The following is a 115,343-nucleotide window of genomic DNA, read 5'->3' as shown; positions in this document are numbered from 1 at the left end:
GTACACGCTCAACGACTACTACACCGAAGTGGCGATTCCACTATTGAAAGATATGGCCGGCGCACAATTGCTGGAGTTGAGCGCAGCGGTGCGTTACTCCGACTACAACACCTTCGGCAGCACCACCAACAGCAAGTTCGGTTTCAAGTGGAAACCTGTCGCCGACCTATTGATTCGGGGCAACTACGCCACCGGTTTCCGCGCGCCATCGATCGAAAATCTGTACCTGGGCGCGTCGGACAGCTTCGATACGTATTCGGATCCCTGCTCGACCAACAGCACGTCCTATACCAGCGCGATTGCCGCGGCATGTGCAAGCGGTGGTGTGCCGGCCAACTACGTCGCCGAATACAACAGCGCCAACGGCAACTCCGGCCAGACCATCTATCCGTTCACCTACACCAGCAACGCCAACCTGCAGCCGGAAAAATCCAAGAACACCACACTCGGTTTCGTCTACAGCCCCGCCGCGGTGCAAGGCCTGGATCTGTCGCTGGACTGGTGGAAGATCAAGATCACCGATGCCATCACCGAATTCAGCGCCAACCAGATCCTGTCGCAATGCTACGAGTTCAACGTCTCGGCCTTCTGCGATCTGGTCACACGCGATGCCACCGGCACCATCACCGGCCTGGTGATCCAGCCGGTGAACGTCGGCGAGCAGCGCATGCAAGGCTACGACTTCACCGCGCGCTACAAGTTGCCGGAAACAGCGATCGGCCAGTTCATGCTCACCCTGGATTCGACCTACGTGGCCGTCAACGAGCAGAAGCAGGACGACACCTCGGCGTGAGAAAGCTACAACGGCATCTACCACACCGACAACCCGAACTGGCGCAGGCGCGGCACGCTCACCCTGGACTGGAGCTACGGCAATCTGGCTGCCAACTGGGCGGTGCGTTACTACTCGGGCATGAGGGACGACGACTCGGAGCTGAATGACAACAGCAACTATCGCCACGTCGCGGCGACTGCCTTCAACGACATGCAGGTGTCTTATCAATTGCCGTGGAATGCCACCGTGCGTGTGGGCTTGAATAACGTCTTCGACCGCGACCCGCCGGTAGCGCTCAGCGCCTCTGCCAACTCGTTCGATTCGGCCTATGCCATTCCGGGGCGCTACAGCTACCTGCAATACACCCAGCGCTTCTGATCCGCCGTCGTTGATGCGCTGATCCGCTGTCTGGAGTCGTCACAACGGCCGCCTTCCGGCGTCGTTGTGTTTATGCCAGGGCTGACACGTAGCGGGCCGCTTGGCACGCAGCACGGCGATGGCGGCATGCGAGGGCATTTCCATGGCACATCGCACCGCTAGCCTGCAGTCACTAAAACAAGAAACCTGCTCTCTCTCCCCTGCCGCCGATCTTCGGTGGCTTTTTTTTGGGAGCGTGCATGCAGGCTATTGCGTCATTCCAGCGTGTAGCCCACCCGCAAACCGCCCCAGTGCTTGCGGCCGACGAAGATCGGTGCCGACAGGTCGAACATGATCTGGCCGGTATCGCGGCGGTAGACCTGCAGGCGATACGGGTCGGTGTGCGCGCCGACGCTGCGGCCGACGCGGTCGGTGAATTTGCGTTTGGTGCGGTTGCCGACCAGATCGCGCTTGGGATCGCCGGTCAGCGGCTGGGTGAAGCGCAGATTGTGCGTGGGCACGTAACCGTCGGGATTGGCGCAGATGGCGAACACGATCCACGGATGCGCATCCAGCAGCGGCTCCTGCAAGGCCGGCAATACCTCGTCGCACAGCGCGTCGAAATCGGTACTGAACTTGGGCGGCTCCACGCCGGCAATCGGCGTGTAGGTGCGTGCGAACAGCGACGCTTCGTCGATCTGGCCGCGTGCGATGGCCTGCGCCAATGCTGTGCCGATGCGGCCAGCCGTTGCAACGGCGAGTTCCTTGACGCGGGCGTGCCTGGGCACCTTCAGCGGGTCAGCCGGCAAGCGGAACAGGCCCACGCAATCGCGCAGGGTTTCGGTACCGCGCTCCAACGCTTCGCTGCGTTCGGCCACATGTGCGGCGTGCTGCAAGTTGCTGCGCCCCAACGCGACAACGCCATCCACGGCGCTTTCGATCCCGCGAATCTCGCTGTCCTGCGCCTGGATGCGCCCGGCCACCGTAGTCATCGCGCTGCTGGCCTGGCCGAGCACGCGGGTGATGCCATCGAGCACCGCTTCGGTGCCGCGTGCGGAGGCGGCACCCTCGCCCACTGCGGCGCTGGTTTCGGCCAGGATCGCGCGCACGTCACGTGCTGCAGCGGCGGCGCGTTCGGCCAGGCGGCGGATCTCGGTGGCGACCACCGCAAACCCGCGTCCGGCATCGCCGGCATGCGCCGCTTCGATGCTGGCGTTGATCGACAGGATATTGGTCTGGAACGCCACCGAGTCGATGACTTCGATGACCTCGCCGGCACGCGCCGCGCGGCGTTCCACTTCGTGCATGGCCTGGCCCAGCGCATGTGCGGCAGCCACGCCCTGACGTGCGCTGTCGTCGGCGCTGGCGGCCAGTGCAATGACCTGCGCCAGATCGGCGTTGACGTCCTGCAGGCTAGCCGACAGCCGTTCCACTGCGGTGCGGGCGCCGTCCAATGCTTCGGTCTGTGCCTGCGACTGGCGCACCATCTCGTCGTTCTCGGCCACCAGCGGCGGCACTTCGGCGGCGATCTGCACCGACAACGCCACTGCCTGGCGGATCGCCTCGGCCAGATTGCCGAAGCCCGCCTGCAGCCGGCGACCCATGTCGGTCTCTGCCAGACCGGGCGGCAACAACAGTTCCAGCTCGCAGCCAGCCAGCGCCTGTGCGGTGCGCTCCAGCACGGTGCGGTCTTCGTGTTCGGCCTGCAGGCGTGCCACCAACGGCTGCAGCAGTGGCGAGATCGGCACCGGCCGGCTGTCTTCGGCCAGGCGGGTGGCTTCGCGCAGCAAGATCGCGGTTTCCACATGCGGCAGCGACAGCATCCAGCCGCCATGCTCGCGGTCGCGCACATAGCGCACGCGCCGGGCCGGATCGTCCCCTGGGGCGGCCCACACGCCCTCTTCGCCGACCAGATCGGCTGCACTCAAGCCCCACAATACCGACGCCGGCACGCCTTGCAGCTCGCTGGCGGTCTTGCCCAGGACGTCCAGGCCGGCGCGGTTGCAGGCCACCACGCACGCCTCGGCCGATAGCCGCAGCAAGGCGACCGGCGCATCGGGGAGCAGCGCCGCGCGGGTTTGCGACGGCAGGTCAGGCGGTTGCATCGAGCTCATGGGAATTCCTAATCCATCACGATCATTAGCGGCCCGCTGCGGCTGGAGTTGAGCAGCGCGCTGCACCCGCAAGCGCTTGCTCAGTAACCGGCAGCCTGCCCGTCCTTGCGGCTTTCCGAGGCGCCGTAATACACCCCGTTGGCCGGGTCGCGCGCAATCGCCTGATACCCGCCGTAAGGCCCGTCGGCAAAAATCACCCGGTGGCCTTTGCGCATCAACCCGCGAATGGTGTCGTAGGAGAAGCCGGTTTCCAGATTGACCTCGCCGCCGTCGCTCATCGCAGTGGCCTGGCCGGTCGGCTCGGTGGAGCCTTCATGCTGGATGCGCGGCGCATCGCCGGCTTCCTGCAGATTCATATGGAAGTCCACCAGGTTCATCACGATCTGCACGTGCCCCTGCGGCTGCATCGCCCCACCCATCACGCCGAAGCTTAGCCATGGCTTGCCGTCCTTGGTGACGAAGGCGGGGATGATGGTCTGGAACGGCCGCTTGCCCGGCGCGTAGCCGTTCGGGTGGTCCTTCTTCAGCACGAACATCTCGCCGCGGTCCTGCAGGATGAAGCCCAGCCCCGGCGGGGCCATGCCGCTGCCCATGCCGCGGTAGTTGGACTGGATCAACGACACCATCATGCCGTCGGCATCGGCCACGGTCATGTAGATGGTGTCGCCCTCTTCCAGTTGTTTAGGCGTGCCCGGCTGCACTTCCTTGAGCGCCTTGTCCATGGAAATCAGCGCGCGGCGCTGGGCGGCGTAGTCCTTGGAGACCAGCCTGGCCAGCGGCGCCGGCTGGAAGGCCGGGTCAGCGTAAAAGCGGGCGCGATCGGCGAACGCGAGCTTCTTGGCCTCGGTGAACAGGTGCACATGCTCGGCCGAACCGAAGGGAATCTTGGAAAAATCGTAGCCTTCCAGGATGTTGAGCATCTGCAGCGCGGCGATGCCCTGGCTGTTGGGCGGTAACTCCCACACATCGTAGCCGCGATAGTTGGTGGACACCGGCTCCACCCACTCGCCCTGATGACTGGCCAGGTCTTCATAGCTCAGATAGCCGCCATTGGCCTTGAAATAGGCGCCGATGATGCGGGCGATGTCGCCCTTGTAGAAGGCATCGCGGCCGCCGTCGGCGATCTGCTGCAAGGTGTTGGCCAGGTTCGGGTTCTTCCACAGCTCGCCCTTGCGCGGGGCATGGCCGTCGATGGTGAACTGCTCCTTGAAGCCGGGGTATTGCGACAGCCGTGGCACCGAGCGGTCCCAGTAATAGGCGATGGTCTCGGCCACCGGATGGCCTTCACGGGCGTAGCGAATGGCCGGCGCCAGGTTCTGTGCCATCGGCTTGCGACCGAAGCGCTCGTGCAGCGCGAACCAGCCATCCACCGCGCCCGGTACCGACACCGGCAGCGGGCCGGTCGGCGGGATGTCCTTCAAGCCGCGGCGCTGCAACTCGGCCAGGGTCAGCGATTTGGGCGAGCGGCCCGAGCCGTTGTAGCCATAGAGCTTGTTGGTCTTGGGGTCCCAGACGATGGCGAACAGATCCCCGCCCACCCCGTTGCCGGTCGGCTCCATCAGGCCCAGCGCGGCGTTGGCGGCAATCGCCGCATCCACCGCCGAGCCGCCGTTCTTCATCACATCCAGCGCGATCTGGGTGGCCAGCGGTTGCGAGGTGGCCGCCATCGCATGCGGGGCGATCACTTCCGAACGTGTCGCAAACGGCTGCCCGGTGATGCGGTCCGCGGCGATGAGAGGCGGCGCGAGCAGCACCAGAACAGACACCAACAGAACAGGTACGCGACGCATGACAGGCGGCCTCCATGACACAGCAGAATGAGTCGCCAACCATACCAGCGGCGCATGCCGCCTCGTTCGATCACCATCGCGCGGCAGCGCGATGCCGCGCATTTAGTGACCCGCATCGTCCCTCGCCGCTCTGCATCGATCAGGTTTCAGCGGTAACCATGCTGCTGCAATGGGGTTTCCCACGGCAACTTGCACATGGACGCGGCCGTTTCACGCGCAAGGGTTGACACCCCACCGGTGGCGATGGTTATCTCAGTCCATGCCGCACCGCCACACCACCTCGAACGCACCAGTGTCCGCGCCCTCCGGCGCGTTGGCAGCGTCGCTTCTCGTGCTCGTACTTATTACCTCGCCAACCGCTGCGGGACGAGACTTCGTGTAGGCAACAGACACACAAGGCTTCGATCAGACCCCGCACCGGCAACGGCGCGGGGTTTCGCGTTTCAGGGACCACCAAAAGTTTCGAATGACATGAACGACATCACTGACATCGCCGCCATCTGCACCACCCGCGCCGGCAATTGCGCCGGTGCATGTGCCTGCATGGCCAGTGCCATCGTCCATCCCCGCTTTGTTCGGCCGGCCAGTGTCTCCACTGCCGGCTGATTCTTTTTCCACTGCCAACCCCGCAAGGACTTAACTCCATGAGCAACGACATCCAACCGAAAATCGCGATCATCGGCTACGGCAGCCAGGGCCGCGCGCATGCGCTGAACCTGCGCGATTCCGGCTTCGACGTCACTGTCGGCCTGCGTGCCGGTGGCCCGACCGAATCTAAGGCCCAGGCCGACGGCTTCACCGTCGTGGCGCCGGCCGAGGCGGTGAAAAGCGCCGATCTGGTTGCGATCCTGACCCCGGACATGGTGCAGAAGAAGCTCTACGAAGAGGTCATCGCACCGAACATGAAGCAAGGCGCCTGCCTGCTGTTCGCGCATGGACTGAACGTGCATTTCGACATGATCAAGCCGCGCGCCGATCTGGACGTGGTGCTGGTCGCACCCAAGGGCCCGGGCGCGCTGGTGCGTCGCGAATATGAAATCGGCCGCGGCGTGCCGTGCATCTATGCGGTGTATCAGGACACCAGCGGCAAGGCCGAGCAGTTCGCGCTGACCTATGCCGGCGGCCTGGGCGGCGCGCGCGCCAACATCATCAAGACCACCTTCAAGGAAGAGACCGAGACCGATCTGTTCGGCGAGCAGGCAGTGCTGTGCGGCGGCGCCTCGTCGCTGGTGCAGGCCGGTTTCGAAGTGTTGGTGGAAGCCGGCTACCAGCCGGAGATCGCGTACTACGAAGTGCTGCACGAACTGAAGTTGATCGTGGACCTATTTTACGAAGGCGGCATCACCCGCATGCTGGAATTCGTGTCCGAAACCGCGCAATACGGCGACTATGTCAGCGGCCCGCGCGTGATCGACGCCAGCACCAAGGCGCGCATGAAGGACGTGCTGACCGACATCCAGAACGGCACCTTCACCAAGAACTGGGTGGCCGAATACGAAGCCGGCCTGCCGAACTACACCAAGTTCAAGCAGGCCGATCTGGAGCATCCGATCGAGGAAGTGGGCAAGAAGCTGCGCGCCAAGATGGTGTGGCTCAACGGCGAACAACAGGCCGCTGCCGCACCTGCGAATCAACAAGCGGCGTAATGCCGCCGCACCCCCACCGCTAACACCGAAGGTCCGCAACGCATGAACACCTCCGCACACAGCACGCCCCGCAATGGCGCGCGCTGGCTGACGCAGGCCCTGGAAGCCGAGGGCGTGGAAACGCTGTTCGGTTATCCGGGCGGCACCATCATGCCGTTCTACGACGCCCTGGTGGATTCCAGGCTCAAGCACATCCTGGTCCGTCACGAACAGGGCGCCGCCCTGGCCGCCAATGGGTACGCCCGTGCCAGCGGCCGGGTCGGCGTGTGCGTGGCCACCTCCGGCCCGGGCGCCTCCAATCTGGTCACCGGCATCGCCGATGCGATGCTCGATTCGGTGCCGATGGTGTGCCTGACCGGCCAGGTCGCCACGCCTCTGCTGGGCACCGATGCATTCCAGGAACTGGACGTGTTCGGCATGACCATGCCGATCGTCAAGCACAGCTTTCTGGTGCGGCGGGTGGAGGAACTTCCGCAGATCGTGCGCGAAGCGTTTCGCATCGCGCGCGAGGGACGCCCCGGGCCGGTCCTGATCGACCTGCCCAAGGACGTGCAGATCGCCGATGCGTCGCATCTGCCCGATCACGTACCGGCAGCGGTGTTGCCGCCGCCGGCCCCGGAAGACGCGAAATTGGCCGAAGCGCTGGCCGCCATCGCCAGCGCCGAACGCCCGGTGGTGTACGGCGGTGGCGGGATTGCATTGGCAGGCGCGGTGGACGCGTTCCGGCGCTTTGTCGAAGCCACAGGCATCCCGACCGCACTGACCTTGCGCGGTCTGGGCGCGTTGCCGCATGCGCATCCGGATTATCTGGGCATGCTGGGCATGCACGGCACCCGTGCGGCCAATATGGCGATCCAGGAATGCGATCTGCTGGTCGTGGTGGGCGCGCGTTTCGACGACCGTGCCACCGGCAAGCTGAGCGAGTTCGCTCCGTTTGCGCGCGTCATCCATTTGGATGCCGACGCCTATGAAATTTCCAAGCTGCGCACTGCCGACATCGCAGTGCCCGGCGATGTGGCACTGAGTCTGAAAGCCTTGAGTGCGGCACGCGGCAACTGCCAGGCCTGGCGCACGCGCTGCTTTGCCAACCGCGAAAAATTCGGTGCGCGCTACGACGCGCCCGGCACCGACATCTACGCACCGGCGTTGCTGAAGCGTCTGAGCGAAGTGGCCCCGGCCGACACCATCATCGCCTGCGATGTGGGCCAGCATCAGATGTGGGTGGCCCAGCATTGCCGCTTCAACGACCCGCGCAATCACCTCACCAGCGGCGCGCTCGGCACGATGGGCTTCGGCCTGCCGGCGGCGATGGGCGCGCAGTTCGCCTGCCCCGACCGCACCGTGGTGCTGGTCTCCGGCGATGGCAGTTTCATGATGAACGTGCAGGAGCTGGTGACGATCGCGCGCTGCAAGCTGCCGGTGAAGATCGTGCTGCTGGACAACAGCTCGCTGGGCATGGTGCGGCAGTGGCAGGAGTTGTTCTTTGCCGAGCGTTACAGCGAAATCGACCTGTCCGACAACCCGGATTTTGCGGCGTTGGCGCAGGTGTTCGGCATCCCGGCCAAGCGCATCATCGCGCGCGGCGATGTGGATGGCGCGCTGGCCGAGCTGCTGGCACAGCCCGGCCCCGGCCTGTTGCATGTGAGCATCGATGCGCGTGCCAATGTGTGGCCGCTGGTGCCGCCCAACAATGCCAACAGCACCATGCTGGACAGCAATCCCGCACATGCGGTCAAGGAGACGCCACATGCGTTACCGGCTTGATCTGGTGCTGAAGCCGGCCGAAGGCGCGCTGGTGCGCGTGCTCGGCATGACCGAGCGACGCGGCTTCCGCCCGTGCGCCATCCAGGGCGCCGCCGCGCCCGACGATGCCGGCCGCTGGCATCTGCAACTGGACGTGGACAGCACGCGCCCACCGGAAACGCTGCGCCTGCAGTTGGAAAAGGTGTACGACTGCGAGTCGGTGGTGATCACCGCGCTGGAATCGGTCGAGGCTGCGGCATGACCATGCAGACCTCGAGCACGCAGACCTCGCGTGACCATCAGATCGCTGTCCGGAGGTGTCTTCTTCCGGATTGGCCGCGCGCGTGCCGCAATGCCTGATTCCGGCCGCCCTTCTTCGCAGGAGCCAGACGTAAGCGACGTGGCCATCAGCGTGGCCGACGTGCTGGCTGCGCAGGCGCGCCTGCGCAAATACCTGTCGCCTACGCCGCTGCATTACGCCGAGCGCTTCGGCGTGTGGTTGAAGCTGGAAAACCTGCAACGCACCGGCTCCTACAAGGTGCGCGGCGCACTGAACGCGTTGCTGGCGGGGCTGGAACGCGGCGACGAGCGTCCGGTGATCTGTGCCTCGGCCGGTAACCATGCGCAAGGGGTGGCGTGGTCGGCGTATCGGTTGGGCGTGCAGGCCATCACGGTGATGCCGTACGGCGCGCCGCAGACCAAGATTGCCGGTGTCGCGCACTGGGGCGCCACTGTGCGGCAACACGGCAATAGCTATGACGAGGCGTTTGCGTTTGCGCGCGAGCTGGCCGACCAGAACGGCTACCGCTTTCTGTCCGCCTTCGACGACCCGGACGTGATCGCCGGGCAAGGCACCGTCGGCATCGAACTGGCCGCGCATGCGCCGGATGTAGTGATCGTGCCGATCGGCGGCGGCGGGCTGGCCTCCGGGGTGGCGCTGGCACTGAAATCGCAAGGCGTGCGCATCGTCGGCGCGCAGGTGGAAGGCGTGGATTCGATGGCCCGCGCCGTACGCGGCGACTTCCGCGAAATCACCCCGGTGCCCACGCTGGCCGACGGTGTGAAGGTCAAGATTCCCGGCTTCCTGACGCGCCGTTTATGCGCGAGTCTGCTCGACGATGTGGTGATCGTGCGCGAGGCCGAATTGCGCGAAACCCTGGTGCGTCTGGCGCTGGAAGAACACGTCATCGCCGAGGGCGCCGGGGCACTCGCCTTGGCCGCCGGTCGCCGCGTTTCAGGTAAACGCAAATGTGCGGTGGTCTCTGGCGGTAATATCGACGCAACTGTGCTGGCCACCCTCTTGTCCGAGGTGCGGCCGCGTCCGCCACGCAAGCCGCGCCGTCGCAATACCGAGCGACTGCGCAACGAACGCAGCGCCAAGTCACTTCCCGAAACACCCGTTCTTTCCCGCCCATCCGCAGTCGCTCCAACGCCTGTCACCGCCATCGCCGTAGAGGAGTCTTCCTGGTGAACACGACCGTATCCAACCAGACCCCGCGTATCCGAATTTTCGACACCACCCTGCGCGACGGCGAGCAATCCCCCGGCTGCAGCATGACGCCCCAGCAAAAGCTGGTGATGGCGCGCGCGCTGGACGAGCTCGGCGTGGACATCATCGAAACCGGCTTCCCGGCCAGCTCGCATTCCGACCGCGAAGCTGTCGCGATGATCGGCCGCGAGTTGCGCCGCCCCACGCTGGCGGTGCTGTCGCGCTGCCTGCAGGCCGATATCGAAACCTCCGCCCGCGCACTGGAAGCAGCCGCCAATCCGCGCCTGCACGTATTCCTGTCCACCAGCCCATTGCACCGCGAGCACAAGCTGCGCATGAGCCGCGAACAGGTGCTGGAGTCGGTGCACAGGCATGTGACGCTGGCGCGTGGCTACATCGACGATGTCGAGTTCTCCGCCGAAGATGCCACCCGTACCGAAGAGGATTTCCTGGCGGAGGTCACCCGCGTGGCGATCGCCGCCGGTGCCACCACGATCAATCTGCCGGACACGGTGGGCTTCACCACGCCGGAAGAAATCCGCGGCATGTTCTCGCGCCTGATCGCCAGCGTGGAAGGGGCCGACACCGTCATCTTCAGCGCGCACTGCCATAACGATCTGGGTCTGGCGGTGGCCAACTCGCTGGCGGCGATCGAAGGCGGCGCGCGCCAGGTCGAATGCACCATCAACGGCATCGGCGAGCGTGCGGGCAACTGCGCGCTGGAAGAAATCACCATGGCACTGAAGGTGCGCGGTGCGTTCTACAACATCGATACCGAGATCAACACGCCGCGCATCGTGTCCACTTCGCAGTTGCTGCAGCGCCTGGTCGGCATGCCGGTGCAGCGCAACAAGGCGGTGGTCGGCGGCAATGCGTTCGCGCACGAGTCGGGCATCCACCAGCACGGCATGCTGCGCCATCGCGGCACTTACGAAATCATGCGTCCGGAAGACGTGGGCTGGGAGTCCTCGCAGATGGTGCTGGGCCGTCACAGCGGCCGTGCGGCAGTGGAGCAGCGTCTGCGCGCGTTGGGCTATTTGCTGGAAGAAGATGAGGTCAAGCTGGTCTTCGAGCAGTTCAAGGCATTGTGCGAGAAGCAGCGCGTGGTCACCGACGCCGATCTGCAAACATTGATGCAGGATGCCACCGTGCAGGAAGGCTACCGTCTGGCCTCGATGACCATCAGCGATGTCGGCAGCCGCGCGAACGCGCTGGTGGAGTTGTCCGATCCGGAAGGCAATCGTGTTGCCGAAACCGCGCAAGGCAATGGTCCGGTCGATGCGCTATTCGGTGCGCTGGCGTCGGCCACTGGTGTGAAGTTGGAACTGGACAGCTACCAGGTCCACAGCGTAGGCATCGGTGCGGACGCACGTGGCGAAGCCAGCCTGAGCGTGCGCCACGACGGCGTGGAATACGAAGGTACCGGCACCAGCAAGGACATCATCGAAGCCAGCGCGCTGGCGTGGTTGGACGTGGCCAATCGCCTGTTGCGTCAGCGCCAGCGTGGCGTGGTTGCTGGCAAGACGGCTGCGGTGGCGTAGCGCTGCAATCAACTCGACGATGTAAACCTGACGGCTAGCGGAGTGATCTGCTGGCCGTCTTGCTTTTCGGTGGTTGGTGATTTGAACGCTTTCTAAGAATGCATTGCTTGCCGATCAGCAGCCGCGAAGAGTTGGAGCGCGGTGCCGCATCGACCAATCCCACGCGCGACGTCTGCTGGCTTCGTGCAAATGCCTCGATCACTGCGGGCGCTTGCACGCGTACCGGCGTGGGACACGCCGCAAGTACGTCCGTGTAGGCTCTTACGCGGCATCCATGCCGCGTAAGGTCCCACGCCGGTACGCGCGCAAGCACCTCCGAATATTGTTGGTGGCTGAAGGAAAGCGTTACTTGATTGATTGATCATGCTTTGGAGCGCGACCTTCGCTGGCGGAATCATGGCAAAGCGATAGGCGAAAAGCTGCATCGACTATCGACTGCGGAATCCGAAAGCATTACGCCCACAAAAGGCAATGCTTGCCCATTAGCAACCGCAAAGAGTGGGAGCGCGGTGTCGCGTCCAGGGGCGGGACCATGTGGCGGCATGGATGCCGCCACTGAGCCTCCACGGACGGATTCACGGCGTGTCCTGCCACTGGATGCGGCACCGCGCCATCGATAAGCCCAAAAACGCAAGCGGCCATCGCCCAATAAAGCGATGACCGCTGTTATCTCAACAAATGACAAACCGAACGATCACGCTTACAGCGCAGCAACCACCGCATCACCCATCGCGACCGTGCCGACCTTGGTCGTGCCTTCCGACCAGATGTCGGCAGTGCGCAGGCCCTGGTCGAGCACCTCGCCGACAGCGCGCTCGATCGCATCGGCAGCGGCGGCCTGCGCGAAGGTGTAACGCAACATCATCGCCACCGACAGGATGGTCGCCAACGGATTGGCAATGCCCTGCCCTGCGATATCCGGTGCCGAGCCATGACACGGCTCGTACATGCCTTTGTTGTTGGCATCCAGCGAGGCCGAGGGCAGCATGCCGATCGAGCCGGTGAGCATGGATGCTTGATCGGACAGGATGTCGCCGAACATGTTGTCGGTCACGATCACGTCGAACTGCTTGGGTGCGCGCACCAACTGCATGGCCGCGTTGTCCACGTACATATGCGATAGCACAATGTCCGGATAATCCTTCGCGACTTCTTCCACCACCGCACGCCATAGCTGGCTCGATGCCAGCACATTGGCTTTGTCCACCGAACACAGCTTCTTGCCGCGCAAACGCGCCATCTCGAAGCCGGCCTTGGCGATGCGACGGATTTCGCTTTCGCTGTACGGCAAGGTGTCGTAAGCCTGACGCTCACCATTTTCCAGCGTGCGCGTACCACGCGGTTGACCGAAGTAAATGCCGCCGGTGAGTTCACGCAGGATAAGCAGATCCAGCCCCGCAACGACCTCCGGCTTGAGCGTGGAGGCATCGGCCAGCTGCGGATACAACAGCGCCGGACGCAAGTTGGCGAACAAACCCAGCTGCGAGCGGATCTTGAGCAACCCACGTTCCGGACGCAGCGACGGATCGATGGTGTCCCATTGCGGCCCGCCTACCGCGCCCAACAGCACCGCATCGGCAGCGCGCGCACGCTCCAGCGTTTCGTCGGCCAGCGGACTGCCGTACTTGTCGTAAGCCGCGCCACCCAGTTCGTCGTACACCAGGGTGAAACCCAGGCCATGTTGCGCATCGGTCCGCGTCAGCACCTTGACCGCTTCGGCCATGATCTCCGGGCCGATGCCGTCGCCAGGAAGAATCAAAATCTGCTTGCTCATGCAATCCTCGTGAGTTGGCGCCGTAGCGCCCTGAAAATCAACGTGCTGCCCATACCACCAGCACATCGGTGCTGAAGGAACCATCGGCGGCAATCTGAAAGTAGTCGCGCACCTCGTCCACCGCCGCGTCCTGCAATGCGCGAATGGCCGCACGTAACACCTCGGGTGTGCGCATGCGGTCTACCCAGCTCTGATAGTCCAGCTGCAGCCGTTGGCACTGATGACGCTGCACCTGCAAGCCGGCATCGCCCAGCATCTGCAACCATTGCGCCACACTGTAGTCGCGCACATGGCTGGTATCGCGCAGCAGCTCGATCGCCTGCAGGTGCGTGTCCAGCAATGGCAGCCCAGGCGCCACCACGTCGATAAAGGCAGCGATCCCGCCTGGCCGCAATACTCGCCGCACTTCGCGCAGTGCCTGTCCCAGGTCGCTCCAATGGTGCGCCGAGTAGCGGCTGACCACTGCATCCAGGCTGCCGCTCTCGAACGGCAAGCGCTCGGCGATACCTTGTATGGTGCGCACCTGCGTCAGCCCACGCTCGGCGGCGGTGGCCGCCACAACGGTGAGCATGTCGGCAGACAGATCATAGGCCACCACCTCGGCCATCAACGGCGCCAGCTGGAAACTCACATGCCCGGCACCGCAGCCCAGGTCGAGCAATCGGCCGTTGCGATGACCGGCCAGACCAGCGCGGAGTTCGGCGAACTCTGCGCCTTGCGCATGCACGTCGCTATGCAGATAGGCCTGCGCCTGCGGCCCGAACTGCGCAGCAACATGCGCACTCTGCGCTCCCGCATCGGTGGCGTTGGCAACCGAGTTCACTGCAGTGCGCCGAACAACCACGGTTGACGCGCGCGATGGCCTTGTTCGAAGCGACTAATCGCATCGGCGTCCTGCAAGGTCAGGCCGATGTCGTCCAGCCCGTTGAGCAGGCAGTGCTTGCGGAAGGCGTCGATGTCGAAGCTGTATTCCACGCCATCGGGCCGGCGCACGCGCTGCACGTCCAGATCCACGGTGAGTTGGTAGCCCTCGGTAGCCAGGCATTGTTGGAACAACGCATCCACTTCCGCTTCGGCCAGCACGATCGGCAGCAGGCCGTTCTTGAAACTGTTGTTGAAGAAGATGTCGGCAAAGCTCGGTGCAATCACTGCGCGAAAGCCGTACTCGTCCAGCGCCCACGGCGCGTGCTCGCGCGAGGAGCCGCAGCCGAAGTTTTCGCGTGCCAGCAACACACTGGCGCCTTGATAGCGGGGGAAATTGAGAACGAACTCCGGATTGATCGGGCGCTGGCTGTTGTCGCGACCGGGCTCGCCGATATCCAGATACCGCCACTCGTCGAACAGGTTCGGACCGAAGCCGGTGCGCTTGATCGACTTGAGAAATTGCTTGGGAATGATCTGGTCGGTATCGACGTTGGCGCGATCCAGCGGCGCGACCAGTCCGGTGTGTTGGGTGAAAGGGGTCATTAGGAGTGCCGGGATTAGGGAGTGGTAATTGGGGATTCGAAAAAGCTGGAATGCGCAGACCGGTCTTTACGAATCCCGAATCCCCACTCCCAAATCCCCAAGCTCACGCACATCAACGAAGTGGCCGCTGACCGCAGCAGCCGCTGCCATTGCGGGGCTGACCAGATGGGTGCGACCACCAGCGCCCTGGCGGCCTTCGAAATTGCGGTTGGAAGTGGAAGCGCAATGCTCGCCGCTGCCCAGCTTGTCCGGGTTCATTGCCAGACACATCGAACAACCCGGCTCGCGCCATTCGAAGCCGGCGTCCAGAAACACCTTGTCCAGGCCTTCGGCTTCGGCTTGCGCTTTCACCAAACCGGAGCCCGGCACCACCAATGCTTGCTTGATGGTGGAAGCGACCTTGCGGCCCTTGGCAACCGCAGCGGCGGCACGCAGATCTTCGATGCGCGAGTTGGTGCATGAGCCGATGAACACGCGATCCAGATGGATCTCGGTGATCGGCTGATTTGCCCGCAAGCCCATGTATTTCAGCGCGCGCTCGATCGAGTCGCGCTTGGTCGGATCCTGTTCGACGGCCGGATCCGGCACGTGCTGGTCTACCGCCAGAACCATCTCCGGCGAGGTACCCCAGCTGACCTGCGGCTTGATGTCTTCGGCGCGCAGTTCCACCACTGTGTCGAAGTGCGCATCGGCATCGGACACCAGCGTGCTCCACAGCGCCACCGCCGCGTCCCAGTCGGCGCCCTTGGGCGCGAACGGGCGACCCTTGACGTAGGCAATCGTCTTGTCGTCCACCGCCACCATGCCCACGCGCGCGCCGGCTTCGATCGACATGTTGCAGATGGTCATGCGGCCTTCGATCGACAAATCGCGGATCGCGCTGCCGGCAAATTCCAGCGCATGGCCGTTGCCGCCAGCGGTGCCGATCTTGCCGATCACCGCCAGCACGATGTCCTTGGCGGTCACGCCGAACGGCAGCGTGCCCTCCACCCGCACCTGCATGTTCTTCATCTTCTTGGCGATCAGGCATTGCGTGGCCAGCACATGCTCGACCTCCGAGGTGCCGATGCCATGCGCCAGCGCGCCGAACGCGCCGTGCGTGGAGGTATGCGAATCGCCGCAGACCACGGTCATGCCCGGCAAGGTGGCGCCCTGCTCCGGGCCGACCACATGCACGATGCCCTGGCGCGCGTCGTTCATCTTGAACTCGAGGATGCCGAAGTCGTCGCAGTTCTCGTCCAGGGTCTGCACCTGCAGGCGCGAGACGGCGTCGGTGATCGACTCCAGCCCGCCCTGACGCTCGGCACGCGTGGTCGGCACGTTGTGATCGGGCGTGGCGATATTGGCGTCGATGCGCCACGGCTTGCGCCCGGCCAGGCGCAGGCCTTCGAAGGCTTGCGGCGAGGTCACTTCGTGCAGGATGTGGCGGTCGATATAGATCAGCGACGAACCATCGTCACGGCGCGTGACCTCGTGCAGTTCCCACAACTTGTCGTACAGCGTCTTGGCAGTCATTGCAGCAACCCGATTGGCGGATGGTGGGTGCGCCCACCTGGCTGAGTTCGATGCTAGGAGCTTGCCTTCGATAACGCAAATTCATATTGTTTATTCAACAAATGAATTTCAGGAATAGTAATGGACCTGGGCAGCCTCAGCGCGTTCGTGGCGATTGCCGAGAGCGGTAGCTTCTCTGCCGCCGGCGAGGCGCTGCACCTCACCCAGCCGGCGGTGAGCAAGCGCATCGCCTTGCTGGAAGGCCAGTTGTCGGCGCGATTGTTCGATCGCCTCGGCCGCCAGGTGGTGCTGACCGAAGCCGGTCAGGCCCTGCTGCCACGCGCGCAACGCATCCTGGCCGAGCTGCAGGACACCCGCCGCGTGCTGGAACACCTTGGTGCGGCGGTCGGCGGGCGCCTGAGCCTTGCCACCAGCCACCACGTGGGCCTGCATCGCTTGCCCGCCCTGCTACGCCGCTTTGCTGCAGAACATCCGCAGGCGGCGCTGGACATCCAGTTTCTGGATTCGGAACTGGCCTATGCAGCTGTGCTGCGCGGCGAGGTGGAACTGGCGGTGACCACGCTGGCGCCAGACACACGTGCGCCGCTGCGCGCGCAGCCGATCTGGCACGACCGCCTGCAGTTCGTGGTGGCGCCGGATCATCCGTTGGCGGCGATGCGCGCAGTGACGCTGGAGGATGTGGTGGCGCACCCGGCGGTGCTGCCGGACCCGGGCACCTTCACCCATCGCATCGTCGCCGGCCTGTTCGCCGAGCGCGGGCTGGTGCCGAGCCTGCGCATGACCACTAATTATCTGGAGACGATCAAGATGTTGGTGTCGGTGGGCCTGGCCTGGAGCGTGTTGCCGGAGCGCATGATCGATCATCAGATCGTGGCGCTGCCGCTGGCCGATGTCGCGCTGTCGCGTGAGCTGGGTTGCGTGACGCATGGCGGGCGCACCTTGTCGCGTGCGGCGCAGGCATTTATTTCGCTGTTGCATGCGCAGGCGGATCAGGGGCAGCTATAAACATCACCGCCCCACCAAGCGATCCCGCCCCTGCCGCTTGGCCTGATACAGACGGCGATCGGCCAATGCCAGCAATTCACGCCGGCTCGGCGCTTCATCGCTCATCGCCATGCCCATGCTGGCGGTGCAACGCACGGTGGCGCCCTGCGCATCGACATCGATCGTTGCAAGCCGTTGGCGCATGCGCTCGAACAGCGCGCGCGCCTGCGCCGCGTCCAGCCCGATGGCCGCCAGCAGGAACTCTTCGCCGCCATGCCGGGCGGCAAAGCACTGCGCCTGATCGTGTTCGCTCAATGCCTCGCCAATCGCAGACAACACCGCATCGCCGACCTCATGGCCGTAGGCATCGTTGATGCGTTTGAAGTGATCGATATCCATCAGCGCCAACGCCAATGCCGCACCACCGGCGCGCGCTTCGTCGAACCATTGCTGCAGCACGCGCTCGGCCTCGCGCCGGTTGGGCAGCGCGGTGAGCACGTCGTGGCTGGCGCGATACTCCAGCTGGCGCATCAACGCTTCGCGCTCCTGGCTGGCCTGCTGCAGCGCGAGGTTCTTGTCGCTCAACTCGCGTGTGCGCCGGTCGATCACCGTGTTGAGCTGACGCTGGCGTCGGCGGTAACTGGCCGTGCGCCATAAGTAAAACATGTAGATCACACTGCCCAGGCCAAGGATGCCCAGCGCGATCACTTCGCCACGCCGCCACCATGGCGGCGCCAGTTCGATGACCAGGCTGGATTCGCCCAGCAACGCGGTCTGCCGCCAGTCCACCGGCAGCGACATCGCCTGCACACGGAAACGAAAACGGCCCGGCGGCAGATTGGTGTAGATCGCCTCGATGGCGCTGTCGGCATCCACCCACTCCGGGTCGAAGCCTTCCAGCCGGTAGCGATAACGCACCTTGTCCGGCCCACGAAAATTCAACCCGGCATAGCCAATGGCGATCCGTCGGGTATCTGCGCCGAATCGATGCGGGTCGTTCAACGGCTGCACCATGCCATCGACCAGCAAGCGCTCGAACACGATCGGCAAGCGATGGCCCTGCAAGGTGCCCACGCGCGCCGGATCGATCACCCCCAGACCGGCTGCGGTCGGAAACAACAGCTGCCCGGACTGTGTCATCCAGCCGGCCGGCGCGCTGCTGCCGTTGCCCTGATTGCCAGGCATGCCGTCGCTGCGATCCACCACTTCCACACTCAATTGGTCGCGCGTGCCCGCATCGAGCTGGTCGAAATCGCTGCGCGCGATGCGGAACACGCCATGGTTGCTCGACAACCAGAAATAGCCTCGGCCGTCGTCGATCACCCGAAACACCTTGTCGCGCGGCAGCCCGACCCGGTGGTCGTAGACGCGGAATGTCTCTCCGCGCAAGCGCAACAGGCCGCGATCGCTGGCGATCCACAGATCGCCATTGGCATCGCGCAGGAAGTCGAACGCGTTCTGCCCGGGGAAATCCTGCTCGCCCAGCCATGCGCGTGTGCTGCCGTCCGGCGACAGCGCGGTCATGCCGCGATCGGTGCCGCTCCACACAATCCCCTGCGCGTCGCGATACAGCACCTGCACCGAACCGTCCGGCACGCCGTCGGCGGCGGTGTAGTGACGCGCCTTGCCATTGCGCCAACGCACCAGCCCGGCAGTGGTACCGATCCATAGATCCTCGCCATCGGGCAGCACCGCGCGCACCGACATCGACGGCAAGCCCTCGGCTGCACCGATGCGCACCAGCACGCGGCCTTGCGCATCCAGACGCACCACGCCCTGGCTATAGGTGCCCGCCCACACACCGCCGTCGCCGGCGTCGGCCAGCGCCAGCACCGACTGTTCCAGCACGCGCCCGCCCTCGCTGGGCGACAACGACACCCGGCTGATCTGCTCGCCGCGCCAGCGGTCCAGGCCCACCGCGCTGCCCACCCACACCGTGCCATTGGGCGTCTGCAGCACGCTGCGCACGTAATCGGAGGTGAGGCCGTCCTCGTGGGTGACGCCATGCGCGGCGCCTTCGGCAACCCGGAACAAGCCGTGTGTGCTGCCGACCCAGATCAGGCCTTCGGCGTCTTCCAGCAGGGCCGGGCTGGCCACACCGGAAATGGCGATCTGCTCGTCCGGATCGTTTGCGCCGCTGTGCACCACCAGCAGCCCGGTCGACAGACTCATCCATAGATGCCCGCGTCGATCCAGCAACAACGAATCCACGCGTTGGCCCTGACGGAAGCGTTGCAGGCCACCGCCGCGGCTCCACCACCACACCCCGTCGTCGCCAGCCACCAGCAAACCGCCTTCACGGTCGCTGGCCAGCCGTCGCACCGGCGCATCGCGCATGCCATGCGCCTTGCCCCAGGCGGTTGCCGGGCTGCCATCCTGCGGCAGGCGATACAGCCCGACCTCGGTGCCGACCCACAGATCGCCGTCGTCGTCGGCCGAAAGGGCCGTGACGCGTGCACGCGGCAGCCCGGCCTGGCGGCCCACATCGACCACCCGCCCATCGGCCTCGATCCGGTACAGCGTCTGCGGGGTGCCCGCCCACAACGCGCCATCGGCACGCCGCAGCAATGCGCTGACCGCCAGATGCCGCGCGGAGGCATCGCCCAGCTGCTGCCAGTGGCCGTCCTGATAGTGGTAGACCCCATCGAACGCAGTGCCGAACAACATCCCGCCGGTGCTGTCGCGCACCACCACGAACACACCGCCCAGCTCGACGCCCGGGGTGTTCTGACGGTCGTAGACCGTGAAATCGCGGCCGTTGAAGCGCGCCACGCCTTCCCAGGTGCCGAGCCAGATCAGGCCATCTTCGCCCTGCGCCACCGCATGCACCAGGTTGTGCGGCAGGCCGTCGTCCATGCTCCAGCGGGTGACGGTGTGATACGCGGTGTGTTTGAGCGGCTGGGCGAAGGTCGGCCAGGCGCCGAGCAGCACGCAGCACAGCAACGCGCATCGCCACAGCGACGGCCACAACGGCCCGATCCGCAGCACGTACCTGCTGCGGACGCAGCCTGTACGCGTTTGCGCCCCGACCCTGTCCACGCTTTCGTCCCTCGTCTGTCCCGTCTGAAGGTCGCCGACATACGCCGACGTACCGTCAGTCAATCTATCACCGGGGTTTTTTCAGCGCCCTAGGGGTATCCCCTACAGCGGCCCGGCGAGTAATGACACCGAGAGGCATTCAGATGAAACAATTAACGGCGATAAGCAAGCTGGTGCGCGACGCTCAGCATCGGTGGCGGGGCAGACGCCACAGTTTATGAGCGCTTCAATGCATTCCATAGGCGCCGAGTATAAATATAGAACCCGATGGTCTAGTATTGGCGATATGTCCAGTTTGCCCCCCCTCAAGTCCAAGACCAAGAGCAACGGTCCTGGGCGTCCCAAGGATCTTGGGAAACGCGCCGCCATCCTGGGCGCCGCCCGTACCATGTTCATGGAGCAGGGCTTTGCAGGGGTGAGCATGGACGGCATCGCTGCAGCCGCCGGCGTCTCCAAGCTGACCGTTTACAGTCACTTTGGCGACAAAGAAAGCCTGTTTTCCGAGGCGATCCGCGCACAATGCCAACACATGATGCCGGACGATCTGTTCGACCACGCGCCCAAAGGCAACTTGCGCGACCAGCTGATCGAAATCGCCAACGCCTTTTTTACGATGGTCAGCGCCGACTCTGCAATCGCTACCCATCGCATGATGATGGCGCCCGGTACCGGCGATGTGCATGTCCGCGAGATGTTCTGGGATGCCGGTCCCAAGCGCACCCAACAGGCGCTGGCGGATTTCCTGTCGGCGCGGGTCGCCGATGGCCAATTGGAAATCCCCGAGCTGGAGCGCGCTGCTTCACAGTTTTTCTGCCTGCTCAAAGGCGAGCTGTATGCGCTGATGATGTGCGGCCTTCATGGTCAGCCCACCCGCGCGCAGGTGGATGAGCACATTCAGGCCAGTGTGGATTTCTTTTTGAGGGCGTATGCGCCGCGCTGATTGCACCGAGACGTTGGTGGCGATGACTTCCGGCACTGCGTGCTTTGGCCGCGCGCGGCGATGCTAGATGCGCCAGTTGCCTCGCGCACCGGTAAAATGCCTGCCCCACTGCGTTGGATAGCCGCACCATGACGATCGATTTCTCCCAAGCCCGCGAAAAAATGGTCGAACAGCAGATCCGGCCGTGGGATGTGCTGGATCTGCGCGTGCTCGAGGTGCTGGCGCGCCTGCCGCGCGAGGCCTTCGTGCCGGAGGCTTACAAGACCCTGGCCTACGTCGATGTGGAAATTCCGCTGTCGGCCGGCCACAAGATGATGAAGCCGGTGGTCGAAGGCCGCATGCTGCAGGCGCTGGATCTGCAGCCGGGCGAAGACGTGCTGGAAATCGGCACCGGCAGTGGATTTTCCACCGCCTGCCTGGCCGCACTGGCCCGCGAAGTGGTGAGCCTGGAGATCGATCCGGCACTGGCCACCGCCGCACGCGCCAATCTGGACAGCACCGGCCTGGGCAGCAACGTCCGCATTGAAACCGCCGACGTGTTCGGCTGGCAGAGCGAGCGTCGTTTCGATGCCATCTGCATCACCGGCGCAGTCGACACGCTACCGACCCAGTGGCTGCAGTGGTTGCGCCCGAATGGCCGGCTGTTTGTCGTGCGTGGTCACGAACCGGTGATGGAAGCAGTCCTGGTGCGTGGCGACGTCAACGCTCCGCGCATCGAATCGTTATTCGAAACCGACCTCGCCTATCTTCAGGGCGCCGCACCGACGCCCCGATTCCAATTCTGATTCCCAAGGAAGCTTCCCCGATGATCCGCCGATCCCTCGTTCTGGCCCTGGCCGCCGCCCTGTCTCCGATGGCAGCACATGCCACCGATCTGCTGCAGGTCTACGAAATGGCCCGCAACGGCGATCCGCAGCTGGCCGTGGCCGAGTCCACTCGCCTGGTCAATCGGGAGGGACAGGTACAGGCGCGTGCGGCGTTGCTGCCGCAGTTGGATGGTAGCGCTGGTTTTACCCAGTCGCATCGTGAACTGGAAGGCCTGCCGGGGCGTTCTACCACCAAACAACGCCAGTACGCGATCCAGGGTAATCAGACCATCTTCAATTGGGCGCAGTTCGCCAACTTGCGTGCGCAGCGCGAGGTTGCCAAGGCGGCAGATTTCACGCTGGCATCGGCCAATAACGATCTGATCACCCGCACCTCGGCGGCGTATTTCCAGGTCTTGGTCGGCATTGAATCGCTAGCTGCGGCAGAAACAAACGAAGCGGCTGCCAAGAAGCAGTTCGATTACGCCGACAAGCGGCTGGAAGTGGGCCTGGCCCCGATCACCGACGTGCACGAAGCCCGCGCCCAGTACGACCAGGCGCGCGCCGACACCATCAATGCCCGCAATACGCTGAAAGACTACTACCAAGCGCTGACCGAGCTCACCGGCCAGCCGGTGGTTAGTCTGCGTGCGTTGCCGGAAGAGTTCCGTCCGGAAGTGCCAGCCGCGTATGCCAATGTCGACCAGCTGGTGTCTACTGCCATTGCCGACAACCCGGCACTGAAAGCGCAACAGTTGCAGGTCAGCGCGGCCGAAGCGCAGGTCAACGCCGCGCGAGCGGGCCACTACCCAACACTCAATCTTTCCGGAAGCATCGGTCGTACTAATAGTTGGGGAGGTGGTGGTCCGGTGGATGAAACCATCGGCAACTTTACTAGCGATAGTCGCAACATCGATACCGATTCGATCGGCATCACGCTGTCGATTCCGATCTTCGCCGGTGGTGCCACGCAGTCCGCCGTGCGTCAGGCGCTGTCGCAGCGCGATATCCAGCAGGACACCTACGAGCAGCAGAAGCGCGCACTCGATCGCAACACGCGCAATGCCTATCAGACTGTGGTCGCCGGCATCAGCGAAGTGGAAGCACGTCGTCTGGCCGTGGTCTCCGCACAGGCCGCATACGACGCGTCGCAGGTGGGTCTGGAAGTCGGCACGCGCACCGTGCTGGACGTGGTTCAGAACCAGCGCACGCTGTTCCAGGCGCAGCTGAACTACGCGCAGTCGCGCTACAACTTCCTGCAGAACCGTTTGCTGCTGGGCCAGGCGATTGGCAAGCTCGACATCACCGATCTGCAGGACGTCAATCGCCTGCTGTCGCAGGATGCCGAGTCCAAGCTGCAAGGCAGTGGTTCACTGCAGTAATGCGAGCGGATAGGTAACTAAAAAAGGCGGGCGCAGGCCCGCCTTTTTTATGTCCGATGCAAGCGCATACCTGGCTGCGTGCGATACCTGCGATGACTGCCGCATCAGCGGGTGATCTGCTGCTTTGCTGCAGGGCCCCTTCCTTGCCCGCCTACCATCGCGGGATACGCTGCAAGGCAGAGCATCTGCGGCTTCGCTGCAGGGCCCTTACCCGCCCACCATCGCGGGACACGCCGCAAGTACGTCCGTGTAGGCTCTTACGCGGCATCCTTGCCGCGTAAGGTCCCGCGACGGTGGGCGGGCAAGGACCAATCAAGATGGTCGGTGTGCATGGTTTTGAACAAAGCAACCGATTAACTCTCTGGTGCGGTGTCCTTGCCGATTGCGGGACCGTGTGGCGGCATGGATGCCGCCACCGAGCCTACATGGACGTACTTGCGGCGTGTCCCGCGAGCGGTGAGGGCACCGCACGCTCGACCAATGTGGCTTGAGACTCTCCAGATGACGCCGAAAACGGCTAACAAACCGACTGTGCGATCGCCACGTCTTGTTAGCAGCTCCAAGGCGGCTTGATGATGTGACTGAGCATGACTGCCACAGTTTCACCGCAACGATGCAGAGCGAACGCAGCTACATCTTCAGGACGCCACACCCTCGCTGACCACAGGCGGCAGGTCCGGCGCGATCTGCACCAGCGTGCGTGCCACTGCGCCCTTGCCGTTGGCGACCAGCGCCAGGCCTGCGGAAGCCATCGCCTCGCGCTGGGCCGGGTCGCCGAGCAGACGCGCGAGATCGTGATACACGCTGTCGGCATCGTCGCAGATGGTCACCGCATCGGCCTCGCGCATGCGCCGCGAGATCTCCGAGAAATTATGCAGATGCGGGCCGGTGACTGCCGGCGTGCCAACCGCTGCCGGTTCGAGCAGGTTGTGTCCGCCGATCGGCTGCAAACTTCCGCCGACGAAGGCGACCTGCGCGCAGGCATAGAAACTCATTAGCTCGCCCAAGGTATCGATGACGAATACCTTGTCGCGCGCTTGCGGCCACTGCTGGATCTTGCGTGTGGACACGGACCAACCACGTTCGCGCGCCAGCGCCTCGACCTTGGGAAAGCGCTCGGGATGCCGCGGCGCCCACAACATCAATAGATCAGGAAATTGCATCAGCAGGCGCGCATGGATGTCGGCCACAGCCGCCTCCTCGCCTTCGTGCGTGCTGGCGGCAATCCACACCGGTCGCGTTGCCGGCACGTGCGTATGAAACTGCGCGACCAGGGCCTGCAACTGTGCGGGCGCGGCGATATCGAATTTGAGATTGCCCAACGCGATCACTTGATCTGAGCGCGCACCCAGCGTGAGGAAACGCTCGGCATCGTCGTGCGATTGCGCCGCCACGCAGGTGACGGTGCGCAGTGCGCGGCTGATCAATGGTGCCAGCACGCGATAGCCGCGCAGCGAACGCGCCGACAGCCGCGCGTTGAGGATGTACACCGGAATGTTGCGGTCGCGGCAACCGAACAACATGTTCGGCCACAGCTCGGTCTCCAGAATCAACGCCAGCCGCGGGCGGAAATGCTCCAGGAACCGGCCCACGCTGCCGGGCACGTCGTAGGGCAGATACACATGGTCCACCGCATCGCCCCACACCGCGCGCACGCGCTCGGAGCCGGTGGGGGTGATGGTGGTGATGACCCAACGGATATCCGGACGCTGCGCACGCAAGGCATTGACCAGCGGCGCGGCGGCATTGACCTCGCCCACCGACACCGCATGCACCCACACGCGCGGGCGACCGCAGGCATGCGTGTAGGACGCATAGCGCTCGTTCCAGCGATTGAAGTATTCGCGCACGCGAAACCCGCGCCACACCAGGTGGTACACCGTCACCGGCAGCAACAGGTACAACAGCGCCGAGTACAGCCCGCGCAACAGCCATTCGATCGGGTCTTTCCGCATGCGTGCAGGATACGGGAGCGCCCACACGTGCGCATGTGCACGCTGCCCGGCGCACGCAATCACTTAGAATTAGGCCATGTCCGAGCCCGCCAACGTCGCCGTCCGCCCTTCCCTGCGCACCCCCAAGCACTGGCCGATGTATCTGGGCCTTGCATTGATGGTACTGGCCGGGCGCCTGCCCTGGATGCTGCAACGCGCGTTGGGCCGCGGGGTCGGCTGGCTCACGCTGCGTCTGGCCGGCACGCGTCGGCGCGCTGCCGAGGTCAATCTCAAGCTGTGTTTTCCCGAGCAGGACGATGCCTGGCGAGCGCGGCTATTGCGCGATAGTTTCGATGCGCTGGGCGTGGGCCTGTTCGAATTCGCACGCGCCTGGTGGGGCAGTATCGATGCCATTCGTCCGGGCGTGCAGGTCGAAGGGCTGGAGCATCTGCAGCGTCTGCAGGAGCAGAAGCGCGGCGTGTTGCTGGTGTCCGGCCACTTCATGACGCTGGAAATGTGCGGGCGGCTGCTGTGCGATCACGTGCCGCTGGCCGGCATGTACCGCAAGCATCGCAACCCGGTGTTCGAATGGGCGGTCAAACGCGGGCGGCTACGCTATGCCACGCACATGTTCGCCAACGAGGATCTGCGCGCCACCATCAAGCATCTCAAGCGCGGTGGCTTTCTGTGGTACGCGCCCGATCAGGACATGCGCGGCAAGGACACCGTGTTCGTGCCGTTCTTCGGGCATCCGGCTTCCACCATTACCGCCACGCACCAGCTGGCGCGGTTGACCGGTTGCGCGGTGGTGCCGTATTTCCATCGGCGCGAAGGTGGCCGCTACATCCTCAAGATCGCACCGCCGCTGGCAGGCATTCCCTCCGAGGATGTGATCGCCGATACCGCGCAGGTCAATGCGGCAATCGAGGACATGGTGCGCGAGGCGCCGGATCAGTACCTGTGGATCCATCGGCGCTTCAAACGCCAGCCGGGCGGGCGCAGCGATTTCTATCGGTGATGTAGATGCGCAGCTGCGTCACGCATGCGTTCGCAGATGACTGCCTTGGTTTACAGAACCAGCCAGGAGTCCGTCGCGAGTGGGCGTTGGGATGAGTGCGCACGTCGCGCAAGCAACCGCAGTTGACGCGTGATTCCCGCCTGCCGTGCCGATCTGGCGCTGGGCGCAATCGTCTTGAACGCCACGCCTATCGCGACGGTGGCTGATCCGCGTCGTCGTTGAGCAAGGCACCGGCATACAAGCCGGCCAGCATCAGGCTCAGGCCACCCCAGAAGCTGGAATAGAACGCCAGATGCGTGTTGAGCGGAAAGACCGTTGCCACCAACGCGATCATCGCCGGACGCGCCTGCTCACGCGCCGCAACGCTGGAATAGCGCCACGCGCGCCACGCCTGCGCCGCACCGGCCAGCCATAGCAGCAAACCGATGACGCCGGTTTCGGCAAGAATTTCCAGCACGATCTGGTGTGCATGGAAGGCCGGGCCACCGCCCCATGCCGGCGCCTGTTCGGGTGCCGGATTGCAGGCCGGATATGCCTGTCGGAACCCGCGCGCGCCCACACCGTTGAGCGGATGCGCGCGGATCATGCACAGCGCCGCGCCCCAGATCTGCGCACGCCCGGACAAGGCCTGGTCGACGCCTTGTTCGCCATTGCTGAAGGCCAACGCGGTGCGCTGGATGCGCTCGCGCGCTTGCGGTGCCATCGCCACCACGCCAACGGCCAACAGCGCGCCGACCACCGCCACCGCGAGCAGCCGACGGCCGCCCAGCAACTGCCAGCCGGACAGCAGCACGATCACGCCGTAGGTGATCCACGAGGCGCGCGAACCGGCCAATACCAGCACTACGCCAACAGCTGCCGCAGCGCCCGCCCATGCCCAGGCAGTGCGCCGCCCGAGCGCAAGCAGCAGGAACGGCGACAGACTGGCCAGGGTCTGCCCGAACTTGAGATTGCACGGGCCCAGCACGCCGCTGAGGCGGTCGACCAGTGCCAATTCTTCCGCCGTGCACAGGCCATGCCCGCTGATCAATTGCTTGATCTGATCCAGGCCGAAGAACAACGGGCTGCTGCCGAATGCGGCCTGCAGCAGTGCGTCCAGCGTCCACACCCCGCCGATCACCGCCAGGCCGATGAAGGTGCGCCGGCGGCGCTGCGCATTGGCCACCGCAATCGCGCACAACCACATGAAAGGCAGATAGCGCAGATCGGTGGCCGATTTACGCAACGCGCGCCCTACGTCCACCGCATCGAATGCCGACAACATCTGCGGCAACCAGTACGCGAAGAACAACACACTGGTCAGCGCCCACGCCGCGCCGCTGAGCAACCGCGTGCCACCACGGAAACGCGCATGCAACAGGCGATAAGCGGCGAACACTGCGCCCAGCGACAACACCGTTTCGGCCAGCCCGGGCGTGGGCCATAGCGCCACGAACAGGATCACCCACAGCGGTGCCCAGCGACCGGCATCGGGCGTCAACGTGGGCGCGGGTGGGATGGCCTCAGCGGCGGAGTTCGTCATAGACCTTCAAGGTGGCCGATTGCATGGCATGCAACGTATAGGGGAGCGCAGCTGGCGGTGTCGGCGCTTGCTGCAGCATGCCGAGCGCCTGGGCGCTTAGCGCCTGGGCATCGAACGCCGGCACTGCGCCGGCAGGCTGCAGTTCGGCCAGCAACTCACCGACACCACCGTGTGCCCAGCCCAACACCGGCCGGCCCACCGACAAGGCCTCCACCACGGTGCGGCCGAACGCTTCGGGCTTGCGCGAGAGCTGCAGCACCAGATCGCTGGCCGCATAGGCCTCGGCGATGCGTGCGGTGGGCTCGGTGAAGGCGACCGCCTCTGCCACGCCCAGTCTGCCAGCCTCGGCTTCCAGCTCGCGCACATAAGCTTCGCGGCCCGGCTCACGCGCGCCGGGCAGCCACAACCAGGCCGGCAGGCCGGCAGCGCGCACGTCGGCGAGCAATTGCAGGCCGTCGGCATGGCCTTTCAGGCGCGTGCCGCGGCCGGGCAGCAACAGCAATGGGGCGTCGGCCGGCCAACCGGGCAACAGGGTCTGCACCCATTTGCGTGCGCGGTGATCGGGGTGCGGGCGACGCGGGAACTGCGCAATATCGACACCGCGCGGGATGGTGCGCAAGCGGGTGGTGTCGGTCTGCGGATAGTGGGTGCACACGTACTCGCGCACCGTCTGCGAGACGCAGATCACCCGTTCGCCGTATGTCATCACCGCGCTATAGCGGCTGGGCGAATTGAGCCCGTGCACGGTGGTGACAAAGCGCGGCCGCGTGGCCTGCGGCATGCCGCGCAGCGCGTACCAGCCCAGCCAGGCCGGCAGGCGCGAGCGCGCGTGCACGATGTCGGCACCGAGTTCGGCAAATAGCCGGCGCAGGCCGACCACGTGGCGCAAGGTCAGCAGCGACTTGCGCCCGATCTCCAGGGTGAGATGTTCACCGCCCGCCTCCAGCAACGGCTGGACCAGGCGACCGCCGGCCGAGACCACCACGGCGCGGTGGCCGGCGCGCACCAGCGCAGCGGCGATTTCCAGGGTGGAGCGCTCGACGCCGCCGGACTGCAGCGCCGGCAGCAGTTGCACCACGGTCAGGCGGTGCATCCGGCCAGGATCAGTCGGCGAGCACGAACAACGCGCCGCAATACGGGCACTTGGCTTCGCAGTTGGGCTCGTCTTCGATCGGCAGGTACACGCGCGGATGCGAGTTCCACAGCGCCATCTGCGGCGTCGGGCAGCTCAGCGGCAGATCGCCGCGGTGCACGGTGTAACGCGATTCGGCATTGGCGGGCGCGGTGGCGGTCTGGCTCATGGCGGCACGATCGTAAAGGCAAGGCAGAGCGCGGATTCTAGCAGCCTGCGTGGTGATCGGCCCATTGACCGGGCGGCGTGGGTTGGGTTGCGCTGGTCTCGGCGGGAGGCCGGGCGGCAGAAGCGCGGATTGCGCTGTGGCTGGTCCGGCAATGACCTGCCCCGCCGCCGGCACGGCAGCGCCACGCCACGCCACCACGCCGGAACATCGCGCTTATCATCGCTGGGCAATTGCGCATCGGGATCAGATTGGGTGATCTGCAAAGACCGCGCACATCCGTCAACCGTACATGCCCTGCTACGTCGCTAGCCAAGGAGACATCACCACGTGACCTCGCCTGTCGTTCTGCTGCGTCCGCGTGGCTCGTTGTTCTCGATTGCCGTTGTCCTGGCTTGCGTCGCGCCACTGCCGGTTGGGGCGGCGACCGGCTTTTCGAGTTCGTTCGAAGAGGGGCAGCCCTTGCCGGTCAGCGCTGCGGCAGGCGATGTGCAGACGGCAATCGGCACGGGTCCGGCTGCGCCGTATGCAGCCAGGCCGAACGCCGGTTACAGCGGTGCGCATGCGTTGCGGTATGACGGCCGTGGTGCGGGCGGGCGACGCACCTTGTTTAGTAGCGATAGTTTGATCGGCCCCGATACGACGCTGTCGTGGCTGGTATTGCCGGAAAGTGTGGGCAGCGATCACGTGGCCTCGACCTATGTGTCGTTGGATCTGTTGCTGGACGACGGCACGCGTATGTCTGCCAGCGCCGCGCAGGATCAACATGGCGTCGCACTTGGTGCGCATGCGCAAGGCGATTCGAAGACGCTGTATCCGCAGCAATGGGCGCGCAAGGCGGTACGGCTGGGGGACGTGGCCGCTTTACGTGGGCGCCGCGTGGTGGCGATCGAATTGGAGGTTGCGCCGCCTGCAGGTGCGACCAGTGCCGGTTGGATCGACGATATCGCCATTGCCGATGTGCCGCTCACTCCTGCAACGCGTCCTTCGGACTGGGTGCTGACCACGCGCGGCACCCAGTCCAATGGCACGTTCTCGCGCGGCAATAATTTCCCTGCAACTGTAGTGCCGCATGGCTTCAACTTCTGGACGCCGGTGACCGATGCGGGAACGCTGACCTGGCTATATCGCTGGAACGAACACAACGCGGCGGGCAACCGCCCGCGCTTGCAGGCGCTGTCGCTCAGCCATCAGCCAAGTCCGTGGATGGGCGACCGCCAGACCTTTCAGGTGATGCCGTCGCTGAGTACGGGTACACCGGAGGCAGATCGCAGCAAGCGCGCCCTGGCCTTCTCGCATGACACTGAAATCGCGCGACCGTATCGCTACGCAGTGCAGTTGGACAACGGGATCCAGGCCGAGATCGCACCGACCGATCATGCAGCGCTGTTCCGCTTTCGCTTCCCGGCGCAGGGCGATGCCAATCTGCTGTTCGACAATGTGGACGCGCGCGGTGGATTGCACCTGGATGCTGCAACACAGACGCTCTCCGGCTACACCGATGTGCGTAGCGGCCTGTCGACCGGCGCGACGCGCATGTATGTCTATGCCAGCTTCGATACACCATGGAAAACCAGCGGACTGAGCGACACCGGCCGGCCCACCGGCTGGATCAAGTTCGATGCGGGCAGCACGCGGCAGGTGCAGATGCGCATCGCCACCTCGCTGATCTCGCTCGACCAGGCCAAGCACAACCTTGCGCTGGAGATCGCGCCGCAGGCGACCTTCGAGCAGATCGCCGCGCATGCGCAGGATGCATGGGATGGATTGCTGGGACGCTTCGAGGTGCCCGACGCCACGACCGACCAGAAGACCACGCTGTATTCCAATCTGTACCGGCTGCATCTGTATCCCAATTCCGGCCATGAAAACGTCGGCAGCGCGACGGCGCCGGACTGGCGTTACGCCAGCCAGAGCAGCTGGTCGGACGACAACATCGATGGCAGCGCGGTGCGCAGTTTCGCGCCGATCCGCGATGGCCGGGTCTACGTCAACAACGGCTTGTGGGACACCTTTCGCACCGCGTGGCCGGCGTATGCGTTGTTCGCATCCGACGATGCCGGCGCATTCGTGCAGGGCTTTCTGGAGCAATCGCGTGCAGGTGGCTGGGTGGCGCGCTGGTCCTCGCCCGGTTACGCCGATCTGATGGTGGGCACCAGTTCCGATGTGGCGTTTGCCGATGCGTGGCTAAAGGGCGTGCAGGGTTTCGACCCGGCCGAGGCGTACGTTGCTGCGCTGAAGAATGCGACCGTGGTGGCGCCGGATCGCCACGTCGGCCGCAAAGGCATGGCGCGTTCCACCTTTCGCGGTTACGCCGATACCGACACGCACGAAGGCATGTCGTGGTCGATGGAAGGCGCGCTTAACGACTTCGGCATCGCCAACATGGCCGATGCGTTGTCCAAGGAGGCGACGACGGCAACAGCGCGCGAGCGTTATGCCACCGAAGCGCTGTATTTTCGCCATCGTGCGGCCGGGTATTCGGCACTGTTCGATCCAGCGATCGGCTTTTTTCAGGGCCGCAAGGCGAATGGCGATTGGCGTGTGGACGCTGCACACTACGACGCGCGCGTGTGGGGCAACGATTACACCGAATCCAGCGGCTGGACGTTTGCATTCACCGCACCGCACGATGGCGAAGGCCTGGCCACGCTGTATGGCGGGCGCGCGGGACTGGCCGCGAAACTGGATACATTGTTTGCCACCCCCGAAACCGCCGAAGCCAAGTTTGCCGGCTCGTATGGCGACACCATCCACGAGATGACCGAGGCGCGCGACGTGCGCATGGGCATGTATGCGCATAGCAATCAGACCGCGCACCATCTTCCGTGGATGTATCTGTACGCCGGGCAGCCGTGGAAGACGCAACGCATCACCCGCGAGATCCTTGCGCGCTTGTATCTGGGCAGCGAGATCGGCCAGGGCTATCCCGGCGATGAGGACAACGGCGAAATGTCGGCGTGGTATCTGTTCGCGGCGCTGGGGCTGTATCCGCTGCGCATGGGTGTGCCGGAGTATGTGATCGGCTCGCCGCTGTTCAAGCATGCCAGCGTGCGCCTGCCCAATGGCGGCATGCTGGTGGTCAATGCGCCGCAGAATTCGGCGAAAAACGTGTATGTGCAATCGCTCAGGGTCAATGGAAAACCCTGGCGCAAGACCTGGTTGCCGCATGCGGACATTGCCAAGGGCGCGACGCTGGATTTCGTGATGGGGCCGACGCCTTCGCGCTGGGGCACCGGGCCTGACGATGTGCCGCCGTCATTGACTGCGCCTGGGGAGCGCCCTGCCCCGCTGCAGGATCTGCTCGGAGATACTGCGCGCATCACGCTGGACAATGGTGGCGATGTCGCTGCGTTGCATGACGACGATGCGGGAACGGTCGCTGCAATTGCATCGAAATCGACGCTGACGCTGACGCTCAGCGGCATTGCGCGCGGTACGCCGACGCTCTACACACTGACCAGCGGCAATGCAGCGATTTCTGCAGGTGGGTGGACGTTGGAAGCCCGTGCGCCTGGCGCTGCCTGGACGATGATTGATCAGCGTCGTGATGAAGCGTTCGATTGGCCGTTGCAGACGCGGCCGTTTCGGATTACCAAGCCTGGTGCGTATTCGGAGTATCGACTGCGCTTCAGCGCGCCTGCGAAAGTGCAGCTGGCGGAGCTTGAGTTGTTGGGTGTGGAGCCTGCGGTGCGTTGAGGCTAGCGCTGCCCGCTATCCATCGTCGCGTTGGTATGGCATTACCATTTGCCGCACTCAGACAGGCGCAAGTTGCTCTCGCACAGTTATGGAGCACAAGCTCTGCTGCTGTCATCGAGAATCGCGCAGGCCACGGAAACCACGACGGAGAACTCGCTTGTCTTGACTAAGTCATGTCAACGACGCGCCAAAGCGGCAGCGTGGCCGGGGATTGGCGGAGAGCGGCACACGGATGTGCCGCGGCGGCGAGTCAGACAGGATGTCTGACCGAGCCGAAGAGCCGATTCCCGGACGCGCTGTCGCCTCTCACCGAAGCCAGCGACTGACAGCCGCGTGCTTGGCACTAACCGGAGAAACCGTACCCTCACCCCAACCCCTCTCCCGGGGGGAGAGGGGCTTTCGAGCATTGCTTGCTCAGCCGTCGCTTTTCATGGCCTCAGCCGCTGCCTTTCCTATCGTTGCTTTATCAGCAACCGATCTCTCAACCATTCCCCTTATCGGCTACCGCCTTTTCCGCATCGCGCTGCTTGCGGATCTGCGCATCCACCGCCGCAATCGCCGTCATGTTCATCACCCGGCGCGAGGTGGCGCTGGTGGTGAGGATGTGCACCGGCTTGGAGATGCCCATCAGGATCGGCCCGATCGCCACGCCGTCGGTGAATACGCGCACCAGGTTGTAGGCGATGTTGGCCGCTTCCAGGTTCGGCAGCACGAACAGGTTGGCGCGGCCCTTCAGCGTGCTGTTGGGCATGATCTGCTTGCGCAGCGCTTCGTCCCAGGCGGTGTCGCCCTGCATTTCGCCGTCTATGTTGAGCTCGGGCTTGCGCTTGAGCAGGGCTTCGCGCACCGCACGCATCTTCAAGGCATCGCGCGAATCGTGGCTGCCGAAGTTGGAGTGCGACAGCAGCGCGATGTTGGGCTCGATGCCGAACAGCTTGAGGCGATACGCGGCCTGCAACGTGGCTTCCACCACTTGTTCGACCGTCGGGTCTTCCTGCACATGCGTATCCAGGAAGAAGAACACACCCAGCTGGTTGATCACCCCGGTCATCGCCGAAGTGGAGCTCACGCGCGGTTCCAGCGGAATCACGCTGCGGGCGTAACCCAGCTTCTTGTGGAAGCGACCGACCACGCCGGACAGCATCGCATCGGCCTCGCCACGCGCCACCATCACTGCGGCAATCAAGGTCGGACGCGAGCGCATCAACTCCTTGGCGGCAGTGACGGTTACGCCGCGGCGTTCGGTCAGTGCGTGGTAATACTGCCAATACTCGTTGAAGCGCGGGTCGTCGTAGATGTTGGTGATTTCAAAGTCCACCCCGGCGGTCAGGCGCAGACCCATGCGTTCGATACGCGCCTCGATGACGTCCGGGCGGCCGATCAGGATCGGGAAGGCCAGGCCTTCGTCGACCACGTTCTGTACCGCGCGCAGCACCACTTCTTCTTCGCCTTCGGCATACACCACGCGCTGCTTGTCGGCGCGTGCGCGGTCGTAGACCGGCTTCATCATCAGGCTGGTGCGGTAGACGAACTGGCCGAGCTTGTCGCGGTAGGCCTCCATGTCGTCGATCGGCCGCGTGGCCACGCCCGAATCCATCGCCGCCTGCGCAACCGCCGAGGACAGCTCCACCAGCAGACGCGGGTCCAGCGGACGCGGAATCAGGTATTCCGGGCCGAAACTCGGGGTCTCGCCGCCGTAGGCCGCGCCCAGGTCGGAGGCCTCGCGCCGTGCCATCGCCGCAATCGCCTTGACGCAGGCGATCTTCATCTCTTCGTTGATGCCGGTGGCGCCCACGTCCAGCGCGCCGCGGAACAGGTACGGGAAGCACAGCACGTTGTTGATCTGGTTCGGGTAGTCCGAACGGCCGGTGCCGATGATGCAATCCGGACGCACCGCCTTGGCCGTTTCCGGGGTGATCTCCGGATTGGGATTGGCCAGCGCGAAGATCACTGGCTGGCGCGCCATCGTGGCGACCATTTCCGGCTTGAGGATGCCGGCCGCCGACAGGCCCAGGAAGATGTCGGCGCCCTCGACGATTTCGGCCAGGGTGCGCTTGTCGGTGTCGCGTGCGTAACGCTGCTTGTCCGGGTCCAGATCGGTGCGGCCGGTGTGGATCACGCCGTCGCGGTCCAGCGCCAGGATGTTCTCCGGCTTCAGGCCCAGCGAGACCAGCATGTTGACGCAGGAAATGCCGGCCGCGCCCATGCCGGTGGTGGCCAGCTTGACCTCTTCGATCTTCTTGCCGGTGACCACCAGCGCGTTGAGCACGGCGGCGCCGACGATGATCGCGGTGCCGTGCTGGTCGTCATGGAACACCGGGATATTCATGCGCTCGCGCAGCTTGCGCTCGACGATGAAGCACTCCGGCGCCTTGATGTCTTCCAGATTGATGCCGCCGAAGGTCGGCTCCAGGCTGGCGATGATGTCCACCAGCTTGTCCGGGTCGTTTTCGTTGATCTCGATGTCGAACACATCGATGCCGGCGAACTTCTGGAACAGCACGCCCTTGCCTTCCATCACCGGCTTGGATGCCAGCGGGCCGATGTTGCCCAGGCCCAGCACGGCGGTGCCGTTGGTGATGACCGCCACCAGATTGCCGCGCGCGGTGAGCTCGCTGGCCTGGGTGGGTTCTTCGACGATCGCCTCGCAGGCGAAGGCCACGCCCGGCGAATACGCCAGCGACAGATCGCGCTGGGTCAGCATCGGCTTGGTCGCGGTGACCTTGATCTTGCCGGCCGGCTGCTGGCGGTGGTAGTCGAGGGCGGCCTGTTTGAAGTCGTCGTTGGACATCGGCTGTGTGGGTCTCGAAGGCGCAGGAGGGCTGAATTCTACCCTCCTGCCTGAACAAGGGCCTGTCGCGCAGCTGTCAGCGCGGCAGGGAGATTGCATGCTGCAGCGCGTCGTGCACTGCGGCCGGGGTCTGGCTCAAAGCGAAAACGGCCCTGTATCCCGCCGGCATCACCGGCGGAATACAGGGCCGCAGGAAGCATCAGCGCGCGCTGATCGGGGCGACGACGTCGGTCGAGGCCACCGGCGCCTGCAGCGGCGGCGAACCGCCATCCAGCACCAGCTTCAACTGGTCGCGGTCCAGCGCATTTTCCCAGCGCGACACCACCACCGTTGCCACGGCATTGCCGATGAAGTTGGTCAGCGAGCGGCACTCGCTCATGAAACGGTCCACGCCCAGGATCAGCGCCATGCCGGCCACCGGCACGTCCGGCACCACCGACAGCGTGGCCGCCAGGGTGATGAAGCCGGCACCGGTCACGCCGGCCGCGCCCTTGGAGCTGAGCATCGCCACCGCCAGCAAGGTGATCTGCTGGCCCAGGGTCAGGTCCACATTGGTGGCCTGGGCGATGAACAATGCGGCCAGGGTCATGTAGATGTTGGTGCCGTCCAGATTGAACGAATAGCCGGTCGGCACCACCAGGCCCACCACCGACTTCTCGCAGCCGGCCTTTTCCATCTTTTCCATCAGCGACGGCAGCGCCGACTCCGACGAGGAGGTGCCCAGCACCAGCAGCAGCTCGGCCTTGAGATAGCGGATCAGCTTGAGCACCGAAAAGCCGCACAGGCGACAAACAATGCCCAGGATCACCAGCACGAAGAACAGCGAGGTCACATAGAACGAACCCACCAGCCAGGCCAGATTGACCAGCGATTCCAGCCCGTACTTGCCGATGGTGAAGGCGATCGCACCGAACGCACCGATCGGCGCGGCCCTCATCAGCATGTGCACCAGGCGGAATACCGGTGCGGTCAACGCTTCCAGAAAGCTCAGCACCGGGCGGCCGCGCTCGCCGACCAGGGCCAGCGCGATACCGAACAGCACCGCCACGAACAGCACCTGCAGGATGTTGCCATCGACGAACGCGCTGATCAGCGTGGCCGGGATGATGTCCATCAAAAAGCCGACCAGGCTCAGCTCGTGCGATTTCTGCACGTAGGTGTTGACCGCGCTCTGATCCAGCTCGGCCGGGTTGATGTTCATGCCGGCGCCTGGCTGCACCACGTGCGCCACGATCATGCCCACGATCAACGCCAGCGTGGAGAAGAACAGGAAGTAGGCCATCGACTTGGCGAACACCCGGCCCACCGTCTTGAGGTGGGTCATGCCGGCGATGCCGGTGACGATGGTCAGGAAGATCACCGGGGCGATGATCATCTTCACCAGCTTGATGAAGGCGTCGCCCAGCGGCTTGAGGCTTTCGGCGAAGGCCGGCTCGAAATGGCCGAGCAAGGCGCCCAGGACGATCGCCACCACCACCTGGAAGTACAACTGGCGGTAGAAGGGGACGGACGCCGGCAACGGGCCGGCAGGCTTGCTGATGTGCATGACACCACTCCGAGGGAACATAGAGGGCGCCTGAGCAGGCACCCGGTGCACGCATTCTGGCCGCACGTCACAGCCAGGGCCGATAGCCCATTGGTACTACGCACTGTCCGCGGGCTGAACGCCGTCTTACACTTCAGCGGCGCCACCGCCGGCCGTTAATTTCGTTTAACACAGACAACGATTCCCTGTGCGTTCGATGCCCGGAACCTGCGCGCTTGCTGAAGCTGTTCATTGCGACCGCCATGGCAGGACGCCCGGCCCCTTCTCATTGCCGAAGATCATTCCTATGCGCCTCAATCCGCTCGTTCTTGCGTTGGCCATCGCCGCCGCGCCCGCTGCCGCCAATGCGGCCACCTCGATCGAAAACTGGCCGACCAAGTACACCTTCGGTGATGGCACCGAGCTGGGTCTGACCGGCAACTACGCCTACGACGACAACAACTTCTCCGGCGACGACCGCCTGGAAGACCGCACCGACTTCCGCCGCAAGGAATTCGGCGCCACCCTCAAGAAGAAGGGCGCCTACGACGCCATGGTGTATTTCGACTTCGAAGCCAAGCTGTGGCTGGACGTGTTCTTCCGCTTCGAGACCAAGGCGCTGCTGGGCCAGGATTACGGTCGCGTGCGGCTGGGCTACATGAAGGTGCCGGTGGGTCTGGAAGCGGTGCAGAGCTCGCGCGCGGGCAGCTTCATGGAACTGGGCCTGCCGGTGCAGGCGGTGTTCCAGGGCCGCCGCACCGGTGTGGAGTGGACGCTGGAGCGTCAGCAGTACCTGCTGCAGGCCGGCGCGTACGGCGGCCAGGATCTGCAGGGCGACAACCCGGGCACCACCCAGGCCGTGCATGCGGCATGGACCCCGTTCAAGGCCGAAGGCGACGTGCTGCATCTGGGCATCGCCGGCTCGGTCGAAAACCCGCGCGGTTTCAGCGACGGCCGCGGCGTGTCCTTCAGCCCGCGCGTGCGCCTGCGTGCCCGCCCGGAAGCCGGCCTGACCGACGTGCGTCTGATCGACACCGGCACCATCCTCGATGTGGACCACGTGATCCGCACCGGCGTGGAAGCGGTGTGGATCCACGGCCCGTTCTCGCTGCAGAGCGAAGCGCTGCGTGCCGAAGTGGCGCGTAATGCCGGCCAGCCGCACTTCATCGCGCAGGGCCAGTACCTCTACGGCACCTGGTCGCTGACCGGCGAGTCGCGCACCTATGCCGGCGGCGTCCCGGGCAATATCAAGCCGGCGCACGACTACGGCGCGGTCGAGCTGACCGCCCGTTACAGCCGTCTGAATCTGGAAGACAACAACGTCCACGGCGGCCGCCAGCACGACACCACCATCGGTGCCAACTGGTACCTCACCAGCCACTTCAAGATGCAGGCCAACTACAGCTGGGTGGATTCCTCGCGCAATGGCGTGCATGAGACCCCGCACGTGATGGAACTGCGTGCGCAGGTGCAGTTTTAAGCGCCGTTGAGCAGAGGCAACGCGGGCCTGGTTAGGGCCGCGCGTTGCCTTGGTTGGCCGCTTCAACGCAGTGATGCTGTAACGCACACCAGCGTGTGTGCCTATGCGGCCGCATCCTTCCCAGGCTGCGGCCGTAGTCGTTTGTCGGGGGCTTGTTTGGTGATCATGCGCGGCGGTCGTGGGTGCGGATATCCGCGGCGATAGCTGCACGATGTACCAGCGCACCGCCATACTTGCCGCATGTACGCCTCGCAACGCCGCCGCCTGCTCTTCACGCTGTCCATCGTATTGGGCGGCATGTTGGTGGCCATGTTCGCGGCCGGGCATTTTGTCGAGCAGAACGCCTTGCGCGACGAAAGCGCCACCGTGCGGCGTCAGCTGCGGCTGTATGCCCAGGCCTTGCAGCAGCGTATCGATCGTTATCGCACCTTGCCGCAGATTCTGGCGCTGGACCCGGAGCTGCGCGCTGCGGTGTCCGGGCCGTTGTCGGCCGCGCAGGTGGAACAGCTCAACGACAAACTCGAACGCGCCAACAACGTCACCCAATCGTCCACGCTGACGGTGATCGACCGCAGTGGTATCGCGTTGGCGGCCAGCAACTGGCGCGCGCCGCGCAGCAATGTGGGCGTGGACTACGCGTTCCGCCCTTATTACCAGCAGGCACTGGCCACCGGCAGCGGCAGCTTCTACGGCATCGGCATGACCACCAGCGAGCCAGGGTATTTCCTCTCGCAGGCCATCGTCGACTCTGCCGGCCAGGTGCAGGGCGTGGTGGTGATCAAGATCGCGCTGGCCGCACTGGAACGCGAATGGCTGCAGACCCCGGACATCGTGCTGGCCTCCGATGCGCACGACGTGGTGTTTCTGGCCAGCCGCCCCGAGTGGCGCTATCGCATGCTGGCACCGTTGAGCCTGCGCGATCGCAGCGAATTGCAGAGCACCCGCCAGTACGCCGACCAGGGATTGCTGCCGTTGCAGCGCCGGCTGATCGAGCAGACCGGCAACGGTGGCGTATTGGCCGAGGTGCGCGAGCCAGTGCTCGCCGGCCCGGTGCTGTGGCAGACCCTGGAAGTGCCCGAAAGCGGCTGGCGCCTGCATCTGCTGCACGACACCCGCGCCAGCGCGGCGGCCGGCCGCGCCGCTGCGATTGCCGCCGCCGGTGCATGGCTGGCACTGGCCTTGCTGTGGTTGTTCGTGCAGCAACGGCGGCGGCTGGCGGCTTTGCGTCAGCGCAGCAGGGACGAACTGGAAACACTGCTGCAACAACACGCCGAAGAACTGCGCACCGCCCAGGATGGCGTGGTCACCGCCGCGCAGCAGGCCAATGCCGGCTTGAGCCGCAGCCTGGAACACCTGCCGCAAGGCGTGGTGGTGATCGACGATGCGCTCAATCTGGTGGCGTGGAATTCGCGCTATGTCGAGCTGTTCCGCTTCCCGCCCGAGTTGCTCAAGATCGGCCGCCCGATCGAAGACCTGTTCCGCTTCAACGCACGCCGCGGCCTGCTCGGTCCCGGACCGATCGAAGCGGCGATCGAGCGTCGCTTGAACCACTTGCGCAGCGGCAAACCGCATATGCGCGAGAGCGAGAAGGAAGACGGCACGGTGCTGGAAATCCGCGGCAATCCGCTGCCCGATGGCGGCTTCGTCACCAGTTACGCCGACATCACCAGCTACAAGAACGCCGCGCGCGAACTGCGCTCGTTGGCCGACGCGCTGGAACACCGCGTGGCCGAACGCACCCGCGATCTGGCCGCCGCCAAGCGCGAGGCCGAGAGCGCCAATCGCTACAAGACCCGCTTCGTCGCCTCGGCCGTGCACGACCTGCTGCAGCCGCTCAACGCCGCGCGCATGTTCGTCTCGGTGTTGCGCGGGCAAGTGCGCGAGACCGGCAGCGCGCGCGTGGTCGACAACATCGAAGGCGCGCTGGCCGCGCAGGACGCCATCCTCAACAGCCTGCTGGACATCTCGCGCCTGGAAGCGGGCAGCCTGAAAACCCAGGTGCGCGATTTCGCCATTGCCCCGCTGCTGGAAACGCTGGCACGCGAGTTCGGGATCCTGGCCGAAGACCGCGGCCTGGTGCTGGATTGGGTGCCCACCTCGGCGGTGGTGTTGAGCGATGAAAACCTGCTGCGGCGCATCCTGCAGAACTTTCTCTCCAATGCCATCCGCTACACCCCGCGTGGGCGGGTGCTGATCGGCTGTCGTCGCCGTGGCGGCTGGCTGCGCATCGAAGTGCACGATCAAGGACCCGGCATTCCCGAAACACTGCAGCATGAAATCTTCGAAGAATTCCGCCGCCTGGACGACGGCGTCGCCAACGATCGCGGCGCCGGTCTGGGGCTTGCCATCGTCGAGCGCATCGGCCGCCTGCTCGGTCACCGCATCGGCCTGCATTCCACGCTGGGGAGCGGCAGCGTATTTTCGGTAACGCTGCCGCTGGGCGAGCGTGCCGCCATCGCCAAGCAATTGCCGCCGCCCACCACCACTGCAGAAAACGCCAACGACCCGATTCTGCACGGCTGCCGCGTCTGGTGCGTGGACGACGAGCCACGCGTGTGCGAAGCCACGCGCGTCCTGCTCGAACGCTGGGAATGCCGGGTGGATTTTGCCGGTGGCCCCGACGATGCATTGGCCGCCGCCAACGCCGACGAGGTGCCGGAACTGCTGTTGCTGGACGTGCGCATGGGCGAGCACTACGGCCCCATCTTGCTGCCACAGTTGGTGCAACGCTGGCAACGCGAACCGCGCGTAATTTTAGTCACCGCAGAACCCGATCCCGCGCTGCGCGAGCATGCGCTGGACCTGGGCTGGGGATTGTTGTCCAAGCCAGTGCGCCCGCCGGCACTGCGTGCGCTGGTGACACAGATGTTACTGCGGCGTGGGTGATGCTGCACGTGGCCACACATGCCACGTTCGGATCGTGCAGCACGGCTTCGTGATCGCTGGTGCAGCGACTCATAATCTGCTCGACCATTGCAGCCTGCCCCCGAAAGCTGGAAATGCGATGTTCAAGACAACGCTACCGCTGCTGATGTCACTGCTCTTTGCGAGCTGCGCAGGGGGATTTCCAGCGCAGGCGGAAACGTCCTCCGGCGTCACGCAGCCAGCGTCGCCATCGCGCGCGACCATGGATCCCTACACGGTCAATAAATTGAATGCCGTGCTGGATCAGGCCTCAAACCATAGGGGATTAAGCCCGGGCCACCTGATCGACGCGATCTCGGCAGAATTTCTAGGCACGCCCTACCGCGACCATGTCTTGCAGGGCTCGGCCACCACGCCAGAGAAACTGATCATCGACTTCACCGGATTGGACTGCTTCACTTATCTGGATTACGTCGAGGCGGCGCGAAAGTCCTACTCACAGCAGGATTTCGTCAATCACCTGGTACTTACCCGCTACGTCGAGGGCATTGTCAGCTTTACCCATCGCAAGCATTTCTTCACCGATTGGGCCAACAGACCGTACGAGCTCGCCACCGATATCACCGCAGTGGTCAGCCCCAATACTGTCAGCGTCACCAAAGCGCTCAACCGAAAAGCCGACGGCAGCAATTATCTTCCAGGACTGCCGGTAGTTGACCGGACCATCACTTACATTCCCACCGAACGCGTCGACAGCACGGTTGTCAGCCGGTTGCGTACCGGTGACTACATCGGCATCTACACGCCCCTGGCCGGGCTGGACGTCACCCACGTCGGGTTTTTCATCATGACCGACAAGGGTCCGATGCTACGCAACGCCTCGTCCCGCAAGGAAAACATGAAAGTCGTGGACTCTCCGTTCATGGAGTATGTCGCGAGAACACCGGGCATCATTGTCTATCGGGCCAAGAAGTAACCACGCACCACTGCCAGGCTCGATAAGCGCCAGCGCCCGGCGGCATCTCTGGCCGCAGCTGGCGCACGCGCCGCGCCTGCCGCATCGACGCGCGTGGGAGCCGAGCACCGCTGCAGTGCGTGCTGATGTTCAACCTGCATCAGTCGATGAGAAAGCAGCAATTATCAACATCGGCCATCTCCACCAGAATCGATCGCCTCAGATGTTCCGCACATGCATACCTGTCGTGGAGGGCGATTTATGCAGACTTCCAGCCTTGAGGCAAAGGGGCAGTCGAAACTGGGAATGGTGCTGAGGGTGACCTCGGGCAACTTTCTTGAGCAGTTCGACTTTTTCCTGTTCGGTTTCTACGCAACGCAGATCGCCGCGGTGTTCTTCCCGGCAAACAACGAATTCGCTTCGTTGATGATGACTTTCGCGGTGTTTGGCGCAGGCTTTCTGATGCGTCCACTGGGTGCAGTGATCCTGGGCGCGTATATCGATGATGTGGGCCGCCGCAAGGGCCTGATCGTCACCCTGGCAATCATGGCCAGCGGCACCGTCCTGATCGTGCTGGTGCCCGGCTATGCCAGCATCGGTTTGTGGGCGCCGGCCTTGGTATTGCTCGGGCGGTTGCTGCAAGGCTTTTCGGCGGGTGCCGAAATGGGCGGCGTGTCGGTGTATCTGGCCGAGATGGCGACGCCGGGGCGGCGCGGCTTCTATGCGAGTTGGCAATCGGCCAGCCAGCAGGTGGCCATCGTCGCTGCGGCAGCCATCGGGTATGCGCTCAACCAGCTCATGGCGCCGCAGGATCTGGCGCAATGGGGCTGGCGGATTCCCTTTGCCATCGGTTGCGTCATCATCCCCTTCATCTTCTTGCTGCGACGCAGCCTGGAAGAGACTGCGGCGTTCGCGCAGCGCACGCAGCGCGTCACGATGCAGCAGGTGATGCGCGGGCTGGCCAACAATGCCGGCACCGTGATCGCCGGCGGGTTGATGGTGGCGCTGACCACGACCGCGTTTTATCTGATCACCGTCTACGCACCGACCTTCGGCAAGAGCGTGCTCAAACTCAGCACCGGCGACGCATTGATCGTGACGCTGCTGGTCGGCATCTCCAACTTCATCTGGCTGCCGATCGGCGGTGCGCTCAGCGACCGGTTCGGCCGCAAACCGCTGCTGGTGACCATGGCGGTGGTGTGCTTACTGAGCGCGTATCCGGTACTCGCGTTCCTGGCCGCCGCACCGAGTTTTGCGCACATGTTGCAGGCGCTGCTGTGGCTGTCCTTCATCTACGGCATCTACAACGGCGCCATGATTCCTGCGCTCACCGAGCTCATGCCGGCGCATGTACGGGTGGCGGGATTTTCGCTCGCCTACAGCCTGGCCACGGCGGTCTTTGGCGGCTTTACGCCGGTGATGTCCACCTGGTTGATCCATGTCACCGGCGACAAGGCCGCCCCTGGCTACTGGCTGGTGTTTGCGTCCGTGTGCGCGCTGTTGGCAACGCTGTTTCTCTACCGACGCCATGGCAACGCAGCGACAGCGACCGGCCTCGATGCTGCTGCGGGAGCGGCGAAATGATACGGGCCGTGTGGAAAAAATGGCTGGGTGCAGTTGTCGCCATTGCCCTGCTGCCGCCTACCGCAGGCGCGCAGGATCTGACCGTGATGACCTCGGGCGGCTTCACTGCCGCCTTCGAATGCCTGGCGCCGCAGTACAGCACGCAGACCGGCACGACGCTCGAGACGCTGCACGGCCCTTCGATGGGCCAGACGCCGCAATCCATTCCCAGCCGGCTCGCCCGCGGCGAGCATGCCGATGTGGTGATCATGGTGGGCAGTGCGCTGCAGAAGCTGATCGATGCAGGAGTGGTGGACCCCGCATCGCGGGTGGAGCTGGCCGATTCCAGGATCGGCATGGTGGTGCGCAGCGGCGCACGCAAGCCGAAGATCGGCAACGTCGCACAGTTCAAGAAGGCGTTGCTGCAGGCCGATTCCGTCGCCTACTCCGACAGCGCCAGTGGCGTCTACATCGAGACCACGCTGTTCAAGCGGCTGCAGATCGAAGGCCCGATGATGGCCAAGAGCCGCAAGATCGAGCGCATCCCGGTGGGCGCGGTGGTGGCCAACAACAGCTACCAGCTCGGCTTTCAGCAAGTGGCCGAACTGCTTCCGGTGGCAGGCGTGGATTTTGTCGGCAAGATCCCCGAGCCGCTGCAGTCGGTCACGCGCTATGCGGCGGGTGTGCCGGTCACTGCGGCGCATCCGCAAGCGGCCAAGCGCCTGCTTGCCTACCTGCAGTCGCGTGAGGCGCAAGCGGTCGCGCGTGCGACCGGGCTGGATCCGGTCTCACCGTGAGCGCGCGGGCATCCGTCGCACCAGTGCAGCCAGTTCTAGCGCGGCAGGTGTCAGCGTGCGTCCACGGCGTTTGAGCATCCCGACATTACGCACCACCTCCGGTTCGACCAGCGGCACCGCCGCCAGCAACGGATGCGGGCTGGACGGCATTGCGATCGAAGGAACCGCGGCAATGCCGACGCCTGCTTCCACCAGCCCCAGCAAGGTGGTGACATGGCGGGTTTCGCAGATGCTCGGCTGCTCAGGCGTAAAGGCAGACAGCGCCCGATCGAGCACCAGCCGATTGCCCGAAGTCTTGTCCAGCGTGATGTAGTCGTGGCCATAAGCCTCCTGCCAGCTGACCTGTTCGCGCCGGGACAAGGGATGGTCGTGGCGGCATGCGATTACATAGCGCTCCTGCAGCAACGGCTCGAACTCGACTTCCGGTGCTAGGTTGCCGCTGAAGCTGACGCCGAAATCCGCTTCGCCGGAGGCCACTGCCGCACTGACATGACTGGCGCTGCCGTCGAACAGTCGGATGCGGATTTTCGGAAACAGCTGATGCAGCCCGTGAATCGCCTGCGGCATGAAGTAGTACGCCGCAGACGGCACGCACGCCACGGTCACCGTGCCCATCCTGCTCGATCCGGCATCGCCGATGCTCATCAACGCCAGATCCAGATCGTCGAGCATGCGCTCGACCTGCGGCATGAAAGCCTGGCCGACCGTGGTGAGCGCCACCTTGCGCGTCGTACGCTCGAACAACTTGACGTTCAACGCCGACTCGAGTTTGTCGATCCTGCGGCTGAGCGCCGGCTGCGTGATCCGTATCTGTTCGGCGGCGCGGCGAAAGCTGCCGTTTTCGGCAACCGCGCGGAATGCCTGTAGATCGTTGAGGTCGAATTTGATGGTCACGGGGCCGCAGCTGCGATGTTCGATGGCGGTCGGCATAGCATAGACAGTTGCCTGCTTTGCTGCGCGAGCATGACCGGGCAGACGCATCGCGCACGGCTTGCAGCGTGCGTGCAGAACGTCGTCGAGCTAGGCGTCCACACGCTGCTGAGCACAGCGACCGCCTGCACTCGCATCGCAGTGCTCCGGCAGCGTAACGATGCTGCCAGGGCGTGCAGTCGCATGCTCGCAGCAGAGCGGTATGCCGGACGCCGTGGCGCCCGCGCCTGCTAGAATATCGATAATGATTCCCATTTGATCGTCACTTTCGCCCCGGCTTGCGTGTCTTGCACGCGTGCCGCCGCGTTTTGGAGTTCCTTGCCTGATGAAATCTCCCGTCTCCGCATCGGCCGGTATGCCGCTGCTTGCCTCGCTCTGCCTGCTCGCCTCTGCCACCGCGTCCGCACAATCGGATGTCACCGATACGCTGGATACGGTGGTGGTTGCCGCCTCGCGCTCCAACATGACCGTGGCCGAGTCGCCGCAGACGGTGCTGATCATCGACAAGGCGCAGATCCAGCAACAGCTGACGATCTCCAGCAACTCTTCCGACGTGCTCGCCAACCTGATTCCCTCGTACACGCCCAGCCGCGGCAAGATGAATGGCAGCGGCGAAACGCTGCGCGGGCGCACGCCGTTGATCCTGATCGACGGCGTGCCGCAGTCCAATCCGATCCGCCCCACCGGGCGCGAAGCGCACACCATCGACTATGCGATGGTCGAGCGGATCGAAGTGATCCAGGGCGCCAACGCGATCAACGGCCTGGGCGCCACCGGCGGCACCATCAACATCATCACCCGGCGTCCGCAGGACGGTGAGCTCAACCAGCACGTCGATGTGCAGGCCACCGCGCCCACCTCGGAAACGCGTGCAGAAACCGCAAGCGTTGAGACCCGCTACCGCGTGGACGGCCGCACGGACAAGCTCGATTACCTGTTCTCGGCCAGCTACAGCGATCAAGGACTGTATGTGGACGGACAAGGCCGGCCGATCGGTGCCGACAACACCCAGGGCGACCTGATGACCTCCAAGAGCTACGACGTACTGGCCAAGCTCGGCTACGCGCTCACCGATGCGCAGCGCCTGAGCGTGAGCGTCAACCGCTACCGCATCAAGAATGACAACGACTACATCGGTATCGCCGGCAACCGTGCGCAAGGCCTGCCCACCACCTCGGTGCGCGGCACCCCGCAAGGCACCGCGCCGTGGAACGACGTGCTGACCTCCAGCCTGTCGTACACCCATGACGATCTGGCCGGCATGCAGCTGAGCGCGATGGTGTTCAACCAGGAATTCGAAGGGTTGTTCGGTGCCGACAACTCGTCCACGTTTCAGGACCCGCGTATCGCACCGGTTGGCACGCTGTACGACCAATCGCGTTCGGTCGCCTCCAAGTGGGGCAGCAAGATCAGCCTGACCAAGGACGATCTGCTCGACGGCCGGCTCAAGCTCACCGGCGGCGTCGACCTGCTGGCAGATACCGGCAAGCAGGATCTCTACGGCACCGGGCGCACCTACGTGCCCGAGTCGGACTATCGCAATCTGTCGCTGTTCGTGCAGGGCGAATACAAGCTGCTGCCCACGCTCACCTTGCACGCCGGCGTGCGCCGCGAAGAAGCCGAGTTGAAGATCGACAGCTATCAGACGCTGTGGCGCTACAACCGGGTCGATGTCGAAGGCGGCACGCTCGACTTCAACCAGACCCTCTACAACGCTGGCCTGGTCTACACGCCGATCGAAGGCGTGAGCTTTTTCACCAGCTATTCCGAAGGCTTCGGCATGCCGGACGTGGGCCGCGTGCTGCGCGCGATCAATACGCCGGGCACGCGCGTGGCCAACCTGAGCACGCTGGAACCGATCCTGACCAAGAGCGTGGAAGCCGGCACCCGCCTAACGCGCGGCGCCTTCGATGCGGACCTGAGCTACTTCCAGTCCAACTCGGATCTGGGCACGCGCGTGGTTCCGATCAATGGCGCCTTCATGATGAGCCGCGAGAAAACCCGCGTGCAGGGTGTGGACGCCAGCCTGGGGTATCGCCTGGATGCGGCGCATCGCCTGCGCCTGTCGTACGCGTACACGCGTGGCCGCTACGACAGCGACAACGATGGGCAGCTGGATGCACGCCTGGATGGCCTCAACGTGGCGCCCAATCGCGTGATCGCCTCGTGGTCGGCGCAATGGACGCTGAAGTTCTCCTCGTTCGTGCAGGCCCAGCATGCCTTCAGCCAATCCTTCGACGAGGCCGACAAGCGCTTCAGCGGCTACACGCTGGTGGATGCGACCTTCAACTACGCGTTGCCGCGCGGTGCGGTGCGCATGGGTGTGTCCAATCTGTTCGACAAGCAGTACATCACCTACTACTCGCAATCGGCCCTGGTCGAACCGCTGCGCTACTTCGCCGGCCGTGGCCGTACGTTTACGCTGGGGTATTCGCTGAATTTTTAATCGCGCAGGTCGATCATCTGGGTGCACGCTTGCGCGCGGTAGGTCTGCGCAAGCGTGCTGCCGCGAACGCGGTGAATGCGTGGCCGCTCCAGAGGCGCGACTGAAGCGATCCGCTCAGCCCTCGCCTTCCGGCTCCAATGCCTTGACCAGTACCGCCGCCTGCGTGCGGCTGTAGCAATCCAGCTTTTTCAGGATCGCGGTGACGTGCACCTTGACGGTGTTTTCCGCCAGTCCAAGTTCGTGTGCGATCTGCTTGTTGAGCAGGCCGTCGGCCAGGCTCAGCAAGACGCGGAACTGTTGCGGGGTGAGCTGGGCGAGTTTGGAGGCCAGTTGCGCGTCGGCCTCCGAGCGCTCGGCGGTCATCGGCGGGAACCAGGTGCCGCCCTCCAGCACGCTGGCCACCGCGGTGCCGATCGATTCGGCCGGGGTGGATTTGGGAATGAAACCGGCCGCGCCGAATTGCTGCGCGCGCCGGATCACGCGCGGGTGATCGTTGGAGGAGATCACCACCACCGGGATGTCCGGGTGCTCGCCACGCACGTGCAACAGCGCCGAGAAGCCGCGTGCGCCCGGCATAGCCAGGTCCAGTAGCACCAGCTCGGCTTGCGGGTGCGAGCGCAGCATCGCGCTCAGCGTGGCGGCGCTGGAGGCTTCCACCACATCGGCCTGCGGCAAGGTCTGCTGCAGCACGTGGATCACGGCGGCACGGAACAGCGGGTGGTCGTCGGCGACGAGGATGGTGAGATCGGCCATGCGCCAAGTCTGGCACATGGACGTGTCTGTTTCCGTCCCCGAGCGTCCACCACCCCGGCGGCGCGCGTGTCAGGGCGGCGCGCCGCCGGGGGCGCATGCGTGGCGACCGCCGATTCCAGCTCCCGCACATGCACCCCTGGCGGTCACGCAGCGCGTATCGCCGCTCGTTATTGCTCGCGCTAGCGCGGCGGCTGCGTGCTGGCGCGCCAGGCGTCCAGAAACTGCCGGCGCTTGAGTTTGTCCAGATACACCAGCAGGCCGGGCCCCAGCGGGATCGGGCGGAACGGCGGTTGCGCCGAGCCGCCACGGCCACCGGCGGCCGGCAGGATCGGCATCAATCGCGCCTCGCGCGAGAGCACCTGCTGGCCGCGTGGCGAGAGCAGATAGTCGAGGAATCTGCGTGCCTCGGGCGCATGCGGCGCGGTCTTGGGGATCACTGCGGTGCGCAGCGCCACCAGCGTGTAGTCCTGCGGCTGCACGATGCCCAGCGGCGCGCCGGCATCGATGCGCGTCTGCGCGTACGAGCCCAGTACGTTGTAGGCCAGCAGGAGCTCGCCGCGGCTGACGCGGTCGAGCAAGGTGCCGGTGCGTTCTTCCAGCCTGACCTGGTTCGCGCCCAACGCGGCCAGCAGCGCGCCGGCGATACTGCCGACCTGCCCGTCCTGGGTGGCGAACAGATAGCCCACGCCGCTGCGCTCGACATCGTAGGTACCCACCCGGCCGCGCAGCGGCGCATCGGGCGCGCGCAACAGGGCCAGCAGCTGTCTGCGCGTGCGCGGTACGCGTGCGGCGGCCAGTTTGCGCGTGTTGTAGACGATGGCCACCGGCTCGTAGCTGATGCCGAACACCTCGTGCCGCCACTGCGCCCACGCCGGCAGCGCTTCGGTCTGTGCGGAGCGGTGCGCGAGCGCGTGACCATCGTTCACCAGCTTGGTCTGCAGATCCATGCTGGCGCTGATCAGCATGTCGGCGGCGGGTGTGGCCTTGCCCGGATGCAGATAGCGCGCATAGATGTCCCAGGCGATCACGTCTTCGTAGATCACCTCGGTGCCCGGATGCAGGCGCTGGTAGTCCTGGATGACCGCGCCGAACACTTCCAGATCGGTGGAGCCCTGCACGCGCAATTGCGCCTGCATCGGCCCCTGCGCGGGAAACCGCCGTACATCGCCGGGCGCGGCGCAGGCGATGCCATGTGCCAGCAACACCACCATCAGCAACAGCACGCGCATCAGCGTGTCCCTCCAGGAAAATGCAACGAGGCGATCAGCCCGCCGCCGACGCGGTTGGCCAGATCGATGCGCCCGCCATGCGCCTCGACCACGCGTTTGACGATCGCCAGCCCCAGCCCCGCACCGCCGGCCGGCGCATCCGGCCCGCGCGCGAAACGCTCGAACACGCGCTCGGCTTCGGCTGCTGGAATGCCGGGGCCGTGATCGGCGATGGTGATGACGTGGTGGCTGCCATCGCTGGTAAGCGCCACCTGCAATGGCGCGCCGCCACCGTACTTGCAGGCGTTGTCGATCAGGTTCTTGAGCGCCTCGCGCAACAGCAAGGCATCGCCATGCAACAGCGCCGGTTGCGGGTCGATCGCCAGGTGCACGCGCGGCGCACTGTCGCTACGCGGTAGCGCTTCGTGCAAGGCCTGGTGCAAGACCTCGGCCAGATCCACGGTGGCAAAGCGCTGCAGATTGGCGCGATGGATCACGCTGGCATCGCTGAGCAATTGATTGAGCAGCCGGCTCATATGGCTGGCATTGCGCTCGATCGCCACCAGGCTGCGCTGCATCTCGCGCGGGTCGTCGTCGTCCATCGCCAGCTGCGCCTGCGCGCGTAATGCAGCCAGGGGCGTGCGCATCTGGTGCGCGGCTTCGGCCATGAACGCGCGCAAGGTTTCGTTGCTGGACGACAGCCGCGCCATGAAGCGATTGAGTGCTGTCACCATCAACTGCATTTCCTGCGGTGCCGGCACGCTCAGCGGTTTCAGATCGGAGGGCTCGCGCCGCGACAGATCGCGCTCGATGCGCTGCAGCGGGCGCAACGCGCGATACACGCCCAGCCACACCAGGCCCAACGCTAGCAGCGACAGCACGCCGATCGCCACCAAGGCATTGAGCACCACATCGCGCGCCAGCGCATCGCGCGCGCGCCGGGTCTGGCCCACTTGCACGCGCACTTCGCCCTGCCCGGACGCCGATGCCACCCGATGCATCACCACCGCAAAGCGCACCGGCTCGCCGCTGTAGTCGGCGTCGAACAACAGCGGGCGCTCGTCGCTGGGCGGGCGTGGCGGCAGCGGCAAATTCTCTTCGCCGGTGATGGTGCGACCTTGCGCATCGAACACGCGATAGAACACGCGGTCTTCCGGCGCCATGCCGAGCAGATCCAGCGAGGCATATGGCAGATCCACCTGCCAGTCGCCGCCGACCAAGGCCACGCTGTCGATGATCGACAGTGCCGAGGACACCAGCAGATGGTCGTAGGAGCGATTGGCCGCACGCTCGCCGTAATCGCGTGCGGCAAAAAACAGCACCACCGCGCCGAGCAGCGACAGGCTGCCCAGATACAGCAGCAAGGTGCGCCGGATCGACGGCGCCACCGTCAGCGGCTCAGCCATCGACACCCGGCTCCACCGGCGCGTGCGGGTCGGCTTCTTCGAGTTTGTAGCCGGCACCGCGTACGGTGACGATGCGCAACGGCGCCCCCGCCAGCTTGCGCCGCAGGCGGCCGACATACAGCTCGATCGCATTGGGCCCGGCATCGTCGTCGAAACCGAACAAACCGTTGCCGATCTCGTCCTTGCCCACCACCTGCCCCAGCCGCCCGATCAGGATTTCGAACAAGCGGTATTCGCGATTCGGTAACTCGATCGGCACCCCGTCCAGCAGTAGCGTGTGCGCGGCGTTGTCGAACACGAAACCGCCGATCTGCACCACTTCGCTGGCCTGACCGCGATTACGCCGCAGCAGCACGCGACAGCGCGCTTCGAACTCGCGGAAGTCGAACGGCTTGCCCAGGTAATCGTCCGCGCCGACATCCAGTGCCTGCACGCGGTCTTCGATGCCATCGCGCGCGGTGAGCATCAGCACCGGTGTGGTATCGCCGCGCTCGCGCATGCCGGCCAGCACCCGCAATCCATCCAGCTTGGGCAAGCCGATATCCAGCACCACCAGATCGAAGCTCTGATAGCGCAACACACTCGCCGCCGCCAGGCCATCGGCCTGCCAATCCACCGCATGCCCGCTACGGCGCATGCGCCGCACGATGGCATCGGCGAGGTCGGCGTTGTCTTCGACTAGCAGCAGGCGCATGGGCGGGGATTGGGGAGGCGGGATTGGGGATTCGCAACGGCGGTTGGCCGCGGCCGGAAGGTAACAGGCCGCGCAAACAAAAGCTTGCCGCTGTTGCGATTCAGGTTTTGCCAATCCCCAATCCCGACTCCCCAATCCCCTCCCCAACGACAGGTCCATGACAGCTTCGCCGGACTAGGCTGCTGCCAACGCGCCGCAGAGTGGTTGTGCGGTGCATCGCTGAACATGATTCACACATGTACCTGGGAGGGTCTGTGAGCAACGACACCTTGCGTCTGCGCGTCTTTACCGCCTGCGCCGCGATCTGCCTGGCACCGGCTGCCCGCGCGGCCGATGGCGACGGCCCGGTCACCGCCGAGGTGGGTGGGCGCGTGCACTGGGACTTCACCATGTTCGACAATGACGAACGCGGCACGCCCGAGCGCAACGACACCCAGTTCCGCCGCGTGTGGCTGGATGTGGCGGGCAAGTTCTACGGTTTCAATTACAAGGCCGAAGCGGAATTTGCCGGCCTGCAATACGAATCCGGCAGCCGCGGCATCCTGGCGCGCGATGTGTATATCGCCAAGAAGTTTTCCGCCGGTACGCTGACCGTGGGTCAGTTCAAACAGTACTTCTCGCTGGACGATCGCACCGGTTCCAACTACGGCCCGTTTCTGGAACGCGGCTATGCCTCCACCACGCTGGCGCCGATCTATCGCAAGGCGATTTCGTGGCAGGCCAATCGCCCCGATGCGACCTGGTCAACGGCGGCCTACAGCCTGGAAAGCATCGACAATTCGTCCACCAAGGGCGGTGCGCTCGGCACGCGCCTGACCTTCGCACCGGAGATGGGCGAGGCGCGGCTGCGCCACCTGGGTGTGTCGCTGGCGCACGAGCGCTATTCGCATCCGGGCAGCGGCGGTGCGGCGCCGTTGCTGATCCGTCCACGTCCGGAGAACGATCTGGCCAACAACAGCCGCATTACGCTGGCGCGCTTTGCCGATGGCCGCGACACCGATTTCGACAAATGGTCGCTGGAATACGCCGAAGTGCTGGGCCCGTGGTCGTGGCAGAGCGAATTCAGCGGCGGCCTGCTCGACGATGGCGGACAACATGCCAAGGTGTTGGCCAGCTACGGCCTGGTCAGCTGGTTCGTCACCGGCGAGTCGCGCGGCTACGACCGCAAGACCGGGCGTTTCAGCCGCATCAAGACGCCCAATCGCCCGTCCGGCGCATTCGAGCTGGCCTTGCGCTACGACTACATGCGCGGCGACCAGCACATGGATGGCCAACCCAATTTCATCGATGCCAGCACGCAGTCGTGGACGCTGGGCGGCAACTGGTATTTCAAGCCGAACCTGCGCGTGATGCTCAACGTGATCGACAGCCGCAACCGCGACCGCATGGTCGATGCGGTGGTCGATCACACGCTGGCAGTGACCGGCCGTTTTCAATACGACTTCTGATGTGTCGTTCGTGACCGCGCCAGATTTCAGGCAACTGCAAACGCGTCATCGCTTCCGCGCTGCATGCGCACGCTCCACCCTCTCCCTGTTGCACGTCTCAAAGGATTTTCCCGCATGCTGACCGCGCTCGGTTTCGGAATGGTGATCACCTTCATGTACCTGATCATGAGCAAGCGGTTGTCGCCGCTGGTGGCTCTGATCACGGTGCCGATCGTGTTCGCGTTGCTGGGCGGCTTCGGCACCGGCATCAACGAGATGATGCTCGACGGCATCAAGAAGATCGCGCCCACCGGCGTGATGCTGATGTTCGCCATCCTCTACTTCGGGGTGATGATCGATGCCGGGCTATTCGATCCGCTGGTCGGGCGCATCCTGCGCCTGGTCAAGGGCGACCCGCTGAAGATCGTGATGGGCACGGCGATCCTGGCGATGCTGATCTCGCTCGATGGCGATGGCTCCACCACCTACATGATCACCGTGTCGGCGATGCTGCCGCTGTATCAGCGCCTGGGCATGAACGCGCTCAACCTCACCTGCGTGACTATCCTGGCCAGCGGTGTGATGAATCTGACCCCGTGGGGCGGCCCCACTGCACGCGCCGCTACCGCCTTGCATGTGGATCCGGCCGATGTGTTCGTGCCGCTGGTCCCGGCGATGGCGATGGCAATCGCCGGCATCATCGCGCTGGCCTGGCTGTTGGGCATGCGCGAACGTCGCCGCCTGGGCGTGGTGCGTTTGCCGGCCGACGGCAACTGGCTGGACACCAGCCTGCCCGAGGAAAACGACGCGTTGCCGCGCGTGGAAGACACCGAGGACATGAAGCGGCCCAAGCTGCTGTGGGTGAACCTGATCCTGACCCTGGCGCTGATGGCAGCACTGGTGGTCGGCGTGCTGCCGATGCCGGTGCTGTTCATGATCGGCTTTGCGCTGGCGCTGATGATCAACTACCCCAACCTGGCCGAGCAGCGCCGCCGGCTGGTCAATCACGCCGGCAATGTGCTGTCGGTGGTGTCGCTGATTTTTGCCGCCGGCATCTTCACCGGCATCCTGTCCAACACCGGCATGGTCGAAGCGATGTCGCGCAGCTTCCTGGCGGTGATCCCGGATAGCTGGGGCCCGTATCTAGCGGTGATCACCGCAATCGTCAGCATGCCGTTTACGTTCTTCATGTCCAACGACGCGTTCTACTTCGGCGTGCTGCCGATCCTGTCCGAAGCGGCCGGCCACTACGGCATCACCCCGGTGGAAATGGCCCGCGCCTCGCTCGCCGGTCAACCGGTGCATCTGCTCAGCCCGTTGGTGCCTTCGACCTATCTGCTGGTCGGCCTGGCCAAGGTGGATTTTGCCGACCATCAACGCTTCACGCTGAAGTGGGCGGTGTTGATTTCGATGCTGATGTTGGCGGGCGGCTTGTTGTTTGGCTTGTTTCCGTTGGCGCGCTGATCAGCGCAGGGATTCGGCATTCGGGATTGGGGATTCGCTAAAGCCAGAGCGAACCAATGCCCGCTGTTGCGAATCCCATCATCCCCAATCCCGAATCCCAACTCCGAAGGAGTTACACCAATGACACTTCGCATCGCATACGTCACCAGCGGCATGGGCAGTGTGGGCACCGCGATCTGCCAGAAGCTGGCGCGCAGCGGGCATACCGTGGTCGCCGGTTGCGGACCCAATTCACCGCGCAAGACCTCGTGGTTGCGTGAGCAGCGCGAACAAGGCTTCGAGTTCGTTGCCTCCGAGGGCAATGCCGCCGATTGGGATTCCACCGTGGCCGCGTTCGCCAAGGTCAAGGCCGAGGTCGGCGAGATCGATGTGCTGGTCAACAACGCCGGCGGTAGCCGCGACACCTTGTTCCGGCAAATGACGCGCGACGACTGGAACGCGGTGATCGCCAGCAACCTGCACTCGTTGTTCAACATCACCAAGCAGGTGGTCGATGGCATGACGTCGCGCGGCTGGGGACGCATCGTCAATATCGGCTCGGTCAGCGCGCACAAGGGCCAGATCGGGCAGATCAATTTCGCCACAGCCAAAGCGGCAATGCATGGCTTCAGTCGCGCGTTGGCGCAAGAGGTTGCCTCGCGCGGCGTCACCGTCAACACCATTTCACCGGGCTATATCGCCAGTGCCTCGATCAGCAGCTTTCCGCCCGACGTGCTCGACCGCCTGGCCACCTCGGTGCCGGTGCGCAGGCTCGGCAAACCTGCAGAGGTCGCAGGTTTGTGCGCATGGCTGGCTTCCGATGAGGCCGCCTACGTGACCGGTGCGGACTATGCCGTCAACGGCGGCCTCTACATGGGCTAAGCGAGGTCATCAAAACTACTGCGCTCACCGCCAGGTGGGCGCGGCCGGCGCACGCTACGTTTTGTCGGCCACTGTGAAGCGTCATGCCTGGCGAGTGGCAAGCACACGCTGCAGGGTGTGCGCTTGCACCGATGTGCGTGCTTGCAGTGGGTCATCACCCGCAAGCAACCGCCACTGCGATGAGTAACCCGCCTGCTGCGCGAACTGATTACACTCTGGTTTTCCGCAGCACGTTGTCATGGTCAAACCTTCAGAACGCGCAACGCCGGGCGCCCGCCCGCAGATGGCCGATATCGCCCGCATGGCGGGCGTGTCCGAATCCACCGTGTCGCGCGCACTCGCCGGCAGCCCGGTGGTGGCCGAGCGCACACGCGCCTACATCAAACAGATTGCCGCCGATGCCGGCTATCAGGTCGATCCGATCGCACGCAGCCTGCGCGCCAAACGCTCAAACACCGTGAGCGTGGCAGTGCCGATGATGCATGCACTCGATCAGCCGTTATCCGATCCCTTCATGATGACCATGCTGGCGTTGCTGGCCGAAGAACTCACCGGACGCGGCTACAGCATGCTGCTGTCCAAGCTGGATCGGCATCAGGATGGATGGGTGGAACAACTCGCCCGCGGCAGCCGCTCCGATGGCGTGATCGTGCTCGGACAAAGCTCCGAACACGATGCGCTCGATGCCGCCGCGCGCGACGGTCTGCCGATGGCGGTGTGGGGCAGCAAGATCGAAGGGCAGTCGTACATCAGCGTGGGCAGCGACAACTTTCAGGGCGGCGCGCTTGCCACCGAACATCTGATCGCCAGCGGCCGGCGCCGCATCGCCTTTCTGGGCGACGACAAACTGCCCGAGGTCGCACCGCGCTTTGCCGGGTATCGGCATGCACTTGAGCAGCACGGGCTGGAATTCGACACGCGCCTGCATGCGCGCAGCCACTTCCTCAGCGAAGACGCCTACCGCCTCACCCGCGCGATGCTCAAGAAGACCGACCCACCGGACGGGCTGTTCGCGGCCTCCGATGTGATCGCAGTCGGTGCGATTCGCGCCCTGGTCGAAGCCGGCCATCGTGTGCCGCAGGATATTTCGCTGGTGGGCTTCGACGACATCCCGCTGGCCGCCTACAGCCAGCCGCCACTGACCACGGTGCGGCAGGACTTGGGGCTTGCGGCACGCCTGCTGGTGGATCGGCTGTTGGCGCTGATCGCCGGCGAATCAGTGGAGTCGGTGGAAATGGCGGTGAAGCTGGTGGTGCGCGAGTCGGCTTGAAGCGGGGATTGGGGATTGGGGATTCGCAGATCGTCAGCTATCCCGACGTGTTAGCTGACGACTGCAACAACCGCTACTCCACTGCGGCACGCGGCTTGCGCAGACGCACGCACAACATCGCCACCGCTGCAGCCAACATCAGCGCGCCGGCAAGACGGATCACGTTGCGCGGGTCACCGTGCAACAGCCGCTCGTAATACAGCGGCAAGGTGACGATCTGGATCAGCATCGGCAGCACGATGAACAGATTGAACAGGCCCATGTACACACCGGTGCGCTCGGGCGGAATGCTGTCGGCCAGCATCAGATACGGGTTGCCCATCATGCTGGCCCAGGCCAGGCCAATGCCGATCATCGGCAGCAGCATCAGCCAACGGTCCTGGATGCCCGGCAACACCCACATGCCGATCCCGGCCGCGACCAGGCAGGCCGCATGCGTGTATTTCGGGCCGAAGCGGCGCACCACCGGCACCATCGCAAACGCCGCCAGAAACGCGATGAAATTGTAGAAGCCACCGATCTGCCCGTTGACCAGCCCCGCCTCACGGAAGCCGTGCGAGTTGGCTTCGGTGGTGCCGAACAACGTGGTCGACAACGACAGCACGATGTATTGCCAGTAGCAAAAAATCCCGTACCACTGGAACAGCATCACCGGTGCGAGCTGGCGCATGGTGGGCGGCATCGCACGCAAGGCACCGTAGATTTCGCGCACCGTCGCGCCCAACCCTGCACCGCTCTGGCGCATGCGGGCAATCTCGGCCGGCGCGATCGCCGGCTCGCGCACGCTGCGCGCGGTGAGCAGGATCGAGGCGGCAGAAAATCCCGCGCCAATCACGAACGCAGCGATGGTGACGTAGGGAATATGGTGCGCATTGGCGGCGTCCTGATTCATGCCCAGCCACACCAGTAACGGTGGGGTGAGATAGGCCAGCGTCTGCGCAAGACCGGTGAATGCGCTTTGCGTGAGATAGCCAAGCGGCCGCTGCGGCGGAGCCAGCACATCGCTGACCAGGGCACGGTACGGCTCCATCGCCACGTTGTTGGCCGCATCCAGGATCCACAGCAGGCACACCGCCATCCACAACGCGGTACTGAACGGCATCGCCAGCAGGCAGAGGCTGCACACCAGCGCCCCCAGCACCATGTACGGCATGCGCCGGCCCCAGCGGGTCACCGAGCGGTCGCTCCACGCGCCCACGAACGGCTGCAGCACCAGCCCGGTGATCGGCCCGGCCAGCCACAGGTACGGCAGGCTGGCGTGGTCGGCACCCAGATAGTTGTAGATCGGGCTCATATTGCTCTGCTGCAACCCGAAGCTGTATTGCACGCCAAAAAAGCCGGCGTTGAGCGCCAGGATGCGCAGGAAGGAAAGCGGTGGAGCATTCGACGACATACAAGATCCTGAGCTTGGGTGCGGCGATCGGTGGCCGCAGCGCACTGTACGCTGACGCTTATGCAATCGATTGTAACGCTGCGATGCAACACGCTTCCGCTTTGAAGATTGTGTCTTTCCAGCATGCATTGGATTGCTGCAATGCAGGATTGCAATCGATTGTATTACAGCGTATTACTGCGCTCGCACTGCAGGCCACACGGCCACTCCCTGGGAGGGGACGATGCAGATATCGGCACACCACCATCCGTGAGAGAGAGAACCGCGATGTCCACTTTGCACACCCTTCGCCTGCATGCCCTGGCCTGCGCGGTCGCCTCCTGCCTGTGCGTGCCTGCCGCGCTGGCGCAGGACGCCACCAGCGCACCCACCACCCCGCCGGCTGCCGACAGCGCCGCGGTCAATCTGGATTCGGTGTTCGTCACCGGCACCTCCACTGCCACCACCAAGTTGAAATCGAGCGTGTCGGTCAGCACCGTGGGGGCCGAGGCGATCGAGCAATCGGCGCCGCGCAGCACTGCTGAAATTTTCCGCAACATTCCAGGTATACGCTCCGAATCCAGCGGTGGCGAAGGCAACGCCAATATCGCCGTGCGCGGCCTCCCCGTCGCTTCGGGCGGCGCCAAGTTCCTGCAATTGCAGGAAGACGGTTTGCCGGTGATGGAGTTCGGCGATATCGCCTTCGGCAACTCGGATATCTTCCTGCGTTCGGATTTCACGATGGACCGCATCGAAGCGATCCGCGGCGGTTCGGCCTCGACGTTCACCAGTAACGCGCCCGGCGGCATCATCAACTTCATCAGCAAGACCGGCGACACCGAAGGCGGCAGCGTAGGCGTGAGCCGCGGCGTGGATTACGACAGCACGCGCGTGGACTTCAACTACGGCGCACCGTTTGCCGAGCATTGGCAGTTCAATATCGGCGGCTTCTTCCGCCAGGGCGATGGCGTGCGCGACGCCGGTTACACCACCGAAAAGGGCGGCCAGCTCAAGGCCAACCTCACCCGCCTGTTCGAGAACGGCTACGTGCGCGTGTACGGCAAATACCTCAACGACCGCGCCGCCGGCTATCTGCCGGTGCCCACCTCCGTGCGCGGCCGCGATGGCTCGCCGGACCTGGGCGGCTTCGCCGGCTTCGACCCCGGCAATGACACCTTGTACAGCCGCAATTTCCGCAGCGATGTGGGCCTGGACGGCAACAACCAGCCGCGCCGCACCGACCTGGGCGACGGCATGCACCCGATCTCGCGCACCATCGGCGCTGAAGCCTGGTTCGACCTGGGCAACGGCTGGAACCTGAGCGAGAAATTCCGCATCGCCGACAACAGCGGCCGCTTCGTCAGCCCGTTCCCGGCCGAAGTCGCCGATGCCGCCTCGCTCGCCTCTTCCATCGGCGGCGCTGGCGCGCAACTGGTGCAGGCCAGCGGCCCCGACGCCGGCCAGGCCTACACCGGCAACGCAATCCGCACGCATCTATTCAACGTAGCAATCAACGACCTGGGCAACGTCACCAACGACCTCAGCGTTTCGCGCGCGTTCGACGGCGATGACCGCACGCTCACCCTGCGCATGGGCTATTACAGTTCGCGCCAGACCATCGACATGGACTGGACCTGGAACTCCTACGTGCAGGCCCTGGGCCGCGACTCGCGCCTGCTCAACGTGGTCGATGCCGGCGGCGTGTCGCGCTCGCAAAACGGTTTGTACGCCTACGGCGTGCCGTTCTGGGGCGATTGCTGCAATACCCGCAGCTATGACGTGCGCTACGACGTCAACGCACCTTACGTGGCGCTCACCTTCGACAGCGGCAAGCTCAGCATCGACGGCAGCCTGCGTTACGACATGGGCGATGCACGCGGCAACTATTCCGGTACCGCGATCGCACAGAACCTGGACGTCAACGGCGATGGCGTGATCCAGCCGGTGGAACAACGCGTGGCCACGGTCGATACCGCCAACGCGCGGCCGGTGGATTACGACTGGAATTACCTGTCGTATTCGTTGGGCAGCAATTATCTGATCAACGACGACCTGGGCGCGTTCGCGCGCATCAGCCGCGGTGCACGCGCCAATGCCGACCGCCTGTTGTTCGGCGTGATCCGCGATGACGGCTCGGTGTCTTCCGACGAAGGCGTCAACGTGGTTCGCCAGACCGAAGCCGGTTTGAAGTGGCGCCGCGACGGGCTGAGCCTGTTTGCGACCGCGTTCTCCGCACGCACCCAGGAACAGAACTTCGAAGTGACCAGCCAGCGCTTCTTCAACCGCAGCTACAAGGCGCACGGCGTAGAGCTGGAAGCCAGCTACCGTTACGAAGGATTCACCGTCAACGGCGGCCTGACCTGGACCGATGCGGAAATCTCCAGGGACCAGATCACCCCGGAAAACACCGGCAATGTGCCGCGCCGCCAGGCCGATGTCGTGTGGCAGCTGACACCCAGCTATCGCGGCGACGGCTATCAGTTCGGCGTGAACCTGATCGGCACCACCGATGCCTACACCCAGGATTCCAACCAGCTGAAGATGCCCGGCTATACGCAGGTGAACCTGTTCGGCGATTACCGCGTGACCGATGCGCTCACCGTCGCGCTCAACGTCAACAACCTGTTCAACACGTTTGGCCTGACCGAAGCCGAGGAAGCCACGATTCCCGCCAACGGCATCATCCGCGCGCGTTCGATCGCCGGCCGGACCACCAGCATCAGCTTGCGCTACGACTTCTAAGGACCCCTCGCCGGATTCTTCCCGGCGCTTGCCAATGAGCACCTCCCCCATCGATTTCACTGTAGTGCGCGCAGCCTTTGCTGCGCCGTTGGATGCGCAGCGTGCCAGCGCGCTGTTGCCGCGCTTCGAGCAGCATGCGCCGCGTCTGCTCGACGCGCTGCAAGCGCTGTATGGGCAGCGCCCGGACTATGCGTCGTGGTTGACGCAGTGGTTGGGCGCGCTCGGCAACACTGCGCAACAGCGCCCGCAGCCACTGCAACAACTGGACACAACGCGTCAGCCCGGCTGGTTTGGCGAACAACACATGCTGGGCTACAGCGCCTACGTGGACCGCTTCGCCGGCACCTTGCAAGGCGTGGCCGAGCGTGTGCCGTATCTGCAGGAACTGGGCGTGCGCTATCTGCACTTGCTGCCGTTCCTGCGTGCGCGCGCCGGCGACAACGATGGCGGCTTTGCGGTCAGCGATTACGGCCAGGTGGAACCGAGCCTGGGCAACAACGACGACCTCATCGCACTCACCACACGCCTGCGTGAGGCCGGCATCAGCCTGTGCGCGGATTTCGTACTCAACCATACCGCCGACGATCACGCCTGGGCACAGGCCGCGCGTGCGGGCGACGCACGCTATCTCGATTACTACCATCACTTTGCCGATCGGGCCCTGCCCGATCAGTACGAAGCCACGCTGGGGCAGGTCTTCCCGCATACCGCACCCGGCAACTTCACTTGGGTGGATGACACTGCGCAGTGGATGTGGACCACCTTCTATCCCTATCAATGGGATTTGAACTGGAGCAACCCGGCGGTGTTCGGCGAGATGGCGCTGGCGATGCTGCAGCTGGCCAATCTGGGCGTGGAAGCATTTCGGCTGGATTCCACGGCGTATTTGTGGAAGCGCACCGGCACCGATTGCATGAATCAACCCGAGGCGCACACCTTGCTGGTGGCGCTGCGCGCGGTCACCGATATCGTGGCGCCCTCGGTGGTGATGAAGGCCGAAGCCATCGTGCCGATGACGCAGCTACCGCCGTATTTCGGCACAGGTGCGGATCAGGGACATGAGTGCCATCTCGCGTATCACAGCACGCTGATGGCAGCCGGCTGGTCGGCCTTGGCGCTGCAACGCGGCGACATTCTGCATACCGTCATCGCGCATAGCCCGCCGTTGCCGCACAACTGCGCGTGGCTGAGCTATGTGCGCTGCCACGACGATATCGGCTGGAACGTGCTGCAGCATGAAGCGGCCGGCAATGCCGCGCAGCCGCCGTTTGCGTTACGCGATGTCGCGCGCTTCTATGCCAATGATGTGCCGGGCAGTTACGCACGCGGCGAGAGCTTCCAGAGCAGTGGCGACGGTGTGCATGGCACCAATGGCATGGCCGCTGCGCTTGCAGGCATTCAGGCGGCGCAGGAGGCAGGTGATGCGGTGGCGTTGGACACTGCGGTGGATCGGTTGGTACTGCTTTACGCGATCGCGCTGGCGATGCCGGGCGTACCGTTGATCTATATGGGCGATGAACTCGCCTTGCCTAACGACATCAGTTATCGAGGCGACCCGCTCCGTCAGCACGAAGGCCGCTGGTTGCATCGTCCGGCGATGAATTGGCAGCTTGCAGCACACCGCGAGGATGCAGAAAGCTTGAGCGGCAAGGTGTATCGCCGGTTGCGTGCATTGATCCGGCAACGTGCTGCGCTTTCTGCTTTGGCAGCCGATCAGGCGTTGGGCAGCGTGGCGCTGGGCGATCCGCGACTGTTTGCGTTGACGCGTGGCGATGGTTTCTTGGCCGTCCACAACTTCGGCGATCAGCCGCTGACGGTGGAGCTTGCCGCGATCGGGGATGGCCGATGGACGTTGCTGGCTGATGACAGCGACGCAGCGGTCGAATCGCTGAGCGATGACATGCGGCTGGTGCTGCCGGCTTATGCGGTGCGCTGTTTGGAGCGTAGTGCCTGAAACGACATGGGGCAGTTCTGAAGCGCACTTCAGAGCGGATGATCTGCCCGAGCGGACGATCTGTGACCTGGCTGCGGGGCCCTTGCCCGCCCACCGTCGCAGGACACGCCGCAAGTACGTCCGTGTAGGCTCTTACGCGGCATCCATGCCGCGTAAGGTCCTGCGACGGTGGGCGGGCAAGGGCCAGTCGAGATGGTCGGTGCGCTTGGTTGCGAGTACTGGATTGCGTCGAGCTGTCGGATGCTGCGGCATTCTGAAAACGCACGACCAAGAGCAGCCGCAAAACTACTGCTCTAACCGTCAGTCGGGCGCGGCTGGTGCTCGGCGTCGGCATGTACAACTCGTACATGCCCGCTCCTTCGCCCCGTCCGCACCCACCTGACGACTAATCGCTACGTTTTGTGAGCTGCTCCAACTCAAAAGGCGCGGCTTTCTCCGGCGGTCAATGCACGACCACACGACATCCGTAAAATCAGCGCTTCAACAACTCGAGCAACGTCTCGGCGGCCTTTTCGGACGAGGCCGGATTCTGCCCGGTCACCAGCTTGCCATCGGTCACCACATGCACGCCCCAGTCGGCGCCCTTCTCGTAACGGCCACCGAGTTCGGTCAGCACGTCTTCGACCAGGAACGGCACGATCTTGGTCAGGCCAACGCCCTCTTCCTCACCATTGGTAAAGCCGGTGACGCGGCGGCCATTGACCAGCGGTTTGCCATCGCTGCCCTTGACCCGACGTAGTACGCCCGGCGCGTGGCAGACCAGGGCATGCGGTTTGTCGGCAGCGGCGAAGGCTTCGATCAAGGCGATGGACTGCGCGTCTTCGGCCAGATCCCACAACGGTCCGTGGCCACCCGGATAGAACACGGCATCGAAGTCCTCGGCCTTGACGTCCGCCAGACGATGCGTGCTGGCCAATGCCTGCTGCGCGTCGGCGTCCTGCTTGAAGCGCTTGGTGGCATCGGTCTGTGCGTCGGGCTCGTCGCTCTTGGGATCCAGCGGCGGCTGGCCGCCCTTTGGCGAGACCAGGGTGATGTCGGCGCCGGCATCCTTGAACACGTAGTACGGCGCGGCGAATTCTTCCAGCCAGAAGCCGGTTTTCTTGCCGGTATCGCCGAGTTGGTCGTGGGAGGTGAGCACCATCAGGAGTTTCATCGCATTGCCTCGTGTCGTTGCCCATCTCGGGCGAGGCGACCAGTGTGTGGATCAGCCCGTTGCAACATCGTGTAGAACGCGTCGGCACGATGCATACGGTTCAGCGCCACTTGCAGCGGGCCACACAATCGCGCGTCCCGCTGCATCCGCACGGGACGCGCGACTACCAAGAACGGCTAACAACACGTAGCGAGCAGTCCACAGGTGGTGCGGACGGCCGGAGGAACCGGGGTGTACGAGTGGCTATGCCGATTCCGAGCATTGGCCGCGACCGCCTGACGGTGAACACAGTGGTTGTTTCAGCTGCTCTAAAATCGCGGTGCGTGTTCGCACCTAACCGGCAAGTGTTCGCACCCTGTCGTAACGGCGCTCAGACATTCATCGCTGGCGGCTGCAGCTGATCCATGCGGATGCGATTGGCGAATAACGAGAACGCCAGCATGCCGGCCAGCCCGCTGACCCGGCTCACCCACGGCGGCAGCCAGCGCGGTGCAACCAGCACGCCGCTGTCGAACAAGGGCGCAAAGCGCGCCACATCGCCCAGCGCCATCTTGCCGGCAAACAGGTACCGGCACAGCTGCAGCTGGTCGCGCTGCAGGGAATGCCGGAAGAACGTGTGCACCGCGACCAAACCACGCAGATATACCGTGTCCTTGGTGAAGGCGCCGCCGCCTGCGGTGGGCACCCCGCGGAACACGCGTTGCGCCGAGGAAAAACTTTCGGTTGCGCCCTGCCCGCTGCTGGTGAAATAGCGGAACACCTCGATGAAGTCCGCACCCGAGCGCGCCATCGCAATCGCCTCGATGCGCAGGCTGATGCGCTTCATGCGTTCGATATCGATGCTACCGGTGATCTGCTCGGCGAACGTGGCCAGCCCTTCCTGGGTGGCCGTGGTGCGCGGCGAAGAGATGCCAAGGCTGGGCAGATGCACCTGCGCGCGGCCATTGAGTGCGGTCAGCGAATGCACCAGCGCTTCGTGATGGAACAACTGCGCGCGGTCGTAATCGCTGAAGGTCGCACCGCTGCGCAAGCGGATGCGATGCGCACCAGCTGCCGCTTTGGCCAGCAGATCCGGGTCCAGCGTAACGGTGATGACGCGGCCTTCGAAGAACGCATCCAGATCGTTCTGCAACTGCATGCGCAAGGCCGTCGCCGACACCGGCACCTGTTCTTCGGGCGCCAGCAATTCGCGATCCAGTTCCTGCGCAATCTGGATGAAGTGGCGTGCGGCCTCGCGCGTGGTCGGGCCGTTGCCCGGCATCGGGTCGTCGGGCACACCGAACAGTTGCGCCGAGTAATCGCTGACCGCGGTGGTGCCCAGCGATTCCAGCAGGCCGGCCGCCAGGCCCCAGCTATGCGCCGAGTCGATCAGATACGCGCCCAGCGGATGATGCGGATCGGCGGCCTTGGCAATCGCCGCCAGTTCGCGACGGGTATCGCCGAAATCCAGCGCCGGATACTCCACCTGCGGCAGCTCCGGATGGCCACGCGCCACGCTCTGCAAAAACGGCTCCTGCAGCGAGCGCGGCCAGCTGGCCAGAGCCAACAGACGCACGCCGCGCACCGCCTTGACCAGGCGCACATCCAGCGCCGCGTGATGGACGATGTCCGGCGGCGCCTTGCGCAGCGGCATTTCAGCGGCGCCCGGTGCGATCGACGCTGGCAGGCCGCCGGCCCGATCCCTTGCCCCGGTTGTTCTGCGCCAGGCGCGTGGCGAGCTTTTCGGCAGCAGCGGCCACTTCCACACGCAGCTTCATGTAGTTGGCAACGCGCTCCGGATCCAGCGTATCGGCCTCGATCGCCGCACGGACCGCGCAGCCGGGCTCGGCGATATGCGCGCAATCGTTGAAGCGGCATTGCGCTGCCAAGGCCTCCACATCCGAGAAACCGCCCTCGGCCAGGTCCTCTTCGCCAGTGGGCTTGAGCTCGCGCATACCGGGCGTATCGATCAGGCAGGCACCGGACGGCAACGGAATCAACGCGCGATGCGTGGTGGTGTGCCGGCCGCGCGAATCGTTCTCGCGCACCGCATTGGTCTTCATCTTCTGCGAGCCGAGCAAGGTATTGGTCAGCGTCGACTTGCCGGCCCCCGACGAGCCCACCAGCACTGCGGTGCGGCCATCGCCCAGCCACGGCTGAAGCGCAGCCACGCTCTCGGGATCCTTGGCATTGACCGCGCGCAACGCGATGTTCTGCGCTTCCAGTTCCTCCAGCACCGCCAACGCATCCTCAGCGTATTCGGTCTGATCGGCCTTGGTCAGCACCACCACCGGCTCGGCACCGCCGCCGCCGACCAGCAGCAGATAGCGCTCGATGCGGCGCGGATTGAAGTCCGCATCCAGCCCGCACACGATGAACACCGTATCGATGTTGGCCGCGATCACCTGCTGGTGGTAATGCTCGCCGGCCGCGCCGCGCTTGATCGAGGTGCGCCGCGGCAGCAAGGCCACGATGCGCTTGCCCTCCATCAGCACCCAATCGCCCACCGCCGCCCGCTCATGGCTGGGAAACCGCGGCCGCTGCCACTCTGGCAACGACTCCGCCTTGAGACTGGCCTCCGGCGTATCGGCCACCACATAGCCGGTGCGGTGCTGCTCCACCACCCGCGCCGGCATCGCCTGCGGATGCGCGGCAAAGACCGCCTGCCAGGCCGGGTCCTCGGCAGGGCCAGGCCAGGGCCAGCCGATGGATTGGAGGGTGTGGAAATCGGGGAGTGCGTTGCTCATGGGGCGATTCTAGCTGGCTGGCCGCAGTGGCTTGTGCAATCGGGCCCTGCGCCTGGACTGAAGCGCCCCTTGACATCGTTGCCGATGCAAGCATGCCCGCCTGTCATATTTCCGCTACCATGCCAAGCCTCACGCCTACAACCGGCCTGCCGTATGTCCACAGCCCAGCAAAAGCCGCTCGTCATTCGCGAGCGTCTGTCCGAAGTCCGCTACGAGATCCGGGGCGAGCTGGCGCGGCGAGCGCGGGAATTGGAGGCGCAGGGCCGCAAGCTGATCAAGCTCAATATCGGTAACCCGGGGGCTTTCGGGTTCCGTGCGCCAGAGCATCTGCAGCGCGCCATCGCCGACGACATGGGCCGCACCGATCCGTACACCCATCAGCAAGGCCTGCCGGAAGCGCGCGAGGCGATCGCCACTGCGTATGCGCGGCGCCAGCACCCGGACGCGCATCCGGATCGCATTTTTATCGGTAACGGCGTCAGCGAGCTGATCGACCTGTCGCTGCGTGCACTGCTCAATCCAGGCGACGAAGTGCTGGTGCCCTCGCCCGACTACCCGCTGTGGTCGGCGGCGACCATCCTCAACGACGGCCGCCCGGTGTATTACCGCTGCGCGCCAGAAAACGGCTTCCAGCCGGACCCGGTGGAGATCGAGACGCTGGTGTCTTCGCGCACCCGCGCCATCGTGCTGATCAATCCGAACAACCCCAGCGGCGCCAGTTATTCGCGCGAGTTGCTGGAGCGCATCGTGGCCATCGCCACCAAGCACAACCTGTTGCTGATGGTCGATGAGATTTACGATCAGGTGCTGTACGACGATGCCGCCTTCGTGCCGGTCGCGCCGCTGGCCGGCGCGCATCCGTGCATCACTTTCGGCGGGCTAAGCAAGGTGCACCGTGCGTGTGGCTGGCGCGTGGGCTGGGGGCTGCTGTCGGGCGAGCAATCGCGCATCAACGATCTGCGCAACGCGATGGACCTGCTTGGCGCCTTGCGCCTGTGCGCCAACGTGCCGGGCCAGTACGCCATCGATGCGGCGGTCAATGGGCCGGACACCATCTCGGCGCTGTGCGCGCCGGGTGGGCGTTTGTACGAAACCCGCCGTGCGGTGATCGAAGCCTGTGCGGCAAGTGAGCATCTGTCGCTGGTGGCACCGGCCGGCGCGCTGTACGCGTTTCCGGCGGTGGTAGGTCCCGCCGCGCGTAATTTCGATGACCACGAATTCGCGCTCGAGCTAATGAACGAGGAAGGCGTGTTGGTGGTGCCGGGCTCCAGCTTCAACGTGCCCTATCGCCATCACTTCCGCGTGACCCTGATGCCGGAGGCGACGGTGATGCGCGATGTGTTCGCGCGTATCGACCGCGCACTGGCTCGGCGCGCCGAAGCGGTCACCAAGGTCGTGCCGCTCAAGTCGCGCAGCGTGGCCTGATGGCGGCGCCTGGTACGCCGTTGCGCTATCTGGCGCTCGGCGATTCCTACACCATCGGCGAAGGCGTTGCGGCTGCGCAGCGCTGGCCGGTGCAATTGGTCGACGGTTTGCGTGCCTACGGCTGGAACGTGACGCCGCCGCAGATCATCGCCACCACCGGCTGGACCACCGACGAGCTGCAGGCTGGCATCGATACGGCCGCACCGCAGGGCCCGTTCGACCTGGTGAGTTTGCTGATCGGCGTCAACAACCAATACCGCGGGCGCTCGCTGGACGAGTACCGCAGCCAGTTCGATGCGTTGTTGCAGCGTGCGATCGGGTTCGCGGGCGGTCGTGCAGCGCACGTGTTCGTGCTGTCGATTCCCGATTGGGGGCTGACGCCGTTTGCGCATGCGCAGGGCGCCGATGCGGCGCTGATTGCCGCGCAGATCGATGCCTTCAACAGCGTCGCCTCCGATCTCTGCGCCAAACGTGCCGTACGCTTTGTCGACATCACCGCCACCAGCCGCGATGGCGGTGACGCGGCGGAGATGCTGGTCGACGATGGCCTGCATCCCTCTGGCGCGATGTATGCGCGCTGGACCGCATTGGCACTGCCTGCGGCGCGCGATGCCCTAAGCTAGCCGCGCAACACGCTCACTGCCAAGGAACGACATTGCAAACCACCGCCACCCAACCCATGAGCCGCGCGCAGGCGCTGGCGATCGCGCGCGCGTTTCTGCCGCCGCATCCGCTGGGCAATCGCTACGACTACTACTACACGCAGGCCAAACTGCGCACCGATCCGCTGTATCCGGGCGTGCTGGCCGAACTGCGCAGCACCAACGCGCCGGTACTGGATCTGGGCTGCGGGCTGGGTCTGCTCGCGCATGCATTGCGTGCCGATGGCCAGGCACTGGCGTATCACGGGGTGGATGTGGATGCGTCCAAGATCCGCCGCGCGCAACACATCGCGCAGCGCTCGGCACTGGGCAACACGCAGTTCGCCGTGGTCGATCTGAGCGTGGCATGGCCGCAACACCGCGGCAGCGTGACCATCCTGGATGTGCTGCAGTATCTGCAGGACGACATGCAGGCCAACCTGCTGCGCAGCGTGGCGCAGATGCTGACGCCGGGCGCGAAGCTGGTGATCCGCAGTGCCTTGGGCGATGCCAGCAGCCGTGGCCGCACCAGCCGCGTCACCGACGTGCTGGCGCATCTGAGCGGCTGGATGCAGCGCATGCCGCGCAGCTACCCCACCCGCGACAGCCTGCAGGCGCAGTTGGATGCCGCAGGTCTGCGCGCGACGTTTGCGCCGTTGTATGGCAATACGCCGTTCAACAACTGGTTGATCGTGGCCGAACCTCGCTGAGGCGGTGCACGAAGTGCTCGGCTCGCTTTAGAACGGCTGACAAAACGTAGCGAGCGGTCGTCCGGTGGGTGCGGACGGCGCGGGGGAACCGGGGGTGTAACGTGGTGTATGCCGCACCGAGCACGGCCGCGCAGTCGTTTTAACAGGCACTCTTGACGCTATGTGGATGATCCCAAGCTGCGTTGGTCGAGTGCGCGGTGCCCTCGCCGCTCGCGGGACACGCCGCAAGTACGTCCATGTAGGCTCGGTGGCGGCATCCATGCCGCCACACGGTCCCGCAATCGGCGAGGACACCGCACCAGAAAGTTGGTCGGTCGTTTGATGAAAGCCTGCCGTTGATCGCGTTGCGTTTTGCGTTGTGAAGCTGATCGGCCGCAGCGTTATCCGAACAACGCACCTGATGCATTGCTTGCACCATGCACACCGACCATCTCGACTGGTCCTTGCCCGCCCACCGTCGCGGGACCTTATGCGGCATGGATGCCGCATAAGAGCCTACACGGACGTACTTGCGGCGTGTCCTGCGATGGTGGGCGGGCAAGGGCCCTGCAGCCAAGCCGCAGATCAACCGCTCTACAACTGATCTATCCGCACTCTCCATGCGTTTACAAGACACCCGAAATTTCGAGTCGTAGCGTTATGAGATGCAGTCACAAGCTAGTTAGTCGAGCGCGCGGTGCCCTCACCGCTCGCGGGACACGCCGCAAGTACGTCCATGTAGGCTCGGTGGCGGCATCCATGCCGCCACACGGTCCCGCAAGCGGCGGGGACACCGCACCAGAAAGTTGGTCGGTCGTTTGATGAAAGCCTGCCTGTTGATCGCGTTGCGTTTTGCGTTGCGAAGCTGATCGGCCGCAGCGTTATCCGAACAACGCACCTGATTCATTGCTTGCAACATGCACACCGACCATCTCCACTGGTCATTGCCCGCCCACCGTCGCGGGACCTTACGCGGCATGGATGCCGCGTAAGAGCCTACACGGACGTACTTGCGGCGTGTCCCGCGATGGTGGGCGGGCAAGGGCCCTGCAGCAAACCCTCAGATCAACCGCTCTGTAACTGATCTATCCGCACTCTCCATGCGTTCAAGACAACCGAGATTTCGAGTCGTAGCGTCATGAGATGCAGTCACAAGCTAGTTAGTCGAGCGCGCGGTGCCCTCACCGCGCCAGAGAGTTCGCTGATTGCTTTGTTGAAAGCCATGCACACCGACACTCTCGACCGGTCCTTGCCCGCCCACCGTCGCGGGACCTTTGGCGGCATGGATGCCGCCAGCGGCTGGCGCCTTGAGCGAGATCAGAACTTCCAGGAAACGGTCAGCTCCACATCGCGTGGGTCGCCGTAGATCAGCTGGCTCTGATAGACGATGTTGGCGTAGTACTTGCGGTCGAACAGATTGCGCAAGTTGAGCTGCGCCGACCATGCCTGATTGATGTCGTAGCGCGCCATCGCGTTGGCCAGCAGCACGCTGCCCTGGGTCAACCGCTGCGTGGCGCCCTGTGGCCCGGACATCAATTCGTGAATGGCCGACTGCCAACTTAGACCACCACCAACGCGCCATGGGCCGGTTTGCCAACTGGTGAACAGCGTCGCTTCGCGACGCGGACTGGTTGGATTCACGTCGACGCCGCTGGCGTCGTTGGCATCGAACTGGGCAAAGCCGAACGCGATGCGCCATTGCTCCGAAAGCTGGCCATCGAGCTGGAATTCCACGCCCTGGCTGACTGTGCCTTTGGCAGCGAGATAAGCCTGATCGGTGGTGCCGGGCACCAACTGGCCGGGGTCGTTGACGGCGAGGTTGTCCTGCTCAATGCGGAACAGCGCCAACGCCGCATTGAGTTGGCCGCCGAGGTATTCGCCCTTCGCGCCGATCTCGTAGCTGTTGCCTTCCAGCGGTTCGATATACCGCCCGCTACGGTCGCGATTGCTCTGCGGTTTGAAGATGCCGGTGTAGCTGGCGTAGAGCGAATGGTGATCATCCACATCGAAGATCAGGCCGGCGTACGGCGCGGTGCGGCCGCGGCGTTCGTACGAGTTGGCCGGTACCAGTTGGTCGGTGTTCTTCCAGTCGGTGATGCGTGCGCCGACGATGGCCTTGAGCGCATCGGTCAGGCTGAAACGGCCGGCAGCGTAGGCGGCAACCTGGCGCACATCGCGCTCTTCGCCTTTGGTCAGCGGCGTCCACTCCGGCTGCGCCATGCGGCCGGTCCAGGCGTACACGCTTTCGGCGCTCAGCGGTTGCAGTGGTGCGTTGGACCAGCTGCGCAGGTTGCGATTCATCCAGGTGGCGCCGGCCACCAGTTCGTGCTCGCGGCCCCACAGCATAAGCGGCACCGTGGCGTAGGCATCCAGACTGTTCTGCGCGCTCAAGGTGGGATAGCGGCCACCAAAGTTGCTGGCAAGGCCCAGGCCGGTGTCGCGGTCCGGATAATCGAGATAGCCGAACAGCACCGATTTCCAATCGGCCTCGAAACGCTGATGCGAATACTCCACATGCAGCTGCGCACCGTTGTCGAAGCGATGGGTCAGGCCGGCGAAGGCATTGGTGGTGTCGGCCACGCCACGCGCCCAGCGCGGAGTGAACGAATCCGAGCGCGCAAAATCCGTGCGGCTGCCATCGCTGAAGTACGCCGGCACGCCGCCCCAGGTGGTGCCGCGACCGTCGTTGCGCTGCTTGTTGACGCCGATATAGCCACTGGTGGCATCGCTGAAATCGGCATCGACAATGCCGTAGAACAGCGACGATTGCTTGCTGTAGTAATCGCGGAACGACTGCTTGTCTTCGTAACTGGTCACCACCCGTCCGCGCACGTTGCCTGCCGTGTTCAATGGCGATTGCAGGTCCACGGTGCCGCGATAGCGGTCCCAGCGCCCCGCAGACAGATCCACGCGGCCGGTGAACACGTCGCTGTCGGCATGCTTGCGCACCAGATCAATCGACGCGGCCGGGCTGCCCGCACCGGAGGTCAGCCCGTTGGCACCGCGGATGATTTCCACACGGTCGTAAATCGCCATGTTCTGCTGCACATCGCCGCTGTAATCGGTGGGGATGCCGTCGATGCGGTAGTAGTCCACTTCGAAGCCGCGCGCGTTGATATAGGTACGCTCGGTATCCCAGGTCGGTGAGTTGAAACCGGCCACGGTGTCGGTGACGTCCTGCAGCGATTGCAGATTGCGGTCGACGATCTGCTGGCGCGTCACCACCACCACCGATTGCGGCGTTTCGCGCAGCGAGAGTTGCAGCTTGGTCGAACTGCGCGCGACATCGGCGGTGTAGGAGTCAGTGCCCTCGGTGGCAGCGCCGCGATGCGCGTGGATCTGCATGCGGTCCAGGTCGACCGGATCGCGCGTGCTCGACTGCGCCAGCGCAGACAACGGCCATGCGCAGGCCAGCGCCAGCAATGAATGCGACAGGCGAGCGTTCAACAAACAGATATCCGCACGCACAACAGCGCGCGCAGGAGCAATGCGGTAAGACATGGTGTCAGCCTCATGAGCGAAACATTGCCGTCCGGGACGGCCGCTGAGGCTGGCGTCATGCATGCCATCGAAAGGCACGCACCATTTGCTGGCTGGGCGCGCATGTTCGATCCAGGTGAAAGGGCTGTCAATAGATCAGGGCACAAGGTCTGCCGCTGACGGCTGCGATTGACGTCTGTTTGTCGCAGCGGGTGATCGCAAGCCGACAGACCGGCGGCGACGCCGCGACCGGCACATGGGCCTGCGCACGCGTCACATCCGGCGCTGTGCCAGCTGCATCCTGACGCAGCTGACAGAGCGCAGCGAGCGGCCTCAGGCGGGCATGCACGGCACAATCAGCACGACGTGCCGGCATCGAAGGACTAAGCACCGGGCGCGCCTCGCGGTGAACGCAGCCACTTTGCCGGGAACCTTCAGTCCGGACGCCGCCCAACTAACCCACGCTCCCGCATCGCCTCCAGCACGCCACGCAGGATGGTCAGGTTGTGGCCGTGCGCGGCACCTTCGTGCAGCAGCACGATCGCGCCGGGGCGCAGGTCGCGCACGATGCGGGCGATGGTGGCGTCCGGCTCGCAATGCACGCCGTCGAAGCCGCGCGCGCTCCAGGCCACACGGGTCAGGCCGTGCGCACGTAGCGGCGAGGCGACGAAGGGGTTGGTCATGCCCACCACCGAGCGGTACAGCCGTGGCGCCTGCCCGGTGATGGTGGCCAGCACGCGCTGCGCCTGGCCGATTTCCTGCGCCATGCGGCGTGGCCCCAGCGCCCAGAACCAGGCCTGCGGATGGGTGTGGCTGTGGTTGCCGATACCATGCCCGCGACGCACGATCTCGCGCACCAGCTCAGGTCGCTGCTCGGCGCGTGCGCCGACCACGAAGAAGGTGGCCTTGGCATCGTAGGCGTCCAGCAATTCCAGCATCGCCGGGGTGTCGTCGGAGGGGCCATCGTCGATGGTCAGCCACACCTGCGGCGCGTGTCCGGGCAGGCGTGCCAGTACCGGCGCATACAGGCGCGCGCGCGGCAGGAATACCGGCACCACGAACAGCGCGTGCGACAGCAACAGCGCCGGCACGCCCCAGATCCAGCCCAGGTGCCACCACAACAGCGCCACTGCGGCCTGCGAGAGCGCCAGCAGGCCAAGCCAGCGGTAAGGATGTGAGGGAATGCGATACAGCGTTTGCAGCGTGGTCATACCGCATGATGCCACGCGGCGTAGAATGGTCCGCCTCCACGATCTGACCGAAGTGCTGCCATGTCCCTCGATCCCGCCCTGCGTTCCCGTATCGATACGCTGCTGCAATCCAGCCGCGTGGTGCTCTTCATGAAAGGCCAGCCCAGCATGCCGCAGTGCGGTTTCTCGGCCAAGGCGGTCGGCGTGCTGGACGGCCTGGGCATCGACTATGCCCACGTCAACGTGCTGGCCGACCAGGACATCCGCGAAGGCATCAAGGCCTATGGCGACTGGCCGACCATTCCGCAGTTGTACGTGGATGGCGAGTTGGTCGGCGGCAGCGACATCATCCTGCAGATGGCCGACAGCGGCGAGTTGAGCAGCATGCTCGGCCTGCAGGCGCCAGACCGGACTCCGCCCAAGATCACCGTCACCCCGGCGGCGGTCGAGATGCTCAAGGGCGCGCTGGCCGATGCGCCGGACGCCTCGCTGACGCTGTCCATCGACGCCGACTTCCAGCCGAACTTCCAGCTGGCGCCGACCAACCCGAATGCGATCGCGGCCGAATCCAACGGCCTGCGCGTGCAGTTCGATCTGGCCAGCGCGCGGCGCGCCGACGGCATCACCATCGACTGGGTGGACGATATCCGCGGCCGCGGCCTGGCCATCGACAACCCCAACGCGCCCAAGCCGGTGCAGGAGTTGTCGGTGCGCGATGCCGACGACCGTCTCAAAGCCGGCACGCTGACCCTGGTGGACGTGCGCCCGGCCGACGAGCGTGCGCTGGCTTCGGTTGCCGCCCCGTTCCGCACGCTGGACGCGCACGAGCGTGCCGCCATCGAGCAGTTGCCCCAGGACACCCCGCTGGCGTTCCTGTGCCACCGCGGCGACCGCAGCCTGCAGGCCGCCGAGCACTTCCGCAGCCTGGGCTTCAGCAACGTCTACAACGTCACCGGCGGCATCGATGCGTGGTCGGACCAGGTGGACAACGGCGTGGCGAAGTACTGAGCACCACGACCGATCGCGCAGCAGTGGTGACGTAGCTGTTGATTCACCTGTGCGTGCTGTTGCTGTCTCGGTTTAGAGCTGTGGTGTTCCATCGAGGGGAGAGGGCGCGGTGCCCTCGCCGCTCACGGGACACGCCGTGAATCCGTCCGTGGAGGCTCGGTGGCGGCATCCATGCCTCCACACGGTCCCGCAATCAGCGAGGACACCGCACCAGACAGTTTGCCGGTTGTTTTATTGAAAACCCTGCACACCGACCATCTCGACTGGTCCTTGCCCGCCCACCGTCGCGGGACCTTACGCGGCATGGATGCCGCGTAAGAGCCTACATGGACGTACTTGCGGCGTGTCCCGCGAGGGTGAGCGGGCAAGGGCCCTGCAGTGAAATAACAGCCCTAGGGACGCTGTAACTTAAACAGCGCCGAGAAACCCGCCGCCGCGCCTCAACCGGAAAATCCACCGTCATCGAGAAACTGCCGTTCTTCCGCAGTGCTCTCACGTCCCAGCACCGCATTGCGATGCGGAAACCGCCCGAAGCGCTGGATGATCTGCTGGTGATGCACCGCCCAGTGCGTGGTTTCGGCATCGTCCAACGCAGTGATCAGCTGCACCGCGCGCACCTGCTCCTGCAGATCTTCCGCATGCCCGAACGGCAAGTAGAAGAACAGCCGCAATTGCGCGGAGACCTGTCGATCGAAACCGCTGGCGAGCGCCTGCTTGGCATGCTGCAGCGCCAGGCCGTCGGTGGCATAGGAATGCGCGCTGCCGCGGAAGGCGTTACGCGGGAACTGATCGAGCAGGATCAGCAAGGCCAATGCATCTTCGGCACCTTCCATCCAGTGCGCATACTCGCCGCGAGCGGCCGCAAAGTGCTGCTCGCTGAAATGCTGGCGGAAGTTGGCATCGAAGGCATCGTTGTGGGTGAACCAGCGGGCCGGGCCGGCCAGTTCCCAGAAAGCCAACACCACATCGGCCTGTTTGTTGCGCTCTGATTTGGCAATCATCGACGTTTCCCCTGACGAATACGGCACAGCATGCACGCGCGCATGTGATGAGCCCGCCGCCACCGAGAGCGCAGCACTTGGCAAGCACGCCGCCGGCCGCTAGGTTTGCTGCTGACGTTTTCGTTGCACCGGGGAAATCCATGCGTTCCATCCTGTTCGCCGCGCTGGGCGCGGCTGTGCTGTGCGGGCCTGCGTCTGCGGCATCGCGGTTCGTGCAAGACCCATATCCCAGCACCTATCACGCGCTCGCCTCCGGGCCGGTGCTGATCCAGCACGCCACGGTCCTCACCGGCACCGGGCAGCGCCTGGACGATGCCGACGTGCTGCTGCGCGACGGCAAGGTGTCTGCGGTCGGGCGCGGGCTGGAGGCGCCGGCCGATGCACGTCGCATCGACGGCACCGGCAAGTGGGTCACGCCCGGCATCATCGACGTGCACTCGCATCTGGGCGTGTATCCCAGCCCCGGCGTCAGCGCGCACAGCGATGGCAACGAGATGACCGCACCGGTGACGCCCAATGTCTGGGCCGAGCATTCGATCTGGCCGCAGGACCCGGGCTTCGGCACCGCGCTGGCCGGTGGCATCACCTCGCTGCAGATTCTGCCGGGCTCGGCCAATCTGATCGGCGGGCGCGGCGTCACGCTCAAGAACGTGGCGTCCACCACCTACCAGGGCATGAAATTCCCCGGCGCGCCCTGGGGCCTGAAGATGGCCTGTGGCGAGAACCCCAAGCGTGTGTATGGCGAAAAAGGCGGCCCGGCGACCCGCATGGGCAACGTGGCCGGTTATCGCGCCGCGTTCATCGATGCGGCCGAGTACCTGCGCAAGAACGCGCCGAAAAAGAACAGTGAGAAAAAACGCCACTGGTGGAGCCGCGGCGGCGACAACGACAGCAGCGGCGATGCCGGCGGCAAGCGCGATCTCAAGCTCGACACGCTGGCCGGCGCCATCAACGGCGACATCCGCGTGCATATCCACTGCTACCGCGCCGATGAGATGGCGACCATGCTCGATCTATCCAAGGAATTCGGCTTCCACATCGCCGCCTTCCACCACGGCGTGGAGGCCTACAAACTGGCCGACCGCCTGGCGCAGGAAAACGTCTGCGGCGCGCTGTGGGCCGATTGGTGGGGCTTCAAGATGGAAGCCTTCGACGGCATCCAGGAAAACATCGCGATGGTCGACCGCCCGGCCAACAGCTGCGCCATCGTGCATTCGGATTCGGAAGAAGGCATCCAGCGCTTGAATCAGGAAGCGGCCAAGGTGATCGCCAATGCGCGCCGCAGTGGCACGGAGATTGCGCCCGAGCGCGCGATCCGCTGGCTCACCAGCAACGCCGCCAAGGCGCTCGGCATTGAGAAGCAGACCGGCGCATTGGAGCCGGGCAAGATGGGCGATGTGGTGGTGTGGAACGGCAATCCTTTCAGTTCCTACGCGCTGGCCGAACAGGTCTACATCGACGGCGCGCAGGTCTACGACCGGCATAACCGCGCACTGCAGCCGGTGTCGGACTTCATGCTCGGCCAGGAGGTGGCACGATGAGCCGCGCGACCTTCGTTCGCCCGCGTCTGCGCGCGATCTCGGCAGTGGTCATCGCAGTGCTTGCACTGCCCGCATTCGGCCAGCAGGTGCTGATCCGTGGCGCGACCGTACATACCGCCACCACCCAAGGCACGCTGCGCAACACCGATGTGTTGGTAGAGGGCGGGGTGATCCGCGCCATCGGCAATCACCTGGCCGTACCCACCGATGGACGCGTGGTCGAGGCCAAGGGCCGTCCGCTGACCCCGGCGCTGTTCGGCGGCATCACCGAGATCGGCATCGAAGAAGTGTCCGGCGAAGACAGCACCGTGGACAGCGGCGTCAAGCTGAGCGATCAGCCGATGCGCCCGGAATTCGACGTCACTCTGCCCTACAACCCCGACTCGGTGCTGGTGCCGGTGGCGCGCGTGGAAGGCATCGGTTTCACTGCGTTGGGCGCAACCACCAGTGGTGCTTTCATCGCCGGACAAGGCGGCATCGTGCGGCTGGATGGCAGCCCCGACCCGATCGGCCCGCATGCCCTGTTTATCCGCATCGGTGCAGCCGCATCCGATCTCACCGGCAGCTCGCGTGCGGCGCAGTGGATGCTGCTCGACCAGTTGGTTGCCGAAGCGCGTGGACGCGTGCCCGCCGATTCGCCGCACGCGCTGCTGACCCCGGTCGGCCGCAACGTGCTGGCCAAGTATCTGGGCGGGCAAGGTCGCATCGTGGTGCAGGTGGAACGTGCCGCCGATATCCGCCAGTTGCTACGCTGGGCGCAGCGCGAAAAGGTCCGCATCGCCATTGCCGGCGGCACCGAAGCCTGGAAGCTCGCACCGCAGCTGGCGCAGGCCAAGGTACCGGTGCTGGTAGATGCGCTGGCAGATCTGCCATCCACCTTCGACCAGATCGGCGCAACGCTGGAAAACGCCGCACGTCTGCGCGCCGCCGGCGTGGAGGTCAGCTTCACCCAGAGCGGCGATGCCTCGCACAACGCGCGCAAGCTGCGCCAGTTGGCCGGCAATGCGGTGGCCAATGGATTACCGTGGGAATCCGGCCTGGCCGGGCTGACCCGCGTGCCGGCGGAGATCTTCGGCGTGGCCGATCGCATCGGCAGCATCGCAGTCGGCAAGCAGGCCGATCTGGTGCTGTGGGACGGCGATCCGCTGGATGTCGCCCACTATGCCGAGCAGGTATGGCTGGGTGGCCGCGACATGCCGATGCGCTCGCGCCAGACCGACCTGCGCGACCGTTACATGCAACCGGCCGGCCCGTTGCCGCGTGCGTATCTGAAGTGAGCGTGCTTGTAACGGGCGTGCTTGTCACGCGCATGTTCGTAGTGAGCATGTGTGTGATGTGCCGCACCGCTGCCCACACAGGAAGGGGGATTGCGCCGCGCGGCGCGCCTCTTGCCCAGAGCACACACGGCTGTCATCTGGCAGGCACACCCTGATGCCGATGTCTCCACGCGCACGCGTGCTGTACCTGCTGCTTGCACTCGCCGTGCTGCTGATCGAAGTGGCAATCGGCGCCGGTCGGCTCGGTGGGCCGTGGGTGCGCGGCAGCCTGGGCGATATGTTGGCAGTGATCCTGGTCTACTGCGGATTGCGCGGTGTGCTTGCGCTCTCACCGCGTTGGGCGGCGCTGCTGGCGGTGGCGACCGGGTGCGTGATCGAAGGCTTGCAGGCGATCCATCTGGCCGACCGGCTCGGCCTGCGTCCCGGCAGCGCCGCAGCTATCGCGCTCGGCAACACCGCCACCTTGCACGATCTGGCGATGTATCTGGTTGGCGGTGGCGTGGCGTACATTGGCGATGTGCTGTCATGCCGTGTCGCTGCGTCTTACGGGCGACATCCGCAGCAGTGATGCACTCCCCCGGGTCTACCGTATGTCTCGCGTTTCACCATCGGCACTGATCGAAACAGTCGCGGCCTTGCACCGGCAGACGCGGCCGATCTGCATGGCAGGGGTACCGCGGTGACCTCGCTGTTCCAGGGCAGCGGATTGCGCTCGATCGATCGCGTCGTGTTGCGCCAGGCACCCGCCAATCTGCAACGTGGCTTGGAAGCGGTGGGCGGGCGCTTGATCCTCACTGCCGATGCGCTGCACTTTCAGCCGCATGCCCTCAATATCCAGACCCAATCGTTGACCGTGCATCTGGCGCAGATCGAGGCGATGCAACTGCGCTGGACACGGTTGTTCGGCTTGCTGCCGGTTGCGCCGACCTCGCTGGTGGTTCAACTGGACGACGGTGGCGAGCATCGCTTCGTGATCGGCAAACGCGAACAGTGGGTGCTGGCGATCCAGTCGGCGCGCGACGCGCTGCACTGATGCGTGTCACCGCAGTGAAATGCAGGCAGCACCGTCCATCGGTCGCTTCGTGCCTCCAGGTTGCAGACAGAGAGCGTGACCTCCACTGCGTTTCGGCACGCCACTTCGAACAGGGCGCACGCTCTGCACGCGTGGTCATCGTGGTCGCTGTCCAGCTCGCCTAGCATCGCGCGTCGGCATCACAGCGACACCCCCACTCGGAGATCGATATGCCCCGCCCTACCCTGCGCATCCTGGCATGCGCACTGTTGTTCTACGGCAGCGTCAGCGCACCTGCCATGGCTGCCTTCGGCGTCACCCGCAGCGGTGATCGCTTCATCGTGGACACCGGCGCCCAACTGGTGTTTTCGGTAAACGCCGGCAATGGCGACATCGTGTCGATGCGTTATCGCGACAACGAGTTGCAGACCACCGAGTCCAAGGGCACGCAGCTGGCCTCGGGGTTGGGTAGCGCCAGCGTGGAGGCGCGCACGGTAGGTGGGGCGATCGTGGTCTCGGCCAAGGCCGGCGACCTGACCCAGTACTACATTGCACGCACAGGCCGCAACGCGATCTACATGGCAACGTATGCACCGACACTGTCGAAGGTCGGCGGCGAAGAGCTGCGCTTCGTCACCCGCTTGAATGTCGCCAAGCTGCCGAATGCACAGCAGGAACCCGATTCCAACGTGGGTACGCCGGTCGAGAGCGAGGATGTGTTCTTGCTGCCGGATGGACGCACCAGTTCCAAGTTCTACTCGGCACGCCGCATGATCGACGACAAGGTGCATGGGGTCAGCGGTTCGGGGGTTGCGGCGTTCATGCTGATGGGCAATCGCGAGCGCAGTTCCGGCGGGCCGTTTTTCAAGGACATCGCCACGCAAAAGACCCGCGTGACGCATGAGCTCTACAACTACATGTATTCCGACCACACCCAGACCGAGGCGTTTCGCGGCGGTTTCCACGGCGTGTACGGGCTGCTGTTCACCGATGGCGGTGCGCCCTCCAGCGCGCAACTGGATACCAGCTTTGTCGACGCCAGCCTGGGCCTGAGCGGTTATCTCGCCGATGCCGGGCGCGGTGCGGTGAGCGGCCGCGTCAGCGGCGTGTTGTCCGGCCAGCCCGCCGTGGTCGGCCTGCGCAGCGACCAGGCGCAGTACTGGGCCACGGCCAATGGCAGCGGTGACTACCAGCTTGCTGGCGTGCGCCCGGGACGCTATCGCATGACGCTCTACCAGAACGAACTGGAAGTGGCCCAACGCGATGTCGAAGTGTTTGCCAATGCGACAGCGCAAGCCGCGCTGCAGGCAGTGGCATTGGCGGGCACGCCGAAGTGGCAGATCGGCGTTGCCGATGGCACGCCCGCCGGTTTCCGGTATGCAGACCTGTTGCCGCGCGCGCATCCCTCAGACAAACGCATGAGCTGGGCACCGGTCACCTACACCGTTGGCTCCAGCAGTGTGAGCAGCTTTCCGGCGGTGCAGTGGCGCAGCATCAACACGCCGAACCGCATCGACTTCACCCTGGCGGCCAATGAAGTGCGTGGCTATCGCCTGCGTATCTTCGTGCCACTGAGCCAGGTCAGCGCGCGTCCGCAGATCAGCGTCAATGCGCGCTGGAATGGACCGCTACCGGCCACACCCAACCAACCCAAGACGCGCGGCATCACCCGTGGCACCACGCGCGGCAACAACACGCTGTACGAGGTGGATATTCCTGCCTCGGCGCTGCAGGCCGGCAGCAACCGCATCGAGATCGGTGTTGCCTCCGGATCGCCGGACGATGGCTTCCTCAGCCCGGCGTTCGTGTTCGACAGCATCCAGCTGGTGGCGATGTAAGGCACCTGCCTGCCACCCACCGCGCACAGACACGTGCGGTGGGTGGCACAGCTCAAGAACGATGACACCAACCACTGACCAGCGCGTCGAATGCACCTGACCGCTGGTTGCAATCGGCCCATACCATCCACGCGCTAGAGTCCGCGGGAGCATGCCGTTTCCAGGTGCTGGCTACGCGTAGGGCTGTTGATCGCCGCGCTTATTTGGCGGTGATCGCACCACTCAGCGACACCGAACCCATCCCGCCGGTGACTTCGAAGCCGCCCTCCACCACCTGCAGATACAACGCGTTGCTGTAACGGCCATCGCCGCCACGCAACTCCTGCAGCTTGGTCAAGAACGCCTTGACGTCCGCAGTGAGATTGCCCTTTGCCGGCAACGCATTGCTGTTGCCCGCGGTGCCATGCGGAATGAAGGTGTACACGTAATAGCCTGCAGCGGAGTTATTGCCTTCCCACAGGTCATAGGTGACGCCGCCGGAGGTGATGGCATTGGCGGTAGTCAGCGTGCCCAGCGGATAGGAATTGTTGGCGCCCCAGATCATCACTTCCAGCTGCGGATCGCCCTTGCTGGCGTCCTTGCGGAAGAACAGATCGTAGGCAAAGTCACCGGTCTGCCCGCTACCGCTGGTAGTGAACGCCACTGCGCCGCTCAGGCTGCCGATCTTGGACACCTGATGCGGAAAGTAGCTGTCGGTGGCCGGGTTCATCGTGTAGTGCCAACCGCGGCAAATGGCCGGATACCCATACAACGTTCCGCTGGGCAGGTTATAGGTCACGGTCATGCTCGGCGTACTGCCCGAGCCGAAGGTCGCCTTGATGTTGTTGTTCTTGTCGTTGAAATTATTGTTGTAGGCGTATTGCGTGCCGTAAACCTTGGTCTCGCCGGTAGCGGCGCTGGCGCTGGATGCGACCAGCACCAAGGCCAACGCCACAGCGCGCGGCAACCGGTTGGAACCAGCAGACGTCAGCGAACGGAAGCTGTTGTGCAACTGCATGGGGTGGACTCCGATGATGGATGGATAAACGTTCGTCCACCGGCGTGCAGCGCAACGCGCCGAGCGGTGAACGAACGACCATTACGCATCCGGCGCCATCGACACAGTTGCGCGACTGGCAACGGATACCCTCGCGCTGACGGGGCGAGGACGTGGCCATCCCTGCAGACCGATCACCGTGGCCCCATCCGATGCGCGACGCATGCATGCGTCGCGCACAAGACCACGTTATTGCAGATTACTGTGCGTCGAGCGTGGCGCTGACCTTGGCCCAGCCATTGCCGCGCACCACTTCAAAACCCGCTTCAACAGCATGCAGATACATGCTGTTGTTGTAGCGCCCATCCTTGGACCGGTTGGTCTGCAGCCAGGTGAGGAAGGGCTTGGCATCCACGTTGAGGCTGCCGCTGGTCTTGAGCGTGGGCTGGCCGGCCGTGCCGGTCGGGATGAAGGTGTAGACGTAGTAGCCGGCACCGGAGTTGAAGCCTTCCCACAGGTCGAAGGTGCGTCCACCGGCAGTGATCACCTTGCTCGCGGTCAGCGTGCCGATCGGCCAGGAGTTATGGTCGCCCCAGATCATCACTTCCAGCTGCGGATTGCCCTTGGCGGTATCCCAACGGAAGAAGATGTCGTAGGCAAAATCGCCAGCCAGATTGGTGCCGCCCGCGCTATAGGTGAACTTGAGCGGGATCTTGCTCAGCGAGGAAATCTGCTTCGGGAACAAGGTGTCGCTGGTCGGATTCCAGTCGTAATGCCAGCCGCGCACGATCGCCGGGTAGCCATAGAGGTTGTAGTCGGCGAAGTTAAAGGTCACGGTCAACTCCGGCGTGCTGCCGGTGCCGAAGGTGCCCTGGATGATGTTGTTGGGATCGTTGAAATTGTTCACCCACGCATAGTGGTTGCCGAAGATCTTGTAGGGCCCGGCCAGTGCCACCGGCGCGAGCGCCACCAGACCGATTGCCAATGCTGCTTTCCACCAGCGCGATGCGCGCCGCCGCGTGGTCGGCGCCTGCGCACCGGTGTGAGTGAGGGTGCTGGATTGGCTGTTGTGCATGTTGACTCTCCGTGTGGGTTCCGCGCGGCAACGCCAGTACGGCGTTGTCGAAAGCCGCCTTGCAGCGGTGGCGTCGGACCCTAGCAGTGCCGTTGTGAGCGGAGCTATAGCAATTCCGGCAGCCCTCGCTCGCCATGCACCATAACGGGTGCTATCTGGCACGCGAAGCGTGCGCGGGTCCTCAGTTTGTGTTCGTTATCGGCTGCCAGCAGGATGTATCAGTCAGAGGGCACGCAACGCCGCGATCAGGAATGGTGCAGAGCCGCATCACGCGTAGGTAGCGATTGCGCCACGCAAGCGATCGCTTGTGCATGCCTTGCGCGATGCATCTGTGGCTGCTGCCTGTCGTCACTGGCCGACGCTGCATCACGCCGATGAACGCGTCACCTTGCACCAGGACAGCGACGCGCCAGGCGATAGCCCTACGCGCCACGGCCGTTTTGCGATAGCGTTCGCACTACAGACGACGCAACAGCCGAAGGGGGCGACGATGCGCATCGGAATCGTGGTGGACAGTGCCTGCGATCTGCCGCAGGACTTCATCCAACGCAACAACGTCATCGTGCTGCCGATCAGCGTACGCATCGGCGAAGCAGTGCTGGCCGATCACCGCGATGAAGAGGCCACGCTGAGCTTCCTGCACGCGCATGTGGCCGAGCGCGGTCACGAGGCGGAGACCACACCGTTCTCGGTCAACCAGATCCGCGATCTGTTCCTGCAGCGGCTGGTCATCGACTACGACCACGTGTTCTGCCTGACCATCTCCAAGCTGCGCAGCCAGATCTTCGATAACGCCATGCAGGCCAGCTTCGCGATCCTCAACGACTACAAGCCGATCCGCCAGGCGGCCGGCCATACCTCGCCGTTCGCACTGCGCGTGATCGATACGCTCAACCTGTTCGCCGGCCAAGGCATCACCGCGGTGGAGGCGGTGCGTCTGCGCGAGCAGGGCCAGGGCGTGGCAGCGATTCGCGCCCGGCTCGAGCAGCTGGCCGAACACACTTACGGCTACATGATTCCGCGCGATCTCTATTACCTGCGTGCGCGTGCCCGCACCAAGGGCGACCGCAGTGTGGGCTTGATCAGCGCCGCGCTGGGCAGTGCGCTGGATATCAAGCCGGTGCTGCGCGCGTATCGCGGCGTCACCGAACCGGTGGCCAAGTTGAAGGGCTTCGAGCCATCCGCAGAGAAGCTGTTCGGCTTCACCGTGCGCAAGCTCCGCGAGGGCTTGATGACGCCCACCGTATGCGTAGGCTACGGCGGCGAGCTGAACGAGTTGCACGCCCTGCCCGGCTACGCCGCCTTGCAGGCCGCCTGCCAGACCCACGGTGTGGAATTGTTCGAAAGCGTGATGAGCCTGACCGGCATGGTCAACGTGGGCAAGGGCGCACTGGCAGTTGCATTTGCGGCCGAGCCGCATACGTTTTCTGCCTGAAGCAGGCTCGGTCGATGGCTTTGCAGCCAAGCGGCAGCGCTATCGCTCTGCAACTGATTCGTCTACATCGTGCAATCAGCTTACGGCTACAGAGATGATGTCGAATCGTTTAGATGTATTCAAAAGCTGAGTCATTCGAGGGCGCGGTGCCCTCACCGCTCGCGGGACACGCCGCAAGTACGTCCATGTAGGCTCGGTGGCGGCATCCATGCCGCCACACGGTCCCGCAATCGGCGAGGACACCGCACCGGGGAATTTACAGGTTGCTTTGCTGAAAACCCTGCACACCGACCATCTCGACTGGTCCTTGTCCGCCCACCGTCGCGGGACCTTACGCGGCATGGATGCCGCGTAAGAGCCTACACGGACGTACTTGCGGCGTGTCCCGCGATGGTGGGCGGGCAAAGACCCTGCGACCAAGCCGCAGATCAGTCGCTTTACACCTGACCTATCCGCACCATCCAACCACTCCAACGCAAACAGTATTTCGAGTTGTAGCGTCTTTCAGATACAGGTCAAAAGCTTGGTTCCAAGTAGAAGTGGATCGCAGAGAGCTACATGCCTGCACACCCGTCGACGGAATACTCACCGCCGCTGCACTAACGTGCGAACGTCATCCACCAGAGTCTTCGCACATGCCCGTCAGCTATTCGATCAGCCTGCCCGACCCCAAGCTCGCCCGCGGCGGCGATGCGAGCGTGAGCTTCAGCGCCCATGGTGCCGAGGCTTTTGCCGAACAGCTGCAGGCCGCCCTGCGCGACCCGGCCTGGTTCGATCGCTGGCGCCAGCTGCAGGCCGACCCGGACGCGGTGGATCCCAGCCTCGGCGTAACCGATCCCTCGGCCACGGTCATCGGCAAGCAGGGCGACCTGCGGATCGATCTGGTCGCCACCACCAGCATCCCCGGCGACCTGCTCAAACAGCGCATGCAGGCGCTGGCCGGACATCACTGGGAACTGCGCGACGTGCGTTGAAGCCCGCTGCCGCCGCGCGTAAGGCGCGGCGGCAGCTTCACTCAGGTCAGCACGTTGTCTGGCACCCGCCGAGGCCACCGCCACTTCAGATTTACCGCCAGCGTCCCGATCACGATCAATGCCAGGCCCAGCCATTGCACCGGCACCAGCGCGTGGCCGTAGAGCAGATAGTCCAGCAACAGCGTGACCAGCGGATAGACGAACGCCAGTACCGCAATCGTGGCCACATGCAGGTGACGATAGGACGAATAGAACAGCACATACACGATGCCGCTGTGGATTACGCCCAAGCCCACCAGCCACAGCCAGTGCAGGCCCGGATGCAGCGCGGCGCCACTGGAAAACCCTGCCAGCAATAAGGTGCCGACCCAGCACTGCACGGTCACCACCGCCAGCGGCCGCTCGCGGCTGATGCGGCGCGACATCAGCAACGAGGCCCCGCACAGCAATGCCGCCAGCAAGGTGAGCGCGATCCCGATCAGATAACCGCGATCGGCCGCCTGCCACAGCCGCGCCGGATCGGCCGAACAGGCCACACCGACGAATGCCAGCAACGTCCAGCCAAGATCGACACGCCGCGTGCGCTCGCCCTGCAGCAATGCGGCAAGGATCAACATCACGAACGGAAACACGTGGTAGACCATCGTCGCCACACCGATCGACGAGCGCGCCATGCCGGCGAACAACGCCACCCAGTTCAGCACCAGCAACACACCGCTGATGACCGCATCGCGCAACAGCGTACGCTCGCGCCACAGGCCGCGCAGCTGCCCACCGATCAAACCGCATACCGTCAGAAACAGCGCACCGAACAGGCAGCGGTAGAACACCGCAGTCACCGGATCCTGCCCGCTTTCGTGCACGAATACGCCCACCGACCCGATCAACACTTCGGCCACCAGCAATTGCCAGATTGCACGTCGCGCAGCGCCCGCCGAGGTCGCTTGAGCAGACAAGGACACGCTCATAGCGCAATCACTCCCTGCAGATACTGCACAGCACTGCCGCGCACGTACACATGCTGCGGCTCGACCCGGCAATCGAGTTCACCGCCGCGTACCGATGCCTGCAGCGCACGCAGCTGCGTCTTGCCAAGCGTTTGTGCCCACAGCGGCGCCAACGCGGCATGGATCGACCCGGTGACCGGATCCTCGCTACCGCCATTGGCCGGCCAGAAATAGCGCGAGACGAAGTCATGCCCGACGCCCGGCGCGGTGACCGCTACATCGCGCGGCGCCAGCGCCAACATCCGGCTCAGATCGGGCGTCACCTCACGCACCTGTCCTTCATCGGCATAGATGGCGATATACGCCTGCGCGTTTGCATAGACAGCCTGTGGCGCGATCGACAACGCCTCCGACAAGGCTTGCGGCACTACCCGCACCAGCGACGGCATCTGATTGGGGAAGCGCAGCTCGAAGGTACTCTCGGCCACCCTGGCGACCTCGATCTCACCGACGGCAGGCGCGCGCAATCGCAACGGGAATGCAGCGCCTTGATGCGTGGCAATCACCAACGCGCTGGCCAAGGTCGCATGCCCGCAGAAGCCGACTTCCTTGATCGGAGAAAACCAGCGGATGTCGAATACCCCGCTCTCGTCGCGTACGAAAAATGCGGTCTCAGACAAATTGTGTTCGCCGGCAATCGCCTGCATCAGCGACTCCGGCAGCCATTCCTGCAACGGCACGACAGCTGCAGGATTGCCCTTGAAACGCACCGTGGTAAACGCATCGACGATAAACACAGGAAGCAGCACGGCCCAACCTCACAGAAGAGAAGACACACCTGGCGCACTCACCGGGCACAGCCAGTCTGCAGCGCAGCACACGACCATGACAGATTCAGATACGCTGCAAATTGACCAATACAGATAAAGGGCGCCCGTACATGCTCCTGTACGAATCGCTGGCCACCCAGCTGCGGCAGCAGATCGAAGGCGGCACCCTGCGTGCCGGCGAGCGCCTGCCCTCGATTCGGCAACTAGCTGCCAATCACGGCATCAGCACGGCAACGGCAGTGCAGGCCTGCCTGCAACTGGAACGCGAAGGACGCGTGCAGGCGCGGCCGCGCTCCGGCTACTTCGTGCGCACCACCGCCTCTGCATTGCCTGTCGCAGCACCGGCAACGCGGCGGCGCAAACCCGGCATGGTCGACAACCCGGCCTTGCAGCGCGTGCTCGATACCCTGGCGCGTACCGACCTGCTGCCGTTGCACACCGCCACTCCCGCACCGGCGTTGTTGCCGGCTGCGCACTTGGCCGCCGCCCTGTCGCGTCAGTTGCGGCGCCAACGCACAACCGCACTGGACTACGCACCGCCACAAGGCCACGCCGTACTACGCAGGCAAATCGCACAGCGTTACGCACACTGCGCAACCACCGTAGCCGCGGAAGAAGTGGTGATCACCGCCGGCGCGATGGAAGCGATCAGCCTGGCACTGCGCACACTCACCGCACCGGGCGATGTGGTGCTGGTGGAAACACCCACCTACCACGGCATCCTGCAGGCGGTGGCCGCGTTACGACTCAAGGTGCTGGAAGTCCCCAACCGCGCCGGCCATGGTATCGATGTGGCACGCCTGGACGCGCTGCTGCAACGCACGCCGGTACGCGCGGCGGTGCTGGTGCCCAACTTCAACAATCCCAACGGCAGCCTCACCCCCGACAGTGCCAAGCGCGCACTGCTCGACAGCTGCGCGCACCACGGCACCGTGGTGATCGAAGACGATATCTACGGCGAACTGGATTGGTCGGGCCAGCGCCCTCGCCCGCTACGCCACTTCGACACGCATGCCAACGTGATCACCTGCGGCTCGTTTTCCAAGGTGCTGTCGCCGGGACTGCGCGTGGGGTGGTTGCTGGGCGGCGACTGGACCGACGCATTGGTGCGCGCCAAATACTTTTCCACCGTCGGCAGCGCCAGCCTGCCGCAACTGGCGCTGGCCGATTATCTGGCGCAACACGATCTGGAACGGCATCTGCGCAAACTACGCCGCACCCTGGCCGACAACGGCCAACGCTTGCGCGATGCGATCGTGCGGCATTGGCCTGAGAGCACGCGGGTGGGCGACCCGGCCGGCGGACTCTCGCTGTGGCTGCAATTGCCCGATGGCGGCAGCGGCCAAGCATTGTTCGAAGCCGCATTGGCCGAAGGTATCGGCACCTCGCCGGGCCATCTGTACTCCAGCCGCGGCGACTACGCCGATCACCTGCGGCTGACCTGCGGCCAGCCGTGGAGCGACATGCTGGAACGCGCGATGCGGCGATTGGGCAGGCTTGCGACGCAGGTGGCGCGGTAGCTTCGTCGTGGGCATCAACTTTTGAATTGGCGTTGGCGTCAGCTGTTGCTGTTGCTGTTGCTGTTGAACAACAACAACGATGTCGCCAGCATCTACTCGACGCGAACTTTCAGATGCGCAATGACGAGCCCCTCTCCCCACGGGAGAGGGGTTGGGGTGAGGGTACTGGGCGAAGCCAACCTGCACCCAAACTTCACCAGGCTTCGCCCGTACCCTCATCCGCCCCGCGGGGTACCTTCTCCCGAGGGGAGAAGGGAAATCAGCTCGGCGCTTTATTCATGCCACCGGTCCAGGCAACACGGCAACGCAAGCAATGCAACGCACGCAACTGCGCGAGGTCTACTGCCACGCACACGCCACAAACTTAACAAACGCAACAAACGATTGGCTATTTCCACAATCGAGCAATCAAGCAATCACGAACGCAACGCCGCAGCATGATGCGCAATATGCTCGCCGATAAAACTCGAGATGAAGTAATAGCTATGGTCGTAACCAGGCTGCAGCCGCACCGTGACCGGATAATCAGCGGTCTTTGCAGCTTCCTCGAATAACGCAGTTTTCAACTGGTTTTCGAGAAATTCATCCGCGTCGCCCTGATCGATCAATAGCGGCAAACGCTCCTGCGTTTGTGCGATCAACGCAGTGGCGTCATACGCTTTCCACGCATCACGGTCCGGCCCCAGATACTGGCCAAACGCCTTCTCGCCCCACGGCACCTGGCTCGGCGCGACGATCGGTGAAAATGCAGACACGCTGCGATAGCGGCCCGGATTCTTCAATGCGATGGTCAAGGCGCCGTGCCCGCCCATCGAGTGGCCGCTGATCGCGCGCGCGGCGGTAGTGGCGAAGGTCGCTTCGATCAACGCCGGCAATTCGTTCACCACATAGTCGTACATGCGGTAATGCGCGGCCCATGGCTGCTCGGTGGCGTCGACATAGAAACCAGCGCCCTTGCCGATGTCGTAGCCGTCCGCGTCGGCCACCTCGTCGCCGCGCGGGCTGGTGTCGGGCGCAACCAGGATGACGCCATGCTCGGCCGCGTAACGTTGCGCGCCGGCCTTGCTGATGAAATTCTGTTCGGTGCAGGTCAGGCCGCTGAGCCAGTACAGCACCGGCAGCGGGCCATCGGCGGCCTGCGGTGGCAGATACACGCCCACCTGCATGCTGCAGTTCAAGCTCTGCGACTGGTGCCGGTAGACATCTTGCCAACCGCCGAAGCAGGCACGGTGTTCGATACGTTCCATAAGATTCCTTCGATAAAAACCTGCGGCCGACATGGATGCCGGCCGCGAGGTTGGGCGATCAGTGCAGCAGGCCCTTATGGCGTGCCACATTGGCCGCCAATGCATCCATCAATCCCGGCGACAGGCAGTCGTACGGGGTCAAGCCGAGCTCGTTGAGGCGCGCGCGTACGCCGTCCATGTCATCCGGCGGCGTGCCGGTTTCGATGATGGAGGACACGAACGCCGCAAAGCCCGGCGGCGACCAGCCCGACTGCTGCGACAACTCGGTATGGATAAAGTCCAGACCATAAAACGCATGGTCCTTGTTCTCGATGCGGCCAATCATATGCACGCCGCAAGCGGTACAGGCGTGGCGCTGGATCGCCGCGCTTTCGTCGACGATCTTGAGCTTCTCCGCATGCGCGGTGACCGTGACCTTGTCGCGCGGCACCACTGCAATCACCGAAAAGGTCGCGCCTTCCGGCTTCCAGCATTTACTGCAACCGCAGGCGTGGTTATGCGCGGTCTGCGCACCCACTTCCACGGTCACCTTGTCGCTGGCGCAATGACATTCAAGGGTTCCCCCCTGAAAGCTTTCTGCACCTCCACGCGCAACACCACTGTCTACCGAAGGATGAATCGAGACGCTGGTCATCATGCCCCTCCCGGAGTATCGGGTACCACGTGCGCGGAAGCGGCCGCGCGCCGATCCTGGCCGTACGGTCAGAAGTGAATCACGGTGCGGATCGACTTGCCTTCGTGCATCAGGTGGAAGGCCTCGTTGATCTCTTCCAGCGGCATGGTGTGGGTGATGAACGGGTCCAGATCGATCTCGCCCTTCATCGATTGCTCCACCATGCCCGGCAATTGGGTACGTCCCTTGACGCCGCCGAAGGCCGAGCCGCGCCACACGCGCCCTGTCACCAGCTGGAACGGACGGGTGCTGATTTCCTGGCCTGCGCCAGCCACACCAATGATGACGCTCTCGCCCCAGCCCTTGTGGCAACACTCCAGCGCCGACCGCATCACGTTGACGTTGCCGATGCACTCGAAACTGAAGTCCACGCCGCCATCGGTCAACTCGACGATGACCTCCTGGATCGGCTTGTCGTAGTCCTTGGGGTTGATGCAATCGGTGGCGCCCATGCTGCGTGCCAGATCGAACTTGCCCGGGTTGGTGTCGATGGCCAGGATGCGCCCGGCCTTGGCCTGCACCGCGCCCTGGATCACCGCCAGACCAATGCCGCCCAGGCCGAACACTGCCACGCTCTCACCCGGCTTGACCTTGGCAGTGTTGTGCACGGCACCAATACCGGTGGTGACGCCGCAACCGAGCAGGCAGACCTTTTCCAGCGGCGCTTCCGGGTTGACCACGGCCAGCGAAATCTCCGGCACCACGGTGTACTCGCTGAAGGTGCTGCAGCCCATGTAGTGATAGATCGGCTCACCGTTGTAGGAGAAGCGCGTGGTGCCGTCGGGCATCAGGCCCTTGCCCTGTGTGGCACGCACTGCCTGGCACAGATTGGTCTTGCCGGACAGGCAGAATTTGCACTTGCGGCATTCGGCGGTGTACAGCGGGATCACGTGATCGCCGACCTTGACGCTGGTGACGCCCTCGCCGATCTCTTCAACGATGCCGCCGCCTTCGTGGCCCAGCACGGACGGGAAGATGCCTTCCGGGTCGTCGCCGGACAGCGTGAACGCATCGGTGTGGCAGACGCCGGTATGGGTGATGCGGACCAGCACTTCGCCGGCCTTCGGCGGTGCGACGTCGATTTCGACGATTTCCAGCGGCTTGCCGGGTCCGAATGCAACTGCTGCACGGGATTTCATTGGATGACGCTCCTGACGATGAGATTCAAGGACGGGTGCGGCATGCGCCGACCCGGTGGGAGTTCATTTGAGGTAGGACCGGACCAGGCCGAGCAATTCCTGCACCCGCTCGGCGCGTTGCGCATCGGACGTTGCGGCATGCCCGAAATCTTCCCGGATATGCGCTTCAAGCACCTGCGACATCAGCCCATTCACGGCCCCCCGGATCGCGGCGATCTGCTGCAAGACAGGCGCGCAGTCTGCGCCTGCCTGCAGCGCCCGCTCAAGTGCATCGCACTGCCCGCGCAAGCGACGCACGCGTGCTAGCGCCCGCTTTTTCTCTTGCGGCGAATGCGGCATGACAGCTCCGATCCAAAATACTGGGGGGCAGTATATGGATTCGGACGAAAAAAGCCATGGGCGCCGGGGCGTTCTGTCGAAGATGCCGGCTGGCAACATGATGTTCGATCAACGCAGATGCGCGCGAGAATGCCGCCAACAGAGACTGTGGCGCGGCCTGTGCACACGCACGCACAGATCAAAAATTTGTGCCCTGCGCAGGAAATCCGCGACCGCAATCAGCAAAGTGGCCGCAGTGCAGCATGACGGTGGCTGATGTGCACGTGCAGCATCCAGCGTCATCCCTCATCTCCCTCCAGACGCATGCTTTCCGACACCGGCAGCTCGATGGTGCAGCGCACCCCATCCGGGCCCAGCTCATAGGTGGTTTCGGCCTGCAGTTGATACGGCAGCGCGCGCTCGATCAGCTCGCGGCCGTACCCGGAACCTTGTGGCGCTTCGCCGGGTGTTGGCATGGTCACGCCGGTTTCGCTCCATTCGATCCGCAGCCACGTGCCGTTACCGGTGCGCAGCAGCCGCCAACGCACCTGCAGCTGGCCGCCAGGTTGGGCGAGCGCGCCGTACTTGTTGGCATTGGTCGCCAGCTCATGCAGCGCCAGCGCAAACGTCTGCACGGTGCTGGAGCGCAGACGCACGCCGCTGGGGCCATCCAGCACCACCTGCTCACCCTGGCCTTGCGCGTCGATCGCGCCCATCGCCGAGAGTTCGACATGGATCAACTCATCGAACAGGATGCGATCGCCGTCGTTCAAGCGCGAGAGCAATCCCTGCACGCGCGCCAGCGCGTCCAGGCGGTCGTTGTAGATCAGCGCCAGCTCGGCGATGGTCTTGCTGCTGCGCTGGGTGCGATTGAAGACCACACGCACCACGCCCATCAGGTTGCGCGTGCGGTGCTGCAGTTCGGCCAGCAACACCTGCTGGCGATCTTCCCACTCCCGGCGCCGGGTGACGTCCTGGCCGATCTTGAGATACCCCAGCGGCTCGACACCGGCGTCGCGCAGCGGCCGGGTCGCCCCTTCGATGAAGACGCGGCGACCGTCCTTGCATTGATGCCAGCGGACATTGGGGGCAAAGCCGGTGTGGTGCGCCTGTTCGATCTCGCGCTGCGGCACCCCGGCAAGGCGATCTTCTGCAACGAAGGTCATGGCGATGTGTTGCCCCACCGCTTCTTCGGCGGTCCAGCCGAACACCGCTTCGGCACCAGGGGGCCAGGTCTGGATGTAGCCGCTGGTGTCGGTGGTAAAGATCGCGTAATCCAGCGCGTTTTCAAGAATCACGCGGTAACGCTCTTCGCTTTCGATCAGCGCGCCCTGTGCGCGTGCGCGCTCCAATGCCGCCCAGGTGCGCTCTGCGGTTTCTTCGGCCAGCCGGATCTCGGCGGCCGTCCAATCGCGCGCAGTGCGCTGACTGACCACGAAGCTGGCAACCAGTTGGCCGCTCTTGATCAGCGGCACCACGATCAGCGCACCGATGGCATTGCCCAGATAGGCCGCGCGCTGATCGTCGGGCAATGCCGCATCGATGGCAGTGTCGCGCACCACCCATGTCTGCGCGTCGGTCAGCCAGGGCATCGGCCAATCGCTCAGCGCGAAGCGCCGCGCGTGACTGGTTTCGCCGGGTTGATGCCAATCGCGTTCGACAACGTACTGCTGCGTTTTGCGATCCACTTCAACGTAGTACGCGCGGCCGGCATGCAAATGCTCGCCCAGCACGCACGCGGCGTTGCCCTGGATCGCGGCCGGGTCGCTCAGCGGCCGCAGCGCATCGGACAGCTTCAACAAGAAGGCATTGCGATCCTGCACCTCACGCAACGCCGCTTCGGCCAGCTTGCGGTCGGTGATGTCGAGCACGAATTCGAAACCGGTTCCATCCGGCAGCCGCTTGGCGGCGAACAACGCCCAGCGATGCGAGCCGTCCTTGCGCAGATATTCGCGCTCATAGGGCGTGGTGCTGCCCTTGGCCTTCAACTCTTGAAAGGCCTGCGCGGTCAACTCACGCGCGGTCGCCGGGGTCAGGTTCTGCCAGTTGAGCGTACCGGCTTCAACATCTGCACGGCTGTAGCCGCTCATCTTCAAGAACGCATCGTTGGCATCGGTCAGGCGGCCATCCATATCGAAATATGTCGCGCCCACGGTTTCGATCGTCAGTGCGGTGCGGAAGCGCTCTTCACTGGCACGCAGCAGCTCCTGCGCACGTTTCTGGTCGGAGATATCGCGAAAATACACCGACATACCGCCATCGCTGGTGGGATACAGACTGATGTCGACCCAATGCCCCAGCACCGGCGAGGCGACATCCAGGCGGACCATCTGCCGCGTTTGTGCGGCCTGCAAATGCGCGGTGTGCGTTGCAGAGCCGATCAACGCGGCGAACTCGTCCCAGATCACCTTGCCCAGCAATTGCGCACGCGAGCGCGCCCACAGCGCCTCGGCCTTGCGATTGATATAGGTAAAGCGCCACTGCGCATCGACGCCATAGAACGCATCGGAAATGCTTTCCAGAATGTCGCGGTTACGCTCGGCTAGCATGCCCAGTTCCGCCTGCACCCGGCGTTGTCCGGTCACGTCCTGCACCACGGTCAACCCACCGGTCACCCTGCTGCCATCGCGCAATGCGACCGCAGTGACACGCAACCAACATTCGGCGGTTCCATCGAGGTGGCGGAAATCGATCGGCGCTGTGGTGTCTTGGCCGCGCAACGCGCGCGCACCGGGAAACTGCTGCGGTGGCACCGGGTTGCCCTGCTGGTCGATACCCTGCCACTCGGCTGCGCGCACGCTATCGCGCGAGGGAATGCGATCGGTCAACTGATCGCTCAGCTGCGGGTTCTTGTAGGTGAAACGGCCTTGCGTATCGAACAGACCGACGCCGATCGGAATCTGATCGAGCACCAGCGCCAGCCGCGCCTCGCTATCGCGCAGGCGTTGTTCGGCCTGCTTGCGCGCGGTGATGTCGGCGGCGGTGCCGAACCATTCGGTGATATTCCCCTCCGCATCCAGTGCCGGCACGCCCTTGGTGGCGATCCAGGCCAGGCTGCCGTCCGCACGTCGCACCCGATGCTCGAAAATGATGGGTGTCTTTGCATGGATGCCGGCATCGATCTTTCGCCGCACCATTGCCCGATCGTCATCGGGAATGTAATCCATCAGCCAGGCGCGATTGGGATTGACCGCATCGGCCAGAAAGCCTTTACCGGTCAATGCGCGCATCTCGCCCCAATTCGGGCTCATCCGGTAATGCACTTCGGAACTTACCAGCGACAACGCGGCCAGCCGCGACTCGCTGGTCCGCAACGCCGCCTGAGCACGATTGCGTTCGACATAGTCGGCGGCGGTCCATGCAAGCAGTTCGAGCAACCTGAGTTCGTGCTCTGCCGGCCGATACGGCAGGGTGAATTGCGTACTGAGCAAACCGAGCAACACGCCGGCACGATTGAACAGGGGCGTGAACTGCGCAGCACGGATCCCACTGCACAGCGCGGCCTCGTAATCCGGCGTGCCCTTGAGTGGGGTGAACGTTTCGATGTCTTCGATCACCAGCTGCCGGCGCTCGCGGCGCATGGCATCGCAGGTCGCCTGAAAACCGTCCTTCAAGAACTGCTGCACGAACGGGCTGCGCTCGTCGTGCCCGCGATAGACACGCAGCTCCATGTCGTTGCTGTGCTCGTCGACCAGTTGCACGCAACCGCACTCGGTGCGCGCGAACGTGCAGGCAAGCGCGGTGATGTCCTGCAGCGCTACACGCATCTCGCTCTGCGCTGCAAGGCTGACCTGTAGCGCGTGCAACTTGCGCATGCCGGCCAGCTCTTCCAGCATGCTTGCAGCGCTTTCGACACGTTCCACGTTGTCGATCTGTTCGCCAGGCGCACGTTTCATCGTGACTGGTTTCTCCCTGCGCGCATTATCCGATCTCTCGCCAAGGGTGAAGCGACACAATGCGTAATCGCGAGCGAAGAGGCTGTAGTAGCGTGCTCGACATCTGCCGTGCTGGTGCACGCGCAAGCCTGCGTCTTTGGATGCGCAGCCGACGCGACCGCAAGGTGGTGGTCACTGGCTGGCAGCGTTATCTGGCGAAACACCCAGTCTGCTCTACGGCAACGTCCGCTAGCGGCAAGGCACCTGCGCGCATCGATCTCAGCCGTGACGCGGTGGCGGCTCGAATCCCTCCTCCTCCAGGCATTGCAGCAACGATGACGGTGGCGGCCCAGGCGGTGGCGCATCCGGCACCGGCAACGCGATGTCTTGCGCCGTAGCGCAGGCCTGCAGCGCTGCATCGAATTCGGGATCGTGCGGCGGCGGTGGGCCATGATGGCCGTGCGCAGATGGCGGTGGCGGTGGCGGTGGCAGTGGCAGCGGCGGCGCGCCACCTGGAACGCCGCAGAGGCTGGCGCAGCCGCTCATGCTCAGTGCGGCAAGCAGCGCAGCGGTGACGGCAAAGCTGGGGCGTGTTTGGACCATCGTCGATCTCCCTGGATGGATGCACACGTGTGCGTCGTGCATGCACGTGGCAGAGCGGGCGACGCCCGCGCTTTCGTCCAGCAAAGCCTTGCATGTGCGTGTGCCGCGCATGTGTCGCGCGCGTGTCGCCATCCGCCAAGCGCAGGCGTGCGGCGGCATGCGCTGATCGTGCCGCTATCCCTGTTGCACAAACGCGCAAGCGCTAACGCGTCAGTTCTCGACGACGGCCGGTGCCACGCTGACGGCGGCGTCAGCGGCATTTTCAGGCAGCGATGCCATCACCGCAGCGCGAAAGCGCGCAGCGAATGCGGCATCGTTGGCCTGATAGAAGGCACGCGCGTTGGCCGATAACTGATCCAGCTGCGCCTGTGGCAACGCCAATGCAGTTTCCACCGCGTGCGCGATTCCCGCCTCATCGACGTAGTAATACGAGGCCAGACGCCGCTGGCGCACGTCGGCCACCGGAATCAGCACGCCGTGCTCGGGCCTGACCAATTCGTTCATCGGCTCACCGTCGGTCGCCAATGTCACCGCGCCCACGCTCAACGCTTCCATCAGGTAATGCCCGAAACCTTCGGCTTCTGACGGGCAGATATGGAACAGATGCGCGTTCTGCAGCCGGCGCAGTTCGGCATCGTCGAGATAGCGGACCCGGTGATCGATGTTGGCAGCAACCACCGGCTTGCCGGCGGTGCGCGGGCTCTGCACCACGGTCAGCAGCGGCCACTCCGGATGCTGCTTCCAGGCCTCCAGCAGCACGCGGGTGCCCTTGGCGGTGCTGCGCCCGGCCAGATGGAAGAATGCACGTTGACGCAGCACCCGTGGGTCGTAGCGATCCGGGCTGGTGAATCCGATGAACCGCGTGGTGCAGCCCAGATTGCGAAAGATCCGCTCGGCGTGATGGGTCTTGCACAGCACCGCGTCGAAGCGCGGCAACCGCGGCAGCCACTTGGGCAGCATCCACTCCGGATTGGGCACCAGCAGGTTGGCCTGGCCCAGCGGCAGGCAGCGCGCATACACACGTTCGGAAAAGATCTGCACCGGCACCCGCCCGAACAGCGCGCGGCTGGCCCACAGACGGGTTTCGCGCAGGGTGTCGTGCACCCGCTGGCTGGTGAATCCCACTTCCTGTACCGGCACACCGCCAGCACGCAGGGTCTGCGCCATCAGCACCATGTCGCGGGTCAGGCCCACGCCGTTGTCGCGGCTGATCACCCGCATCATCGGAAACGCCTTGTCATGCGCGCACTCGCCGTTGCAGCGGCACAGTGTCGATGTGATGGCTTCCTTGGCGATGTCCGGTTCTGTCATGTCGCGTCACACGTATGCCAATGGATGACAAATTCAATCATTATGATGCGTGCTCCAGCCTTGCAACTGCGAGCACCATGTATCCGGTAGCCACTACCCTGCGCGGCCAAACCTCCGCGCCACCGACGATGACCTCCATGGACCTGCAACAACCCTGCGTTCTTGTGGTTGACGACGACCCGGACCTGCGCAAGCTGATCGGCGAGTTCCTGAGCGCCCACGGCTACCAGGTGGACGTTGCCGAAAACGTGGCGGAGATGCGCAAGAGCATCGCGCAGCGCCGCCCGGACCTCATCGTACTCGACGTGATGATGCCCGGAGAAGACGGGCTGAGCGCGGCCCGGGCCCTGGCCAGCGAGCGCGGTTCACCCGCGGTCATCATGCTCAGCGCGTTGGGCAACGACACCGACCGCATCATCGGCCTGGAAGTGGGCGCCGACGATTACCTGGCCAAACCCTGCAATCCACGCGAATTGCTGGCGCGGGTGCGCGCCCTGCTGCGCCGCAGCCAGGCCAGCAACGAGCAGGCCGACCACCGCGGCAACGTCTACGAATTCGCCGGCTGGCGGCTGGATGTGGTACGCCGCGACCTGCGCGACCCCACCGGCATCTTCATCAACCTCTCCGATGGCGAGTTCGCGCTGCTGCGCACCTTCGTCGAGCATCCGCAGCGGGTGCTGAGCCGCGACCAACTGCTGGACTATGCGCGCGGCCGCGATACCGATGTCTACGACCGCGCCATCGACAGCCAGATCAGCCGGCTGCGCCGCAAGATCAACGAGCGCGTGCATACCGAGTTGATTCGCACCGTGCGTAACGAAGGCTACATGCTGCTGCCGGGCGTCTCGCGTCTGTGAGCAACCCGGCACGTCGCGGGCTGTCGATCTTTGCGCGTACCTTCGTATTGCTGGCGGTGGCCCTGCTCACCGCCCAGGCGGTCGGCATCGCGCTGCTGGTGATGCGCACCCCGGTCTACGAGCCGCCGGTGCATCCACCGGAGGTGGTGGCGCTGCTGTCCACGCGCATGCCGGCCGGCACCCAGACCTTGACGGTGCGCGAGTCCGCGCAGTCCCCGCTGCCGCCAGCAGGCCAGGTGCGCGATGCGTTTGCCGAAATGCTGCTTGCCCATTGGCTGGATGTGCCCGAGCAGCGCGTGCGCTTCTACCGCAGCGCCGACGATCGCCCGGGCCCGCGCATCGGCATGTCGCTGCCGGGCCAACCGCAGGCGTCCGCGGCCAATGACGGCGATGGCAGCCCTGCCGGCAATCGCCGCGCTACCTCGCAGAGATCGCCGCCAGAGCCGGGGGATTGGCACCGCGATCGCCATCCCGGCGCCTCGCCGTTCGGCAACGGACTGCGCCCGGACGACGCCCCCGGCGCCTGGGAAAGCGAGCGGCTGACCCCGGGCGTGCCACTGCTGGACGGCTTCACCGCCGCGCTGCAGCAGCCCGATGGCCGCTGGCGCACGGTGGAATCGCCGCCACGGCGGTTGTCGGCCGAGTTCAAGACCCACGTGGTGCTGCTGTTCCTGGCAGGCCTGCTAGCCAACGTGCCGCTGGCGTGGTGGTTCTCGCGTGCGCTGTCGGCGCCGATCAAGCGCTTTGCCGAAGCCGCCGACCGGCTGGGCCGCAACCCGGATGCCGCTGCACTGCAACGCAGCGGCCCGCCGGAGATCGTGCGCGCGGCCGACTCGTTCAATGCGATGCAGGCACGCCTGAACCGCCTGATCAACGAGCGCACCCACATGGTGGCAGCGATCGCGCACGACCTGCGCACGCCGCTGGCGCGCCTGTCGTTCCGCCTGGACGGCCTGCAGCCTCCGCTACGCGACAAGGCACTGGCCGACATCGACGAGATGAAGGCGATGATTTCCGCCGCGCTGGATTTCATCCAGAACGATCGCCACCGCGGCGAACGCGCGCCGCTGGATCTGCGCCTGCTGGTGGAAAGCGTGGTCGACAACGCCACCGACATCGGCGCCGAGGCCGAACTGCTGCCCGGCCCGGAGATCACCCTGGACGGCGACCCGCTCGCCTTGCGGCGCGCAGTGATGAACCTGCTGGAAAACGCACTGAAGTACGGCAAACGCGCGCGCCTGCAGTTGCAGCGTGACGGCGAAGACGGCGTGCTGTGGATCGACGACGACGGCCCCGGCATCGACCCGACCCAGCGCGAACAGTTGCTGCTGCCGTTCGTACGTGGCGAGTCCTCGCGCAACCGCGACACCGGCGGCATCGGGCTAGGCCTGTCGGTGGCGCACAGCATCGTGCTGGCGCATGGCGGCGATCTGCGCCTGGACAATCGTGCCGGCGGCGGGCTGCGGGTGACGGTGCGCCTGCCGTGCATGCCGGAGCGGCGCTAAGCCTGGATCGGATCGAGGGTCTTTACCGGACCCGGACGCGCTGATTGCGAGTGCGGCAGCGCGCGCGTGATGCCATCGCCTGCGTGTCACGCTACCGAGATCGCCGCGACGGGAGGTCGCCGGAGCACCGCGTGCGCGATGAGGCGGCAGCTAATGGCGCCTCATCGCACTCAGGTCAAGTCGGGCAGAACTGCAGCGGCGCGCCACATCGGCAACCCACCGCAGCCCTTCAACCCACGCTTACTCACTCAGTACGCAAACTCGCGGAACACCCGATCGATATCGCCGTTCCATGCACCGTGATACAGCGCCAGCTTGCGCTCGGCGGCGGTGACACCGCTCTCGGCGATCTCGGCGATCACATCCACAAAGCCGGTTTCGTCCTGACCGTCGGCATTCAAACGCGCCCGCCGACGCAGGCCTTCGCGCGCGATCTTGACCGCTTCCACGGCCAAATCGCGCACTTTGCCGTTACGGAACGGCAGCCCGAGCGCATGCTTGGGCACGCCATCGCGCAGCGCGTGACGCTCGGTAGGGCTGAAGTCCTTGACCAGATCCCAGGCCGCATCCAGCGCGGTGTCGTCGTATAGCAGCCCCACCCAGAACGCCGACAGCGCGCACAGCCGATCCCACGGGCCAGCATCTGCGCCGCGCATTTCCAGATACTTCTTCAAACGCACTTCCGGGAACGCGGTGGTCATGTGGTCCGACCAGTCGCGCAGCGTCGGCAATGCACCCGGCAATGCCGGCAGCTTGCCTTGCATGAAATCGCGAAAGCTCTGCCCGCTGGCATCGACATACACACCGTCGCGGTAGGAGAAATACATCGGCACATCGAGCAGGTAATCGACGTAGCGCTCGTAGCTGAAGCCGTCTTCGAACACGAAGTCCAGCATGCCGGTGCGATCGGCGTCGGTGTCGGTCCAGATGTGCGAGCGGTAGCTGAGGTAACCGTTGGGCTTGCCTTCGGTGAACGGCGAATCGGCGAACAACGCGGTGGCGACCGGCTGCAGCGCCAGCGACACGCGGAACTTCTTTACCATGTCCGCTTCGGTGGCGTAATCCAGATTGACCTGCACGGTGCAGGTGCGCGTCATCATGTCCAGGCCGAGCGAGCCGACCTTGGGCATGTAGTTCTTCATGATCTGATAGCGGCCCTTGGGCATCCACGGCATTTCATCGCGGCGCCACTTCGGCTGGAAACCCATGCCGAGAAAGCCGAGCTGCAACTCGCCGGCCACCTGCGCCACTTCGTCCAGATGGGTGCCGGTTTCCACGCAGGTGTGATGCAGGGTTTCCACTGCTGCGCCGGAGAGTTCCAGCTGCCCGGCCGGCTCCAGCGTCACCGAGGCGCCGTCGCGCAGCAGCGCGATGGTGTGGCCGTTTTCCTGCACCGGCTCCCAGCCGAAGCGGGTCAAGCCGGTCAGCAGCGCCTGGATGCCGCGCGCACCTTCGAAGGTGGGCGCGCGCAGGTCGTCGAGCTGGAAGCCGAACTTTTCGTGCTCGGTGCCGATCCGCCAGTCCGCGCTGGGCTTTTCGCCGGAGGCAAGTACCTGGACCAGCTCCGCGCGTTCGGTGATCGGCGTTTCGGCAACGTGGCTGGGACTCGACAAGGGCAGGCTCGCAGAAAAATTGAGGGGAACGATGTGGGGATCCTCCCCAGCCACCGCAAGGCCCGCACTATAACCGCCCAACATGGAAGAATTGCCGCCATCGGCCGGGTCTTAGATTTCCATCCATGCTTACTGCATGCAGATGCAGGCGAACACCCACCGTCGCGCTGGCATCACCTGCCGGGACTTCACGCTCACAGCGACAAGCGCAGGCATGGCCGGGGCTGGTCAAGGTCGGGCAGCACCGCAGTCCTCAAGATGCCAGATGGCCATGCGAGGCCAGCATCCATGCGTGCAATAGCGCGGCAACCGCGGCGCTGTTCCAGCCAAAGACATGCGTACACGATCCTGTAGCATCGCCCGGCCATGACTGTTGCGCCCACACCCACCGACGCCCTGCTTGCGCAGATGGCCAGCCTGATGCACTGCGAGCGCGCCGAAGGCTTTGCCTGCGTGAGCGCGCGGCGCGCACACGGCGCGCGCTCGGTGGACCTGACCCAGGCGCAATTTGCGATTCTGCTGCAGGGCCGCAAACACGTGCGGACCGCGACCCAATCGCTGGAGTTCGTGCCGGGCGACCTGTTCCTGGTGACGCGCCGTTGCCGGATCGATGTGATCAACACGCCCGACCCATCAACCGGGCTCTACCTGAGCGCGGTGGTGCCCCTCTGCGAAGAGGCGCTTGCTGCTGCGCGCGCATTGTGGAATGAGCAGCTGCCCGAGGCCGGCGACGCCATCGCGCGGCTGCCGGCGATCGATTTCGACCAGACGCTGCGGCAATGGCGCGATGCGCTGCAACACGGCCTGTATACCGAAGCCCGCCTGGCGCTGACCTCGCTGGTCATCAGTTTGTGCCGCCGTGGTCACGGCGGCCTGCTGTTGCCGCCCGCACCAAGTCTTGCCTCGCAGGTGCGTACGTTGATCACCGCGCAGCCACAGCGAGCTTGGCGCTCACGCGATGTCGAAGACAGCCTGGGCATCAGTGGCGCCACCTTGCGCCGGCATCTGGCCGCAGAACACTGCTCGCTGCGCGAGCTGATCACCGACGCGCGGCTCGCGCATGCGATGGCCCTGCTCTACACCACACGCTGGCCGCTCAAGACCGTGGCCGCGCGTGCAGGCTATCGCTCCACCCGCAGCTTCAGTCAGCGCTTCCAGCAGCGTTACGGGCTGGATCCGGCCAGCATCGGCAACAGCCGCTAGATCGCTGCAGCGAGCGCTTCGCGCAGCGCAATGAGCGAATCGCGCAAGTCGCTGCCGCCAGCATGGCGACATCGCGGCGGTTGCCGCCTTCCCTGGAGTTGCTCATGTCTGTTTCCGTACTGCGTTCGCTGGCGCCGCTATTGCTCGCCGCAAGCGCCACGCTGGCGCACGCCGCTGCGCCCGCGTCCACCCATCCACAGGTTCCCGGCTTTTACCTGCAGCGCATCGGCACGCTGCGCGTCACTGCGTTGTTCGACGGCAGCGTCGCGTTGACGCGTCAACAGCTGTCCAATGTGGACCCGGCAGAGCGCGACCGCCTGCTCGCGCAGGGCTACGTGCCCGAAGACGACAAGGGCCTGCAGACGGCAGTCAACGCCTATCTGATCCAGGACGGCAGCCACCTCAGCCTGGTCGATACCGGCACTGCCCGGTGCCTTGGTCCCGGCCTGGGCCAAGTGCTGACCAACCTGCGCGCCGCCGGCTACGACCCGGCCCAGGTCGACGATGTGCTGCTCACCCACGCGCATCCGGACCACCTGTGCGGTCTGCTCGATGCGCAGGGCACCCCGGCATTTCCCAACGCCACGGTGTGGCTATCCGACGCCGATGCCGCGTACTGGCTGGATCCCGCTTCGGAGGCAGGTGCCGCGCCGATGCTGCAGTTCGCCTTTCCGCTGGCGCGCGCGGCGGCAGCGCCCTATCAGGCCCAGGGTCGGCTGCGCCGTTTCCAGCCGGGCAAGACCGCATTGCCGGCCGGCATCACTGCCCTGGACAGCCAGGGCCACACCCCAGGCCACGTGTCGTATCGCTTTGACGGCGGCGCCGGCGACACGCTGCTGGTGTGGGGCGATGTGTTGCACTACCACGCCGTGCAGTTTGCCCAGCCAGACGCATCGTTCGAGGCCGACAGCAACCGTAGCAAGGCCATTGCCTCACGCCGCAGCATGCTGGCGCAGGCCGCCGACGGCCGCTGGTGGGTGGCCGGCGCGCATCTGCCGTTCCCGGGCCTGGGTCATGTGCGCCGCGAGGGCAACGCGTTCGCCTGGGTGCCGACCGAATTCGGCCCCGTGCCGGCGACGCCTTGAGCGATGGGGCACCCAGGCAAGGTCCCTGTCCCGCAGCGCAGCCCGGCGTCGCCCGGCCCCGATACCGATGCCGCAAATAAAAACGGCGAGCTCTGGCTCGCCATTCTGGACTGCCCGCCGGGCCAGGCGTCATGGCGCCCGGCCCGGCCCGGCTCACGGCTCACGGCTCACTCCGCCGCAGGCGGCGCGCCATCCAGACCCAGCCAGCCGCCGACGATGCCGCGCAGTTCGTCCACGCCCTGGCGCGATTCGCCGGAGTAGGTCTGCACGGTCACGCTGTCGCCAAAGCGCGAGGTCACTTCTTTCTTGACCTTCTGCAGGGTCTGCATCTGCTGGCCACGGCCGAGCTTGTCGGCCTTGGTCAGCAACCCGTGCGCGGGCAGGCCGCGTTCGGCCGCATAGCCGAGCATCTGCAGGTCGTAATCCTTGAGCGGGTGGCGGATATCCATCACCACCACCAGCCCGCGCAAGGCCTCGCGGGTGCGGAAATAGCGGTCGATGAAGGCCTGCCAGTGCGCCTGCAGATCCTGCGGCACCTTGGCGTAGCCGTAACCGGGCAGATCCACCAGGCAGCGCTCGGGCTGGATCTGGAAGAACACCAGCTGCTGGGTACGACCAGGCGTCTTGGACACACGGGCGAGCGCGTTCTGGCGGGTCAGCGCATTGAGCGCGCTGGATTTTCCGGCGTTGGAGCGGCCGGCGAAGGCGACCTCGTAGCCGCCATCGTCCGGCAATTGCCGGGCGTTATGGGCGGACAGGTGGTAGCGGGCTTGTTCGATAAGGAGCGACATCCCCCTAGGATCGCACGTTCGGCGCCTGGCGGTTTTGCTGCACTGTTCGTTGACCCTGGCGCAAAGGCGTGTCGATAATCGAAGCACGCCTGCCACAGCCAGCCTCAAACGCGCGCAGGTCGGGTCCATACGGAGCTTTAGCTGATGCGCCATGCTCGTGTGCTTGTCCTCGCCGCCCTCGCCGTGCCGGTTATTGCCGCCGTGGCGTTTGCGCAATCGGCGGTGACGCCGATCCCCGATCCGCCACCTGTGCGCGTTGCGCCGTTGGAGGTGGACCTGTCCAAGACCACCTGGGGCGATGCCAAGGCGGGCCAGACCAAGGCCGCTGCCTGCGCGGCCTGCCATGGCCCGGACGGCAACCCGGCCGTCGCCATGTACCCGCGCATCGCCGGCCAGACCGAGCGCTACGTGGCGCATCAAGTGGCCTTGATCGCCAGCGGCGAGCGCAATAGCGGCATGGCGGCGGTGATGGTGCCGTTCGTCAAGGACCTCTCTGCGCAGGACATGCGCGACCTGGGCGCCTACTTCGCCACCCAGAAGTCTGCCGCCGGCGTGGCCGACGATGCGGTGGTCAACGAGGGGCCGTACCAGGGCCTGAAGTTTTACGAGGTCGGCGAGAAGCTTTACCACGGTGGCGACATCGCACGCGGCGTGCCGGCCTGCATGGCCTGCCACGGGCCGTCCGGCAGCGGCAATCCGGGACCGGCGTATCCGCGCCTGGGCGGCCAGCATGCCGAGTACGTGGCACGGCGCCTGAAGGAATACCAGGCCGGCACCACCCAGGAGCGCAACCCGGCGCTGTTCAATATCATGGCGCAGGTGGCGCACCCGCTGACCGAGCAGGAGATCCAGGCGCTGGCCAGCTATCTGCAAGGCCTGCACGACCGCGCCGACGATGCGGCCTCCGCGCAAGCACCCGCTGCCGGGACGCCCGCACGCTCATGAGTTGAACGCCACGGCTGCCACACCGCTTCACGACGCCGGTCCCGCGACCGGCGTCGTCGTTTCCCGTCCTCCCCCTATCCCCACGGAGCCTGCATGAAGCTGTTTTCCCGTCTGTCCCTGCTGTTGTTGATCCTGCTGCCGCTGGTGGCCTGCGCTGCCGACAAGAACACCCCGCCGGTCGAGGGCGACGACTACATCGTGATCGACGGCGGCCAGCCGTACGCGCCGCTAGCCGGCAAGGTCGAAGTGACCGAGGTGTTCGGCTACACCTGCCCGCACTGCGCGCACTTCGAGCCAACCCTGGAGGCCTGGGTGGCCAAGCAGCCGTCCTATGTGCGCTTCACCCCGGTGCCGGCGGCATTCGGCGGGTTCTGGGACGCATTCGCGCGTGCCTACTTTGCCGCCGACATCCTGGGCGTGGCCAAGCGCAGCCATCGCGCCATGTTCGAGGCGATCCACGAAAAGCAGAGCGTGCCCTCGCAGAACGTGGCACCGGAAGAACTGGCGGCGTTCTACGCCGACTACGGCGTGCCGCAGCAGCGCTTCGTCGAGACCTACAAGAGCGCGGCGGTAGACGCCAAGCTCGATGCCGCGCGCGACTTCGCCAAGCGCAGCAAGCTCCCCGGCACCCCGGCCATCATCATCAACGGGCGCTATCTGATCGGCGCGCGCAATTACCCGGACATGCTGCGCGTGGCCGACTATCTGATCGCCCGCGAGCACGCTGCGCCTGCCAAGCGCTGAACCGCGTAACCGCCACCGACGGCCGCCCGTGGCATCATGCGCCCCGCGGCCGTCCGGCCCTTTTCTCGCCCCACGCTGGAGATCCAATCCGATGAAGACCCGCTTCGCCCTGACGCTGATGGCGCTGCTGCCGATCCTGGTCGCCTGCAAGGCCCAGGACGGTTCGTCCGACACCGCACCTGCCGCTGCCACGCCGGCTGCTGACACCGCGCCTGCGCCGGCCGCTGCCGCTCCGGCCACAGACCCCGCCGCACCGCCGGCCGTTGGCGAGAGCGCCAGCACGGCCCCCGCCGTCGCACCCAGCGCCGCCCCACGTGCACCGAACGGCCCCGAGCCGGTCGCCGGCACCGACTATCTGGATATCGAAGGTGGCCAGCCGTACCAGCAGGCCGCCGGCAAGATCGAAGTGGCCGAGGTGTTCGGCTATGTCTGCCCTGCCTGCAATGCGTTCCAGCCGCTGATCGGGCCGTGGAAGGCCGGGCTGCCCTCCGACGTGCATTTCGTCTACGTGCCGGCGATGTTCGGTGGCCCGTGGGACGACTACGGCCGTGCCTTCTACGCCGCCGAAACGCTGGGCGTGCAGGAGAAGACCCACGAAGCGCTGTACAAGGCCATCCACGTCGACCAGACCCTGAAGGGCGAGCGCGGCAAGGATTCGGTGCAGGACATCGCCGCGTTCTACGCCAAGTACGGCGTGGACCAGAAGACCTTCATCGACACCATGAGCAGCTTCGGCGTGTCGGCCAAGACCAACCGCGCCAAGCAGTTCGCAACCCGCAGCAAGCTCACCGGCACCCCGTCGCTGATCGTCAACGGCAAGTACCTGGTCAAGGGCCAGAGCTTCCCGGACATGCTGCGTATCGCCGATCACCTGATCGCGCGCGAACGCGCCACGCTGGCCAAGTGACCCGAGCGATCGCCCTCCAGTGAACGCTTCGGATTCGCGCACCCTGCGGGTGCTGACCGCCAATATCCAGGCCGGCTCCAGCACCCGTCGCTACAGCGATTACGTCACCCGCAGCTGGTCGCACGCGCTGCCGTTGGGCAGCAAGCGTACCAGCCTGGACAGCATCGCCAAGCTGGCCGGCGAACGCGACATCGTGGGTTTGCAGGAGGCCGACCCCGGCAGCCTGCGCTCGGGCTTCACCAATCAGACCCACTACCTGGCCGAGCGCGCCGGCTTCGATTACTGGAGCCATCAGCCCAACCGCCGCATGGGCGGGGTGGCCTCCAGCGCGAATGGCTTGCTCAGCAAGCTGCAACCGCTGGAAGTGCAGGACCATGCCCTGCCCGGCCGGATCGGCGGGCGCGGCATCCTGCTGGCCAAATTCGGCGAAGGCCGCGACGGCTTGGCGGTGGCAGTGGCGCATCTGTCGCTGGGCGCCAATTCGCGCATGGCGCAACTGGCCTTCATCGCCGAGTTGTTGTCCGAGCATCCAAACGCAATGTTGATGGGCGATTTCAACTGCATGGCCGACCGGCCGGAGATGCAGGCCCTGTATCGGCATACGCGCCTGCAACCGCCAAGCTGCGAAGTGCACACCTTTCCGAGCTGGCGCCCGGATCGGGCGATCGACCATATTCTGGTCAGCGACAGTCTGACGATCGAACGCATCGAAGCGATTCCCGCCGCGTTTTCAGATCATCTGGCGGTTGGCATGGATATCCGCGTGCCGACGCAGTTGCTGCGTTAAATACCGCGAAAAGTGGCTACGGGTTCGCATAGGCGAACTCGACCGATGACACCCCCTCGACACCGCCTGTGCGATAACGCAGGCGGTTTTTCGTTGGGAGCACAGTCCGTGACACGCCTCTTATGAGTGCGCTGGTATGAGTGCGGTAGAGCCGCAACTGGCACCGGTGCGCACCTTGCGTCCGGTGTTCGTGTTGGCGGCAACGGTGGTGTGTACGTTTGCGTTGCTGGTGTCGTTGTTTCCGTTGGATGCAGGCCGCGTGCTGCTGGATGCGCAGACCTGGGCCTCGCGCAATGTCGGCTGGTACTACCTGCTGGCGATGACGGTGTACCTGGTGTTCGTGCTCGGCGTGGCCTTGTCCAGCTACGGCAACATCAAGCTCGGCGCCGACCACGACGAACCGGAATTCAGCTATCTGTCCTGGGCCGGCATGCTGTTCGCCGCCGGCATCAGCATCACGCTGTTTTTCTTCTGCGTCTCCGAACCGCTCACCCATTATCTGCAACCGCCACAAGGCGGCACCGGCAGCGGCGAAGCCTCCGCACGTCAGGCGATGCAGTTGCTGTTCCTGCACTGGGGCCTGCATGGCTGGGGCGTGTTCGCGCTGGCGGCGATGGCACTGGCTTACTTCGCGTTCCGGCACAACTTGCCGTTGGCCTTGCGCTCGGCGCTGTATCCGCTGATCGGCAAGCGCATCAACGGGCCGATCGGTTACACCGTGGATGCGCTGGGCATCGTGGCCACCGTGTTCGGTATCGGTGCGGACATGGGCTTTGGCGTGCTGCATCTCAATGCCGGGCTGAGCACCTTGTTCGATGTGCCGCATACGCACTGGGTGCAGGTGGCGTTGATCGTGGCAATGATGGGCGCGGCGATTCTGGTGGCGGTGTCCGGCGTGGAAAAAGGCGTGCGCTGGATGTCGGACATCAACATGCTGCTGGCGATCGCGCTGCTGCTGTTCATGCTGTTCGCCGGCCCTACGCAATATCTGCTCAACGCGCTGATACAGAACCTGGGCGACTACCTGGGCAGTGTGGTCAACAAGAGTTTCGACGTGTATGCCTACGGCGGGCGCAGCGATTGGCTGGGCAACTGGACGGTGTTCTATTGGGCCTGGTGGATCGGCTGGGCGCCGTTCGTGGGCCTGTTCATCGCGCGCATTTCGCGCGGCCGCACCATTCGCGAGTTCGTGCTCGGGGTGCTGCTGATCCCGCTCGGCTTCACTCTGGCGTGGCTGTCGATCTTCGGCAATAGCGCGCTGGATCAGTTGCTGCATCACGGCCAGGGTGCGCTGGCGCAACAGGCCATCGATGCGCCGCAGACGGTGCTGTATTCGCTGCTGCAGGGCTATCCGTGGAGCCGCACGGTGATCACGGTGACGGTGGCGGTCAGCTTTGTCTTCTTCGTCACCTCCGCCGATTCCGGCACGGTGGTGTTGTCCACGCTGTCCTCGCATGGAGGCGAGCCGCACGACGATGGCCCGCGCTGGCTGCGCGTGTTCTGGGGCGTGCTCACCGCCGTGGTCACCGCCGGTCTCTTGCTTGCCGGCAGCATGGACGCATTGAAATCGGCGGTGGTGCTGGCATCGCTGCCGTTCTCTGCGGTGTTGCTGCTGATGGCATGGGGCTTGTCGCGCGCGCTCAGCGAAGAATCGCAGCGCAAACGCGCGCAGCTCTACAGCCCCAGCCCGCTGATCGGGCAATCGCGGCATCACCGCGGCTGGCGTCAGCGGCTGGGCCAGGCGATGCATTTCCCGGCGCGTGATGAGGTGTATCGCTTCATGCACGACCAGGTGCGCCCGGCGATCGAAGCGGTCACCACACAATTGCAGGAAGAAGGCTGGCAGGTCAGCAGCCGGCTCGACGACGACGATATGGAGATCAGCGTCGATCACGGCGAGCAGCAAGGTTTTCGCTACCAGGTGGTGATGCGCGGCTACCTGACGCCGTCTTTCGCCGCGCAACGCCTACGCAACCAACGCTATTACCGCGCCGAGGTGTATCTGTACGAAGGCAGCCAGGATTACGACCTGGTCGGTTACAGCCGCGAGCAGATCATCAACGACATCATCGATCAATACGAGCGTCACCTGCAGTTCCTGCATCTCACGCGCTGAGGTGCCGCCGCTGCCGCGTGCGCCCCACAGGAGGTTTGTCATGCCACGTTTTCCCGACCAGTTGCTGTATATCGGCGGCCGCTATGTTCCCGCCCGCGGCGGCCACACCTTCGAGGTGGTCAACCCCGCCACCGGCGAGGTACTGGCCAATGTGCACAACGCCGGTGCCGACGATCTGGACGCGGCGGTAGATAGCGCCAAGGCCGGCCAACAGCAATGGGCGGCACTGACCACGGTGGAACGCTCGCGCATCCTGCTGCGCGCGGTGGCGTTGCTGCGCGAGCGCAACGACGCACTGGCCGAACTGGAAACCCTCAACACCGGCAAGCCGCTGAGCGAAACCCGCAGCGTGGACATCGTCACCGGTGCGGATGTACTGGAGTACTACGCAGGCGTGGCGCACGCGCTGCAGGGCGTGCAGGTGCCATTGCGCGAAGGCAGCTTCTTCTACACGCGCCACGAGCCACTTGGCGTGGTGGGCGCGATCGGCGCGTGGAATTACCCGATCCAGATTGCGCTGTGGAAGGCCGCACCTGCACTGGCGGCCGGCAACGCAATGATCTTCAAACCCAGCGAAGTGACGCCACTGACCGCACTCAAGCTGGCCGAAATTTTCACCGAAGCCGGCCTGCCCGATGGCGTGTTCAACGTGCTGCCCGGCGACGGGGCCAGTGTGGGCACTGCGCTCACCGAACATCCGCAGATCGAAAAGATCAGCTTCACCGGCGGCACCGCGACCGGGCGCAAGGTGATGGCCAGTGCATCGAGTTCGTCGTTGAAAGACGTGACCATGGAACTGGGCGGCAAGTCGCCGCTGATCGTTTGCGCCGATGCCGATCTGGACCTGGCTGCCGACATCGCCATGATGGCCAACTTCTACAGTTCCGGGCAGGTGTGCACCAATGGCACGCGCGTGTTCGTGCCGCGCGCCCTGCGCAACGCCTTCGAAGCGCGACTGCTGGCACGTGTGCAACGCATCCAGATCGGCGACCCGCTGGATGCGCGCACCACCTTCGGCCCGATGGTCAGCGCCGCGCACATGCAGCGCGTGCTCGACTACATCGAACAGGGCAAGGCCGAAGGCGCGCGCCTGCTGTGCGGTGGGCAGCGTCTGCGCGATGGTGCGCTGGCACAAGGCTGCTACGTGGCACCGACCATCTTCAGCGATTGCACCGACGTGATGACCATCGTGCGCGAAGAAATCTTCGGGCCGGTCTTGAGCCTGCTCACCTACGACGACGAGGACGAAGCGATCGCACGCGCCAATGCCACCACGTACGGCCTGGCCGCAGGCGTGGTGACGCCGGATCTTGCACGCGCGCATCGTCTGATTCATCGCCTGGAAGCGGGCATCTGCTGGATCAACACCTGGGGCGAATCGCCGGCACCGATGCCGGTAGGTGGCTACAAGCAATCCGGCGTGGGTCGCGAAAACGGGCTGGCCACCTTGCAGGCCTACACGCGTACCAAGTCTGTCCAGGTCGAACTGGAACGCTACGCGTCGGTGTTTTGAGCGGCTGACACCACCTGGCAGGCAGTCGCCAACGCCATCGGCGACATGCACAAGCCGCAGTGCGCGGCCAGTGCTGCCGTTTCGGGCACAGGCATCGATGCCCCACTGCGCAATCGTTTTGAAAGCCGCTTCAAGCCGGCGCCGCAACAGGAGAACCCCATGCAACGCGAATACGACTACATCATCATCGGCGCCGGCTCGGCAGGCAACGTGCTGGCCGCGCGCCTGACCGAAGACCCGGGCGTCAGCGTGTTGCTGCTGGAGGCCGGCGGGCCCGATTATCGGCTAGATTTCCGCACCCAGATGCCGGCCGCACTCGCCTTCCCGCTGCAGGGACGCCGCTATAACTGGACCTATGAAACCGAGCCGGAGCCGCATATGGACAACCGGCGCATGGAGTGCGGGCGCGGCAAAGGGCTGGGCGGTTCATCGTTGATCAACGGCATGTGCTACATCCGCGGCAACGCCCTGGATTTCGACCACTGGGCCAAGCGTCCGGGCCTGGAAGACTGGAGTTACCGCGATGTGTTGCCGTACTTCCGCAAGGCCGAGACCCGCGACATCGGCGCAAACGATTATCACGGCGGCGAAGGCCCGGTGAGCGTGGCCACGCCGAAGAACGACAACAACGTGCTGTTCCAGGCCATGGTCGATGCCGGTGTGCAGGCCGGGTACCCGCGCACCGACGATCTCAACGGCTATCAGCAGGAAGGCTTCGGGCCGATGGACCGCACGGTGACGCCGCAGGGGCGTCGCGCAAGTACGGCGCGCGGCTATCTGGACATGGCACGTCCGCGCGATGGCTTGCACATCGTCACCCATGCCACCACCGATCGCATCCTGTTTGCCGGCAAGCGCGCGATTGGCGTGCACTACTTGGTCGGCAACAGCAGCGAAGGCATCGACGCGCGTGCACGCCGCGAAGTGCTGGTGTGCGCAGGCGCAATCGCCTCGCCGCAGCTGCTGCAACGCTCCGGCGTCGGCGCACCTGATCTGCTGCGTGCGCTCGACGTGCAACTGGTGCACGACCTGCCCGGCGTTGGCCAAAACCTGCAGGATCACCTCGAGGTTTACATCCAGTACGCCTGCACCAAGCCGGTGTCGTTGTATCCGGCATTGCAGTGGTGGAACCAACCGGCGATCGGAGCGGAGTGGTTGTTCGCCGGCACCGGCACCGGCGCCAGCAATCAGTTCGAAGCCGGCGGTTTCATTCGCACGCGCGAGGAATTCGACTGGCCCAACATCCAGTACCACTTCCTCCCCGTCGCGATCAATTACAACGGCAGCAATGCGGTGAAGGAACACGGTTTCCAGGCGCATGTGGGCTCGATGCGTACACCTAGCCGTGGACGCGTGCATGCCAAGTCGCGCGACCCGCGCCAGCATCCGTCGATCCTGTTCAACTACCAATCCACCGATCAGGATTGGCAGGAATTTCGCGATGCGATCCGCATCACCCGCGAGATCATCGCCCAACCCGCACTGGACGCTTACCGCGGCCGCGAGATCAGCCCGAGTGCGGACTGCAAGACCGATGCCGAACTCGACGCCTTCGTGCGTGCGCGCGCAGAAACCGCCTATCACCCCTCCTGCTCCTGCGCGATGGGTACCGACGATATGGCGGTGGTCGATGGACAAGGCCGTGTGCACGGCATGGAAGGCCTGCGCGTGATCGATGCCTCGATCATGCCGCGCATCATCACCGGCAACCTCAACGCCACCACGATCATGATCGCCGAGAAGATCGCCGACCGCATGCGTGGCCGCACGCCATTGCCACGCAGTACGGCGGACTACTACGTGGCGGGCGATGCGCCTGTGCGTGGGTGATCTGTATTTAGTCCGCGATTTAACCTGCTCGCAAGGTGAACTGGTAAGTGCTGCGGCCGTAAACCTGGGTAGTCGAGGGCGCGGTGCCCTCACCGCACCAGGAGTTTGCTGGCTGCTTTGTTAAAAACCATGCGCACCGAGCATCTCGACTGGTCCTTGCCCGCCCACCGTCGCGGGACCTTACGCGGCATGGATGCCGCGTAAGAG

83 protein-coding genes, 3 other RNA genes and 3 pseudogenes (1 of these 89 running past the window's edge) are annotated in these 115,343 nt (G+C 64.7%); 49 read left to right on the top strand and 40 right to left on the bottom strand.

Features of this window, described 5'->3' with window-relative positions; genetic code table 11:
• Positions 1-1,153: pseudogene (locus AC1KVG_RS15145) on the top strand (TonB-dependent receptor); it begins 1,619 nt to the left of the window's first position.
• A 254-nt stretch (positions 1,154-1,407) separates the two neighbouring features.
• On the opposite strand, the gene AC1KVG_RS15140 reads toward AC1KVG_RS15145, so the two are convergent.
• A complete protein-coding gene (locus tag AC1KVG_RS15140) occupies positions 1,408-3,246 on the bottom strand; it encodes a methyl-accepting chemotaxis protein (RefSeq protein ID WP_481094927.1) in 1,839 nt (612 codons plus the stop codon).
• 80 nt (positions 3,247-3,326) lie between these two features.
• Entirely contained in the window at positions 3,327-5,036 is a 1,710-nt protein-coding gene (ggt, locus tag AC1KVG_RS15135; RefSeq protein WP_481094926.1) for a gamma-glutamyltransferase, read from the bottom strand.
• Positions 5,037-5,680: 644 nt separating this feature from the next.
• On the opposite strand from ggt, the gene ilvC reads away from it, so the two are divergent.
• From ilvC to AC1KVG_RS15110, 5 genes are all read left to right on the top strand, one after another.
• A complete protein-coding gene (gene ilvC, locus AC1KVG_RS15130) occupies positions 5,681-6,682 on the top strand; it encodes a ketol-acid reductoisomerase (protein WP_115040918.1) in 1,002 nt (333 codons plus the stop codon).
• A gap of 42 nt (positions 6,683-6,724) precedes the next feature.
• The gene (gene ilvG, locus AC1KVG_RS15125; protein WP_023905031.1) at positions 6,725-8,446 is read left to right on the top strand and encodes an acetolactate synthase 2 catalytic subunit; all 1,722 of its coding nucleotides are present in this window, start codon (positions 6,725-6,727) and stop codon (positions 8,444-8,446) included.
• Positions 8,430-8,687 (top strand): ACT domain-containing protein, encoded by a 258-nt coding sequence (locus AC1KVG_RS15120; protein WP_006451059.1) that lies wholly within the window; start codon positions 8,430-8,432, stop codon positions 8,685-8,687. The genes ilvG and AC1KVG_RS15120 overlap by 17 nt, the downstream gene beginning before the upstream one ends.
• 138 nt (positions 8,688-8,825) lie before the next feature.
• Positions 8,826-9,896 (top strand): threonine dehydratase, encoded by a 1,071-nt coding sequence (locus AC1KVG_RS15115; RefSeq protein ID WP_228996136.1) that lies wholly within the window; start codon positions 8,826-8,828, stop codon positions 9,894-9,896.
• Entirely contained in the window at positions 9,893-11,455 is a 1,563-nt protein-coding gene (locus AC1KVG_RS15110) for a 2-isopropylmalate synthase (RefSeq protein WP_023905033.1), read from the top strand. Before AC1KVG_RS15115 ends, AC1KVG_RS15110 begins: the two co-directional genes overlap by 4 nt.
• 700 nt (positions 11,456-12,155) lie before the next feature.
• Here AC1KVG_RS15110 and leuB read toward each other — a convergent pair.
• The 4 genes from leuB to leuC form a co-directional block, all read right to left on the bottom strand.
• On the bottom strand, positions 12,156-13,229 hold the full coding sequence (gene leuB, locus AC1KVG_RS15105; protein ID WP_481094925.1) for a 3-isopropylmalate dehydrogenase: 1,074 nt from the start codon (positions 13,227-13,229) through the stop codon (positions 12,156-12,158).
• Positions 13,230-13,266: 37 nt separating this feature from the next.
• Positions 13,267-14,052 carry a class I SAM-dependent methyltransferase gene (locus AC1KVG_RS15100; protein WP_481094924.1) on the bottom strand — a complete coding sequence of 262 codons (786 nt, stop codon included), beginning with the start codon at positions 14,050-14,052 and terminating at the stop codon, positions 13,267-13,269.
• Positions 14,049-14,696 (bottom strand): 3-isopropylmalate dehydratase small subunit, encoded by a 648-nt coding sequence (gene leuD, locus AC1KVG_RS15095; RefSeq protein WP_481094923.1) that lies wholly within the window; start codon positions 14,694-14,696, stop codon positions 14,049-14,051. Before leuD ends, AC1KVG_RS15100 begins: the two co-directional genes overlap by 4 nt.
• A gap of 66 nt (positions 14,697-14,762) precedes the next feature.
• Positions 14,763-16,211, bottom strand: coding sequence for a 3-isopropylmalate dehydratase large subunit (leuC, locus tag AC1KVG_RS15090; protein ID WP_481094922.1), 1,449 nt, complete (start codon positions 16,209-16,211; stop codon positions 14,763-14,765).
• 120 nt (positions 16,212-16,331) lie between these two features.
• On the opposite strand from leuC, the gene AC1KVG_RS15085 reads away from it, so the two are divergent.
• Positions 16,332-17,216 carry a LysR family transcriptional regulator gene (locus AC1KVG_RS15085; RefSeq protein WP_481094921.1) on the top strand — a complete coding sequence of 295 codons (885 nt, stop codon included), beginning with the start codon at positions 16,332-16,334 and terminating at the stop codon, positions 17,214-17,216.
• Between the two features lie 3 nt (positions 17,217-17,219).
• Here the strand turns inward: AC1KVG_RS15085 and AC1KVG_RS15080 are convergent, their stop codons facing one another.
• A complete protein-coding gene (locus AC1KVG_RS15080) occupies positions 17,220-20,234 on the bottom strand; it encodes a two-component regulator propeller domain-containing protein (RefSeq protein WP_481094920.1) in 3,015 nt (1,004 codons plus the stop codon).
• A 286-nt stretch (positions 20,235-20,520) separates the two neighbouring features.
• Here AC1KVG_RS15080 and AC1KVG_RS15075 point away from each other — a divergent pair, with 286 nt between their 5' ends.
• The 3 genes from AC1KVG_RS15075 to AC1KVG_RS15065 all read left to right on the top strand — a co-directional run bounded on the left by AC1KVG_RS15075 (position 20,521) and on the right by AC1KVG_RS15065 (position 23,362).
• Entirely contained in the window at positions 20,521-21,174 is a 654-nt protein-coding gene (locus tag AC1KVG_RS15075; protein WP_481094971.1) for a TetR/AcrR family transcriptional regulator, read from the top strand.
• Between the two features lie 128 nt (positions 21,175-21,302).
• Entirely contained in the window at positions 21,303-21,959 is a 657-nt protein-coding gene (locus AC1KVG_RS15070; protein WP_481094919.1) for a protein-L-isoaspartate O-methyltransferase family protein, read from the top strand.
• A 20-nt stretch (positions 21,960-21,979) separates the two neighbouring features.
• Positions 21,980-23,362, top strand: coding sequence for a TolC family outer membrane protein (locus AC1KVG_RS15065; protein ID WP_481094918.1), 1,383 nt, complete (start codon positions 21,980-21,982; stop codon positions 23,360-23,362).
• A gap of 638 nt (positions 23,363-24,000) precedes the next feature.
• Here AC1KVG_RS15065 and waaA read toward each other — a convergent pair.
• Positions 24,001-25,317, bottom strand: a complete 1,317-nt coding sequence (gene waaA, locus AC1KVG_RS15060) for a lipid IV(A) 3-deoxy-D-manno-octulosonic acid transferase (RefSeq protein WP_481094917.1) — start codon at positions 25,315-25,317, stop codon at positions 24,001-24,003.
• Positions 25,318-25,393: 76 nt separating this feature from the next.
• Here waaA and AC1KVG_RS15055 point away from each other — a divergent pair, with 76 nt between their 5' ends.
• Positions 25,394-26,314, top strand: coding sequence for an LpxL/LpxP family Kdo(2)-lipid IV(A) lauroyl/palmitoleoyl acyltransferase (locus AC1KVG_RS15055; protein ID WP_268214232.1), 921 nt, complete (start codon positions 25,394-25,396; stop codon positions 26,312-26,314).
• 187 nt (positions 26,315-26,501) lie between these two features.
• Here the strand turns inward: AC1KVG_RS15055 and AC1KVG_RS15050 are convergent, their stop codons facing one another.
• From AC1KVG_RS15050 to AC1KVG_RS15040, 3 genes are read right to left on the bottom strand one after another with little or no spacing between them, the layout of a single operon-like run.
• Entirely contained in the window at positions 26,502-27,836 is a 1,335-nt protein-coding gene (locus tag AC1KVG_RS15050; protein ID WP_006451052.1) for an O-antigen ligase family protein, read from the bottom strand.
• Positions 27,817-28,929 (bottom strand): glycosyltransferase, encoded by a 1,113-nt coding sequence (locus tag AC1KVG_RS15045; protein WP_481094916.1) that lies wholly within the window; start codon positions 28,927-28,929, stop codon positions 27,817-27,819. Before AC1KVG_RS15045 ends, AC1KVG_RS15050 begins: the two co-directional genes overlap by 20 nt.
• 10 nt (positions 28,930-28,939) lie before the next feature.
• Positions 28,940-29,137, bottom strand: a complete 198-nt coding sequence (locus AC1KVG_RS15040) for a zinc-finger domain-containing protein (RefSeq protein WP_006451050.1) — start codon at positions 29,135-29,137, stop codon at positions 28,940-28,942.
• A 327-nt stretch (positions 29,138-29,464) separates the two neighbouring features.
• On the opposite strand from AC1KVG_RS15040, the gene AC1KVG_RS15035 reads away from it, so the two are divergent.
• On the top strand, positions 29,465-32,833 hold the full coding sequence (locus AC1KVG_RS15035) for a GH92 family glycosyl hydrolase (protein WP_481094915.1): 3,369 nt from the start codon (positions 29,465-29,467) through the stop codon (positions 32,831-32,833).
• Between the two features lie 481 nt (positions 32,834-33,314).
• Here AC1KVG_RS15035 and AC1KVG_RS15030 read toward each other — a convergent pair whose 3' ends face one another.
• Together AC1KVG_RS15030 and AC1KVG_RS15025 are read right to left on the bottom strand one after the other, a co-directional pair.
• On the bottom strand, positions 33,315-35,624 hold the full coding sequence (locus AC1KVG_RS15030; RefSeq protein WP_104549774.1) for an NADP-dependent malic enzyme: 2,310 nt from the start codon (positions 35,622-35,624) through the stop codon (positions 33,315-33,317).
• A gap of 199 nt (positions 35,625-35,823) precedes the next feature.
• Entirely contained in the window at positions 35,824-37,170 is a 1,347-nt protein-coding gene (locus AC1KVG_RS15025; protein WP_023905049.1) for a dicarboxylate/amino acid:cation symporter, read from the bottom strand.
• 286 nt (positions 37,171-37,456) lie between these two features.
• Here AC1KVG_RS15025 and AC1KVG_RS15020 point away from each other — a divergent pair, with 286 nt between their 5' ends.
• The 5 genes from AC1KVG_RS15020 (at position 37,457) to AC1KVG_RS15000 (ending at position 44,809) form a co-directional block, all read left to right on the top strand.
• Positions 37,457-38,629 carry an OprO/OprP family phosphate-selective porin gene (locus AC1KVG_RS15020; protein ID WP_043889421.1) on the top strand — a complete coding sequence of 391 codons (1,173 nt, stop codon included), beginning with the start codon at positions 37,457-37,459 and terminating at the stop codon, positions 38,627-38,629.
• A gap of 240 nt (positions 38,630-38,869) precedes the next feature.
• On the top strand, positions 38,870-41,515 hold the full coding sequence (locus AC1KVG_RS15015; protein ID WP_481094914.1) for a hybrid sensor histidine kinase/response regulator: 2,646 nt from the start codon (positions 38,870-38,872) through the stop codon (positions 41,513-41,515).
• 34 nt (positions 41,516-41,549) lie between these two features.
• A complete protein-coding gene (locus tag AC1KVG_RS15010; RefSeq protein WP_481094913.1) occupies positions 41,550-42,470 on the top strand; it encodes a DUF1460 domain-containing protein in 921 nt (306 codons plus the stop codon).
• Between the two features lie 213 nt (positions 42,471-42,683).
• Positions 42,684-44,033 carry a tricarballylate/proton symporter TcuC gene (tcuC, locus tag AC1KVG_RS15005; protein WP_481094912.1) on the top strand — a complete coding sequence of 450 codons (1,350 nt, stop codon included), beginning with the start codon at positions 42,684-42,686 and terminating at the stop codon, positions 44,031-44,033.
• A gap of 8 nt (positions 44,034-44,041) precedes the next feature.
• Positions 44,042-44,809, top strand: a complete 768-nt coding sequence (locus AC1KVG_RS15000; protein WP_481094911.1) for a substrate-binding domain-containing protein — start codon at positions 44,042-44,044, stop codon at positions 44,807-44,809.
• On the opposite strand, the gene AC1KVG_RS14995 is transcribed toward AC1KVG_RS15000, so the two are convergent.
• Entirely contained in the window at positions 44,801-45,703 is a 903-nt protein-coding gene (locus AC1KVG_RS14995) for a LysR family transcriptional regulator (RefSeq protein WP_481094910.1), read from the bottom strand. The genes AC1KVG_RS15000 and AC1KVG_RS14995 overlap by 9 nt on opposite strands.
• 361 nt (positions 45,704-46,064) lie before the next feature.
• On the opposite strand from AC1KVG_RS14995, the gene AC1KVG_RS14990 reads away from it, so the two are divergent.
• Positions 46,065-48,185: a TonB-dependent receptor gene (locus AC1KVG_RS14990; protein ID WP_481094909.1), complete on the top strand. Its 2,121-nt coding sequence runs from the start codon at positions 46,065-46,067 to the stop codon at positions 48,183-48,185.
• A 114-nt stretch (positions 48,186-48,299) separates the two neighbouring features.
• Here AC1KVG_RS14990 and AC1KVG_RS14985 read toward each other — a convergent pair whose 3' ends face one another.
• From AC1KVG_RS14985 to AC1KVG_RS14970, 4 genes are all read right to left on the bottom strand, one after another.
• Entirely contained in the window at positions 48,300-48,938 is a 639-nt protein-coding gene (locus tag AC1KVG_RS14985) for a response regulator (RefSeq protein ID WP_024938967.1), read from the bottom strand.
• 179 nt (positions 48,939-49,117) lie between these two features.
• Positions 49,118-50,167: an ABC transporter substrate-binding protein gene (locus AC1KVG_RS14980; RefSeq protein ID WP_046932869.1), complete on the bottom strand. Its 1,050-nt coding sequence runs from the start codon at positions 50,165-50,167 to the stop codon at positions 49,118-49,120.
• The gene (locus tag AC1KVG_RS14975) at positions 50,167-51,552 is read right to left on the bottom strand and encodes a sensor histidine kinase N-terminal domain-containing protein (RefSeq protein WP_481094908.1); all 1,386 of its coding nucleotides are present in this window, start codon (positions 51,550-51,552) and stop codon (positions 50,167-50,169) included. The genes AC1KVG_RS14980 and AC1KVG_RS14975 overlap by 1 nt, the downstream gene beginning before the upstream one ends.
• A complete protein-coding gene (locus tag AC1KVG_RS14970) occupies positions 51,545-52,246 on the bottom strand; it encodes a response regulator (RefSeq protein WP_104549768.1) in 702 nt (233 codons plus the stop codon). The genes AC1KVG_RS14975 and AC1KVG_RS14970 overlap by 8 nt, the downstream gene beginning before the upstream one ends.
• A gap of 254 nt (positions 52,247-52,500) precedes the next feature.
• Here AC1KVG_RS14970 and AC1KVG_RS14965 point away from each other — a divergent pair, with 254 nt between their 5' ends.
• The 4 genes from AC1KVG_RS14965 (at position 52,501) to AC1KVG_RS14950 (ending at position 57,268) form a co-directional block, all read left to right on the top strand.
• Positions 52,501-53,694, top strand: a complete 1,194-nt coding sequence (locus tag AC1KVG_RS14965; protein WP_043889429.1) for an OprO/OprP family phosphate-selective porin — start codon at positions 52,501-52,503, stop codon at positions 53,692-53,694.
• A gap of 114 nt (positions 53,695-53,808) precedes the next feature.
• The gene (locus AC1KVG_RS14960) at positions 53,809-55,137 is read left to right on the top strand and encodes a CitMHS family transporter (RefSeq protein WP_115040946.1); all 1,329 of its coding nucleotides are present in this window, start codon (positions 53,809-53,811) and stop codon (positions 55,135-55,137) included.
• Between the two features lie 120 nt (positions 55,138-55,257).
• On the top strand, positions 55,258-55,998 hold the full coding sequence (phbB, locus tag AC1KVG_RS14955) for an acetoacetyl-CoA reductase (RefSeq protein ID WP_023905067.1): 741 nt from the start codon (positions 55,258-55,260) through the stop codon (positions 55,996-55,998).
• A 238-nt stretch (positions 55,999-56,236) separates the two neighbouring features.
• Positions 56,237-57,268 (top strand): LacI family DNA-binding transcriptional regulator, encoded by a 1,032-nt coding sequence (locus tag AC1KVG_RS14950; protein WP_481094907.1) that lies wholly within the window; start codon positions 56,237-56,239, stop codon positions 57,266-57,268.
• A 73-nt stretch (positions 57,269-57,341) separates the two neighbouring features.
• On the opposite strand, the gene AC1KVG_RS14945 is transcribed toward AC1KVG_RS14950, so the two are convergent.
• A complete protein-coding gene (locus tag AC1KVG_RS14945) occupies positions 57,342-58,661 on the bottom strand; it encodes an MFS transporter (protein WP_481094906.1) in 1,320 nt (439 codons plus the stop codon).
• A 267-nt stretch (positions 58,662-58,928) separates the two neighbouring features.
• On the opposite strand from AC1KVG_RS14945, the gene AC1KVG_RS14940 reads away from it, so the two are divergent.
• The 3 genes from AC1KVG_RS14940 to AC1KVG_RS14930 all read left to right on the top strand — a co-directional run bounded on the left by AC1KVG_RS14940 (position 58,929) and on the right by AC1KVG_RS14930 (position 63,744).
• The gene (locus AC1KVG_RS14940; RefSeq protein ID WP_481094905.1) at positions 58,929-61,382 is read left to right on the top strand and encodes a TonB-dependent receptor; all 2,454 of its coding nucleotides are present in this window, start codon (positions 58,929-58,931) and stop codon (positions 61,380-61,382) included.
• A gap of 34 nt (positions 61,383-61,416) precedes the next feature.
• Complete coding sequence (locus AC1KVG_RS14935; RefSeq protein ID WP_481094904.1) at positions 61,417-63,336, top strand: alpha-amylase family protein; 1,920 nt, start codon at positions 61,417-61,419, stop codon at positions 63,334-63,336.
• Positions 63,337-63,668: 332 nt separating this feature from the next.
• A non-coding RNA gene (locus tag AC1KVG_RS14930) (sX9 sRNA) lies at positions 63,669-63,744 on the top strand.
• Positions 63,745-63,808: 64 nt separating this feature from the next.
• On the opposite strand, the gene AC1KVG_RS14925 is transcribed toward AC1KVG_RS14930, so the two are convergent.
• The 4 genes from AC1KVG_RS14925 to rsgA form a co-directional block, all read right to left on the bottom strand.
• Entirely contained in the window at positions 63,809-64,489 is a 681-nt protein-coding gene (locus AC1KVG_RS14925; protein ID WP_481094903.1) for a type 1 glutamine amidotransferase domain-containing protein, read from the bottom strand.
• 174 nt (positions 64,490-64,663) lie between these two features.
• Positions 64,664-64,736, bottom strand: a non-coding RNA gene (locus AC1KVG_RS14920) — sX9 sRNA.
• Positions 64,737-64,859: 123 nt separating this feature from the next.
• Positions 64,860-66,122, bottom strand: coding sequence for a flavohemoglobin expression-modulating QEGLA motif protein (locus tag AC1KVG_RS14915; RefSeq protein WP_481094902.1), 1,263 nt, complete (start codon positions 66,120-66,122; stop codon positions 64,860-64,862).
• A 1-nt stretch (position 66,123) separates the two neighbouring features.
• Entirely contained in the window at positions 66,124-67,215 is a 1,092-nt protein-coding gene (gene rsgA / locus AC1KVG_RS14910) for a ribosome small subunit-dependent GTPase A (RefSeq protein ID WP_481094901.1), read from the bottom strand.
• A gap of 153 nt (positions 67,216-67,368) precedes the next feature.
• Here rsgA and AC1KVG_RS14905 point away from each other — a divergent pair, with 153 nt between their 5' ends.
• Genes AC1KVG_RS14905 through AC1KVG_RS14895 form a run of 3 tightly spaced genes read left to right on the top strand, consistent with a single transcriptional unit; the run spans position 67,369 to position 69,991 of the window.
• Positions 67,369-68,640 (top strand): pyridoxal phosphate-dependent aminotransferase, encoded by a 1,272-nt coding sequence (locus tag AC1KVG_RS14905; RefSeq protein WP_268214216.1) that lies wholly within the window; start codon positions 67,369-67,371, stop codon positions 68,638-68,640.
• On the top strand, positions 68,640-69,263 hold the full coding sequence (locus AC1KVG_RS14900) for an SGNH/GDSL hydrolase family protein (protein ID WP_481094900.1): 624 nt from the start codon (positions 68,640-68,642) through the stop codon (positions 69,261-69,263). The genes AC1KVG_RS14905 and AC1KVG_RS14900 overlap by 1 nt, the downstream gene beginning before the upstream one ends.
• 56 nt (positions 69,264-69,319) lie before the next feature.
• Complete coding sequence (locus tag AC1KVG_RS14895; RefSeq protein ID WP_176341988.1) at positions 69,320-69,991, top strand: methyltransferase domain-containing protein; 672 nt, start codon at positions 69,320-69,322, stop codon at positions 69,989-69,991.
• Positions 69,992-70,025: 34 nt separating this feature from the next.
• Here the strand turns inward: AC1KVG_RS14895 and AC1KVG_RS14890 are convergent.
• The 3 genes from AC1KVG_RS14890 to AC1KVG_RS14880 all read right to left on the bottom strand — a co-directional run bounded on the left by AC1KVG_RS14890 (position 70,026) and on the right by AC1KVG_RS14880 (position 74,661).
• A non-coding RNA gene (locus AC1KVG_RS14890) (sX9 sRNA) lies at positions 70,026-70,089 on the bottom strand.
• A gap of 1,198 nt (positions 70,090-71,287) precedes the next feature.
• Entirely contained in the window at positions 71,288-73,471 is a 2,184-nt protein-coding gene (locus tag AC1KVG_RS14885) for a TonB-dependent siderophore receptor (RefSeq protein WP_481094899.1), read from the bottom strand.
• Positions 73,472-73,884: 413 nt separating this feature from the next.
• Positions 73,885-74,661, bottom strand: coding sequence for a polysaccharide deacetylase family protein (locus AC1KVG_RS14880; protein WP_481094898.1), 777 nt, complete (start codon positions 74,659-74,661; stop codon positions 73,885-73,887).
• Between the two features lie 60 nt (positions 74,662-74,721).
• Between AC1KVG_RS14880 and grxD the strand changes: the two genes are divergently transcribed.
• Positions 74,722-75,648 carry a Grx4 family monothiol glutaredoxin gene (gene grxD, locus AC1KVG_RS14875; protein WP_481094897.1) on the top strand — a complete coding sequence of 309 codons (927 nt, stop codon included), beginning with the start codon at positions 74,722-74,724 and terminating at the stop codon, positions 75,646-75,648.
• Positions 75,649-76,088: 440 nt separating this feature from the next.
• On the opposite strand, the gene AC1KVG_RS14870 is transcribed toward grxD, so the two are convergent.
• Positions 76,089-76,649, bottom strand: coding sequence for a DUF924 family protein (locus AC1KVG_RS14870; protein ID WP_481094896.1), 561 nt, complete (start codon positions 76,647-76,649; stop codon positions 76,089-76,091).
• 140 nt (positions 76,650-76,789) lie between these two features.
• Between AC1KVG_RS14870 and AC1KVG_RS14865 the strand changes: the two genes are divergently transcribed.
• From AC1KVG_RS14865 to AC1KVG_RS14845, 5 genes are all read left to right on the top strand, one after another.
• Positions 76,790-78,190, top strand: a complete 1,401-nt coding sequence (locus tag AC1KVG_RS14865; RefSeq protein WP_176340430.1) for an amidohydrolase — start codon at positions 76,790-76,792, stop codon at positions 78,188-78,190.
• Positions 78,187-79,467, top strand: a complete 1,281-nt coding sequence (locus AC1KVG_RS14860) for an amidohydrolase family protein (protein WP_481094895.1) — start codon at positions 78,187-78,189, stop codon at positions 79,465-79,467. The genes AC1KVG_RS14865 and AC1KVG_RS14860 overlap by 4 nt, the downstream gene beginning before the upstream one ends.
• A gap of 160 nt (positions 79,468-79,627) precedes the next feature.
• Positions 79,628-80,035, top strand: coding sequence for a ribosomal maturation YjgA family protein (locus tag AC1KVG_RS14855; protein WP_481094970.1), 408 nt, complete (start codon positions 79,628-79,630; stop codon positions 80,033-80,035).
• Positions 80,036-80,173: 138 nt separating this feature from the next.
• A complete protein-coding gene (locus AC1KVG_RS14850; RefSeq protein WP_043889875.1) occupies positions 80,174-80,500 on the top strand; it encodes a hypothetical protein in 327 nt (108 codons plus the stop codon).
• Between the two features lie 209 nt (positions 80,501-80,709).
• Complete coding sequence (locus AC1KVG_RS14845) at positions 80,710-82,317, top strand: rhamnogalacturonan lyase B N-terminal domain-containing protein (RefSeq protein WP_481094894.1); 1,608 nt, start codon at positions 80,710-80,712, stop codon at positions 82,315-82,317.
• Between the two features lie 199 nt (positions 82,318-82,516).
• On the opposite strand, the gene AC1KVG_RS14840 is transcribed toward AC1KVG_RS14845, so the two are convergent.
• Together AC1KVG_RS14840 and AC1KVG_RS14835 are read right to left on the bottom strand one after the other, a co-directional pair.
• The gene (locus AC1KVG_RS14840; protein WP_481094893.1) at positions 82,517-83,314 is read right to left on the bottom strand and encodes a GH12 family glycosyl hydrolase domain-containing protein; all 798 of its coding nucleotides are present in this window, start codon (positions 83,312-83,314) and stop codon (positions 82,517-82,519) included.
• A gap of 238 nt (positions 83,315-83,552) precedes the next feature.
• Positions 83,553-84,368, bottom strand: a complete 816-nt coding sequence (locus AC1KVG_RS14835) for a GH12 family glycosyl hydrolase domain-containing protein (RefSeq protein WP_255086013.1) — start codon at positions 84,366-84,368, stop codon at positions 83,553-83,555.
• A 490-nt stretch (positions 84,369-84,858) separates the two neighbouring features.
• On the opposite strand from AC1KVG_RS14835, the gene AC1KVG_RS14830 reads away from it, so the two are divergent.
• Both AC1KVG_RS14830 and AC1KVG_RS14825 read left to right on the top strand, forming a co-directional pair.
• On the top strand, positions 84,859-85,803 hold the full coding sequence (locus tag AC1KVG_RS14830; protein ID WP_481094892.1) for a DegV family protein: 945 nt from the start codon (positions 84,859-84,861) through the stop codon (positions 85,801-85,803).
• 635 nt (positions 85,804-86,438) lie between these two features.
• On the top strand, positions 86,439-86,777 hold the full coding sequence (locus AC1KVG_RS14825) for a hypothetical protein (RefSeq protein WP_481094891.1): 339 nt from the start codon (positions 86,439-86,441) through the stop codon (positions 86,775-86,777).
• A gap of 41 nt (positions 86,778-86,818) precedes the next feature.
• On the opposite strand, the gene AC1KVG_RS14820 is transcribed toward AC1KVG_RS14825, so the two are convergent.
• Positions 86,819-87,745 (bottom strand): DMT family transporter, encoded by a 927-nt coding sequence (locus AC1KVG_RS14820; RefSeq protein ID WP_481094890.1) that lies wholly within the window; start codon positions 87,743-87,745, stop codon positions 86,819-86,821.
• Positions 87,742-88,533: a PhzF family phenazine biosynthesis protein gene (locus AC1KVG_RS14815; RefSeq protein WP_481094889.1), complete on the bottom strand. Its 792-nt coding sequence runs from the start codon at positions 88,531-88,533 to the stop codon at positions 87,742-87,744. The genes AC1KVG_RS14820 and AC1KVG_RS14815 overlap by 4 nt, the downstream gene beginning before the upstream one ends.
• A gap of 131 nt (positions 88,534-88,664) precedes the next feature.
• On the opposite strand from AC1KVG_RS14815, the gene AC1KVG_RS14810 reads away from it, so the two are divergent.
• On the top strand, positions 88,665-90,074 hold the full coding sequence (locus AC1KVG_RS14810; RefSeq protein ID WP_481094888.1) for an aminotransferase-like domain-containing protein: 1,410 nt from the start codon (positions 88,665-88,667) through the stop codon (positions 90,072-90,074).
• Positions 90,075-90,490: 416 nt separating this feature from the next.
• Here AC1KVG_RS14810 and fghA read toward each other — a convergent pair whose 3' ends face one another.
• From fghA to AC1KVG_RS14775, 7 genes are all read right to left on the bottom strand, one after another.
• The gene (fghA, locus tag AC1KVG_RS14805) at positions 90,491-91,321 is read right to left on the bottom strand and encodes an S-formylglutathione hydrolase (protein WP_481094887.1); all 831 of its coding nucleotides are present in this window, start codon (positions 91,319-91,321) and stop codon (positions 90,491-90,493) included.
• 58 nt (positions 91,322-91,379) lie between these two features.
• Positions 91,380-91,955, bottom strand: coding sequence for an S-(hydroxymethyl)glutathione synthase (gfa, locus tag AC1KVG_RS14800; RefSeq protein WP_481094886.1), 576 nt, complete (start codon positions 91,953-91,955; stop codon positions 91,380-91,382).
• 68 nt (positions 91,956-92,023) lie between these two features.
• Positions 92,024-93,133, bottom strand: coding sequence for an S-(hydroxymethyl)glutathione dehydrogenase/class III alcohol dehydrogenase (locus AC1KVG_RS14795; RefSeq protein WP_006451640.1), 1,110 nt, complete (start codon positions 93,131-93,133; stop codon positions 92,024-92,026).
• Between the two features lie 63 nt (positions 93,134-93,196).
• A complete protein-coding gene (locus AC1KVG_RS14790; RefSeq protein ID WP_023905100.1) occupies positions 93,197-93,472 on the bottom strand; it encodes a metal/formaldehyde-sensitive transcriptional repressor in 276 nt (91 codons plus the stop codon).
• Between the two features lie 278 nt (positions 93,473-93,750).
• Positions 93,751-97,347, bottom strand: coding sequence for a PAS domain-containing sensor histidine kinase (locus tag AC1KVG_RS14785; protein ID WP_481094885.1), 3,597 nt, complete (start codon positions 97,345-97,347; stop codon positions 93,751-93,753).
• A 258-nt stretch (positions 97,348-97,605) separates the two neighbouring features.
• Positions 97,606-97,929: a hypothetical protein gene (locus tag AC1KVG_RS14780; RefSeq protein WP_481094884.1), complete on the bottom strand. Its 324-nt coding sequence runs from the start codon at positions 97,927-97,929 to the stop codon at positions 97,606-97,608.
• Positions 97,930-98,139: 210 nt separating this feature from the next.
• The gene (locus tag AC1KVG_RS14775) at positions 98,140-99,240 is read right to left on the bottom strand and encodes a glycosyltransferase (RefSeq protein WP_481094883.1); all 1,101 of its coding nucleotides are present in this window, start codon (positions 99,238-99,240) and stop codon (positions 98,140-98,142) included.
• Positions 99,241-99,377: 137 nt separating this feature from the next.
• On the opposite strand from AC1KVG_RS14775, the gene AC1KVG_RS14770 reads away from it, so the two are divergent.
• The 3 genes and pseudogenes from AC1KVG_RS14770 to AC1KVG_RS14760 all read left to right on the top strand — a co-directional run.
• A complete protein-coding gene (locus AC1KVG_RS14770) occupies positions 99,378-100,097 on the top strand; it encodes a response regulator (RefSeq protein ID WP_095575415.1) in 720 nt (239 codons plus the stop codon).
• Positions 100,094-100,460, top strand: a pseudogene (locus tag AC1KVG_RS14765) (two-component sensor histidine kinase); the annotation flags it as partial. The gene AC1KVG_RS14770 and the pseudogene AC1KVG_RS14765, both read left to right, overlap by 4 nt.
• Before the next feature lie 62 nt (positions 100,461-100,522).
• Positions 100,523-101,602 (top strand): annotated as a pseudogene (locus tag AC1KVG_RS14760) (ATP-binding protein); the annotation flags it as partial.
• 248 nt (positions 101,603-101,850) lie between these two features.
• On the opposite strand, the gene AC1KVG_RS14755 reads toward AC1KVG_RS14760, so the two are convergent.
• Positions 101,851-103,215: a glutamate--cysteine ligase gene (locus tag AC1KVG_RS14755; RefSeq protein WP_481094882.1), complete on the bottom strand. Its 1,365-nt coding sequence runs from the start codon at positions 103,213-103,215 to the stop codon at positions 101,851-101,853.
• 366 nt (positions 103,216-103,581) lie between these two features.
• On the opposite strand from AC1KVG_RS14755, the gene AC1KVG_RS14750 reads away from it, so the two are divergent.
• Positions 103,582-104,418, top strand: a complete 837-nt coding sequence (locus AC1KVG_RS14750; protein WP_481094881.1) for a helix-turn-helix transcriptional regulator — start codon at positions 103,582-103,584, stop codon at positions 104,416-104,418.
• A gap of 104 nt (positions 104,419-104,522) precedes the next feature.
• Entirely contained in the window at positions 104,523-105,503 is a 981-nt protein-coding gene (locus AC1KVG_RS14745) for an MBL fold metallo-hydrolase (protein WP_481094880.1), read from the top strand.
• A gap of 167 nt (positions 105,504-105,670) precedes the next feature.
• Here the strand turns inward: AC1KVG_RS14745 and yihA are convergent, their stop codons facing one another.
• Positions 105,671-106,294, bottom strand: a complete 624-nt coding sequence (yihA, locus tag AC1KVG_RS14740; protein ID WP_006451633.1) for a ribosome biogenesis GTP-binding protein YihA/YsxC — start codon at positions 106,292-106,294, stop codon at positions 105,671-105,673.
• A gap of 144 nt (positions 106,295-106,438) precedes the next feature.
• On the opposite strand from yihA, the gene AC1KVG_RS14735 reads away from it, so the two are divergent.
• From AC1KVG_RS14735 to betA, 7 genes are all read left to right on the top strand, one after another.
• Complete coding sequence (locus AC1KVG_RS14735) at positions 106,439-107,239, top strand: c-type cytochrome (protein WP_481094879.1); 801 nt, start codon at positions 106,439-106,441, stop codon at positions 107,237-107,239.
• A 93-nt stretch (positions 107,240-107,332) separates the two neighbouring features.
• A complete protein-coding gene (locus AC1KVG_RS14730) occupies positions 107,333-107,983 on the top strand; it encodes a thiol:disulfide interchange protein DsbA/DsbL (protein ID WP_481094878.1) in 651 nt (216 codons plus the stop codon).
• 91 nt (positions 107,984-108,074) lie between these two features.
• The gene (locus AC1KVG_RS14725; RefSeq protein WP_481094877.1) at positions 108,075-108,890 is read left to right on the top strand and encodes a thiol:disulfide interchange protein DsbA/DsbL; all 816 of its coding nucleotides are present in this window, start codon (positions 108,075-108,077) and stop codon (positions 108,888-108,890) included.
• 49 nt (positions 108,891-108,939) lie between these two features.
• Entirely contained in the window at positions 108,940-109,677 is a 738-nt protein-coding gene (locus tag AC1KVG_RS14720; protein ID WP_043889741.1) for an endonuclease/exonuclease/phosphatase family protein, read from the top strand.
• Between the two features lie 136 nt (positions 109,678-109,813).
• Positions 109,814-111,793, top strand: a complete 1,980-nt coding sequence (betT, locus tag AC1KVG_RS14715) for a choline BCCT transporter BetT (RefSeq protein ID WP_481094876.1) — start codon at positions 109,814-109,816, stop codon at positions 111,791-111,793.
• A 40-nt stretch (positions 111,794-111,833) separates the two neighbouring features.
• Positions 111,834-113,306 (top strand): betaine-aldehyde dehydrogenase, encoded by a 1,473-nt coding sequence (gene betB / locus AC1KVG_RS14710; RefSeq protein WP_481094875.1) that lies wholly within the window; start codon positions 111,834-111,836, stop codon positions 113,304-113,306.
• 159 nt (positions 113,307-113,465) lie between these two features.
• Positions 113,466-115,136 carry a choline dehydrogenase gene (betA, locus tag AC1KVG_RS14705; protein ID WP_481094874.1) on the top strand — a complete coding sequence of 557 codons (1,671 nt, stop codon included), beginning with the start codon at positions 113,466-113,468 and terminating at the stop codon, positions 115,134-115,136.
• Positions 115,137-115,343 lie beyond the last annotated feature (207 nt).

The sequence above is a fragment of the Xanthomonas sp. NCPPB 3959 genome (genome assembly GCF_056675575.1).
This window is presented reverse-complemented; position numbering and strand designations above follow the sequence as displayed.

What these genes read in the sequence shown, in the direction of transcription:
- AC1KVG_RS14835 (WP_255086013.1), bottom strand. Translation starts at nt 84,368, where the DNA reads ATGCACAACAGCCAATCCAGCACCCTCACTCACACCGGTGCGCAGGCG.
- ilvG (WP_023905031.1), top strand. Translation starts at nt 6,725, where the DNA reads ATGAACACCTCCGCACACAGCACGCCCCGCAATGGCGCGCGCTGGCTG.
- AC1KVG_RS14925 (WP_481094903.1), bottom strand. Translation starts at nt 64,489, where the DNA reads ATGAAACTCCTGATGGTGCTCACCTCCCACGACCAACTCGGCGATACC.
- ilvC (WP_115040918.1), top strand. Translation starts at nt 5,681, where the DNA reads ATGAGCAACGACATCCAACCGAAAATCGCGATCATCGGCTACGGCAGC.
- AC1KVG_RS14790 (WP_023905100.1), bottom strand. Translation starts at nt 93,472, where the DNA reads ATGCCGCATTCGCCGCAAGAGAAAAAGCGGGCGCTAGCACGCGTGCGT.
- AC1KVG_RS14970 (WP_104549768.1), bottom strand. Translation starts at nt 52,246, where the DNA reads ATGCGCCTGCTGCTAGTCGAAGACAACGCCGACCTCGCCGATGCCATC.
- AC1KVG_RS14840 (WP_481094893.1), bottom strand. Translation starts at nt 83,314, where the DNA reads ATGCAGTTGCACAACAGCTTCCGTTCGCTGACGTCTGCTGGTTCCAAC.
- AC1KVG_RS14940 (WP_481094905.1), top strand. Translation starts at nt 58,929, where the DNA reads ATGTCCACTTTGCACACCCTTCGCCTGCATGCCCTGGCCTGCGCGGTC.
- AC1KVG_RS14870 (WP_481094896.1), bottom strand. Translation starts at nt 76,649, where the DNA reads ATGATTGCCAAATCAGAGCGCAACAAACAGGCCGATGTGGTGTTGGCT.
- AC1KVG_RS15045 (WP_481094916.1), bottom strand. Translation starts at nt 28,929, where the DNA reads ATGCACCGCCTGACCGTGGTGCAACTGCTGCCGGCGCTGCAGTCCGGC.
- AC1KVG_RS14745 (WP_481094880.1), top strand. Translation starts at nt 104,523, where the DNA reads ATGTCTGTTTCCGTACTGCGTTCGCTGGCGCCGCTATTGCTCGCCGCA.
- AC1KVG_RS14860 (WP_481094895.1), top strand. Translation starts at nt 78,187, where the DNA reads ATGAGCCGCGCGACCTTCGTTCGCCCGCGTCTGCGCGCGATCTCGGCA.
- AC1KVG_RS15065 (WP_481094918.1), top strand. Translation starts at nt 21,980, where the DNA reads ATGATCCGCCGATCCCTCGTTCTGGCCCTGGCCGCCGCCCTGTCTCCG.
- waaA (WP_481094917.1), bottom strand. Translation starts at nt 25,317, where the DNA reads ATGCGGAAAGACCCGATCGAATGGCTGTTGCGCGGGCTGTACTCGGCG.
- AC1KVG_RS14830 (WP_481094892.1), top strand. Translation starts at nt 84,859, where the DNA reads ATGCGCATCGGAATCGTGGTGGACAGTGCCTGCGATCTGCCGCAGGAC.
- AC1KVG_RS14750 (WP_481094881.1), top strand. Translation starts at nt 103,582, where the DNA reads ATGACTGTTGCGCCCACACCCACCGACGCCCTGCTTGCGCAGATGGCC.
- AC1KVG_RS15075 (WP_481094971.1), top strand. Translation starts at nt 20,521, where the DNA reads ATGTCCAGTTTGCCCCCCCTCAAGTCCAAGACCAAGAGCAACGGTCCT.
- AC1KVG_RS14900 (WP_481094900.1), top strand. Translation starts at nt 68,640, where the DNA reads ATGGCGGCGCCTGGTACGCCGTTGCGCTATCTGGCGCTCGGCGATTCC.
- AC1KVG_RS14980 (WP_046932869.1), bottom strand. Translation starts at nt 50,167, where the DNA reads ATGCGCGTGCTGTTGCTGATGGTGGTGTTGCTGGCACATGGCATCGCC.
- AC1KVG_RS15140 (WP_481094927.1), bottom strand. Translation starts at nt 3,246, where the DNA reads ATGAGCTCGATGCAACCGCCTGACCTGCCGTCGCAAACCCGCGCGGCG.
- AC1KVG_RS14825 (WP_481094891.1), top strand. Translation starts at nt 86,439, where the DNA reads ATGCCCGTCAGCTATTCGATCAGCCTGCCCGACCCCAAGCTCGCCCGC.
- AC1KVG_RS14885 (WP_481094899.1), bottom strand. Translation starts at nt 73,471, where the DNA reads ATGTCTTACCGCATTGCTCCTGCGCGCGCTGTTGTGCGTGCGGATATC.
- AC1KVG_RS14795 (WP_006451640.1), bottom strand. Translation starts at nt 93,133, where the DNA reads ATGAAATCCCGTGCAGCAGTTGCATTCGGACCCGGCAAGCCGCTGGAA.
- AC1KVG_RS14820 (WP_481094890.1), bottom strand. Translation starts at nt 87,745, where the DNA reads ATGAGCGTGTCCTTGTCTGCTCAAGCGACCTCGGCGGGCGCTGCGCGA.
- leuB (WP_481094925.1), bottom strand. Translation starts at nt 13,229, where the DNA reads ATGAGCAAGCAGATTTTGATTCTTCCTGGCGACGGCATCGGCCCGGAG.
- AC1KVG_RS14985 (WP_024938967.1), bottom strand. Translation starts at nt 48,938, where the DNA reads ATGGCCGATCTCACCATCCTCGTCGCCGACGACCACCCGCTGTTCCGT.
- AC1KVG_RS15050 (WP_006451052.1), bottom strand. Translation starts at nt 27,836, where the DNA reads ATGACGAACTCCGCCGCTGAGGCCATCCCACCCGCGCCCACGTTGACG.
- AC1KVG_RS14895 (WP_176341988.1), top strand. Translation starts at nt 69,320, where the DNA reads ATGAGCCGCGCGCAGGCGCTGGCGATCGCGCGCGCGTTTCTGCCGCCG.
- AC1KVG_RS14915 (WP_481094902.1), bottom strand. Translation starts at nt 66,122, where the DNA reads ATGCCGCTGCGCAAGGCGCCGCCGGACATCGTCCATCACGCGGCGCTG.
- AC1KVG_RS14845 (WP_481094894.1), top strand. Translation starts at nt 80,710, where the DNA reads ATGCCCCGCCCTACCCTGCGCATCCTGGCATGCGCACTGTTGTTCTAC.
- AC1KVG_RS15020 (WP_043889421.1), top strand. Translation starts at nt 37,457, where the DNA reads ATGCGCCTCAATCCGCTCGTTCTTGCGTTGGCCATCGCCGCCGCGCCC.
- AC1KVG_RS14770 (WP_095575415.1), top strand. Translation starts at nt 99,378, where the DNA reads ATGGACCTGCAACAACCCTGCGTTCTTGTGGTTGACGACGACCCGGAC.
- rsgA (WP_481094901.1), bottom strand. Translation starts at nt 67,215, where the DNA reads ATGAGCAACGCACTCCCCGATTTCCACACCCTCCAATCCATCGGCTGG.
- AC1KVG_RS14950 (WP_481094907.1), top strand. Translation starts at nt 56,237, where the DNA reads ATGGTCAAACCTTCAGAACGCGCAACGCCGGGCGCCCGCCCGCAGATG.
- betB (WP_481094875.1), top strand. Translation starts at nt 111,834, where the DNA reads ATGCCACGTTTTCCCGACCAGTTGCTGTATATCGGCGGCCGCTATGTT.
- yihA (WP_006451633.1), bottom strand. Translation starts at nt 106,294, where the DNA reads ATGTCGCTCCTTATCGAACAAGCCCGCTACCACCTGTCCGCCCATAAC.
- AC1KVG_RS14865 (WP_176340430.1), top strand. Translation starts at nt 76,790, where the DNA reads ATGCGTTCCATCCTGTTCGCCGCGCTGGGCGCGGCTGTGCTGTGCGGG.
- gfa (WP_481094886.1), bottom strand. Translation starts at nt 91,955, where the DNA reads ATGACCAGCGTCTCGATTCATCCTTCGGTAGACAGTGGTGTTGCGCGT.
- AC1KVG_RS15055 (WP_268214232.1), top strand. Translation starts at nt 25,394, where the DNA reads ATGTCCGAGCCCGCCAACGTCGCCGTCCGCCCTTCCCTGCGCACCCCC.
- AC1KVG_RS15030 (WP_104549774.1), bottom strand. Translation starts at nt 35,624, where the DNA reads ATGTCCAACGACGACTTCAAACAGGCCGCCCTCGACTACCACCGCCAG.
- AC1KVG_RS14905 (WP_268214216.1), top strand. Translation starts at nt 67,369, where the DNA reads ATGTCCACAGCCCAGCAAAAGCCGCTCGTCATTCGCGAGCGTCTGTCC.
- leuC (WP_481094922.1), bottom strand. Translation starts at nt 16,211, where the DNA reads ATGACTGCCAAGACGCTGTACGACAAGTTGTGGGAACTGCACGAGGTC.
- AC1KVG_RS15085 (WP_481094921.1), top strand. Translation starts at nt 16,332, where the DNA reads ATGGACCTGGGCAGCCTCAGCGCGTTCGTGGCGATTGCCGAGAGCGGT.
- AC1KVG_RS14730 (WP_481094878.1), top strand. Translation starts at nt 107,333, where the DNA reads ATGAAGCTGTTTTCCCGTCTGTCCCTGCTGTTGTTGATCCTGCTGCCG.
- phbB (WP_023905067.1), top strand. Translation starts at nt 55,258, where the DNA reads ATGACACTTCGCATCGCATACGTCACCAGCGGCATGGGCAGTGTGGGC.
- tcuC (WP_481094912.1), top strand. Translation starts at nt 42,684, where the DNA reads ATGCATACCTGTCGTGGAGGGCGATTTATGCAGACTTCCAGCCTTGAG.
- AC1KVG_RS14855 (WP_481094970.1), top strand. Translation starts at nt 79,628, where the DNA reads ATGTCTCCACGCGCACGCGTGCTGTACCTGCTGCTTGCACTCGCCGTG.
- fghA (WP_481094887.1), bottom strand. Translation starts at nt 91,321, where the DNA reads ATGGAACGTATCGAACACCGTGCCTGCTTCGGCGGTTGGCAAGATGTC.
- AC1KVG_RS14935 (WP_481094904.1), top strand. Translation starts at nt 61,417, where the DNA reads ATGAGCACCTCCCCCATCGATTTCACTGTAGTGCGCGCAGCCTTTGCT.
- ggt (WP_481094926.1), bottom strand. Translation starts at nt 5,036, where the DNA reads ATGCGTCGCGTACCTGTTCTGTTGGTGTCTGTTCTGGTGCTGCTCGCG.
- AC1KVG_RS14775 (WP_481094883.1), bottom strand. Translation starts at nt 99,240, where the DNA reads ATGACAGAACCGGACATCGCCAAGGAAGCCATCACATCGACACTGTGC.
- AC1KVG_RS15015 (WP_481094914.1), top strand. Translation starts at nt 38,870, where the DNA reads ATGTACGCCTCGCAACGCCGCCGCCTGCTCTTCACGCTGTCCATCGTA.
- AC1KVG_RS15070 (WP_481094919.1), top strand. Translation starts at nt 21,303, where the DNA reads ATGACGATCGATTTCTCCCAAGCCCGCGAAAAAATGGTCGAACAGCAG.
- AC1KVG_RS14725 (WP_481094877.1), top strand. Translation starts at nt 108,075, where the DNA reads ATGAAGACCCGCTTCGCCCTGACGCTGATGGCGCTGCTGCCGATCCTG.
- AC1KVG_RS14990 (WP_481094909.1), top strand. Translation starts at nt 46,065, where the DNA reads ATGAAATCTCCCGTCTCCGCATCGGCCGGTATGCCGCTGCTTGCCTCG.
- AC1KVG_RS14810 (WP_481094888.1), top strand. Translation starts at nt 88,665, where the DNA reads ATGCTCCTGTACGAATCGCTGGCCACCCAGCTGCGGCAGCAGATCGAA.
- leuD (WP_481094923.1), bottom strand. Translation starts at nt 14,696, where the DNA reads ATGACCCCTTTCACCCAACACACCGGACTGGTCGCGCCGCTGGATCGC.
- AC1KVG_RS15120 (WP_006451059.1), top strand. Translation starts at nt 8,430, where the DNA reads ATGCGTTACCGGCTTGATCTGGTGCTGAAGCCGGCCGAAGGCGCGCTG.
- betT (WP_481094876.1), top strand. Translation starts at nt 109,814, where the DNA reads ATGAGTGCGGTAGAGCCGCAACTGGCACCGGTGCGCACCTTGCGTCCG.
- AC1KVG_RS15025 (WP_023905049.1), bottom strand. Translation starts at nt 37,170, where the DNA reads ATGCACATCAGCAAGCCTGCCGGCCCGTTGCCGGCGTCCGTCCCCTTC.
- AC1KVG_RS14975 (WP_481094908.1), bottom strand. Translation starts at nt 51,552, where the DNA reads ATGGCTGAGCCGCTGACGGTGGCGCCGTCGATCCGGCGCACCTTGCTG.
- AC1KVG_RS14945 (WP_481094906.1), bottom strand. Translation starts at nt 58,661, where the DNA reads ATGTCGTCGAATGCTCCACCGCTTTCCTTCCTGCGCATCCTGGCGCTC.
- AC1KVG_RS14735 (WP_481094879.1), top strand. Translation starts at nt 106,439, where the DNA reads ATGCGCCATGCTCGTGTGCTTGTCCTCGCCGCCCTCGCCGTGCCGGTT.
- AC1KVG_RS14960 (WP_115040946.1), top strand. Translation starts at nt 53,809, where the DNA reads ATGCTGACCGCGCTCGGTTTCGGAATGGTGATCACCTTCATGTACCTG.
- AC1KVG_RS14880 (WP_481094898.1), bottom strand. Translation starts at nt 74,661, where the DNA reads ATGACCACGCTGCAAACGCTGTATCGCATTCCCTCACATCCTTACCGC.
- betA (WP_481094874.1), top strand. Translation starts at nt 113,466, where the DNA reads ATGCAACGCGAATACGACTACATCATCATCGGCGCCGGCTCGGCAGGC.
- AC1KVG_RS14780 (WP_481094884.1), bottom strand. Translation starts at nt 97,929, where the DNA reads ATGGTCCAAACACGCCCCAGCTTTGCCGTCACCGCTGCGCTGCTTGCC.
- AC1KVG_RS14785 (WP_481094885.1), bottom strand. Translation starts at nt 97,347, where the DNA reads ATGAAACGTGCGCCTGGCGAACAGATCGACAACGTGGAACGTGTCGAA.
- AC1KVG_RS15040 (WP_006451050.1), bottom strand. Translation starts at nt 29,137, where the DNA reads ATGAGCCAGACCGCCACCGCGCCCGCCAATGCCGAATCGCGTTACACC.
- grxD (WP_481094897.1), top strand. Translation starts at nt 74,722, where the DNA reads ATGTCCCTCGATCCCGCCCTGCGTTCCCGTATCGATACGCTGCTGCAA.